This is a genomic window from Streptomyces sp. NBC_00490 (assembly GCF_036013645.1).
Classification (GTDB): Bacteria; Actinomycetota; Actinomycetes; order Streptomycetales; family Streptomycetaceae; genus Streptomyces; species Streptomyces canus_F.
On sequence record NZ_CP107869.1, the window covers coordinates 403701 to 517481 of the forward strand.

General features: G+C 71.3%; 105 protein-coding genes and 13 pseudogenes (2 of these 118 running past the window's edge). 64 read left to right on the forward strand and 54 right to left on the reverse strand.

The genetic code is table 11. From position 1 onward, the window contains the following. The 8 genes from OG381_RS01595 to OG381_RS01630 all read right to left on the reverse strand — a co-directional run. Window positions 1-29, reverse strand: partial view of an ArsR/SmtB family transcription factor gene (locus OG381_RS01595; RefSeq protein ID WP_327714248.1) — the beginning only. The gene continues 322 nt to the left of window position 1, outside the view; 29 of the gene's 351 nt are visible here — the first part of the coding sequence; it begins with the start codon at window positions 27-29; the stop codon falls past the left edge of the window. A 581-nt stretch (window positions 30-610) separates the two neighbouring features. Continuing rightward, window positions 611-1024, reverse strand: coding sequence for an anti-sigma factor antagonist (locus tag OG381_RS01600; RefSeq protein ID WP_327714249.1), 414 nt, complete (start codon window positions 1022-1024; stop codon window positions 611-613). A gap of 46 nt (window positions 1025-1070) precedes the next feature. After that, window positions 1071-1496, reverse strand: a complete 426-nt coding sequence (locus tag OG381_RS01605) for an ATP-binding protein (protein ID WP_327714250.1) — start codon at window positions 1494-1496, stop codon at window positions 1071-1073. Further along, complete coding sequence (locus OG381_RS01610) at window positions 1496-1903, reverse strand: pyridoxamine 5'-phosphate oxidase family protein (protein ID WP_327714251.1); 408 nt, start codon at window positions 1901-1903, stop codon at window positions 1496-1498. Before OG381_RS01610 ends, OG381_RS01605 begins: the two co-directional genes overlap by 1 nt. Then, window positions 1900-3633 (reverse strand): SulP family inorganic anion transporter, encoded by a 1734-nt coding sequence (locus tag OG381_RS01615; RefSeq protein WP_327714252.1) that lies wholly within the window; start codon window positions 3631-3633, stop codon window positions 1900-1902. Before OG381_RS01615 ends, OG381_RS01610 begins: the two co-directional genes overlap by 4 nt. Next, window positions 3630-3971 (reverse strand): ArsR/SmtB family transcription factor, encoded by a 342-nt coding sequence (locus OG381_RS01620; RefSeq protein WP_327714253.1) that lies wholly within the window; start codon window positions 3969-3971, stop codon window positions 3630-3632. The genes OG381_RS01615 and OG381_RS01620 overlap by 4 nt, the downstream gene beginning before the upstream one ends. A gap of 299 nt (window positions 3972-4270) precedes the next feature. Then, complete coding sequence (locus tag OG381_RS01625; RefSeq protein ID WP_327714254.1) at window positions 4271-5122, reverse strand: hypothetical protein; 852 nt, start codon at window positions 5120-5122, stop codon at window positions 4271-4273. Then, on the reverse strand, window positions 5119-5526 hold the full coding sequence (locus OG381_RS01630) for a hypothetical protein (RefSeq protein ID WP_327714255.1): 408 nt from the start codon (window positions 5524-5526) through the stop codon (window positions 5119-5121). Before OG381_RS01630 ends, OG381_RS01625 begins: the two co-directional genes overlap by 4 nt. A 512-nt stretch (window positions 5527-6038) precedes the next feature. On the opposite strand from OG381_RS01630, the gene OG381_RS01635 reads away from it, so the two are divergent. Continuing rightward, window positions 6039-8282 (forward strand): SpoIIE family protein phosphatase, encoded by a 2244-nt coding sequence (locus tag OG381_RS01635; protein ID WP_327714256.1) that lies wholly within the window; start codon window positions 6039-6041, stop codon window positions 8280-8282. Between the two features lie 71 nt (window positions 8283-8353). Here the strand turns inward: OG381_RS01635 and gap are convergent, their stop codons facing one another. Further along, the gene (gap, locus tag OG381_RS01640) at window positions 8354-9376 is read right to left on the reverse strand and encodes a type I glyceraldehyde-3-phosphate dehydrogenase (RefSeq protein WP_327714257.1); all 1023 of its coding nucleotides are present in this window, start codon (window positions 9374-9376) and stop codon (window positions 8354-8356) included. 352 nt (window positions 9377-9728) lie between these two features. Here gap and OG381_RS01645 point away from each other — a divergent pair, with 352 nt between their 5' ends. Together OG381_RS01645 and OG381_RS01650 are read left to right on the forward strand one after the other, a co-directional pair. Beyond that, entirely contained in the window at window positions 9729-10625 is an 897-nt protein-coding gene (locus tag OG381_RS01645; protein WP_327714258.1) for a universal stress protein, read from the forward strand. 151 nt (window positions 10626-10776) lie between these two features. Then, window positions 10777-11787, forward strand: coding sequence for a zinc-dependent alcohol dehydrogenase (locus OG381_RS01650; RefSeq protein WP_327714259.1), 1011 nt, complete (start codon window positions 10777-10779; stop codon window positions 11785-11787). A 202-nt stretch (window positions 11788-11989) separates the two neighbouring features. On the opposite strand, the gene OG381_RS01655 is transcribed toward OG381_RS01650, so the two are convergent. After that, the gene (locus OG381_RS01655) at window positions 11990-12898 is read right to left on the reverse strand and encodes a universal stress protein (protein ID WP_327714260.1); all 909 of its coding nucleotides are present in this window, start codon (window positions 12896-12898) and stop codon (window positions 11990-11992) included. A 360-nt stretch (window positions 12899-13258) separates the two neighbouring features. Between OG381_RS01655 and adhE the strand changes: the two genes are divergently transcribed. From adhE to OG381_RS01675, 5 genes and pseudogenes are all read left to right on the forward strand, one after another. Next, window positions 13259-15916 (forward strand): bifunctional acetaldehyde-CoA/alcohol dehydrogenase, encoded by a 2658-nt coding sequence (adhE, locus tag OG381_RS01660; protein WP_327714261.1) that lies wholly within the window; start codon window positions 13259-13261, stop codon window positions 15914-15916. Between the two features lie 606 nt (window positions 15917-16522). Next, complete coding sequence (locus tag OG381_RS01665) at window positions 16523-16945, forward strand: pyridoxamine 5'-phosphate oxidase family protein (RefSeq protein ID WP_327714262.1); 423 nt, start codon at window positions 16523-16525, stop codon at window positions 16943-16945. A 36-nt stretch (window positions 16946-16981) separates the two neighbouring features. Further along, window positions 16982-17365, forward strand: a complete 384-nt coding sequence (locus OG381_RS01670) for a hypothetical protein (RefSeq protein WP_327714263.1) — start codon at window positions 16982-16984, stop codon at window positions 17363-17365. Between the two features lie 773 nt (window positions 17366-18138). Beyond that, window positions 18139-18261, forward strand: a pseudogene (locus tag OG381_RS49545) (DUF5994 family protein); the annotation flags it as partial. A 46-nt stretch (window positions 18262-18307) separates the two neighbouring features. After that, window positions 18308-18643: a DUF5994 family protein gene (locus OG381_RS01675; RefSeq protein ID WP_443061856.1), complete on the forward strand. Its 336-nt coding sequence runs from the start codon at window positions 18308-18310 to the stop codon at window positions 18641-18643. 44 nt (window positions 18644-18687) lie between these two features. Here the strand turns inward: OG381_RS01675 and OG381_RS01680 are convergent. Then, window positions 18688-18824 (reverse strand): annotated as a pseudogene (locus OG381_RS01680) (IS21-like element helper ATPase IstB); the annotation flags it as partial. 68 nt (window positions 18825-18892) lie between these two features. On the opposite strand from OG381_RS01680, the pseudogene OG381_RS01685 reads away from it, so the two are divergent. The 4 genes and pseudogenes from OG381_RS01685 to OG381_RS01700 all read left to right on the forward strand — a co-directional run. After that, a pseudogene (locus OG381_RS01685) lies at window positions 18893-18991 on the forward strand (IS5/IS1182 family transposase); the annotation flags it as partial. A gap of 407 nt (window positions 18992-19398) precedes the next feature. Continuing rightward, the gene (locus tag OG381_RS01690) at window positions 19399-20121 is read left to right on the forward strand and encodes a CBS domain-containing protein (RefSeq protein WP_327714264.1); all 723 of its coding nucleotides are present in this window, start codon (window positions 19399-19401) and stop codon (window positions 20119-20121) included. Between the two features lie 148 nt (window positions 20122-20269). After that, window positions 20270-20935, forward strand: coding sequence for a DUF4389 domain-containing protein (locus OG381_RS01695; RefSeq protein WP_327714265.1), 666 nt, complete (start codon window positions 20270-20272; stop codon window positions 20933-20935). Further along, window positions 20932-21312 carry a hypothetical protein gene (locus tag OG381_RS01700; protein WP_327714266.1) on the forward strand — a complete coding sequence of 127 codons (381 nt, stop codon included), beginning with the start codon at window positions 20932-20934 and terminating at the stop codon, window positions 21310-21312. The genes OG381_RS01695 and OG381_RS01700 overlap by 4 nt, the downstream gene beginning before the upstream one ends. A gap of 101 nt (window positions 21313-21413) precedes the next feature. On the opposite strand, the gene pflA is transcribed toward OG381_RS01700, so the two are convergent. The 7 genes and pseudogenes from pflA to OG381_RS01735 all read right to left on the reverse strand — a co-directional run bounded on the left by pflA (window position 21414) and on the right by OG381_RS01735 (window position 28888). After that, on the reverse strand, window positions 21414-22160 hold the full coding sequence (pflA, locus tag OG381_RS01705) for a pyruvate formate-lyase-activating protein (protein ID WP_327714267.1): 747 nt from the start codon (window positions 22158-22160) through the stop codon (window positions 21414-21416). Beyond that, window positions 22157-24418, reverse strand: a complete 2262-nt coding sequence (gene pflB / locus OG381_RS01710) for a formate C-acetyltransferase (protein ID WP_327714268.1) — start codon at window positions 24416-24418, stop codon at window positions 22157-22159. Before pflB ends, pflA begins: the two co-directional genes overlap by 4 nt. A 221-nt stretch (window positions 24419-24639) precedes the next feature. Then, window positions 24640-25263: a DoxX family membrane protein gene (locus OG381_RS01715; protein WP_327714269.1), complete on the reverse strand. Its 624-nt coding sequence runs from the start codon at window positions 25261-25263 to the stop codon at window positions 24640-24642. A gap of 207 nt (window positions 25264-25470) precedes the next feature. After that, window positions 25471-25662 (reverse strand): annotated as a pseudogene (locus tag OG381_RS01720) (hypothetical protein); the annotation flags it as partial. Between the two features lie 38 nt (window positions 25663-25700). Continuing rightward, window positions 25701-26531: a universal stress protein gene (locus tag OG381_RS01725; RefSeq protein ID WP_327714271.1), complete on the reverse strand. Its 831-nt coding sequence runs from the start codon at window positions 26529-26531 to the stop codon at window positions 25701-25703. A 268-nt stretch (window positions 26532-26799) separates the two neighbouring features. Beyond that, window positions 26800-27801 (reverse strand): Acg family FMN-binding oxidoreductase, encoded by a 1002-nt coding sequence (locus OG381_RS01730; protein WP_327714272.1) that lies wholly within the window; start codon window positions 27799-27801, stop codon window positions 26800-26802. Between the two features lie 163 nt (window positions 27802-27964). Further along, entirely contained in the window at window positions 27965-28888 is a 924-nt protein-coding gene (locus tag OG381_RS01735) for a carbamate kinase (protein ID WP_327714273.1), read from the reverse strand. A 258-nt stretch (window positions 28889-29146) separates the two neighbouring features. Here OG381_RS01735 and OG381_RS01740 point away from each other — a divergent pair, with 258 nt between their 5' ends. Both OG381_RS01740 and OG381_RS01745 read left to right on the forward strand, forming a co-directional pair. After that, on the forward strand, window positions 29147-29611 hold the full coding sequence (locus OG381_RS01740; protein ID WP_327714274.1) for a cyclic nucleotide-binding domain-containing protein: 465 nt from the start codon (window positions 29147-29149) through the stop codon (window positions 29609-29611). A 41-nt stretch (window positions 29612-29652) separates the two neighbouring features. Beyond that, the gene (locus OG381_RS01745) at window positions 29653-30357 is read left to right on the forward strand and encodes a CBS domain-containing protein (protein WP_327714275.1); all 705 of its coding nucleotides are present in this window, start codon (window positions 29653-29655) and stop codon (window positions 30355-30357) included. A 546-nt stretch (window positions 30358-30903) separates the two neighbouring features. Here OG381_RS01745 and OG381_RS01750 read toward each other — a convergent pair. Further along, window positions 30904-31408: pseudogene (locus OG381_RS01750) on the reverse strand (universal stress protein); the annotation flags it as partial. On the opposite strand from OG381_RS01750, the pseudogene OG381_RS01755 reads away from it, so the two are divergent. Next, window positions 31400-32041, forward strand: a pseudogene (locus OG381_RS01755) (RNA-guided endonuclease InsQ/TnpB family protein); the annotation flags it as partial. The pseudogenes OG381_RS01750 and OG381_RS01755 sit on opposite strands and share 9 nt — an antisense overlap. Before the next feature lie 53 nt (window positions 32042-32094). Here the strand turns inward: OG381_RS01755 and OG381_RS01760 are convergent. After that, entirely contained in the window at window positions 32095-33000 is a 906-nt protein-coding gene (locus tag OG381_RS01760) for a universal stress protein (RefSeq protein WP_327714276.1), read from the reverse strand. A gap of 212 nt (window positions 33001-33212) precedes the next feature. Here OG381_RS01760 and OG381_RS49550 point away from each other — a divergent pair. Beyond that, window positions 33213-33372: pseudogene (locus OG381_RS49550) on the forward strand (SulP family inorganic anion transporter); the annotation flags it as partial. Window positions 33373-33478: 106 nt separating this feature from the next. Here the strand turns inward: OG381_RS49550 and OG381_RS01765 are convergent. Continuing rightward, entirely contained in the window at window positions 33479-34078 is a 600-nt protein-coding gene (locus OG381_RS01765) for an Rv1733c family protein (protein ID WP_327714277.1), read from the reverse strand. Between the two features lie 824 nt (window positions 34079-34902). On the opposite strand from OG381_RS01765, the pseudogene OG381_RS49555 reads away from it, so the two are divergent. Beyond that, window positions 34903-35151 (forward strand): annotated as a pseudogene (locus tag OG381_RS49555) (universal stress protein); the annotation flags it as partial. 65 nt (window positions 35152-35216) lie between these two features. Here the strand turns inward: OG381_RS49555 and OG381_RS01770 are convergent. Together OG381_RS01770 and OG381_RS01775 are read right to left on the reverse strand one after the other, a co-directional pair. Continuing rightward, complete coding sequence (locus tag OG381_RS01770; RefSeq protein ID WP_327714278.1) at window positions 35217-36941, reverse strand: sensor histidine kinase; 1725 nt, start codon at window positions 36939-36941, stop codon at window positions 35217-35219. Window positions 36942-37246: 305 nt separating this feature from the next. Next, window positions 37247-37945, reverse strand: a complete 699-nt coding sequence (locus OG381_RS01775; RefSeq protein ID WP_327714279.1) for a response regulator transcription factor — start codon at window positions 37943-37945, stop codon at window positions 37247-37249. A gap of 339 nt (window positions 37946-38284) precedes the next feature. Between OG381_RS01775 and ppdK the strand changes: the two genes are divergently transcribed. Together ppdK and OG381_RS01785 are read left to right on the forward strand one after the other, a co-directional pair. After that, on the forward strand, window positions 38285-40981 hold the full coding sequence (gene ppdK, locus OG381_RS01780) for a pyruvate, phosphate dikinase (RefSeq protein ID WP_327714280.1): 2697 nt from the start codon (window positions 38285-38287) through the stop codon (window positions 40979-40981). Window positions 40982-41342: 361 nt separating this feature from the next. Next, window positions 41343-41471 carry a hypothetical protein gene (locus OG381_RS01785; protein WP_327714281.1) on the forward strand — a complete coding sequence of 43 codons (129 nt, stop codon included), beginning with the start codon at window positions 41343-41345 and terminating at the stop codon, window positions 41469-41471. Window positions 41472-42007: 536 nt separating this feature from the next. On the opposite strand, the gene OG381_RS01790 is transcribed toward OG381_RS01785, so the two are convergent. The 3 genes from OG381_RS01790 to OG381_RS01800 all read right to left on the reverse strand — a co-directional run bounded on the left by OG381_RS01790 (window position 42008) and on the right by OG381_RS01800 (window position 43397). After that, window positions 42008-42448: a pyridoxamine 5'-phosphate oxidase family protein gene (locus tag OG381_RS01790; protein WP_327714282.1), complete on the reverse strand. Its 441-nt coding sequence runs from the start codon at window positions 42446-42448 to the stop codon at window positions 42008-42010. Window positions 42449-42566: 118 nt separating this feature from the next. Further along, window positions 42567-43250, reverse strand: a complete 684-nt coding sequence (locus tag OG381_RS01795) for a helix-turn-helix domain-containing protein (RefSeq protein ID WP_327714283.1) — start codon at window positions 43248-43250, stop codon at window positions 42567-42569. Window positions 43251-43268: 18 nt separating this feature from the next. Then, window positions 43269-43397 carry a hypothetical protein gene (locus OG381_RS01800; RefSeq protein WP_327714284.1) on the reverse strand — a complete coding sequence of 43 codons (129 nt, stop codon included), beginning with the start codon at window positions 43395-43397 and terminating at the stop codon, window positions 43269-43271. 337 nt (window positions 43398-43734) lie between these two features. Here OG381_RS01800 and OG381_RS01805 point away from each other — a divergent pair. Beyond that, a pseudogene (locus OG381_RS01805) lies at window positions 43735-44091 on the forward strand (zinc ribbon domain-containing protein); the annotation flags it as partial. On the opposite strand, the gene OG381_RS01810 reads toward OG381_RS01805, so the two are convergent. Beyond that, window positions 44033-44932 carry a universal stress protein gene (locus OG381_RS01810; RefSeq protein ID WP_327714285.1) on the reverse strand — a complete coding sequence of 300 codons (900 nt, stop codon included), beginning with the start codon at window positions 44930-44932 and terminating at the stop codon, window positions 44033-44035. The pseudogene OG381_RS01805 and the gene OG381_RS01810 overlap by 59 nt on opposite strands. 172 nt (window positions 44933-45104) lie before the next feature. Here OG381_RS01810 and OG381_RS01815 point away from each other — a divergent pair, with 172 nt between their 5' ends. From OG381_RS01815 to hypE, 12 genes and pseudogenes are all read left to right on the forward strand, one after another. Then, entirely contained in the window at window positions 45105-45914 is an 810-nt protein-coding gene (locus OG381_RS01815) for a universal stress protein (RefSeq protein ID WP_327714286.1), read from the forward strand. Between the two features lie 72 nt (window positions 45915-45986). Further along, window positions 45987-46460, forward strand: a complete 474-nt coding sequence (locus OG381_RS01820) for a hydrogenase maturation protease (protein WP_327714287.1) — start codon at window positions 45987-45989, stop codon at window positions 46458-46460. Next, window positions 46457-48748: a carbamoyltransferase HypF gene (hypF, locus tag OG381_RS01825; protein ID WP_327714288.1), complete on the forward strand. Its 2292-nt coding sequence runs from the start codon at window positions 46457-46459 to the stop codon at window positions 48746-48748. Before OG381_RS01820 ends, hypF begins: the two co-directional genes overlap by 4 nt. Before the next feature lie 6 nt (window positions 48749-48754). Beyond that, a complete protein-coding gene (locus OG381_RS01830; RefSeq protein WP_327714289.1) occupies window positions 48755-49009 on the forward strand; it encodes a HypC/HybG/HupF family hydrogenase formation chaperone in 255 nt (84 codons plus the stop codon). A gap of 144 nt (window positions 49010-49153) precedes the next feature. Beyond that, the gene (locus tag OG381_RS01835) at window positions 49154-50287 is read left to right on the forward strand and encodes a 4Fe-4S dicluster domain-containing protein (protein ID WP_327714290.1); all 1134 of its coding nucleotides are present in this window, start codon (window positions 49154-49156) and stop codon (window positions 50285-50287) included. Then, the gene (locus OG381_RS01840) at window positions 50287-50754 is read left to right on the forward strand and encodes a cyclic nucleotide-binding domain-containing protein (protein WP_327714291.1); all 468 of its coding nucleotides are present in this window, start codon (window positions 50287-50289) and stop codon (window positions 50752-50754) included. The genes OG381_RS01835 and OG381_RS01840 overlap by 1 nt, the downstream gene beginning before the upstream one ends. Then, window positions 50751-51557 carry an FAD/NAD(P)-binding protein gene (locus OG381_RS01845; RefSeq protein ID WP_327714292.1) on the forward strand — a complete coding sequence of 269 codons (807 nt, stop codon included), beginning with the start codon at window positions 50751-50753 and terminating at the stop codon, window positions 51555-51557. Before OG381_RS01840 ends, OG381_RS01845 begins: the two co-directional genes overlap by 4 nt. After that, window positions 51557-52309, forward strand: coding sequence for an oxidoreductase (locus tag OG381_RS01850; protein ID WP_327714293.1), 753 nt, complete (start codon window positions 51557-51559; stop codon window positions 52307-52309). Before OG381_RS01845 ends, OG381_RS01850 begins: the two co-directional genes overlap by 1 nt. After that, complete coding sequence (locus OG381_RS01855) at window positions 52306-53667, forward strand: Ni/Fe hydrogenase subunit alpha (RefSeq protein ID WP_327714294.1); 1362 nt, start codon at window positions 52306-52308, stop codon at window positions 53665-53667. The genes OG381_RS01850 and OG381_RS01855 overlap by 4 nt, the downstream gene beginning before the upstream one ends. Then, the gene (locus OG381_RS01860) at window positions 53660-54280 is read left to right on the forward strand and encodes a CBS domain-containing protein (RefSeq protein ID WP_327714295.1); all 621 of its coding nucleotides are present in this window, start codon (window positions 53660-53662) and stop codon (window positions 54278-54280) included. The genes OG381_RS01855 and OG381_RS01860 overlap by 8 nt, the downstream gene beginning before the upstream one ends. Beyond that, window positions 54277-55384, forward strand: a pseudogene (gene hypD, locus OG381_RS01865) (hydrogenase formation protein HypD). Before OG381_RS01860 ends, hypD begins: the two are co-directional and overlap by 4 nt. Further along, window positions 55381-56415 carry a hydrogenase expression/formation protein HypE gene (hypE, locus tag OG381_RS01870; protein WP_327714296.1) on the forward strand — a complete coding sequence of 345 codons (1035 nt, stop codon included), beginning with the start codon at window positions 55381-55383 and terminating at the stop codon, window positions 56413-56415. Before hypD ends, hypE begins: the two are co-directional and overlap by 4 nt. 72 nt (window positions 56416-56487) lie before the next feature. Here hypE and OG381_RS01875 read toward each other — a convergent pair whose 3' ends face one another. The 9 genes from OG381_RS01875 to OG381_RS01915 all read right to left on the reverse strand — a co-directional run bounded on the left by OG381_RS01875 (window position 56488) and on the right by OG381_RS01915 (window position 65174). After that, complete coding sequence (locus OG381_RS01875; protein WP_327714297.1) at window positions 56488-56910, reverse strand: Hsp20/alpha crystallin family protein; 423 nt, start codon at window positions 56908-56910, stop codon at window positions 56488-56490. Between the two features lie 136 nt (window positions 56911-57046). Then, window positions 57047-57616 (reverse strand): Rv1733c family protein, encoded by a 570-nt coding sequence (locus tag OG381_RS01880; protein WP_327714298.1) that lies wholly within the window; start codon window positions 57614-57616, stop codon window positions 57047-57049. 2 nt (window positions 57617-57618) lie between these two features. After that, entirely contained in the window at window positions 57619-58590 is a 972-nt protein-coding gene (locus OG381_RS01885; RefSeq protein WP_327714299.1) for an Acg family FMN-binding oxidoreductase, read from the reverse strand. Window positions 58591-58642: 52 nt separating this feature from the next. Continuing rightward, window positions 58643-59149, reverse strand: coding sequence for a flavodoxin domain-containing protein (locus OG381_RS01890; protein ID WP_327714300.1), 507 nt, complete (start codon window positions 59147-59149; stop codon window positions 58643-58645). Window positions 59150-59170: 21 nt separating this feature from the next. Further along, entirely contained in the window at window positions 59171-59902 is a 732-nt protein-coding gene (locus tag OG381_RS01895) for a CBS domain-containing protein (protein ID WP_327714301.1), read from the reverse strand. Window positions 59903-59914: 12 nt separating this feature from the next. Further along, on the reverse strand, window positions 59915-62608 hold the full coding sequence (locus OG381_RS01900; RefSeq protein WP_327714302.1) for a bifunctional acetate--CoA ligase family protein/GNAT family N-acetyltransferase: 2694 nt from the start codon (window positions 62606-62608) through the stop codon (window positions 59915-59917). A 118-nt stretch (window positions 62609-62726) separates the two neighbouring features. Next, window positions 62727-63611, reverse strand: a complete 885-nt coding sequence (locus tag OG381_RS01905) for a universal stress protein (RefSeq protein ID WP_443061857.1) — start codon at window positions 63609-63611, stop codon at window positions 62727-62729. A 40-nt stretch (window positions 63612-63651) separates the two neighbouring features. Next, window positions 63652-64557 (reverse strand): universal stress protein, encoded by a 906-nt coding sequence (locus OG381_RS01910; RefSeq protein ID WP_327714304.1) that lies wholly within the window; start codon window positions 64555-64557, stop codon window positions 63652-63654. A gap of 197 nt (window positions 64558-64754) precedes the next feature. After that, complete coding sequence (locus OG381_RS01915; protein WP_327714305.1) at window positions 64755-65174, reverse strand: hypothetical protein; 420 nt, start codon at window positions 65172-65174, stop codon at window positions 64755-64757. Between the two features lie 66 nt (window positions 65175-65240). Between OG381_RS01915 and OG381_RS01920 the strand changes: the two genes are divergently transcribed. The 7 genes from OG381_RS01920 (at window position 65241) to OG381_RS01950 (ending at window position 73193) form a co-directional block, all read left to right on the forward strand. Further along, on the forward strand, window positions 65241-65705 hold the full coding sequence (locus OG381_RS01920) for a cyclic nucleotide-binding domain-containing protein (protein ID WP_327714306.1): 465 nt from the start codon (window positions 65241-65243) through the stop codon (window positions 65703-65705). A gap of 42 nt (window positions 65706-65747) precedes the next feature. Further along, window positions 65748-66407, forward strand: a complete 660-nt coding sequence (locus OG381_RS01925; protein ID WP_327714307.1) for a CBS domain-containing protein — start codon at window positions 65748-65750, stop codon at window positions 66405-66407. A gap of 192 nt (window positions 66408-66599) precedes the next feature. Further along, window positions 66600-67466, forward strand: coding sequence for a universal stress protein (locus tag OG381_RS01930; protein ID WP_327714308.1), 867 nt, complete (start codon window positions 66600-66602; stop codon window positions 67464-67466). Between the two features lie 31 nt (window positions 67467-67497). After that, the gene (locus OG381_RS01935; RefSeq protein ID WP_327714309.1) at window positions 67498-69831 is read left to right on the forward strand and encodes a heavy metal translocating P-type ATPase; all 2334 of its coding nucleotides are present in this window, start codon (window positions 67498-67500) and stop codon (window positions 69829-69831) included. A gap of 39 nt (window positions 69832-69870) precedes the next feature. Continuing rightward, a complete protein-coding gene (locus OG381_RS01940; protein WP_327714310.1) occupies window positions 69871-70848 on the forward strand; it encodes an ABC transporter ATP-binding protein in 978 nt (325 codons plus the stop codon). Between the two features lie 6 nt (window positions 70849-70854). Then, entirely contained in the window at window positions 70855-72021 is a 1167-nt protein-coding gene (locus tag OG381_RS01945) for an ABC transporter permease (RefSeq protein ID WP_327714311.1), read from the forward strand. Continuing rightward, window positions 72018-73193, forward strand: coding sequence for an ABC transporter permease (locus tag OG381_RS01950; protein WP_327714312.1), 1176 nt, complete (start codon window positions 72018-72020; stop codon window positions 73191-73193). Before OG381_RS01945 ends, OG381_RS01950 begins: the two co-directional genes overlap by 4 nt. A gap of 12 nt (window positions 73194-73205) precedes the next feature. Here OG381_RS01950 and OG381_RS01955 read toward each other — a convergent pair whose 3' ends face one another. From OG381_RS01955 to OG381_RS01975, 5 genes are all read right to left on the reverse strand, one after another. Beyond that, window positions 73206-74186 carry an Acg family FMN-binding oxidoreductase gene (locus OG381_RS01955; RefSeq protein WP_327714313.1) on the reverse strand — a complete coding sequence of 327 codons (981 nt, stop codon included), beginning with the start codon at window positions 74184-74186 and terminating at the stop codon, window positions 73206-73208. 45 nt (window positions 74187-74231) lie between these two features. Further along, a complete protein-coding gene (locus OG381_RS01960) occupies window positions 74232-74504 on the reverse strand; it encodes an SHOCT domain-containing protein (protein ID WP_327714314.1) in 273 nt (90 codons plus the stop codon). A 127-nt stretch (window positions 74505-74631) separates the two neighbouring features. Then, on the reverse strand, window positions 74632-77001 hold the full coding sequence (locus OG381_RS01965) for a glycoside hydrolase family 65 protein (RefSeq protein ID WP_327714315.1): 2370 nt from the start codon (window positions 76999-77001) through the stop codon (window positions 74632-74634). Further along, window positions 76998-77759, reverse strand: a complete 762-nt coding sequence (locus tag OG381_RS01970; protein ID WP_327714316.1) for an HAD family hydrolase — start codon at window positions 77757-77759, stop codon at window positions 76998-77000. Before OG381_RS01970 ends, OG381_RS01965 begins: the two co-directional genes overlap by 4 nt. Before the next feature lie 2 nt (window positions 77760-77761). Beyond that, window positions 77762-78628 (reverse strand): universal stress protein, encoded by an 867-nt coding sequence (locus tag OG381_RS01975; protein WP_327714317.1) that lies wholly within the window; start codon window positions 78626-78628, stop codon window positions 77762-77764. A 263-nt stretch (window positions 78629-78891) separates the two neighbouring features. Here OG381_RS01975 and OG381_RS01980 point away from each other — a divergent pair, with 263 nt between their 5' ends. After that, a complete protein-coding gene (locus OG381_RS01980; protein WP_327714318.1) occupies window positions 78892-79119 on the forward strand; it encodes a hypothetical protein in 228 nt (75 codons plus the stop codon). Between the two features lie 167 nt (window positions 79120-79286). Next, window positions 79287-79454, forward strand: a complete 168-nt coding sequence (locus tag OG381_RS01985; RefSeq protein WP_327714319.1) for a hypothetical protein — start codon at window positions 79287-79289, stop codon at window positions 79452-79454. Window positions 79455-79812: 358 nt separating this feature from the next. On the opposite strand, the gene OG381_RS01990 is transcribed toward OG381_RS01985, so the two are convergent. Next, window positions 79813-80010, reverse strand: coding sequence for a hypothetical protein (locus OG381_RS01990; RefSeq protein WP_327714320.1), 198 nt, complete (start codon window positions 80008-80010; stop codon window positions 79813-79815). Between the two features lie 511 nt (window positions 80011-80521). Between OG381_RS01990 and OG381_RS01995 the strand changes: the two genes are divergently transcribed. Then, window positions 80522-81295 carry a GerMN domain-containing protein gene (locus OG381_RS01995; RefSeq protein WP_327714321.1) on the forward strand — a complete coding sequence of 258 codons (774 nt, stop codon included), beginning with the start codon at window positions 80522-80524 and terminating at the stop codon, window positions 81293-81295. Window positions 81296-81459: 164 nt separating this feature from the next. On the opposite strand, the gene OG381_RS02000 is transcribed toward OG381_RS01995, so the two are convergent. The 3 genes and pseudogenes from OG381_RS02000 to OG381_RS02010 all read right to left on the reverse strand — a co-directional run. Continuing rightward, on the reverse strand, window positions 81460-82146 hold the full coding sequence (locus OG381_RS02000; protein ID WP_327714322.1) for a universal stress protein: 687 nt from the start codon (window positions 82144-82146) through the stop codon (window positions 81460-81462). Window positions 82147-82194: 48 nt separating this feature from the next. Beyond that, the gene (locus tag OG381_RS02005) at window positions 82195-82653 is read right to left on the reverse strand and encodes a DUF4279 domain-containing protein (RefSeq protein ID WP_327714323.1); all 459 of its coding nucleotides are present in this window, start codon (window positions 82651-82653) and stop codon (window positions 82195-82197) included. 59 nt (window positions 82654-82712) lie between these two features. Next, a pseudogene (locus tag OG381_RS02010) lies at window positions 82713-82853 on the reverse strand (IS110 family transposase); the annotation flags it as partial. A gap of 1 nt (window position 82854) precedes the next feature. Between OG381_RS02010 and OG381_RS02015 the strand changes: the two are divergent. Continuing rightward, window positions 82855-83128, forward strand: a pseudogene (locus tag OG381_RS02015) (response regulator transcription factor); the annotation flags it as partial. Between the two features lie 35 nt (window positions 83129-83163). On the opposite strand, the gene OG381_RS02020 reads toward OG381_RS02015, so the two are convergent. Both OG381_RS02020 and OG381_RS02025 read right to left on the reverse strand, forming a co-directional pair. Beyond that, window positions 83164-85848, reverse strand: a complete 2685-nt coding sequence (locus tag OG381_RS02020; RefSeq protein WP_327714324.1) for a cation-translocating P-type ATPase — start codon at window positions 85846-85848, stop codon at window positions 83164-83166. Between the two features lie 2 nt (window positions 85849-85850). Next, the gene (locus tag OG381_RS02025) at window positions 85851-86651 is read right to left on the reverse strand and encodes a universal stress protein (RefSeq protein ID WP_327714326.1); all 801 of its coding nucleotides are present in this window, start codon (window positions 86649-86651) and stop codon (window positions 85851-85853) included. Between the two features lie 277 nt (window positions 86652-86928). Between OG381_RS02025 and OG381_RS02030 the strand changes: the two genes are divergently transcribed. After that, complete coding sequence (locus OG381_RS02030) at window positions 86929-87819, forward strand: universal stress protein (protein ID WP_327714327.1); 891 nt, start codon at window positions 86929-86931, stop codon at window positions 87817-87819. Window positions 87820-87986: 167 nt separating this feature from the next. Further along, entirely contained in the window at window positions 87987-88493 is a 507-nt protein-coding gene (locus OG381_RS02035) for a hypothetical protein (protein ID WP_327714328.1), read from the forward strand. Window positions 88494-88525: 32 nt separating this feature from the next. On the opposite strand, the gene OG381_RS02040 is transcribed toward OG381_RS02035, so the two are convergent. Beyond that, a complete protein-coding gene (locus OG381_RS02040) occupies window positions 88526-89185 on the reverse strand; it encodes an acyltransferase family protein (protein ID WP_327714329.1) in 660 nt (219 codons plus the stop codon). Here OG381_RS02040 and OG381_RS02045 point away from each other — a divergent pair. The 18 genes and pseudogenes from OG381_RS02045 to OG381_RS02130 all read left to right on the forward strand — a co-directional run bounded on the left by OG381_RS02045 (window position 89166) and on the right by OG381_RS02130 (window position 106802). Further along, on the forward strand, window positions 89166-89480 hold the full coding sequence (locus OG381_RS02045) for a hypothetical protein (protein ID WP_327714330.1): 315 nt from the start codon (window positions 89166-89168) through the stop codon (window positions 89478-89480). The two genes, OG381_RS02040 and OG381_RS02045, sit on opposite strands and share 20 nt — an antisense overlap. A gap of 142 nt (window positions 89481-89622) precedes the next feature. Then, a complete protein-coding gene (locus OG381_RS02050) occupies window positions 89623-90291 on the forward strand; it encodes a DUF4389 domain-containing protein (protein WP_327714331.1) in 669 nt (222 codons plus the stop codon). Window positions 90292-90310: 19 nt separating this feature from the next. Continuing rightward, window positions 90311-90733: a CoA-binding protein gene (locus OG381_RS02055; RefSeq protein WP_327714332.1), complete on the forward strand. Its 423-nt coding sequence runs from the start codon at window positions 90311-90313 to the stop codon at window positions 90731-90733. Continuing rightward, window positions 90733-91224 carry a nitroreductase/quinone reductase family protein gene (locus OG381_RS02060; RefSeq protein WP_327714334.1) on the forward strand — a complete coding sequence of 164 codons (492 nt, stop codon included), beginning with the start codon at window positions 90733-90735 and terminating at the stop codon, window positions 91222-91224. Before OG381_RS02055 ends, OG381_RS02060 begins: the two co-directional genes overlap by 1 nt. 156 nt (window positions 91225-91380) lie before the next feature. Continuing rightward, a complete protein-coding gene (locus tag OG381_RS02065) occupies window positions 91381-92343 on the forward strand; it encodes an ABC transporter ATP-binding protein (RefSeq protein WP_327714335.1) in 963 nt (320 codons plus the stop codon). Continuing rightward, window positions 92340-93932 (forward strand): ABC transporter permease, encoded by a 1593-nt coding sequence (locus OG381_RS02070; RefSeq protein ID WP_327714336.1) that lies wholly within the window; start codon window positions 92340-92342, stop codon window positions 93930-93932. The genes OG381_RS02065 and OG381_RS02070 overlap by 4 nt, the downstream gene beginning before the upstream one ends. Before the next feature lie 88 nt (window positions 93933-94020). Continuing rightward, the gene (locus OG381_RS02075; protein WP_327714337.1) at window positions 94021-96708 is read left to right on the forward strand and encodes a bifunctional acetate--CoA ligase family protein/GNAT family N-acetyltransferase; all 2688 of its coding nucleotides are present in this window, start codon (window positions 94021-94023) and stop codon (window positions 96706-96708) included. A 129-nt stretch (window positions 96709-96837) separates the two neighbouring features. Then, a complete protein-coding gene (locus OG381_RS02080) occupies window positions 96838-97350 on the forward strand; it encodes a universal stress protein (RefSeq protein WP_327714338.1) in 513 nt (170 codons plus the stop codon). Between the two features lie 33 nt (window positions 97351-97383). Next, a complete protein-coding gene (locus tag OG381_RS02085; RefSeq protein WP_327714339.1) occupies window positions 97384-97893 on the forward strand; it encodes a flavodoxin domain-containing protein in 510 nt (169 codons plus the stop codon). Window positions 97894-98225: 332 nt separating this feature from the next. After that, window positions 98226-98678 (forward strand): OsmC family protein, encoded by a 453-nt coding sequence (locus OG381_RS02090; RefSeq protein ID WP_327714340.1) that lies wholly within the window; start codon window positions 98226-98228, stop codon window positions 98676-98678. Window positions 98679-98799: 121 nt separating this feature from the next. After that, window positions 98800-99396, forward strand: a complete 597-nt coding sequence (locus OG381_RS02095) for a site-2 protease family protein (RefSeq protein WP_327714341.1) — start codon at window positions 98800-98802, stop codon at window positions 99394-99396. Further along, window positions 99384-99761, forward strand: a complete 378-nt coding sequence (locus OG381_RS02100) for a hypothetical protein (protein ID WP_327714342.1) — start codon at window positions 99384-99386, stop codon at window positions 99759-99761. Before OG381_RS02095 ends, OG381_RS02100 begins: the two co-directional genes overlap by 13 nt. Window positions 99762-99835: 74 nt before the next feature. Further along, complete coding sequence (locus tag OG381_RS02105) at window positions 99836-101407, forward strand: multicopper oxidase family protein (RefSeq protein ID WP_327714343.1); 1572 nt, start codon at window positions 99836-99838, stop codon at window positions 101405-101407. Between the two features lie 428 nt (window positions 101408-101835). Continuing rightward, window positions 101836-102024, forward strand: a pseudogene (locus tag OG381_RS02110) (DUF1918 domain-containing protein); the annotation flags it as partial. Window positions 102025-102083: 59 nt separating this feature from the next. Next, window positions 102084-102341 (forward strand): DUF1876 domain-containing protein, encoded by a 258-nt coding sequence (locus tag OG381_RS02115; RefSeq protein WP_327714345.1) that lies wholly within the window; start codon window positions 102084-102086, stop codon window positions 102339-102341. A 419-nt stretch (window positions 102342-102760) separates the two neighbouring features. After that, window positions 102761-105493 (forward strand): cation-translocating P-type ATPase, encoded by a 2733-nt coding sequence (locus tag OG381_RS02120; RefSeq protein ID WP_327714346.1) that lies wholly within the window; start codon window positions 102761-102763, stop codon window positions 105491-105493. Further along, on the forward strand, window positions 105490-106149 hold the full coding sequence (locus OG381_RS02125) for a potassium channel family protein (protein WP_327714347.1): 660 nt from the start codon (window positions 105490-105492) through the stop codon (window positions 106147-106149). The genes OG381_RS02120 and OG381_RS02125 overlap by 4 nt, the downstream gene beginning before the upstream one ends. Next, window positions 106146-106802: a potassium channel family protein gene (locus tag OG381_RS02130; RefSeq protein ID WP_327714348.1), complete on the forward strand. Its 657-nt coding sequence runs from the start codon at window positions 106146-106148 to the stop codon at window positions 106800-106802. Before OG381_RS02125 ends, OG381_RS02130 begins: the two co-directional genes overlap by 4 nt. Window positions 106803-106858: 56 nt before the next feature. On the opposite strand, the gene OG381_RS02135 is transcribed toward OG381_RS02130, so the two are convergent. From OG381_RS02135 to OG381_RS02160, 6 genes are all read right to left on the reverse strand, one after another. After that, a complete protein-coding gene (locus OG381_RS02135; protein WP_327714349.1) occupies window positions 106859-108595 on the reverse strand; it encodes a sensor histidine kinase in 1737 nt (578 codons plus the stop codon). Window positions 108596-108710: 115 nt separating this feature from the next. After that, a complete protein-coding gene (locus OG381_RS02140) occupies window positions 108711-109598 on the reverse strand; it encodes a universal stress protein (RefSeq protein WP_327714350.1) in 888 nt (295 codons plus the stop codon). Between the two features lie 126 nt (window positions 109599-109724). Beyond that, a complete protein-coding gene (locus tag OG381_RS02145) occupies window positions 109725-110600 on the reverse strand; it encodes a universal stress protein (RefSeq protein ID WP_327714351.1) in 876 nt (291 codons plus the stop codon). A gap of 123 nt (window positions 110601-110723) precedes the next feature. Then, the gene (locus OG381_RS02150) at window positions 110724-110921 is read right to left on the reverse strand and encodes a hypothetical protein (protein WP_327714352.1); all 198 of its coding nucleotides are present in this window, start codon (window positions 110919-110921) and stop codon (window positions 110724-110726) included. Between the two features lie 122 nt (window positions 110922-111043). After that, the gene (locus OG381_RS02155) at window positions 111044-112465 is read right to left on the reverse strand and encodes an MBL fold metallo-hydrolase (protein WP_327714353.1); all 1422 of its coding nucleotides are present in this window, start codon (window positions 112463-112465) and stop codon (window positions 111044-111046) included. Window positions 112466-112606: 141 nt separating this feature from the next. Further along, complete coding sequence (locus OG381_RS02160) at window positions 112607-113380, reverse strand: CBS domain-containing protein (protein ID WP_327714354.1); 774 nt, start codon at window positions 113378-113380, stop codon at window positions 112607-112609. Between the two features lie 175 nt (window positions 113381-113555). Between OG381_RS02160 and OG381_RS02165 the strand changes: the two genes are divergently transcribed. After that, a protein-coding gene (locus OG381_RS02165; protein ID WP_327714355.1) for a hypothetical protein crosses the window boundary here: on the forward strand, window positions 113556-113781 show its start. The gene runs 446 nt beyond the window's last position; the window shows 226 of its 672 coding nt (coding positions 1-226); the start codon lies at window positions 113556-113558; its stop codon lies off the right edge, out of view.

Genomic DNA, 113781 nt, shown 5'->3' on the forward strand with positions numbered 1-113781 from the left:
GCCTTCAGTTGGTACAGCGGCGTACTCACCGTGCCGTCCCCTCTCCGGCTGATCCATAGGGCCCTGCCGGCCCGTGCTCGGCACATCGCGTCCACCCACTCGTCAAACCCATGCGGACCATCCTCGCCTGCGGCGGCGGCCACGCCGAATTTGCGCGGGAGAACCGATCCGCCTGAAACCAGCGGTACCGATCTCAACAATTGCTAATATTAGCAACTCCATACGTGCGGTGAGCAGACTTGCATGAGAGCCGTTCCACTGCGTGGCGGGTCCGTTGCCTGGTTGAAGTGCCCGGCCTGCCGCCTCAAATGCCGCCCCAGGGCCGTCGGCCCGGACGGACAGTGCCCGCAGTGCGGCGAGGCCCGGATGCTGAAGCTGTCTTTCGGTAGCCAGACGGTCAGGTCCGCGTCGGACAAGCGACCGGCATTGACCTCGACGCACAATTCCATGAAGGCGTAAGGCACCCACTGCCGGTCCGTCCGATCCGGCAGCGGGATGCGCTTCCAGTGGGGGCCTGCCGGAGCGAACCGCCTTGCCTCGGAGGCCGCCTGTCCAATCGACCCGGTGCGGGACAGCGACGGCGCCTTCGCCCCGGCTGGACCCAGCGGACTCACTCGCCGGCGTCGACCACGGATGGCCATCCAGGCGTGCGCCACTCGTTGCGGTCATCCGGTCGCTCGCCGTGGCGTGTGCTGTGGGCTGCGAGTGCGTGCGGCAGGTCGGCGTGGACGGGAATGGGCGGACTGCCCCGGTCGGAGACGGCGGTGCCGTCCGCGGGGATCGCGGCCAGTTCCAGGCTCCGTCCCGCTGCGGCGAGGTGTTGGGCAGCCTCGGTGATCGCCAGCCGCCCCTCGGTCGACCAGCCGCGCAGTCCGGTTAGATCGACGATGACCGGACCGCTCCCGCGTCCCACCACCCAGCCGACGGCACCACTGAAGCGGCGTACGGCATCCGGGCCCAGGAATCCGGCGACGGACAGGATGCCGAGGTCCTGCTCGACGGTGTAGCGCCACTCGATGGTCATGGTCGTCAATGTCCTTCCACATGGGCCTGTCGGTTGGAGGGAGGGGTCACAGGGGGAGGGTGATCCAGATGCTCTTGCCCTTGCCGTCGGCATCACCCCTGACGACCGCGGTGCCGCCCAGGCCAAGGGTGAGTTCCATGACGGTGGCCAGACCGCCCCTTCCGGTGCCGGTGGCCGCGCCGTACAGCGGCGGCTGGTAGGGGTGGCGGTCATGCACGGCGAATGCGAGGCAGTCCTCGCTCGCCGCGAAGATGACCGTCATCTGCGGGGAGAGCGCCACAGCGTGCCGGATGCTGTTGGTGACCAACTCGCTCAGGATCAGCAGGGCCGGGCCGATGGCGGGATGGCGGGGGCTGATACCCCATTCCTTCAGGGCCAGCTCGGCGGTCTCCCGGGCGGTCCGGACCGCGGACGGCATCGCGGGCAGCGTCAGCACATGCCGGTAGGGCAGGGCCGCGAGGTGGGCGCTCATCAGGCCTCCACGCGAACGAGACGAAATCCGCTCATCGTCGTGGGGTGCAGCCGCAGCAAGGTGTCGTGCGGGCCGTGACTCCAGCCGGCGAGCGTGCGCCGGTAGTATGCCGCCTCCTCCGGGTCGGTGATCACATCGACCGGCCCGGTGACGGTGACGCTCCAGCCGGTGCCGGCCACCGCGCGGATCTCGTCCACGTGGTAGGTCGCCGCAAGGGGGACCGCGGCTGCCGGGGCGGGCGTGCGCACGACCAGGCGGCCGTACTCCCATGTGTGCCGGCCGGGCCGGATGGTGGTCAGGTCCCGCCGGGCGTACACCAGACGTCCCAACGAGCTGCCCTCCAGCAACCAGAGGGCCTCGGCCCCGGAGACGTCGGCCATGCGCAGCGATGCAGGCGGGATACTCATCCGACGGTTTCCTCTGTCTCCGCGCTGACGGGCCGGGATGTTTGGGCAGGCACGGGCCGCATCACACCGGCGCTCTCCAGGTGGGCGCGGGCGCCCTGGATGGCTTCGGGCGTGGTGGCGAACTCGCGTCCCTGCAGGCGCAACAGCTCCAGCGCGCCGACCGACTCCAGAACCTGGCGCTGGCCGGGTCGTATGCCGGAGGTCATGACCACGATGCCGCGCCGGGCCAGTTTCTCCACCGCGTCTTTGAGGACCAGGGCACCGGTGGCGTCGATGGTGGTGACCCGGGACATGCGCAGAATGACGACGCGGACGTCGGCGACCTCGGCCAGTTCGAGCAGGAAGCGGTGGGCGGCGGCGAAGAACAGCGGGCCGTCGATGCGATAGGCGACGATGTGCTCGGCGAGCAGGGCATGCTCCTCAACGCTGTGGTCGCCGCGGTCAAGGGGGATCTCCTCGAGGCGTGCCTCCTTGGCCACGGCGCGCAGGGCGAGCGCGCCCGCCACTATCAGGCCGATGATCACCGCGTAGACGAGATCGAGCGCGAGGGTTGCGACGGCGGTCAGCACAAGGATCAGGGCGTCCGAGCGGGTGGCCTTCACCATCGCCCGCAGCGAGCCGACCTCGACCATGCGGATCGCCGTGGCCAGCAGCACGCCAGCGAGTGCCGCAAGCGGGATCTTGGAAACGAGGGGCGCAGCGGCGAAGACGATCACGGCGAGGATCGCGGCGTGGGTGAGCGCGGCAAGCCGGGAGCCCGCGCCGGTGCGGACGTTGACCGCGGTACGGGCGATCGCGCCGGTCGCCGGGACCCCGCCGAACAGTGGGGCCGCGATGTTGGCCAGGCCCTGGCCGAACAGCTCCCGGTCTGGATCGTGCTGTTGGCCGACCGTCATCCCGTCGGCGACCGCGGCCGACAGCAGGGATTCCAGCGCGGCCAGGGCGGCGACCGCCACGGCCGGGGCGATCAAGGTGCCGAGTGAGCCGAGGTCGAGGAAGGCGAGCGAGGGTGCAGGCAGCCCGGAGGGCAGGTCGCCGATCGGTTTCGCTGAGGTCAGGCCAGCGACCTGCGTCACAACGGTGGCCGCGATCACCGCGAGGATGGAGAACGGGATGGTGGGCCGCCAGCGGGCGCCGATGAGCATGACGGCGGCCACGGCCACGGCCAGGGCAAGGGCGGTCCAGTTCGGGCGGTGGGCGAATTCGTCCAGGGCACGCCAGGTCACCACGAGGACGCGGTCGCCCTCCGGTCTGGACACCCCCAGGGCGTTCGGGATCTGCTGCAGGCCGATCACGCAGGCGATGCCGAGGGTGAAGCCCTCGACGACCGGCGCGGGCACGTACTGCATGTACTTCCCGGCCTTCAGGACGGCGAGCGCGACGAGGATCCCGCCCGCCATCAGCCCGACCGTGAGAACACCGGACGGGCCGTGCTGGGCGACGATCGGCACCAGTACCACCGTCATCGCACCGGTCGGTCCGGACACCTGCAGATTCGACCCGCCAAAGATCGCGGCCAGCGCGCCCGCGACTACGGCGGTCGCCAGCCCCGCCTGCGCGCCGAGCCCGGAGGAGACCCCGAAGCCGAGTGCGAGCGGCAGCGCGACGATGGCCACCGTAAGGCCGGCCAGCAGGTCACGGCGCGGGCCACGGCGCATGTCCACCACGTCCCTACGGCCGGGCAGCAGCGCGGTGAGCCGGGCCCTGGCCCGGCCGAACAAGATCCTCATGGCGCTGCCACCTCGCCATCTCGCAGCTCGGCCAGCAGATCGTTCCGCCCGGCCAGCATCTCGGTCAGGATCCGGCGCGCGGCCTGCATCAGGTCGGCAACATCCCCGCCGGCAAGCGCGTACACCACCGTCGCCCCGTCGCGGCGGGAGGTGACGATGCCCGAGCGACGCAACACCGCCAGCTGCTGCGACAGCCCGGAGGGCTCCACCTCGATCTCGGTCAGCAGGGCCCGCACCGGCATAGGCCCGTCCTGCAGCAGCTCCAGCACCCGTATCCGCACGGGATGCCCCAGCATCCGGAAGAACTCGGCCTTGGCCTGGTACAGCGGAACGGACACGACTCCTCGATTCCCCGGCAGCGCCCCACCCGGGGCGCAAAGGCTGCGCCCGCGACTACCTGCACACACAGCAAACACAGCATCTAACCAATTGCGAAATTTAGCAATTCAGCATCCGATCGCTGCCAGTTTGCTCAGCGAACGGGGCCAGCGGGTCAGCTCTCCTTGACCACGCTCGACTTCAACTGCCTCGCACCGCAGCCGACGATCTTGCAGTCGCCGGGACATGCAGAGGGAAACCGTCTTCGCCCGGCTGACCTGCTACAACACACGCCGAGACCAAGACCCAACCTCGCTCCTCAACAGGGCGCCCGAGCCGCGCAGAAAGAACTCACTGCCGTCACAAGAGGCTCACGGAGGAGGGCGAGAGGCCGCGTCTCGGGGCCACTGGCCCGCATCGCGTACAGCTCGCCATCGTCTGCTTGAAAACGGTGGTCGATCACCGTGCGACGACCCTTGTCCTCGTCGTCGTAACGGTAGGCAACTTCGGCCCAGGTGGTTCCGGCATCACGCTCGAGGGACATGTATCCCGGCTGTCGTGCGAACCCAAAGCCAGGGTCGTTCTCGGCCGCATCAAGGGAGTCGGCCGGGGTCTCCTCCTCAAGTCGGAAGATCTGGAGCTCGCGGCCGTCGGCGGGATCGTTGTAGAAGACCACGGGGGCCGCTTGGCCCTGCTTCTGGGTACGAGTCCAGCTCTCGGAGACGAGGAACGTGTAGCCGACGGGGTCATACACCCTGTGATAGGCGTCCTGGGCGGGTGCAGCCGTGGGAGGTGCGGCCGGAGGCATCGGGGTGACCGACGTCGGGCCGGGGGACAGCAGGCGTGAGGCGGCGAATGCCGCGACGATGACGAGCAGGACAGCCAGCGCGAAGCCCGTGGCGCGCCACCAATGCCGGGGGGTGGGTGGAGCCGTTCCGACATCGACTGTCCCCTCGAGGGTGTAGAAGATCGTCGAGGTGGGCGGATCCCTCTCCACCTGTTCCTCCGCCCTCACGACTCCACCCAACACCACCGGCGCATCGAGCAGTGACACCAGATACCTGCGCCACAAGGGCCCGTCCCGGCGCCGGCCTTGCTCCACCAGTTGATTCAGAGAATCGACATCCGTATCCGTCAGGGACGCCCAGAATCGCTGCGCAAGGCCCCTCACGACTCGATCACCTCGGCTTCGCCCGGCAGTACGCCGGGGTTCTCGGCCTTGGCCTCTGCCAACCCTGCACCGGACAATGTGCCACCGGCAAGCGCCTGCAAGGTGCGCGCGCTGCCCAGTTGGCGCAGTAGCGCCGGTGCGGACGCGCCCACGGCGACCGCGGCCAGCGCTCCCGTGAGTTGCGGGGCGAAGATCCATCCAGCCCCGGCACCGAGCGAAAGACGGGTGAGTGCGGCGAGCACATCGGACGGGGGATCTACATACTTGTCGAACCGCGGCAGCTGCTCGCCCCGCTTGCCCTTCGCCAAGGCGCGATGCCGGGCCGTCTGCCACGCCGCAATCCGCCCGTAGAAGACCACAATCTCCACCACGAGGCCACCCGTCGCACCGTATGCGATGGACATCGTCCACTCCATGGCCGTCCCCCTCGGCGATGGCGCCCTTCATCGCTCAACTCAGCATCGCAGACGGGTGATTGATCCGGGAGGAAGTTAGCGTATAACCCGTTGGCCCATATTTCGGCCTTCGTTGCCGACAGGAAACCATGCAATCGCGCCCACATCAGCCCTGTTCAGGCGGCAATTGACTCTTATGAAACCGCGCAAGAACCGATGCCAATGGTTCGCCCGACGAGACGTGCGGACACTCCTTGCTGGTACGCGCGTTTCTGGCAGCGTTGCCAGAACGCTTTCTCCTCTTTCGTCAGACAGAGGGGGCACGTGATCGCAAGAGGTCAAGTACGGCCGATGCTGCGCCAGTACGCGGCAGACGGCAGTGAATGCGATCAGGATGCGCTGAGATGGATCGATTCGCCGCACACCACCAGCCAGTTGGGGCCCACATGAGCGAAACGATTGCGTCAGCGGTAACTGGCAGCGCCGCCAACACCCGGGGCCAAGACCCGCGACGCAGCGCCGTGGGCCGCACGAAGCGGTCCGGGACGGCCGAAGACCGGTTCCGGAGCCTGCTGGAAGCGGCTCCCGACGCGATGGTGATCGTCGACGACACCGGGACCATCAAACTCGTCAACGCCCAGACCGAGGCACTCTTCGGCTACCAACGTGACGAACTCCTCGGCCGCCCGGTGGAGATGCTGATTCCCGGAAGGTTCCGCGCGCAGCACGCCGGCCACCGCGACGGATACACCGCTACTCGCCAGGTACGCCCCATGGGAGCCGGACTCGAACTGCACGGACTCCGCAAAGACGGCAGCGAGTTCCCCGTCGAGATCAGCCTCAGCCCCCTGGAAACCGACGACGGACTCCTCGTCTCCGCCGCCGTCCGCGACGTCAGCGACCGCAAAGCAGCCGAGGCACGATTCCGCGGCCTCCTGGAATCGGCCCCCGACGCGATGGTGATCGTCGACGACACCGGGACCATCAAACTCGTCAACGCCCAGACCGAGGCACTCTTCGGCTACCGCCGCGACGAACTCCTCGGCCACCCAGTCGAGTTGCTCATCCCCCACCGCTTCCACGCTCCCCACGCAAAGCACCGCCAAGGCTATGGCAGCGCTCACCAGGTACGCCCCATGGGAGCCGGACTCGAACTGCACGGACTCCGCAAGGACGGCAGCGAGTTCCCCGTCGAGATCAGCCTCAGCCCCCTGGAAACCGCCGACGGACTCCTCGTCTCCGCCGCCGTCCGCGACGTCAGCGACCGCAAAGCAGCCGAGGCGCGCATCAACGAGCTGGCTGCGCTGGTCGAGTCTTCCCAGGACGCCATCCTCGCCAAGACGCTCGACGGCCGCATCACCTACTGGAACGCCGCCGCTCAGCGCCTGTACGGCTACACGGCCGAGGAAGCCATCGGCCGGCACGTGTCCATGCTCGCGCCGCCGGAGCGCAAGGACGAGATCAGCCTGCTGCTGGACCGCCTGAGGAAGGGCGAGAAGATCGAGCACTTCGAAACGCTGCGCCTCACCAGCACCGGCGCCATGCTCGACGTCGACGTCACTCTGTGGCCCACACGCAGCCCGGACCACACCGTCATCGGCGCCTGCGCCATCATCCGTGACATCAGCGACCGCAAACGCGCCGAGGCCGAACTCACCGCACTGTACAAGCAGCAAAAACACATCGCCCTCACCCTGCAGCGCAGCCTCATGGGCACCCCGCCCGCGATCCCCGGCCTGGAGGCAGCCAGCCGCTACCGGCCGGCCACCCAGGGAGCCGGCGTGGGCGGCGACTGGTTCGACCTGATCCCACTCGGCGCCGGCCGAGTCGGCGTCCTCATCGGCGACGTCATGGGCCGCGGTCTGGAAGCGGCCTCCGTAATGGGCCAACTGCGCTCCGCCGCCCACGCACTGGCCAAGACCGGCATGCAACCCCGCCAGCTCATGCAAGCCCTGGACGCGGTCGTCGCCGACCTCGACGTACCCGACCAACTGGTCACCTGCTGCTATCTGGTCATCGCACCGGACTCCGGATCCGTGACCATCTGCTCAGCCGGCCACCTGCCCACCCTCATCTCCGCACCCGGCGAAGGCGTCCGCCGCCTCACCTCCCCCGTGAACACCCCACTTGGCGTCGGCGACACGCTCTACCAGCAGTCCAGCCCGGCCATCTCACCCGGAGCCACCCTCGTGCTGTACACCGACGGCCTTGTGGAGACGCCGTGCGGCGACATCGAGGACGAGATCGACAAGCTCGCCATGGCCCTCGACGACGCCTTCGCTCGCACGAGCCGCCTCGATGACGCAGCCGACCACGTCCTCGCATCCCTACTGCCGGACGCCGAGGGCCACGACGACGACGTCACCCTGCTCCTGGCCCAACTCCCCGCAGCGCCGCTGGCCATCGCCACCCAGGAACTGCCGGCCACGGCCTCCGCGGTGTCCATCGGCCGCTCGTTCGTGGTCAAAACCCTTTCCGACTGGGGCTGTGTCCCCGCGGCCGACGACGCAAGGCTCCTGGTCTCCGAGATCCTCACCAACGCCGTCCAGCACGCGGAAGGCCCGCTCGTCCTCCACCTGCGCCGGACCGAAACCGACCTCGCCGTCGAAATCAGCGACCTCAGTCCCCACCTGCCCCAGCCTCGACTGGCCGCCGAGGACGAGGAGTCCGGACGCGGCCTCATCCTCGTCGACGCCATCGCCGACACCTGGGGAGTCCGCCCGGACGAGCGGGGAAAGACCACCTGGTTCACCCTCCGGCTGTGACCTGCACACGACTCCCGGCCAAACATCACCGACCGGCGCCGGCCTCGTGACCCGTTCACGCTCGGTCAGCTTCAGCGGAGCCGGGCGGCGACGTACTCGGTGAGGTCGAGCAGGCGGTTGGTGTAGCCCCACTCGTTGTCGTACCAGCCGAAGACCTTGACCAGGTTGCCGTGCACCTGGGTCAGCGGGGCGTCCAGGACGCAGGAGGCGGGGTCACCGACGATGTCACGGGAGACGATCGGGGCGTCGGAGACGCGCAGGATCCCCTTCAGCGGCCCGTCGGCGGCCTCCCGGAACACGGAGTTCACCTCGTCCGCGGTCACGGCCCGATTCAGTACCAGGGTGAGATCGGTCAGCGAGCCGTCCTCGACGGGCACACGGACCGCGATGCCGTCCAGCGTGCCGGCCAGCTCCGGCAGGACCAGACCGACGGCACGGGCCGCCCCGGTGCTGGTCGGAATGATGTTGACGGCAGCGGTGCGGCCGCGGCGCGGGTCCTTGTGCGGCCCGTCCAGGACCACCTGGTCGTTGGTGTAGCCGTGGATGGTGGTCATCAGACCCTTGTCGATACCGAAGGCCTCGTCGAGAACCTTCACCATCGGCGCCACACAGTTGGTCGTGCACGAGGCGTTCGACACGACGTGGTCGCTGTCCGGGTCGTACGTGCTCTCGTTGACGCCCATGACGATGGTGGCGTCGACGTTCTTCCCGGGCACGGACAGCAGCACCTTGCGGGCTCCGCCCTTGAGATGCAGTCCGGCGTCCTCCCGGCTGCGGAAGCGGCCCGTCGACTCGATGACGACGTCCACACCCAGGTCGCCCCAGCGAAGGGCTGCCGGGTCACGTTCGGCGGTCACGGCGATGCGGTAACCGTCGACGGTGACCGAGTCATCGTCGTGCTCGACGGTGCGACGCAGCCTGCCGTACGTCGAGTCGTACTCCAGCAGATGGGCGAGCGCTGTCGGGGAGGTGAGGTCGTTAATTGCCACGACCTCGACCGGCGTGCCGGCCCCCGCGTCCGCGCGCTCCAGCACACAGCGCAGGTAGTTCCGTCCGATGCGCCCGAAGCCATTGATTCCCACACGCACGGTCATGTCGGCTGTCCTCCTGGGCGTCTCTGATGGGTGAGCCCAGCCTGCGGGTGCCGCAGCGGGTGGGACGTGGGCCGTACGGGGGCGGGTCGAGGGCCGTTCGGCCCTCCGTCGGGTACCTAAGAAACGGCTCCGCAGGTGGTTGGTGTGAAGGGTTGCCTTCGGCCACAGCCCCGGAATGGACCCCTGTCGTCAGGACTCCCAGGACTCCCAGGACTCCCAGGACTCCCAGGACTCTCGGGACCGAACCAAGGACCACTGGCCCCTGGGCCCGGCCGCACTCCCCCACCACGCTCGAGGCAAGGGCCGCCCGGAACGTCCGCGGCCCACCGCATCGGACATGGAGGTGCTCCCCATGCTTCGCCCCATCGTCGTCGGTCTGGACGGTTCCCCCGAAAGCCTGGCGGCAGCGGACTGGGCCGCCCGCGAAGCACAGCGCCGGGCGGTGTCCCTGCGTTTGGTGACTGCCTGGATCCGGCGGCCGGTCGACGTGCCCGCGGCCCAGGAGTCGCAAGCCCAGAAGCGTTGGGCGCAGCAGACGTTGGACGAGGCCCAGGACGATCTGACGGCGCGGTATCCGGAGCTGCCGATCGATGTCGAGCAGGCGTCCGATCTGGCCCCCCGCGTGCTTCTGGGGCAGGCGGAGAACGCCGAGATGCTGGTGCTGGGCTCACGTGGGCACGGCGTCATCGCGGGCTTCCTTCTCGGATCCGTGGGTCAGCGTGTGCTCGCCCGGGCGAAACGCCCCGTGGTGCTCGTGCGCGCGATCAAGCACGGCATGGTCGAGGGCGCCGAGACCGTCGATGTGGATCAGGACGGCGGCGCAGTGGTCGTGGGCATCCAGGACCGGGACGAACCGGCTGAAGAACTGCTGGAGTTCGCCTTCGCCACGGCGGCGGCCCGAGGTGTCACCCTGCGTGCGGTGCACGCGTGGAGCCGTCCACCGGTGTTCGCGTACAACCCAGGGGCCGTGCCCACGGGTGATGAGGACACCGGTGATGAAGCCCGCGTCGAGGAGGAGCTCCTGGATGCCCTGACTCCGTGGCGACAGCGATATCCACAGGTCAAGGTGGTCCGCAGCATCGGTCTCGCATCCGCCGCGGAGGTCATCCTCCAGGCCTCTCGGGACGCCGGTCTGGTGGTCGTCGGCCGCAGAACGGGCCGTCCGACCCTCGGCATGCGCATCGGCCCCGTCACCCACGGGGTGATCCACCACGCCATCGCGCCCGTCGCCGTTGTACCCCACGGCTGAGGGCCGACCGGACCCCGGGCCGGGGGCATTCGGACCTGCCGCCGACGGCTTCACCCGGACGAGTCTGTTATCGGCAGACCGGGTCACCAGGCTTTGAAACACCAAGACGTGCGCCCGGCAACGCGTACACCCCGCAGAGGAGATGCCCGTCGTGAGAGCAGCAGTCGTCCAGGCCTTCGGCCGGCCCCTGGTCATCGAGGAGCGCCCCGATCCCGAGCCGGGCCCCGGCCAGGTCCGTATCCGGGTAGAGGCCTCTGGTCTGTGCCATACCGACATCCACGCCGCGCACGGCGACTGGCCGATCAAGCCGACCCCGCCGTTCGTCCCAGGTCATGAGGGCGTCGGCATCGTCGAGGAACTCGGCGCGGGCGTCACCCACCTGGCGATCGGGCAGCGGGTGGCCGTGCCCTGGCTCGGCTGGGCCTGCGGGCGGTGTGAGCACTGTCTGTCCGGTTGGGAGACGCTGTGCGAGCAGCAGCGCAACACCGGCTACGGCGTGGACGGTGGCTACGCCGAGAAGATGCTGGCCTCGGCCGACTTCGCCACCCCGGTGCCCGACGGCATCGACCCGCGCGACGCCGCCCCGCTGACCTGCGCCGGCGTCACGACGTACAAGGCGCTCAAGGTCGCGGGCGTGGCTCCGGCCCAGCTGGTGGCGATCTCCGGCGTCGGCGGCCTCGGTCACCTCGCCGTTCAGTACGCGAAGATCGCCGGTGCCACCGTCGCCGCCATCGACGTCACCGACGAGAAGCTGGAGCTTGCCCGGAAGCTGGGCGCGGACATCCTCATCGACGCCCGCAAGGAGGACCCGGCCGAGGTGCTCAAGCGGCACGGCGGCGCGCACTCCGCCATCGCGCTCGCGGTCAACGAGCAAGCCTTCACCGCCGTCTACGGCGGTCTGCGGCGCGGCGGCAAGCTGATCATGGTGGCGCTGCCGGCCGGTGGCACCATCCAGGTCCCGATCTTCGACACCGTCCTGAACGGCACCTCCGTCATCGGCTCCATCGTCGGCACCCGCCAGGACCTCGACGAGGTGTTCCGGCTGCACGCGGCGGGCCGCACGAAGGTCATCTACCGGACCCGCTCCCTGGACACCGTCAACGAGTCCATCGCGGATGTGCTGCGCGGGGAGGTCGAGGCGCGCATCGTCTTCGAGATGTGAGACGACACCGCGTCACCACCGGCTTGGAGCCGCCCTCCGGACACGACGGCGTGTGCGGAGGGCGGCTGGCTTTCGTGGCCGACCGTCTCGTCGTCCTGCGATGGGGGAACCTCCGGTCGGAGCGGCAGGGGCGGGTCTGTGGAGCCCGCCCAGGGCGCAGCTGTCCTCTACGTGGCCTCGGAGTTCCGTTTCGGGCGGTGGTTCAGGCGTGCGGGACGACGGCCACGGGGCAGCCTGCGTGATGCAGGACCGCGTGGGTGACCGGACCGGTGTGGAAACCGAGGCGGCTGTCCCGGATCCGGCGTCCCACGACGACGAGCGCCGCGCCGGAAGCGGCGCGGGGCAGTTCGGCGGCCGCCCTGCCTTCGATGACGGTCTGGGTGACGGCGACCTCGGGGAACTTCTCACACCATGGGCGCAGCGTCGCGAGCACGGCGTGTTCGCGCTCCGCGAGCAGCTCCGGGCCGGGCGGCGGGGCGACCCGGTCGGCGACGGCGTATCCCGGCGGGACGGTGAAGGTGTGGATCACGCGCAGGGCGGCACCGCAGCGCCGGGCGGTCTCGAAGGCGAACTCGATCAGCTCGTCGCAGGGGTGGCCGGTGTCGAGGCCGAGGACGACATCGCGGTAGGGGGTCTCGGGAATCTCGTCGGGTGAAACGCCGGCGAGGGGCGAGAAGTGCTCGCCGGCGGCGCTCTCGCCCTCGCGGACCAGCACCACAGGGCGCGGCGACCTGGCGACGACCTTCGCGGACACCGAGCCGAGCAGGAACCCCGTGGCACCGCTGAGCCCGCGGGAGCCGAGTACCACCAGCTCGGCGTCCTCAGCCGCTGCCAGCAGGGCAGCGGCTGGCGAGTCCTTCACCTGTTGGTCCACGATCTGCAGCCCGGGGTGGGCGGCGCGGACGCTGTCCGACGCCTCCGACAGGATCTGCCGAGCCCAGCTTCGCTCGGTCATGTCCATGGGTACGTTGGCGGCGGGACGCGGGTGCAGCTGCCAGGCGTGCACGAGCCGCAGCGCGGCGCCACGGCGCAGGGCTTCCCGGGACGCCCAGTGCGCGGCGGCGCGGCTCTCGGGAGAAGGGTCGATTCCCGCGACTACGTGTCGGTCCATGGTCTGTGCCTCCTAGGTGTATGCGCTGTCCTCCGGCCCAGCCTGGTACGAACTCCAGACGGTGCACACGGGCCGGATGGGCCCTCTTCTTGGGCTCCACGGCCCCCCTTCCGACCTTGCGTCGTCGGAGTGCCGGGGGTGGCCGTCTCCTCCCTGCCTCCAAAGCTCACGGAAGCCTCACCGGTTCGCCGGATTGGGGCCGGTAGGGACACCGTCGGGGACCTTCGGCGCCTGAGCGCGGGGCTGGTCAAGAGCGAGAGTGGAGAGGGAAGCGGTACTGATCCCCCACGATGCCGTACTGATCCCCCACGATGCCGTTCCTCACCCACGCTGCGAACTCGACGACGGAGGCGTATCTCCATGGCCGGTAAGAACGACGGCAAGCCCACCACTCCCGACAGCGGGCCCTCCGAAACAGCGATCGCGGTGGACCGGCTGGTCACGAACGGGCTGAAGGCGCTCGCCGACTACGAGTCGCTGACTCAGGAGCAGGTCGACCACATCGTCAAGAAGGCGTCGGTCGCCGCGCTGGACCAGCACACCGGGCTGGCGGCGCTCGCCGTCGAGGAGACCGGCCGCGGTGTCTTCGAGGACAAGGCCGCGAAGAACATGTTCGCCTGCGAGCACGTCACCCACAGCATGGGCAGGATGAAGACCGTCGGAGTCATAGCCCGCGACGACATCGAGGACATCGTCGAGATCGCGGAGCCGGTCGGCGTGGTCTGCGCGATCACGCCCGTCACCAACCCCACCTCCACCACGATCTTCAAGGCGCTGATGGCACTGAAGACCCGCAACCCGGTCGTCTTCGCCTTCCACCCCTCCGCCCAGCGCTGCAGCGCGGAGGCGGCTCGCGTCGTCCGCGACGCGGCCATCGCCGCAGGGGCACCGGAGCACTGCGTGCAGTGGATCGAGACCCCCTCCCTCGAGGCGACCGACACTCTGATGCACCACCCGGGCGTCGCGCTCATCCTCGCCACCGGTGGCAACGCCATGGTCAAGGCCGCCTACTCCGCGGGAAAGCCCGCCCTCGGCGTCGGCGCCGGCAACGTGCCCGCCTACGTCCACAAGAGCGCCAAGCTGCGCCGGGCCGTCAACGATCTGGTGCTGTCCAAGTCCTTCGACAACGGCATGATCTGCGCCTCCGAGCAGGCGGTCATCCTCGACTCCGAGATCTACGACGCGGCGCTCGCCGAGTTCCGCACCCTGCACGCTCATCTGGCGACCGCCGAGGAGAAGGCGAAGCTGGAGGCGTTCCTGTTTCCCGTCGGCCCGGCGGGCGGCGGCTGCGAGCCCAAGGTCAACGCCGCGGCCGTCGGGCAGAGCCCGGCGTGGATCGCCGAGCAGGCCGGGTTCACCGTGCCTGCCGACACGTCCGTCATTCTGGTGGAGGCCGAACGGGTCGGCCCGGACGAGCCGTTGACCCGGGAGAAGCTGTGCCCGGTGCTCACCGTGCTCCGCGCGGATTCCGAGGCCCAGGGCTTCGATCTGGCCGCCGACATGGTCGCCTTCCACGGTCAGGGCCACAGCTCGGTCATCCACACCGAGGACCGCGAGCTCGCGGAAGCGTACGGCCGTCGCATGAAGACCGTACGGATCATCGTCAACTCGCCTTCCTCGCAGGGCGCGATCGGCGGTGTCTACAACAGCCTGTTGCCTTCGCTGACGCTGGGCTGTGGATCCTGGGGTAGCACGTCGGTGTCCAACAACGTCACCGCCGCCCAGTTGCTGAACGTCAAGCGGGTCGGCACCCGCCACAACAACCTCCAGTGGTTCAAGGTGCCGCCGAAGATCTACTTCGAGCCGCAGGCCATCCGCTACCTGACCTCCATGCCGGACATCCACCGCGTCACGATCGTCACCGACGCGACGATGACCCGCCTCGGCTTCGTCGACCGGGTGAGCCGCGTCCTGCAATGCCGGCCCGAGCCGGTGACTCTGCAGATCATCGACAACGTCGAACCCGAGCCCAGCATCTCTTCCGTCCAGCGCGGCGCCCGCCTCATGCGGGACTTCCGCCCGGACACGATCATCGCGCTCGGCGGTGGCTCCCCGATGGACGCCGCGAAGGTGATGTGGCTGCTGTACGAGCACCCGGACGTCGACTTCGCCGACATGCGGCAGAAGTTCTCCGACATCCGCAAGCGCGCCTTCCGCTTCCCTGTCCTGGGCGAGCGCGCCCGTCTGGTGTGCATTCCCACGACATCGGGAACCGGCGCAGAGGTCACCCCGTTCGCCGTCATCTCCGACCCCGCCACCGGTAAGAAGTACCCCCTGGCCGACTACGCCCTCACCCCCAGCGTGGCCATCGTCGATCCCCTGCTCACCGCCCAACTGCCCCCGGCCCTGGCTGCCGACAGCGGCTTCGACGCCCTCACCCACGCCATCGAGGCATACGTCTCCGTCTACGCCAACGACTTCACCGACGGCCCCGCCCTGCACGCCGTCCGCCTCATCTTCGACAACCTCGACGCAGCCGTGAACAACCGTGCGGGCAGCCCCGAGTCCCGGGAGAAGATGCACAACGCCGGCACCATCGCGGGCATGGCCTTCGGCAACGCCTTCCTCGGCATCGTCCATGCCATGTCGCACACCCTTGGTGCCACCTTCCACATCGCCCACGGCCGCACCAACGCGGTCCTGCTCCCGCACGTCATCCGCTACAACGGCACCGTGCCCACCAAGCTGACCGGCTGGCCCAAGTACGAGAGCTACCGCGCCCCGGAACGCTTCCAGGACATCGCCCGCACACTCGGCCTGCCCGCCGCCACCCCGGCACAGGGCGTGGAGTCCCTGGCCTGCGCTGTGGAACGGCTCCGTGACGCCGTGGGCATCGAGCCCTCGTTCCAGGCCCTGGGCGTGGACGAGCAGCACTACCTCACAGCCCTGCCCCAACAGGCCCTCAACGCCTACGAGGATCAGTGCGCGCCCGCCAACCCGCGCATGCCGATGCTCGACGACATGCAGGAACTGATGCGCACCGCCTACTACGGTCAGGCAGCGACACCGGCCCGGTAGACCGCTGCTCCGCGAATGCGGCACCGGGTCGCCTCATGAGGAGGCGACCCGGTGCCGCATGTCGTGACGCGCTCAGAAGGCCGGAAGCGGTGCAGAGAAGTCCAGGGCAGTGCTCTGGGACCGTTCCGGGCGAGGGTGACCGTGCTGCCGAGTTCCTGAGGCCGGGAGTGAAGGTTGACCGGGCTGCTGCAACGGCTGGTGGCCGGGCGATGCCACATCCGTTGTCGCTCCTGTGGAGACGCCCGTCGTGCCGGTGGCTTCGGCGCTGATGCCGACCGCCGTGGCGCGGGCGTGCCTGGCGGTGTCGGAAAGAGCCTCGCGACCAGGTGCTCGGCGTACTCATGCGGAACCGCGGTGTCGAGCAGGCCGGTCATGCCCGTCCGCGTCTGTTCCCGGCTGCTCTCCGCGCTCCGAGGCATGGGGCCATGAGTCCCTACCGACAGACGGACGGTCCCTGGGGTTGGACCCGGCGGTCCGTCCCTCCGCGCGGCCCCGTGTACCGCGTTGCCCGCGCGGCTCCCGCGCGACGAGGGCCGCTTTCGCATGGTGCGGGGGTAGGGCCACTCGGCCCTACCCCCGCACGACGACCGCGGGGACGATGGACCGATGTTCCAGAACGACGCCGTTCGCGGACTCGACCGACAGGAGTGCCTGCGCCTGCTCGCCAAGGTGCCGGTCGGCCGCGTGGTCTACACCCGGCAGGCCCTGCCCGCGGTCCTCCCCATCAACTTCTCCCTGGACACGGACTCCTCCGTCCTGCTGTCGACCTCGCAGGACTCGGACCTCGTACGCGCCGTCGACGGCGTCGTGGTCGCCTTCGAGGCGGATGAGTTCGACGCGGCGTCCCGGTCCGGCTGGAGTGTGGTCGTCACCGGCCGGGCCACCGTGGTGACCGATCCCGCCGAGCACGAGCGGCTGTCGCAATCCGACCCCACGTCCTGGATGCCTGTGCAGGACGCGGTGTTCGTACGGATCGAGTCGGAGATGGTCACCGGACGCGCCCTGAAGGGCACGTCCGGTATGGAGTGAGGCACGCCGGCCGGGCTCCGGATGGGTCTGTGCCACGTGGCCCGCGTCGTGATCGCCTGCTGCGTGTGCATGTGGGCGGAGGCCGTGATCAGACAGACCGAGCCCACGCGAGCCATCCGCGCGAAGGTCGAGATCGATTCCCGCAACGAGGACAGGAGTCCCGACGAAGGGGAGATGGCGGCCACCTTGCGTGCCCGATGGGCCGAGGAACACACCCGGGTGGCGGAGGAGCGGGGAGAGCCAACGCCGCCGCAGAACCAGATGCTCAAGCTCGCGCGCGATGCCTTGGAGCATCCCGATAAGGCCCGCCTGGAAGAGGGCGGGGCCTTCTCTGCGTCTGCCCCGGGGTTCAAGGGCAAGGCACTGTGCGCTCCCAGGTGTTGTCCTTCGACCGCGTACAAGGAGCTGCTGAGGGAATGACATCTGTCCGGTGACGGTCCCAGAAGGGTGTGACCGCCTGCCCGTCGCGGCGGCGTGGGTCCGCGCGGAGCGCTCCTGAACCTGCGCAAGGAGGCCCCGCTACACCTCTGCGTGCTGGCCGTTTGGCTGTGTCAGGTTCTGCGGAGTCGTTTCACGATGACTTTGCGAGTTGTTGTGGCGAGGTCGCTGTGCTCAATGTCTGCGAGTTCTGATGTCACTCGCGGGAGCGGGACTGTGGGGCAGAGATGGCGGTCCGGGCCTCTGCCGGCCCCGGGGGCGGTATCCAAAGACCGTGCTGCTCTTCTCCACTGCGCTTCCTGCCGAGTTGCCAGTGCTGGGAGAGGGGCGGCGCAACAGGCCGGTCAGGGCCAGGGTGTGCCCTGTCGGCCCTCACGATGAGAGGGCGGAAGACGTATCCATGAAGAGAACCCCAGCGGTGCTCCGCGGGAGCCCGGGACGCGCTCTGAAGCACCCGACCCGTTGGACGCCCTGGACACGGCCCAGGGCGGCAGAGCCTGCTTTGGGGAGGCAGGTATCTGCGTGTCCCTGGTCTGGTGCTCGCAGCCCCTGACCAGGGACATTCCGGCGCCCGACATCCCCCGACCGATGCAGGGTGCACGCGGGTGTTCGTGGCGTGCGGGCCAGACCGGGGCGGAGCCTGTGGGGAGTAGGCTGAAATCGTCGAGAGTATTGCGCCGGTGCCGTGCCGGTGTTGTTCTCGGTGAACATCGATGCCGGGCCGGTCAGACCGCGCCCGGAGGCGGGTTCACGTCATGGAACCGACTGCCGATCATGTTGCACTCACCGCGGTAGGCCCCTCTCCACCGCTGCCGGCCCGGCTTTCGCTGGCGCCGTACGCAGCCGTCCCGGACGGATTCGACGGAGCCTGGTGGCCGTACTCCCGCAATCTCGCCGCCGAACTTCCCGCCCTGGTGGAAATCGATGGACGGCGTGGGCATCATCACGAGAGTCATTCTGGGGATCGGGCTGTGGCCCGACATCCCGCACCGGATCCCCGTAGGCGGGCACTTGGTGACCGCTGGCTGGTTCGTGTCCGGTCACGAACAGCACGAGATCACGCTCTGTTCCTATCGTGACGGGTCTCGCACGCTGCTCATTATTCCTCCCACGACGGAGCCCGACACCGCGGCCTGGCTGATGAACACGCCCCTACCGGTCGACGGCAGCAGCACCGCCACCGAACTCCTGGCCATGGCAACGGCCCGCTTCGACGCACCCCCCGTTGACGTTCCGCAGTGGATCGGACGGCCGATGTGAGGCGTCCTGTCTGAGCACGACCTGGACGTGCCAATCCGCCTTGTTCAGCCTGCTTCGGCCCGTTCGGCCTGGGCCTTGGTGTGGGCGGGGCGGCAGGACTCGGTGCCGGACTGGATGGTGGCGCCATTGAAGGTGAGCCGGTCGACGATGCCGCGCAGAGCCTGGGGCCGGTGAACGTCTTTGCACTCCTGACGAAATGATCTTCGGGGTGGTTGGATCACTCCGGGACCGTTGATCCGGGGTCGCGGGGTGGCTCGGCCGAAGCCGTGGAAAGTCGACGACGAGTTATGGGCGGTGGTCGAGCCACTGCTGCCGAAGGCGGAGCGGCGAGCTCGCCAACCCGGGCGGAACTGGAGCAGCCTGCTGTGACCGGCCGGCACGCGGCACAGGAATGACGCATGGCGCTCCTCGCATGTGGGTGCTGAGCCTCTGCTCCTCCTCGACGGTCCCGGCGAGAGCGGACAGGCTTCGCCCGGGGCAGGGCGTGCCCGCCTGCCGCACGGGCCAACGAGCCGGGGCTTCGGTCCCCCGCCTTCGGGACGGTCGGCCCATGTGTGGCGACTCGCCGTACGGGACGCTGGAGAAGCATGACGGCCTGGTTCCCCGAGCGGCCGGAAGGGACGGCAGAGCGCGTGTGCTCCGGCCCGATGGCATCACAGACGCCTCGTCCCACAGGACTCACGCAGGAGGGCGTCCCGGCACAGCATCCGTCGCGCACCTCTGGCGGACGGTGGAGGCGGAAGGGAGTTGGCGTGATGACCCGCACAGTCGGCGAGGTGATGACCAGCGAGGTCGTCGAAGCGCACCGGGACACGTCGTTCAAGGACGTGGCACGGCTACTGGACCAACACCGCATCAGCGGTCTGCCCGTGGTGGACCACGACGACAAGGTCCTGGGAGTGATCTCCGAGACCGACCTGATGCGCCGGCACGCGGCCCGGTCCTCCCGTGGCCGCGTGCGGTGGTTCCGGAAGTCCGCGCTGCGCCGCTCCGCCCCTCACCTGACCACGATGGCCCCGGCCACGACCGCCGGAGAGCTGATGTCGACGCCCGCCGTCACCGTGCACCCCGAACAGGGCGTCGCGGACGCCGCGCGTGTCATGGAACGCCACCATGTCGACCGGCTCCCTGTCGTGGACGAGGAGGACCGCCTGATCGGCATCGCCACCCGACGGGACCTGCTGCGGATCTTCCTGCGGACGGACGAGGAGATCCGCCGGGACGTGACCGACGACGTCCTGACGCGCGCCATGTCTCTGCCACCTCACGCCGTGACGGTCTCGGTTCGGGACGGCATGGTCACGCTGGAGGGGCAACTGGAACGGCAGAGCGACATCTTCCTCACCACCCAGCTGACGTGGCGGGTGGACGGGGTGGTCGGGGTCGTGAACAGCCTGACGTTCCACGTCGACGAGACTCCTCCGCCCGAGCCGCACCCCTCGGGCGGAATCGCGCGCCCCTGGCTGCTCAACGACTGACCGCAGAGCGAAGCCAGTCGTTCCGCCCGGGACCGATGGCCCTCCCCTCGACCCCGGGCGGCCCTCCTCACTCCTCCCGTCGCAGGCCACGCTTGTCATGGGCCCAGGCTCCGCGACTGTCGCTCTGGACCCGGAGGAGTTGATCGCCATGACAACCCTTGCCGGACTACCGGACCGCCCGGTCCGCGTCAACGCGGTCCTCGACGCACCGCTGTCCCGCTGGCTCTGGCTGGTGAAATGGATCCTCGTCATCCCCCACTACGTCGTGCTGTTCTTCCTCTGGATCGCCTTCACGGTCGTGAGCATGATCGCGTTCTTCGCCATCCTGTTCACCGAGCACTACCCACGCCCCCTGTTCGACTTCAACCTCGGAGTACTGCGCTGGAGCTGGCGGGTCGCCTACTACTCCTACGGCGCCCTGGGCACCGACCGCTACCCGCCCTTCAGCCTCGGCGAAGAACCCCACTACCCGGCCCGGCTGGACATCGCCTACCCCGAGCATCTCTCCCGCGGCCTGGTCCTGGTGAAATGGTGGCTGCTGGCCATACCCCACTACGTCATCGTCGCCTTCTTCCTCGGCGGCTGGCACCTCGGATGGTGGGACGGCGGACTCGTCGCCGTACTCGCCCTGATCGCCGCCATCACCCTGGCCTTCACCGAGAAATACCCCAAGGGCCTGTTCGACCTGATCCTCGGCCTCAACCGCTGGGTACTGCGGGTCGCCACCTACGCCGCCCTCATGACGGACACCTATCCCCCCTTCCGCCTCGACATGGGCGGCACCGAACCGAGCGAACCGGAGGTGCTGCCGTGATCGCCTTTCTGGTGGCGGCGTTCCTGATCGTGCACGGGCTACTGCACCTGGGTGTCTGGACAGCGCCACAGCCGCCGGACAAGCCGTCCCCGTTCGACCCCGGACACTCGTGGGCTCTGGCAGCCGCTCATGTCTCCCCCGCGCCGGCCAGGGCCACGGCCCTGGCGCTTGCCTGGTACACGGCCGTCGTCTACACCGTCGCCGGTGCGGGGACGCTGGCGGGCAGCGTGTGGTGGCCTACGGCAGCCGTTGTCGGGGCAGCGACGGGTCTCGTCCTCAAGGCGATCTGGTTCGATCCGTGGCTCAGTGTCGGCGCGCTGCTGGACGTGGGCGTCATCGTGGCGGTGGCCTCCACCTGGCCCGCCTCCGCCTACTGAGCGCGAGCGCCCGACCCGGAAATCCCAAGCCCCGACCGGATCACCGCCGGTCGGGGTCTCTGGTTCGCTGTGCCCTGATCACGTTGCGCCGGGCCGCCTTGTCACAGGGCCCGCAGCCCGTGTTCCCGGAACTGCTCGCGTACCCGCTCCGTCAGGTGCGGGTCCGGCGTGGGAGTGTCACGCAGGGGGAAGGTGATCCCCAGGGCGTCGTACTTGGGGGCGCCGAGTTTGTGGAACGGCAGGACGTCCACCCGGTCGACGTTGCCCAGCCCGGCGAGGAACGCGCCGAGGCCGTCGACCGCTGCCATATCGTCGGTCCAGCCGGGCACGAGGACGTAGCGGATCCACACCGGGACGCCGAGCCGGTCCAGGCGGGTAGCGAAGTTGAGGGTCGGGGAGAGGTCCCCTCCGGTCAGCCTGCGGTAGGTCCGGACGTCGAACGACTTGATGTCGAGCAGGACCAGGTCGGTGTCGGCGAGCAGTTCGTCGCCGGCGCGGGCGCCGAGGAAACCGGACGTGTCGAGGGCCGTGTGCAGGCCGAGCTCCTTGCAGCGGCGGAAGATCCCCGCCGTGAACGCGGGCTGCAGCAGGGCCTCCCCGCCGGTGAGCGTCACTCCCCCGCCGGCGGTCGTGATGAAGGGCCGGTACTTCTCGATCTCGGCCATCACTTCGTCGACGGTGGTCCGCTTGCCGTCGCGCATGTGCCAGGTGTCAGGGTTGGCGCAGTACAGGCACCGCAGCGGACAGCCGCTGAGGAACAGCACGAACCGGGTCCCGGGACCGTCCACCCCCGTGGACAGGTCCCAGGAGTGGATCCGGCCCGTCACCGGTTCGACCGTGGTCTTCATAGCGATCCGTGGAAGGTACGGCTGATCACGTCGAGCTGCTGCTCGCGGGTCAGGCGGACAAAGTTGACGGCGTATCCGGAGACCCGGATCGTCAGCTCCGGGTACTTCTGGGGGTGTTGCATGGCGTCCTCGAGCGTCGCCCGGTCCAGGACGTTGACGTTCATGTGGAAGCCGCCGGAGGCCGTGTACGCGTCCAGGATGCCGACCAGGTGGCCCGCTCGCTCGGCCGGATCGTGTCCCAGTCCCTCGGGCGTGATGGTCGTGGTGAGCGAGATGCCGTCCCGGGCCTGCTCGTAGGGGAGCTTGGCCACCGAGAGGGCCGAGGCGGCTACGCCGTGCAGGTCGCGGCCGTTCATCGGGTTGGCCCCGGGGGCGAAAGGCTGACCGGCACGGCGTCCGTCGGGGGTGTTGCCGGTGTGCTTGCCGTAGACCACATTGGAGGTGATGGTCAGCACCGACTGCGTGTGCTCGGCGTCGCGGTACGTGGGGTGCTTGCGCACCTTGGCCATGAACGACCGGACCAGGTCGGCGGCGATCGAGTCCGCGCGGTCGTCGTTGTTCCCGTACGCCGGGTAGTCGCCCTCGATCTCGTAGTCGACGGCCAGGCCGGTCGCGTCGCGGATCACCTTCACCCGCGCATACTTGACCGCGGACAGGCTGTCGGCGGCGACCGACAGACCCGCGATGCCGCAGGCCATGAAGCGGTGCACGGGGTGGTCGTGCAGCGCCATCTCGATGCGCTCGTAGGCGTACTTGTCGTGCATGTAGTGGATGACGTTGAGCGTGTTGACGTACGTGGCCGCTAGCCAGTCGAGCATGTGGTCGTACGCCTTCGACAGCTGCTCGTAGTCCAGGTGGTCGCGGGTCAGCGCGGGGGCCTCGGGTGCGATCTGCTCGCCGGTCATCTCGTCCCGGCCGCCGTTGATCGCGTACAGCAGAGCCTTGGCAAGGTTCACGCGTGCGCCGAAGAACTGCATCTGCCGGCCCACCGCCATCGCCGAGACACAGCAGGCGATCGCCGTGTCGTCACCGGTGCGCGGGCGCATCAGGTCGTCGGACTCGTACTGGATCGCGCTCGTGTCGATCGAGACCTGCGCGCAGAACTCCTTGAATCCGGACGGCAGGCGGGACGACCACAGGACCGTCAGGTTGGGCTCGGGCGCCGGGCCGAGGTTGTACAGGGTCTGCAGGAAGCGGAAGGAGGTGCGGGTGACCAGTGTGCGGCCGTCCGCGCCCATACCGCCGATGGACTCCGTCACCCAGGTCGGGTCGCCGGAGAACAGTGCGTCGTACTCGGGTGTGCGCAGGAAACGGACGATCCGCAGCTTGATCACGAAGTCGTCGATCAGCTCCTGGGCACGTGTCTCGTCGAGGATCCCCTCGTCCAGGTCGCGCTGGAGATAGACGTCCAGGAAGGTGGAGGTACGGCCGAGCGACATCGCGGCGCCGTTTTGCTCCTTCACCGCCGCCAGGAAGCCCAGATAGAGCCACTGCACGGCTTCGTGCGCGGTGACGGCGGGGCGGGTGACGTCGCAGCCGTAGGAGGCCGCCATCTGGGCCAGCTCGCCCAACGCCCTTTCCTGCTCGGCCAGTTCCTCGCGGTCCCGGATGACGTCCGGGCTGGAGGGCCGCGCGTCCAGCAGAGCGCGTTCGGCACGCTTGGCCTCGATGAGCCGGTCCGTGCCGTACAGCGCGACGCGCCGGTAGTCGCCGATGATCCGGCCACGGCCGTACGCGTCCGGCAGTCCGGTGATGATGCCGGCCTTGCGGGCGGCGCGCATCTCGGGGGTGTAGGCGTCGAATACGCCGTCGTTGTGGGTCTTGCGGTATGTGCTGAAGACGCGCGTGACGAAGGGGTCGGCCTCGTAGCCGTAGGCCTTCAGTCCGTTCTCGACCATCCGCAGTCCGCCGTTGGGCATGATCGCCCGCCTCAGCGGGGCGTCGGTCTGCAGGCCGACGATCAGTTCGCGGTCACGGTCGATGAAGCCCGGCCGGTGCGAGGTGATGGTGGACGGGTTGCCCGGGTCGACGTCGAGGATGCCCAGGCGCCGTTCCTCGGGGAACAGCCGCGCGATCTTGTCCCAGACGGTGAGCGTGCGCTCGGTCGGCCCGGACAGGAAAGCGGAATCGCCTTCGTAGGGCGTGTAGTTGGACTGGATGAAGTCGCGTACGTCGATGTGGCCCCGCCAACGCGTGCCGGCGAAGCCTCGCCACGCCTCGGTCGTCGGCTGGGGTCCAGCTGTCACCGTTGCCGTCATCGCCGCTCTCTCCCTCGTTGCGCACGTTAACTGTCTGCACTGTCGATACTCGTGGCTCGCGCCGCCTGCGGGCAGGGCCTGTCGGCGCACCCCGGGCGCGCCAACGGTCCCTTCCTCGGAGGGGCCGTTGGGCCTGGTCAGGCCGGGTCTCGCCGGGGAACACAGACCGGGGCGCCCCCGCAGGCAAGCGGGGACGCCCCGGTCCGACGGGCATACAGCCCTCAGAGCAGCCAGCGGTTGCGGCTCACGAAGGGCAGCCGTGCCCAGGCCTTGCCCAGGCCCCAGGCGGCGCCGGCGCCCGCTGCCGCGAGGGCGATCAGGACGACGGCGTAGACGAGGTGGTAGTCGGCGAAGGGGTTGGTCGACATGCTCGCCGACCCGTCGGACAGGTGCTTGGCCGGCGGCCACTCGGCGATCCACATCAGCGCCATCATGAGCGTGCCCGCGACCGCGGCGAGCCGCAGGCCGATGCCGGCGATCAGGGCGAGGCCGATGGCGAGCAGACCGAGCATGAACAGCCAGTTGGCCCAGGTGGCGCCGGCCCAGTCATGGAAGGTGGACTCCATCGGTCCGGCGGACACGCCGCTGAGGAAGCCCATGGTGGGCGAGCCGCCGTCGATCCAGCCCTTGCCGGAAGGGGTCGCGTAGCCGAAGCCGAATGTCTTGTCCAGGAAGGCCCACAGGAAGACGAACCCCGTCAGGACCCGCAGTCCGGCGAACGCGTACGCACGGGTCGCCGTCGCGGCGGCGGTCGTCTCGGCGTCGGAGGCGGGAGCCGTCCCGGTCCTGCGCAGGGACGGGAAACGGAATCCCAGGTGCCGGGTGGGGTGGTCGTGCACTGCCATGATGCTCATCCCTTTCGAGGGGGTGCGACGCGCAGAATGCGATGGACGACTCTTGTTGCACCTTCAATGTCCCGTCCCGGCGACGCCCTTCGGAGGGGCTGCATGGCCCGGGACTGCGGGCCGAACGGCCCTCCGTCCCGGGCCCGTTGGCTTCCGTCATCCGTCCCAGGCCCAGTCGGCGACCTCGGGCAGGTCGGTACGATGACGGGGGTGGCCATGGCACGCGGAGCACCGGTTTGTCGGGGTGAGCAGACCGTCGTACCCAAAGTCGCTCATGCCGTGCAACAACGCTGCGGCCGGCAACTCCAGCGTGGGCACATCACCGGTGGCCGCGAGCACCACGTCCGGCTCCCTCTCACCGCTCTCGGTCCCGACCCACTCCCAGATCAGGGCCGACCGGCCCATCCGCCTCGCCCCCGACGCTCGTCTTGAGGACTTCAGGCCTTCGGCACCAGCACCACTGGGCAGTGGGAGTGGTGCAACAGGACGTGCGCGACCGGGCCGAGCTGAGGACCGAGCCGGCCTGCTCGCCGACGCGCGCCGATGACAACGACGCCGGCCTGGCGCGTACGCGTCAGCAGGGCGTGGGACGGGCTGGCGCTTACCGTCCGGCTGTCGACGCCGACCTCGGGATACTCTTCGCGCAGGCGGGCGATGCCGAACCGCGGAACGGCTTCTTCCGCCAGGTCGTCCCGGGCCTGGCGCTCCTGGCCCGAACTCGTCGCGCTCACCGGTGAAGGCAGTTCGGGCGTGGTGCGCCGGTGCGTCGGGGAATGCAGGACGTGCAGCTGGACCCCGCGCCGTGCCGCCTCCTGGAAGGCATAGACGGCTGCGGCCTCGTCGGCGTCGCTCTCCAGACCGAGCAGCACCTCGCGCCCGTCGTCGCAGGGGTGATCCCCGCGGACGACCAGCAGTGGCCCGTGCGCCTCCGCGGCCAGGCGCCAGCTCACCGAACCGGCCAGCAGGCCGCTCACCCCGCCGAACCCCCGGGTGCCCACGACCGTGAGGACCGCGTGCCCGCTCTCTCCCGACAGCGCCCGCACGGCCCCGCCCTCCACTGCCCTCGTCTCCACCGGCAGACCGGGGTGGCGCTCGTGGACCCGCGAGGCGGCCGACGCCAGAACGGGCCCCGCCTCGTCGCGGTCGGCCACGGCGTACACGATGCGCAACGCGGCGCCGCGACGCACCGCTTCCTCCACGGCCCAGTCCAGCGCCCGTACGGCGATCAGTGAACCGTCCACTCCAACGACCACATGACGGTCAGGCATGGCTCTGACTCCCTACTGTTCCGTGCGCCGGTCACTCCCGTGAAGTGCCGTCGGCAGCGAATGCGCAGCTGACGGCACGTGGGTACCAGGGGCGCCTCCACAAGCGATGCTCACCGCCCGCGGACGCCGCAAGGAGAGGCCGACAGAACCTGCCGACACGCCGTACGTCCCGAACCAGCGGGCCGTACGGCCCTGGGCCCGGCCAAGAAGCCGGGCGGCCACTCATCCGGTGAGATCCACCCGGTCCAACAGAACGCGCCCGGTCTGCTCAGCGCTCAGCCGGCACGCCATCGAGCACCATGCTCGGGACGCGTCGCGGACTCTCGACGCCTTCGGGCCCGTATCCGAGACGGATGAGCATCTGAACATGTCCGGTCCGACCGGGCGTCGGGCTCAGTGAACTCCGCAGGTCCGGCCACTCCAGCCCCTGGTGCAGCAGCGAGGCGCACACACAATGCGCTGTGGCGAGGAGCCACACGTGCTGGAGAGCCTGCCCAGCCCGCAGCCAGTCGGCGCGGCGGTCGTGCTCGGTGATGAGCACAGCGATGACGGGTGCCGCCTCAAACGGTCGGGCGAGCAGCCGCTCGGAGTGCCGTTGCGCGGTGAAGTCCCGCAAGGGAAGGTGTTCGCGAGCGTCCTGGAGGCCGAGTACCGCCCGCGGCAGGCCCACGTCGGGCCTTGGTTGCAGGTCTTGGTGCACCCAGCGGTTGCTCTCGTCGGCGCGGTCGGCATCGACGCGGTTGCGGCGCTCGGCCTCAGCGGTCAGGCGGAGCAGCCGCCCCGTCTCGACGGGGCCGGGGAACCAGAGCCGAGCGCCCTCCGCGCGGGCCGCTTCACCGAGTTCGTTCCGTAGACACGGTGACAACGGCCGCCCTGAGAACGGGAGGCGGCTGCTGCGCCTGCGCCAGATCGCTTCATACAGATCGGCCCGGTGCTCCGTGGGGCGCCGGGCAACGGCCCCTGCCAAGCGGACGATTGCGAGCAGACCTGGATCCTCCGGGGAGGGCAACAGACGCCTCACCGGCGACCATCCGGCGTGCGCGATCGCGACCCGGAGATTCAGGAGGGCCGCTCCCACCGAGAGGTGCAGAGCGCGACCTGCCGGGTCCGCGTGGCGCAGGCCGCGTTCCGGGGCGGCGCGCACCTGGAACGTGGCCGACAGGGGATCCAGGCGGAAGGACCATGGCTGGGTGTTGTGGATCGAGGGCGCGGCGACAGCGGCCCACACGCAGGTCTCCGGATTCACGGCATCCAGGGTTGTGTTGTGCACGATGCCCTCCTCACACGTCGGCGTGGGACAGGTAGTGCAGTGCATTCCTACGAGCGTGGGTGCTTGGCCTTCACCCCGGTGAGAGGCCGATGGTCCCGTCGGCGGGCCGGACGGGCACACCTCACGGGTGTGAGCGGCTCCCGCGGCGGTGCGCCGGCATCGCTCAGCCGACGGCCAGGTCAGGGCGTACAAGAGTGCCCGATCTCCCGTGAACGATCTCGTACGCCGCGTCCAGGGCGCCGATGGCCGCGAGCGCTCCGGTGCGCTCGACGAACCTGGCGGCTGCCTCCGCCTTGGGACCCATGGACCCGACTGCGTAGTCTCCGCGGCGCAGCTCGTCGGGGGTCGCGTCGAGGACGGGCTGCGGGTCGTGGGTGCCGTAGCCGGCGTAGACGCACGGGACATCGGTGAGGATGAGCAGAAAGTCGGCCTTGAGGTCCTCGGCGAGCAGAGCCGCCGTGAGGTCCTTGTCGACGACCGCCTCGACGCCGGTCAGTGCACCGGTGTCCTGGTCGGCGGTGACCGGTACACCTCCACCGCCGGCGCAGATGACCAGGACACCGCTGCCCAGTAGTCCGTGGATGGTCTCGGTCTCCAGGATCCGTTCGGGCGATGGTGAGGGGACCACGCGGCGCCATCCCGTGCCGTCCTCGGCGATGTGCCAACCATGTGTGCGAGCGAGGGACTCGGCGATCTTGCGGGGGTACACCTGGCCGACGAACTTCGTGGGTGTGCCGAAGGCCGGATCGTCGGCCCGTACACGAGTGTGCGTGACCAGCGCGGCGATCGGACGCCCCGGCAAGGCGTCGTATATCGCGCGGACCAGCAGCGAGCCGATCATCCCCTGTGTCTGGGCGCCGAGAAGGTCCAGCGGGTACGGAGCACTGAGCGCCGGATCTGCGGCACTCTCCATAGCGAGCAGGCCGATCTGGGGTCCGTTGCCGTGGGTGATGACAATCTCGTGTTCGAGGGCGAGACCGGCGATCGCGGTGGTCACCCTGTCGATGTTCGTCTCCTGCACGTCCGCGTCAGGGCGTTCGCCCCGGTGCAGCAGGGCATTGCCCCCGAGGGCGATGACGATACGCATGGCTTTGGTCCTCCAGGATCCTCGGACGTCGAGAGATCCGCACTCCGAGGGTGAGTGACGCGGCCACGGTGCGCCCCGCCCACGGAGGAGTCTCCCGACGTCATCGAACATCGAGGATCGCTCCGGCACAGGGTGCCGAAGGCCCCCGGACGCGCTGCCGGCCGGCCCGGACATGGGACCGGGTGGCCCATCGCCCGGCGCGGGTCACGCCAGCACGCTGGACGTAGCAGGTTCGTACGCCCTGACTGGAGGCACGCCGTGAACGCTCCCGCCGCGGCCGACATGCTGCAGCCGCTGCCGGCCGAGCACCGCCGACGTCTGATGCGCTTCGCCCGTGAGGTGTCGTTCCCGCAGGGCACCCGCCTCTTCGAGGAGGGAGGCCCCGCCGACCGGTTCTGGGTCATCCGTACCGGCAGCGTCGACCTCGACTTGCGCGTCCCCGGCCGCCCTGCGGCCGTCATCGAGACGCTCGGGCACGACGAACTCATCGGCTGGTCCTGGCTGTTCGCCCCGCACGCCTGGCACCTGGGTACCGCGGCCACGATCCCGGTCCGCGCCTACGAATTCGACGCCGCCACGATCCGCTCGATATGCCGGGACGACCCCGCACTCGGCGCGAGCGTCACGCATTGGGTGGGCGGCGTCCTCGCCCACCGCTTGCAGACGACCCGCACTCGACTGCTGGACCTGTACGCCCCGTACGGCAGCGGCAGCCTCCTGTGACCACGCCGACGAGTCGAAGTGACAGCGCCGAAGGAGACACCATGCACGCCACCCCGCACATCGTCAGCGACGTGATGACCCACACCGTCGCCGCCATCGGACCCGACGCCTCCTTCAAGGAGATCGTGCGCGTAATGCAGGACTGGAAGGTCAGCGCTCTTCCCGTCCTGGCGGGCGAGGGCCGGGTCGTCGGGATCGTGTCCGAAGCCGACTTGCTGCCCAAGGAGGAGCTCCGCGACAGCGATTCCGACCGGTACACACAACTGCGGCGCCTGCCCGACCTGGCGAAGGCCGGCGCGATGACCGCCGGTGAGCTCATGACCTCCCCCGCCCTCACCGCCCGCGCGAACGCGACGCTCGCCCAGGCTGCTCGGACCATGGCCCAGGCGAAAGTCAAGCGGCTGCCCGTCGTCGACGACGTGGGCATCCTGCAGGGCATCGTCAGCCGCGCCGATCTGCTGAAGGTGTTCCTCCGCGAGGACGAGGACATCGAGGAGGAAGTCCGCCGGGAGGTGGTGTCGTACCTGCTCCCCACGCCGACGTCATCCGCACGTGTGGCGGTGCGGGACGGGGTGGTGACACTCAGCGGCCGTGTCCGGGACACGTCCCTGATCCCCGTGGCCGCGCGTCTGATCCGCGCCGTGGAGGGGGTCGTTGACGTGCAGTTCGACGTCCCTGGGCCCAGCCGGCCCCCGGAGCCGCCCCCTGTCCCGGCGAGTCACAGCGAGGATGCCTCGTCGTCGTGACCCTCCCGAGTGGCGCCCGAAGACGCGCGTCGGGCTGATGGTGTCCCGCCACAGGGAAAAGGTGAGCTGCCGGGGAAACCAGCAGACCCTCGGCGCCGCGACCCAGGGCCTGTTCACAACCGGCCCGTCCGCCACACCCCCCAACACCCTTCGCGAGGCCGCCGTTCGATACTTCACCACGGCGTCCCACCACACCAACGACTCCGAAGCCGCTGGCGAACGCGCCGACATGCTGGCCCCTCGGAGCGCCGCCGCCCCCGCCGAGCTACCGCTGTGCACTACCACATCAGTGACGACGGGCCGCGCCTCTCCGTCTGCAGCGCACCCGAGGCCGAACCCCCCGAAACGACGGTGCACTTGCGTCTGCCGATCGCCACGGACATTGTGCCGTTCGACCAGTCCTGGGCCGCACCCCGACAGCCGCTTGCGAGGTTCCTCCGACGGTGCTCAATCTGGCACCCAGCCGTCATCGCCCGGCTACAAGCGCCCGCCGCGCGATCTCCAGGCCTACGTCCCCGACCACACGGCGAGCCACGGAACCTCCGGTCAGGCCTCGTGCTCCCGGTGCGGTACGACGGCGACCGCACAGGCGGAGTGGTGCAGTGCCGCGTGGGCAACCCTCCCGAGCTGGAGCCCGAAGTGCCCCTCCCGACGCCGGGCACCGACGATCAGCAGGTCGGCCTCGTGCGAGGCGTCGACCGGCAGCCGGCGGGCGTGGCCCTCGACGGTGCGCCGGTGGACATCGAGGTCCGCCGGAACATCCTGCAATGCAGCCTCCAACTCCTCAACCGCCTTCTCCTCGTGCAGGCGAGCGGGCTCTCCGGCCAGCAGTAGGTGGTCGGTGGTCTCGTGCGCGGGGCACCTCCAGGCCCGTACGGCCTCCTGCGGCACACCGCGGCGCCGCGCCTCCTCGGCGGCGAACCGCACGACCGCCGACTCCTTCGTCTCCTCACCGACACCCACGACAACACGACCGTGGACCGGACGCGTCGCTCGCCGCGACCGCAAAGCTGACGGAGCCGAGCAGCATCTCTGCGATGCCGCCGCGACCACCTCCCTGGTGACCCTGTCCACCGGCGAGAAGATCGCCAACCCCCGACACGTGCGCCGTGACCGCGCCCATCTCGCCAAGGCGCAGCGTGAGCTGTCGCGGAAGACGAGGGGCTCGGCGAACCGGGAGAAGGCCCGCCGTAACGTCGCCCGCGTGCATGCCCGGGTCGCCGACCGGCGCCGCGACGTGCTGCACAAGCTGTCGACTCGACTCGTCCGCGAGATCCAAACGGTCGTGATCGAGGACCTGAGCGTCCGCAACCTGCTGAAGAACGGCACGCTCGCACGCGCCATCAGCGATGCGTCGTGGACACAACTGCGCTCCATGCTGGAGTACAAGTGCGCCTGATACGGGCGTGAACTCGTCGTGATCGACCGATGGTTCCCCAGCAGCAAGCTGTGCGGGAACTGCGGGACGCTCCGCGGGAAACTGCCGCTGAACGTCCGCGAATGGACGTGCACTTGCGGTGCGGTGCATGACCGCGATGTGAACGCGGCCCGCAACATCCTGGCCGCCGGGCTGGTGGCATCTGCCTGTGGAGACGGTGTAGGACCTCAACGGGAGTCCTCCCGGACGGGGCAGTCGTCGCTGAAGCAGGAACCCCAGCGGGCGACCACTGGGATCCCCCGCCTTCAGGCGGGAGAGGAAGTCAAGATCTCCACTCCTTCAGCAGGCAGCAGGTGCCTTCAGCCGTGCGCGACGACGGCGACAGGAGCGGTGGCGTGGTGCAGCACCGCGTGTGTGACGGAACCGATATGGGCCCCGAGGGGGCTGCGACGGATACGGCGACCGACGACGACCAGCGATGCCTCGCGGGAGGCGTCGATGACCTGGTTGGCGGGACTGCCGGAGTGCGACGCCTCGACGACCTCGACGTCCGGGTACTTCTGCCGCCACGGGCGAAGTACCGCGGCCAGCGCGGCGGCCTCCTGCCGGCCCCGTTCGGCGTTGAGCTCGGGGTCGGCGGGCAGTCCGTAGGCGAAGTAGGGAGGAAGGTTCCAGCCGTGCACGACCTTCAGCGCGGTGCCGCGGCGGGAGGCCTCCTCGAAGGCGAAGGTGATCACGGTGTCGTCGGAGTGGGCGGCGTCGAGGCCGAGCACCACCGGCCGGTAGGGGGTGGCGGCGGACGGGGTGCCCGCCGGGCCCGGCTCGTGCTCGTCGGAAGCCTGTTCCCCGGCCCGCACCAGGACAACGGGGGTCTCCGTGTGGGCGATCACCGCCATGCCCACGGACCCCACAAGGAATCCCCCGAGGCCGCTCAGCCCGCGCGAGCCGAGGACCAGCAGCTCGGCGTCCTTCGACACCTCCGGCAGCGCGTCCATCGGCCTGCCGGAAATCTGCTCCACCTCGATGTGCGCGCCGGAATGGCGCAGGCGAAGCCCATCGGCCGTCTCACGCGGAATCCGTTCGCTCCAGTGCTGTTGCGTCTCCGCGCCCAGGAGCGGGGCCTGGGCCATGGGCTCGGGGACGGGTGCCCAGACGTGCACCAGTCGCAGCGGCAGGCCGCGCAGCTTCGCCTCGCGGGCCGCCCACTCGGCGGCTGCGCGGCTCTCGGACGAGCCGTCGAGGCCCACGGTGACGTTGCGGGACATGTTGTCCACCTCCTGGTCGGGGTTCTGATTCCAGAGTGGTGATGACCAGACGCACGGTGCAGAGACCACAGGTCCCCGGTCCGGGGCCGATGGGCCCCATCGGCCGAGACATCTCGCTGTGTCGGCTGTCGCTGCCGGGCGCGTCGGCCGGCAGGGTAGTGCCCACAGGCGTTGTTCCACATGCCGGCCGGGGGGTGAGGGCGGCCGCGTAACTGGTGCCGCAGGCGATGGCATACGCAGGGGTGGCCGGCCTCCCACCGGTCGCCGGGCTGTGGGCGATCCTGCCCGCGCTCGCCTGGTACGCCCCTGCTCGGCTCCTGCGTGCTCTCGGTCGGCCAGGAGTCGGCCAAGGCGCTGATGACGGGAGCGCTGGGTCACCGAGCGGGCCCGCGTCCTGCACACGGAGTCGTCGCCTTCCACGCATGGGAACCGGCGCGTGTGTCGCAACCGGTCGGCGATCGGGACCCGGTCGTCCCGCTCAGCCGAGCATCCTCTTCCGCCACTGGGGACCGACCTGCTTCCACTCCGCGTCCCACTCCGCGATGCGCCGCCGCTCCAGACGCCCCCGGACCAGCCATCCGCACAGCAGTGCTCCGGCACCGGTGCTCGCCCCGAACAACACACCCACGAACGTCGATTCCAGCATCGCCTCGGCCGCTGTGGAGGGCTCGGTGACCTGCTTGCCGGTGCTGTCGGTCCAAACGGTGGCCGGTGTGCCCGCCTTGCTGCCGGGCTCGGCCCGCGCCGTGCCCGTGTGCGTAGACCCGTCGGCGGACGTCCATCGCACCTTCGCCCACACCGCGTCACCGCTGGTTCCGAACTCCGTCGCGGTCGCGGTCTTCGCCGCGTTCTCGGTCAGGGCGGCCGACACTGCGTGCGCCTGGGCGCGCCGTGAGGCGATGCTGTCCTGCACGGCCTGCATCGCCATCTGGCCGACGGTCAGGCTGCCCAGCAGGGCCAGAGTCCAGGTGGCGAGTACGATCCACGCCTCCGCGGAGTCGCTGCGGCGCCGAAGTGGATTGCTCCGCCACCGCCAAAACCACACTCGCTTCGCCTTCTTACGCCGCGTCTGTGCCATCGATGGACACCCCCATGCGAGTACCGCAGTCGATATCTGACACCTGCCGAAAGCAACTTCCCACCTTCCCTCGACCCGGCACAGCGGCCGATCAGGCAACCTCGACGGCACGGATCAGGCGCACGGCGGCGGGCACGGAAGCGGTGTTCCGAATACGGCTGGGCCGTCGTGGACGCGCCGATGTTGTGCATCGCCCACTCCTCGGGATGTCACGGGACATTTCCAGCCTCGGCCGCGAACGCGCCGGCCGCATGGGCCGAGTGGCCCTGTCCTGGGCTCCGACCGGCTCTCGTCGCATGCGTCCCGCGCCTGTCCTACCCGGTCGGCACAGGCAAGCCGGGGGGGGTGGCGAGGGCTGCCGCTGCGCCTCGTACACGCGTGGCAGGGGTTGTCGCCGAAGCATCGCGCTTCTGGGCTCGGCGGATTCTGCGGGGCGCAATGGGCCAGCCCAACGGGCGCTCCCCGCGCCCGACGCCCTGGTCTCGACCGGCACGGTGGCCGAGCTCCTGCTTCTGGGCAGCCGTGCGTTCAGTGGCTTCGGCCGCTTCATGGCCTTGGCGACGGTGGCCCACGTGCCAAGATCCGTCGTGCTGGTGCGGGCCGGCCAGGCCACCGAGGGGGAGGGCGTGCCGGACGCCGACGGCCGGCCCTCGGTTCGCGCACCATACCGAGCTGCGGTGGTGGACGCGGATACGAGCCGTCCGTGCGAGGGCGTACTGGCGTTCGCCCCTCGAGCGCGGTGCTGCGTTCCGCGTCGTTGCTAGCTGCGCACGCATCTCAGCTGCCGCCTGCCTACCGGCGCGTCCCCAGGCGTCGCGGATGCCATCGCGGAGGCCGCGGCGCAGGCGGAGGCCAAGAAGACGCTGGCCTCCGTGCTGCTGCCCTCTCGGGAGAAGTATCCGGTGACACAGGTCCAGGAGCTCGTGGGAAGCGGTCATCCCGCGCAGTTCCTGTTCGACGCGGCGGTCGGGGCCGGCCTGCTGGTTCTCGGCCGGAGGAACCGCCCAACCAAGCTCAGCCCCCACACCGCGCCGGTCGGGCACGCGGTCGTGCACCACGTTCGTTGCACGGTCGACATCGTTCCGCACGAGCAACCGGACGCAGGAGCGCTCCTACGACCACCAGGACCACGGACCCTTTACCCCTCCAGCACGGGTACCCGCCACACCAGCATGGTGCCCCCACCGGCCGGCGCGCCCAGCTTCATTTCCCCGCCCAGCTGTTGTGCCCGCTCAGCCATGTTGCTCAGTCCACTGCGGCGACCGTCCGGCGGTATGCCCACGCCGTTGTCGGTCACCGTCAGCCGTACCTCGCGGCCGTCGGTCTCCAGGACCACTTCGGCACGGTCGGCGCGAGCGTGTCGCGCGATGTTGGTCAGCGCCTCGGAAAGGACCGCCACCACATGCTCGGCGATCTCCTTGGGCACGTGGGTGTCCAGCAGGCCTTCCATCCGGAGGCTGGGCGGGAAGCCCAGCACCGGCGCGGTCTCGCCTGCCAGACGCACGACCCGTGCCCGCAGGCCGGGCTCGGTGCCGTCGTCCCGTTCGCGGAGACCGAAGATCGTCGACCTGATGATCTTGATTGTCTCGTCCAGGTCGTCCACGGCCCGCAGGACCCGCTCCGCGGCCTGCGGGTGCTCGATGAAGCGGCCCGCACTCTGCAGGGTCATGCCGGTGGCGAACAACCGCTGGATCGCGAGGTCGTGCAGGTCCCGGGCGATACGGTCGCGGTCCTGCAGCACCGCGATCCGCTCGGCGTCGCTGCGGCGTTCCGCCAGCTCCATCGCCACCGCGGCCTGGGCGGCGAAGCCCTGCAGCGGCTCGGTCTCCTCCTCGGAGAACACCGTCTGCCCCGCCTCACGAACCAGCAGGACCACGCCCCGCACCCCGTCGCCGGTCCCGATGGGGACGGCCACGGCCGGCCCGAGCCCGGTGAACCGCGGCGGCCCGGCCGAGTCCTTTTCATCCCGCGAGACATCCGCGCTGGTGACGGAGGAGACCGCGGAGAAGGCCCGGCCGATCAGGCTGTCGCCGACGGGCAGCACCAGTCCGCGATGGATCTCCGCCTCCTGCCCGATGGCCAGCTCCACGGTCAGCGAGTCGGTGCCCTCCATGGGCACCGCGACCACGGCGAGTGCCGCCCCGGTGTTCTCTCTGGCCCGCTCGGCGATCAACGCGAGGACCTCTCCGCGCTCGCTGCCGGACATCAGGCTGTGGGTGATCTCGGCGTTCGCCTGCAGCCAGCGCTCACGCAGCCGGGACTCCTCGTACAGCCGGGCATTGTCGATCGCCACACCGGCCGCTACGGCGAGAGTCGCCAGTACCGACTCGTCGTCCTCGTCGAACTGGGCCCCACCGCGCTTCTCGGTCAGGTACAGGTTGCCGAAGACCTGATCGCGCACCCGGATCGGGACGCCAAGGAAGGAGTTCATCGGCGGATGGTGGGCCGGGAAGCCGTACGAAGCGGGGTGATCGGAGATTTTCGCGAGCCGCAGGGGCTCGGGGCGGCGGATCAGCTCCCCGAGGATGCCGTGCCCCTCGGGGTAGCGGCCGATCCGGGCGATCTGGTCCTCATCGATCCCGACCGTGAGGAACTCCGACAGCAAGTCGCCGCCCGGCCCGATCACTCCCAGAGCGGCGTACTCGGCCTCGACCAGTACCGCCGCGGCCTCCACGATGCTGCGCAGCGCCTGTTCCAGGTCCAGCTCCCGCCCGACCGAGAGCACCGCCTCCAACAGGCTGTGCACCCGGTCCCGCGTACCACGCGCCGCGTCCAAACGGGCCTGCAGCTCCTCCAGCAGCTCATCCAGCCTCAGCTGCGGCAGCCGTACGCGGGCCTCTCGGGACTCGTTGGAGCTTCCCACCTGCGATCCTCCAGCCCCCGTGCATGCCCGCGGTCGACCATGCTGGTCAGTCGCCACAATATCGGGTCATCGGCTGGTCAGGGCAGGGTGGGATAGGGACCGGACGACTCGGGAAACAGCCGTGGTCATGCCCCGCCGGGGGCGAGCCGAGGGGGCTGTGGCCCAGCGGGGTCCCGGCGACGCCGGGTACGGTTCGGCGGCACCCCGAAGAGACGCGAGGCTGCGCCTGGCATGCGGCTGCGGCGCGTGAGCGCGACCCGCAACAACGGGCCCACAGTGGGCACGCCGGGCTTCCATCGGAGCACTCAGCGGCCGTGGCCCTCCTGATTTAGCCTGTCCTGGGCCTGCGTGGCGATGACGGCGGCCTGGATGCGTCGCTCCACACCGAGTTTCGCCAGCAGGCGGGAGATGTGGTTCTTCACCGTCTTCTCCGCGAGGTAGAGGCGCTGGCCGATCTGGCGGTTGGTGAGTCCCTCACCGATCAGGGCCAGGATCTCCCGCTCCCGGTCGGTCAGACCTGGCAGGGCGTCCGGTTCCTCCTTCACCTGCTCGCCCTGGCGGAGCCGGGCCATCAGCTTGGTGGTGGCGCTGGGGTCGAGAAGTGACTGCCCTCGGGCAACCGTGCGCACGGCCGACACCAGGTCCGAGCCCCGAATCTGCTTCAGCACATAGCCGGATGCCCCCGCCATGATCGAGTCGAGGAGTGCCTCCTCGTCGTCGAACGAGGTCAGCATCAGGCAGGCCAGCTCCGGCATCCGCGAGCGCAGCTCACGGCATACGGTCACACCGTCACCGTCGGGCAGCCGGACGTCCAGCACGGCCACCTGCGGGCGCAGGGCGGGAACACGCACCAGGGCTTGCTCGACGTTGCCGGCCTCGCCGACCACGGTGATGTCCGGCTCGTCGTTCAGGAGGTCGCGAACGCCGCGGCGTACCACCTCGTGGTCATCCAGCAGGAAGACCTGGATCGGGCCGTCCGGGGCGGTCTGCTCGCTGACCGTCATCAATAGCTCCTCGAGTCATACGTTCTGCGCCGCTGCCCGTCGAGGGGCAACATCGCCTCCGAATCGAGATCTTTGTCGCATCCGGACCGAAAGACCAGGGCCGATCGGCCCTGATTCCCACACCCTTCTCGACCTGCACCTACCCCTTGCGGTGCGGCTGCCACACCCACGGCCGCCCCTGACCCTTAAATCCGAGGGCTTTCCGCGCCGAGCCACAGCTGGGGCCGATCGGCCCATCCGACGGGACGTCCAGGACCTGCCATCCGGCCGGCATTCCTTCGAGGCTGGAACCGAACCAAGTCCACGGAGCCGCGGAACGAAGCTGAGGAGCACAGCGTCATGGTCCGTTACGTGTACGACTTCCACGAGGGCGGCCGTGCCATGGCCGACCTGCTCGGCGGTAAGGGCGCGAACCTGGCCGAGATGACCCGGCTGGGCCTGCCGGTGCCGCCCGGTTTCATCGTCACCACGGAGGCCTGCCGGGCTTTCCTGGTCACCGGCGCCGAACCGGACGGCATGTCGGAGGCCGTCTCCCGGCACCTGTCGGCCCTGGAGGCCGGCGCCGGACGGTTGCTGGGGCAGCCGGACGACCCGCTGCTGGTGTCCGTCCGCTCCGGAGCACGCTTTTCCATGCCGGGAATGATGGAAACGGTCCTGGACATCGGCCTGACCGACGAATCCGTCCTCGGTCTGGCCAAGGCCTCCGGAAGCGAACGATTCGCCTGGGACTCCTACCGCCGCCTCGTGCAGATGTTCGGCAGCACGGTCATGGGTGTCGACGCCGGGCTCTTCGAGAGGGCCATGGAGATGCTGAAGGAGATCCGAGGCGTCTCCGACGACATACACCTGGAGACGAGCGATCTCGCCGAACTCGTGGACGTGTACAAGAACCTGATCCACGACGAGACCGGCCAGGACTTCCCCCAGTCCCCCGCCGAGCAGCTGCGCCGGGCCATCCTCGCCGTCTTCCAGTCCTGGAACGGTGAACGGGCCCGCCTCTACCGGCGGCGCGAGCACATAGCCGATGATCTGGGCACCGCGGTCACCGTGCAGCGCATGGTGTTCGGCAACCTCGGCGCCGACTCGGGCAGCGGCGTCGCCTTCACCCGCGACCCCGCAACGGGCCGCACCGGCTTGTACGGCGACTACCTGGCGAACGCGCAGGGCGAGGACGTCGTCGCCGGCATCCGCAACACCGTGCCTCTGACCGAGTTGGAGGGGCTGGACCCGAAGTCGTACGGGCAACTGCGCGAGCACATGCTGACGCTGGAGCGGCACTACCGGGACCTGTGCGACATCGAGTTCACCATCGAGCGCGGCACGCTGTGGATGCTGCAGACCAGGGTCGGCAAGCGCACCGCCGAGGCCGCGTTCGCCATCGCGGCCGAGCTGATCGACGAGGGGCTCATCAGCGCGGACGAAGCCCTCAGGCGGGTGAGCGGGGAGGAACTGGCCCGGCTGATGTTCCCGCGCTTCGACACCTCCGCGACCGGCGACGCGCTCGCCCACGGCCTGCCGGCCTCACCAGGTGCCGCGGTCGGTGCCGCGGTCTTCGACTCCGCGGAAGCCGTACGGCGTGCCGCGGCCGGTGAGAAGGTCGTCCTCGTACGCCAGGAGACCACCCCCGACGATCTGCCCGGTATGGTCGCCGCCCAGGCGGTGCTGACCAGCCGGGGTGGCAAGACCAGTCATGCCGCCGTCGTGGCCCGTGGCATGGGCAAGGTCTGCGTCTGCGGCGCCGAGGAACTCACCGTCGACACCCATGCCCGCCGCTTCACCACCCGCGGGGGCACCGTGGTGGAGGAAGGCGCGGTCATCTCGGTGGACGGCTCGGCCGGTGCCGTGTACCCGGGCGCGGCCCCGCTCGTCGACTCCGTCGTCATGCGGTACCTGGAGACCGGTCTGCGCGACGAACGGTCGGAACAGGCCGTCGCTCCTGTGGCCCGCGCCCTGGAACAGGCCGACGGCGCACGGCGGCTGGAAGTACGGGCCAACGCCGACACTCCCGAGGACGCCGCAAGGGCCCGCCGGTTCGGCGCCCAGGGCATCGGACTGTGCCGCACCGAGCACATGTTCCTCGGCGCGCGCCGCAAGCTGGTCGAGGAGATGATCCTGGCCGACACCGACGTCGCCCGTGACCGTGCGCTGGACGCGCTGCTGCCTCTGCAACGGCAGGACTTCGTCGGCATCCTGGAGGCGATGGACGGCCTTCCGGTCACCATCCGCCTTCTGGACCCGCCCTTGCACGAGTTCCTGCCCGACCACACCGACCTCGCCGTCCGCATCGCCACCACCGAGGCCCACGGCGACCTGCCCGACCCGCACGACACAGCCTTGCTGGACGCGGTGAACCGCATGCACGAAGAAAACCCGATGCTGGGCCTGCGCGGTGTCCGGCTCGGCCTGGTGATACCTGGCCTGGTCGCCATGCAGGTGCGCGCGATCGCCGAGGCGGTCGTGGAACGCAAGCGGGCCGGGGGCTCCCCCGAGGCGGAGATCATGGTTCCGCTGGTCGGTGCCGTCGAGGAGCTGCGGATCGAGCGTGAAGTGGTGGAACGGGTGCTGGCCGAGGTCTCCCGGGAGTCCGGCATCTCCGTACAGTGCCCCGTCGGCACCATGATCGAGCTGCCACGGGCCGCGCTCACCGCGGGCCGGATCGCCAAAGAAGCCGAGTTCTTCTCCTTCGGCACCAACGACCTCACCCAGACCACGTGGGGCTTCTCCCGAGACGACGTCGAGGCGGCGTTCTTCTCCGCCTACCTCGACAAGGGCATCTTCGCCACCTCGCCGTTCGAGACCATCGACCGCGACGGCGTGGGCCGACTGGTCGAGATCGCCGTCAGCGAAGGCCGTGCCGCACGGCCCGGCCTGAAGATCGGCGTCTGCGGCGAACATGGCGGCGACCCCGAGTCCGTCCACTTCTTCCACTCCGCCGGACTGGACTACGTCTCCTGCTCACCGTTCCGCATTCCGATCGCCCGCCTGGAGGCCGGCCGGGCAGCGCTGACGGGGACGGAGGCCAGCGACAGCAGGTGAGGAGGTGACCCACCCGGCCCTGTTCCAGGGCCGGGTGGCCTCTGGGCCGGGGCGGACGCACCTGTGCCGTTTCGCGCTAGGGCGCCAGCGACCGAAGACGACCAGCGAGGCATTACGGGAGGCGTCCAGCGGGTGCGGGCATTCTCGCACCAAGGGCGCAGCGTGTCCGGCAACCTCTGCCGTGTCTACCCGGCTGGGGCCATCGCGGGACTGGTGCGCAGCAAAAGGTACTTCGCGAACGTCCGGCGGGTGCTCTTCCGCGGCATCGGCATCCGCGCACAAGGACGATCGGCCTCTCGGCCCGGGCCCGTACCGCCGCACCACTGAGCCGAGCAGGAGCGATGATCTGCAGGCCGGCACGGTGCGCGAGAGATGTTCGCACCTCTCGCAGCAGACGCGCGGTCCGGTCGGCATCCCGGGCGGCGACGGCCTCCCCTCCGAACGGCCCGTACGCGTGCAGCGGCTGTTCGCCGACGTGGACGACACGTAGACCGGCCGCGCGTGGAGCAGGGCCTCGCGGGCAGCTCTGTCGGCCGCGGCAAGGCTCTCGGGCGAGCCGGCCACGCTGACGGTGACGGTCCGAGACGTGAGTGATCCTCCTTCGGAATGCACTCCCACTCCTGCGTCTCAAGGCGCGCCGCCGGAGCGCCGATGATCCGCCTCCAGGCCGACGTCCTGCCCGCTGGCGATGACCCGCAGCTGTGGTCCTCGGGCCGATCCGGCCGAAGGTCCTCGTACCCTCAAGCCTCGAACGGCCGGACCCAACTGGTCGCCACCGCGTACACCCGACTCCGCCTCGACCGCCCGCTCGCTCGCCGAGGACCTCCGCCACGCCATCCCTGCGAACGGCCCACCAAGCCCGGCCGCCGCTCCTGAAGGCGGCATGCCACCACCGCAGCGCCAGCCCACTTACGACACGGAACCCCAGGAGGAGTGAGACGCATGACCAGGGATGATGGGGCTGGCCCGCGGCCAAGTCCGGCCCCAATCCGCGCGAAGAGTGACACCTGCGCCGGCGCCTGACGCTCAGGTGGGCAGATCCACACCGCGCACGGTGTGGCCCGCAACGAGCTCACGCCCGGTGACCAGCTCGGGTTCGACACGGACGAAGACCACATCCGGCCAAGGCGCCCACGAGCGCGGGCCGGTCCGGGTCAGCCGCGCGTGTTCGGCGGGGTCGGTCACCACCGTCGCCTCCCCCGTGACGACTACGCTCCAGCCGGAGTGCGTCGACGCATCTACCTCGTCGACCTCGAAGGCAACCACCGTGCCGTCGATCGCGTGCACGAGTTCTGAAGCCGCCGAGGTGCACAGCAGCACTGCTCCATCGCTGTCCAGACCGAAGTTGACCGGCAGCACCGCGGGCAGCGCATGACGTGTGTGGACGATACGACCGACGGGCGCCTTCGCCATCCGGCGCAGGCACTCCTGCCGCTCGAGTTCACGGAAACCGTCGTTCGGGTACATCAGCCAGTCCGTCTTTCGCCTGAGGCAGCGGTATCGCGGGTGTGCCTCCCATCCTCCGCCGGGCGAGGGATGAGGGTGAGTGGCCATCAGTTCCGGCCATACCGGAGAACGGCCCCCGTCACGCCGTGATCCGGCGCCCGGTGATCTCGACAGGGGCGATGCGCACCCACAGATCGCGCCGGCCTCCCGTCCAGGGCGTGCTGTACGCCCGCTTCTCCAGGCTGCGTACTGCCTCGGGGTCGATCACGACTTGGGCGTGGCCACGAACCAGGACGCTCCAGCCCTGGCTGAAGGCGTCGTCGATGCGGTCGACTTCGAAGGCGGCCATGGACTCGGAGGCCTGGGCCGGTGTCGCGCCGGCAGTGGTTCTGAAGACGATCGCGGCGTCGATGACGCTGTAGTTGACGGGGACGATAACCGGTCCCGAGCGAGCCGGCACCCCGAGTCGTCCTACCCCGTGCGTCGAGAGCAGCTCCCAGCACTCTGCTGTGCTCAGTTCGGCGAACCTGGGCTGGCGAGCGGCCTGCCCACCACCGGGCGGCAGATCGACGTTCCCGCCGGTGAGCTCCAACACCGTGGTCTCCAGGGCGCCGGCCAACCTGCGGAGTGCGCCTGCGTCCGGCGCGGCGTCCGGGTGCTCCTCCAGGTGCCGAAGGTAGTCGGGCGCCATACCCGCCCGAGCCGCCGTGTCCCCACGAGTGAGCCCGAGTTGCACGCGCCGCCCAGCGACGCGGCGCCCCAGGTCACCGCGCGGGATGCCCTCCGCCGCTTTCACCACGTTCGAGGGTGTCTGTTCGACCATGACCCTCACCTCCTCTCGTCAGGCCGCCTGAACAGGGACGACCTCGTACTGCTGCCCACCCCGTACGGCCTCGGGCGCGCCGGTCACGGCGACCTGGATGAAGGCGTCGTATACCTCCCCCAGACAGGGGAGGAGCACCTCGGCCACGTCGCCCTTGCGGACGTCCAGATCGATCCCTCACATGGCGACGGAGTCGCCTCAGACGGCGGCGCCCTTGGCGCCAGCTCCGGGACCTCCTCCGGGGGGCAGACCGTCCGGAGAAGGGGAGGGGAGCAATTCATGACCATCCTCATCTGCCCAGCTCTCCTCCGTTGGAGCCAGGCCTCGGCGCCCGCCGGTATTGCCCGGCAGGTCCATCTTGTCCGGACACAATGGACACCGCTTGGGCCAGTTGGCCCTCATCTCGCCGCCAGACGGGGTCGTTCGGACCGGGCGGCCATGAATCAGTCCCAAAGGTCCCGGGATACACGCCGGTCGTGATCGAGGACCTGAACTGGTCGTGATCGACCGCTTCTTCCCCAGCAGCAAGCTGTGCGGGGCCTGCGGGACGGTCGCGGCGAAGACGCCGCTGAAAGTCCGCGAATGGACATGCGCCTGCGGCGCGGTACATGACCGCGACGTGAACGCGGCACGCAACATCCTGGCCGCCGGGCTGGCGGCATCTGCCTGTGGAGACGGTGTAAGACCTCAACGGGAATCCTCCCGGACAGGGCAGTCGTCGGTGAAGCAGGAACCCCAGCGGGCGGCCACTGAAATCCCCCGCCTTCAGGCGGGAGAGGAAGTCAAGCGTGGGCAACAACCGCCACGGGGCATCCGGCATGATGGATGGCTGCGTGGGTGACGGGCCCGGTGCGCCGTCCGGCGGGCCGGTCGGTCATACGGCGGCCCACGACGAGGAGGCTCGCCCCGGAGGCCGCGCGGACCAGCACGGACTGCGGGCGGCCCTCGGTGACGGTCTCGGCGACCTCGACGCCGGGGTACTTGTCACGCCAGACCTGCAGCACTGCGGTCATGAAGCCCAGCCACTCCTCAGCGCGGTGAGGTTCCTCAACGAGTGCGATCTCGCCGGGCCCCAGCGTGAGGGGGGACGGTGACTGCCACGCGTGGACGGCCCTGAGGCGGGCGCCACGGGTCCGCGCCGCCTCGAAGGCGAACTCGATGACCTCGTCGCAGGGGTCACCCAGGTCAAGGGCGAGCACCACGTCCCGGTAGCCGGTGCGGGTGGAGTCGCTGCCGTCCCCGGACGGCAGGTGTTCGTCGGCGGCCTCCTCCCCCGCCCGAACCAGGACGACGGGACGCTCGGAGCGCGCCACCACGCCCTGAGCGACCGATCCGACCAGGAATCCGGTGAAGCCACTGAGGCCGCGCGAGCCCAGGACCAGCACGTCGGCCTGCTCGGACATGCGCAACAGGGCCGCGGTCGCGGGGCCCTCGACCTGTTCGTCGTCCAGGACGACGTTTGGGCAGGTGCGGCGGATACGGTCCTCGGCCCGGCGCAGAGCGTGCCGTGCCAGATGCCGCTGGGCCGCGGTGGCGGGCTCGCCGTCCTGGCGCGGATGCCAGCTCCAGGCGTGCACCAGACGCAGGGGCCGCTCACGGCGGACCGCCTCGCGGGCGGCCCACTCAGCGGCGGCGAGGCTCTCGTCCGAGCCGTCGACTCCGGCGATGACGGGGCGAAGCATGATGCGCACCTCCCGTGTTGGGTCTGCTCTTGATGCCAGCGTCCCGCCGGGCACCGTCCGCGGGTATGGGCCGCCAGGTCTCCCGCCGGGGCCGTTCGGCCTCCTGCACACCGCACGGGATCGCGGCCAGTGTGGGTGTTCCGCGTAGGGAAGGCGGCGCACCATGGAACGAATGATCATTGCCGGAGTCGACCGCTCGGCCCGCAGCCGTGCCGCGGCTGACTGGGCCGCACGCGAGGCACTGCTGCGCGGGTTGCCCCTGCGGGTGGTCCATGTGTCGCCGTCGCGCGGTCCGGACCCGGCACAGCAGTGGCCGTACCGGCCGGAGACCGTCGCGGACCGCGCGGTCGCCGAACTCGCCGAACGTCACCGGGTGTTGTCAGCTCGGGGCATGACCCTTGACGGCGCTCTCGTCTCCGGCCTGCGGGCGCAGGCCGGAGACGCCGAACTGCTCGTGCTCGGCCTGCGCGGCGAGGGAGGCCATGCCGGTGTCGCGGTGGGTTCCACCGCCTCGGCCCTGGCCTCGGAGTGTGCCCGGCCGGTTGTGCTGGTCCCCGGTTCCTCCGCCGGCCGGTGGCGGCCGAGCCGCGCCGACGGCGTGGTTCTGGGGATCGACGCCCGTGACCCGGCGGACGGCCCGCTCGGCTTCGCGTTCGAGGCGGCCCGGACACGCGGCGCACGGCTGCACGCGGTGTACTGCTGGACATTGCCCGCGCAGGCGGCGCGGTCGCCTTTCCCGGTCCTGGAGGAGGACCGCGCCACCTGGGAGGACGAGGAGGTGCAGGCGCTGTCCGACGTGCTGCGGCCGTGGCGCGGCAAGTACCCGGACATCGACATCCTGGAGGACGTACGGCTGCTGCCCCCGGCCGAGGCCCTGGCACACACCTCCGGAAACGCGGAGCTGGTGGTGGCCGGGCGGGGCACTACGGCTCTCGAACTGCTGCGGCATGCCCAGTGCCCGGTCGCCGTCGTGCCGGTGTAGCCCCGGTCGGCCCTGCGGATGGGGTCCTTCGGCCCCTGTGGGGGCGGGCGAGCACGACCCACCGTGGGTGTCATGAAGGGTCGCGGTCATGTCGCCGTCATCGGCGTCGGGAACGAGTTCCGGCGCGACGACGGTGTGGGCTGGGCGGTGCTGGCCCGGCTGCGCGAGCGGCCGCCGGCCGCCGGCACCCGCCTCGCCACCTGCGACGGCGACCCCGGACGGCTGATCGGCCTGTGGGAGGGCGCCCGGCTCGCTGTGGTGGTGGACGCCGCCCACGCGCACCCGGGCACTCCCGGTCGCGTGCACCGCCTCGAACTCGACGCCGGGCTCCTCCCACAACCGCAGACCACCAGTTCGCACGGGTTGGGTCTCGGCGAGGCCGTCGAACTCGCCCGAGTGCTGGGCCGGTTGCCGGACCGTCTGGTGATCTACGCCGTGGAGGGCGCCGAGAGCACGCTCGGCACCGGCCTCTCCCCCGCCGTCGCGGACGCCGTGGAACCCCTGGTGGCAGCCGTCGAGGCCGAGATCTCCGGGAGGCCGGCATGACCGCGCGCCGCTTCCACGTGGAGGGCATCGTCCAGGGCGTCGGCTTCCGGCCGTTCGTCCACCGCACGGCATCGGCGCTCGGCCTGCACGGCTGGGTCGCCAACATCAACGGCCATGTCGAGGGCGAGGTCGCCGGACCGCCCCGTGCGATCGAGGAGTTCGCCACCCGCCTGCGCACCGACTCACCGCCCCTCGCCCGGGTGCGCCGCGTCCGACTGACCGGCACCGAACAGCGCTCTGCGTACGACCGGGGCTTCGAGGTACGCCGCAGCTCCCCCGGACGCACAGGCACGGCACCGCGCGAAATCCCGCCCGACGCCGCGATCTGTGCCACCTGTCTGGACGAACTGCGCGACCCGCGCGACCGCCGCCACCGCTACCCGTTCATCAACTGCACCGACTGCGGCCCGCGTGCCACGATCATCGAGGACCTGCCGTACGACCGGATCCGCACCACCATGCGCCGCTTCCCGCTGTGTGCCCGGTGCGCCGCCGAGTACGCCGACCCCGCAGACCGGCGCTTCCACGCCGAACCCGTCGCCTGCCCCGCCTGTGGACCGCGGCTGGCCTGGGAGAAGCTGCGCGGCGAGGAGGCACTGCGGGCCGCGGTGAAGACCGTCGACGGGGGCGGGATCGTCGCGGTGAAGGGACTGGGCGGCTATCAACTGGTGTGCGACGCGGGCGATTCCGCGGCTGTGGCACAGTTACGGCAGCGCAAGCACCGTCCGACGAAACCGTTCGCCGTCATGGTCCCAGACCTCGACGCGGCGGCCCGCCTGGCGCGGATCGGCGCCACGGAACGCCAGGCCCTGACCTCACCAGAGCGGCCCGTGGTGCTGCTCGCCCGGCACCGCCGCCAAGGCACCGTGGCTCCGCTCGCACCCGAGGTACATCCCGGCCTGGCCCGGATAGGTCTGTTCCTGCCGACCACCGGCCTGCACCACCTCCTGCTCGACGAACTGGCCCGGCCCCTGGTGATCACCAGCGGCAACCTGAGCGACGAGCCCATCGCCGTGGACGACGCCGAGGCGGCTCGCACCCTCGCCCCGGTCGTCGACGGGTTCCTCACCCACGACCGGCCGATCCGCTCCCGGTACGACGACTCCGTCGTCCAGATCACCGGACGCACCCGGATCACCGTCCGCCGGGCCCGCGGGCTGGCCCCGGCCCCGCTGCCACTGACCGTGCGGAAACCGGTCGCGGGGGCCGGCGCCCAGCTCAAACACACGGTCACGCTGGCCGCCGACGGCCGGGCCCACATCGGACCGCACACGGGAGATCTGTCCGACCTTGCGACGTACGACGCCTTCCTGGCCTCGTACGACCACCTCAGGCACCTCACCGGCATCGAACCGGTGGCGCTCGCCCACGACCTGCATCCCGGCTACCTCTCCACCCAGTGGGCCAAGGCGCAGACGCTGCGCCGGATCCCGGTACAGCACCACCACGCGCACGTGGCCGCCTGCGCGGCCGAGCACGGTGTGCGCGGCCCGTTCCTCGGCGTCGCCTACGACGGGCTGGGGCTGGGCGACGATGGAACACTGTGGGGCGGCGAGATCCTTGTCGCCGATCTGAGCGGCTACCGTCGCGTGGGCAGGTTCGCGACCGTGCCCCTGCCCGGCGGCGACGCGGCGGTACGCCATCCGTCCCGCACCGCCCTCGGCCACCTCCTCGGCGGCGAGACACTGGGCTCCCCGCGCCCCTACCCCTGGCTCACCCGGTCCTTCACCGACCGGCTCGACCCCACCGAACTCAACGCGGTGCGCGCCATGATCGCCCGGGACGTCAACTGCCCGCGCACCTCCAGCGCCGGACGGCTCTTCGACACGGTGGCAGCGCTCCTCGGCCTGTGCGACCGGGTGGGCTACGAGGGTGAGGCGGCCGTCCTTCTCGAAGCGGCGGCCGGCGACGAGCACGCTGTGCCCCTCGCCCACCGAGTCGTCCGGGCCCAGGGCCTGTGGGCGTACGACTCCACGCCGACCCTGACCGACCTGCTGGAACGGCAACACGACGGAGAACCGGTGGCCCGGTTGGCGGCGGCCTTCCATCTCACGCTCGCCAACGTCACCGCGGACCTCGTCGCACGCGCCGTGGCCGAGGGCGCGCCACGCACGGTGTGCCTGGGCGGCGGCTGCTTCGTCAACCGGAGACTGCTGACCGAGGTGAAGCGGCGGCTGCACGCACAAGGGCTGCGGGTGCTGGTCGGCGGTCAGGTCCCGGTCGGGGACGGTGGCATCAGCTACGGACAGGCGGCCGTCGCGGCGGCGCGGCTGGACAGAGAGAGGTGAGGGCGGATGTGTCTGGGAATTCCGGGGCGGATCGTGGAGATCCATGACGATGCCGGGCTGCGGATGGCCACAGCCGACTTCGGGGGCGTGCGGCGCGAGGTGTGCCTGAGCTGTACGCCTGCGGCGAAGGCCGGGTCGTACGTCATCGTGCACGTCGGGTTCGCCATCAGCCAGGTCGACGAGGCAGAGGCTCAGCGGACTCTCGAGGTGCTGCGGTCCATGGCGGATCTGGTCGAGGGAGAGCTGGGAGCGCCGTTGTAGCGCTGGGCGTCCTCAGCCGGCGGCCGCCTCCCAAGGACCCCTCGGCGCTCCATCAGGGCCGGTCGGCCCCTGCCCGTCGTGTCGGGCCCTGGATGAACCTGGCTGTGGAGAAGCACGGAGCCGCCCTGGACAAGGAGGACCGTCATGACCGCCACCACAGCCTCGGCCGTGCTCGACCGGGACGGACTGGACGCGCTGGTCGCGGCCCTGGTGGCGCGGGGCCGGACGGTGATCGGGCCCACCGTCCGGGACGGGGCGATCGTGCTCGCCGAGCTGGCCTCGGCGGACGACCTTCCCTTCGGCTGGGGCGTTGAACTCGATGCCGGGCGATATCGGCTGGTCCGCCGTGACGACGGGGCCGCCTTCGCCCACAGTGCCGGTCCGCAGTCCTGGAAGTCCTTCCTGCACCCGTCGCGGGAGCGCCTGTGGAGCGCCGACCGGACGCCGGAGGGCGACGTGTCGTTCACCGCCGACGAGTCCCAGCCGCCCGCGTACGCCTTCCTCGGCGTGCGGCCCTGCGATCTGCGGGCCATCGCGATCCAGGACCGGGTCCTGACCGGCGGGCGGTACGCGGACACCGGGTACGGCAGCCGCCGCGGCAAGGCGCTTCTGATCGCCGCCGAGTGCACCGAGCCCGGCGCCACCTGCTTCTGCGTCTCCACCGGCGGAGGTCCCGCCGCCGACGCCGGGTACGACCTGGCGCTCACCGAGGTGGACGGGCACTTCCTCGTGCGGGTCGGCAGCGAGGAGGGCGCCGAGCTGCTGGACCAGGTGCCTCACCACACCGCCGGCCCCGACAGCGAGTCGGCCGCCCGTGCCGCCGTCGACGCGGCCCGGGACCGTATGGGGCGCTCACTGCCCCCGGTCGACCTGCGGGACCTGATGGGCGCGAGCCTCGACGCCGAACGCTGGGACGATGTCGCCTCCCGCTGTCTGACCTGCGGCAACTGCACGATGGTCTGCCCGACCTGCTTCTGCACCACCACGGAGGAGGTCACCGATCTCACCGGTGACCACACCGAGCGGTGGCAGCACTGGGACTCCTGCTTCGACCTGGACTTCTCGTATCTGCACGGCGGACCGGTCCGCTCCTCCGCCCGCGGCCGCTACCGGCAGTGGCTCACCCACAAACTCTCCACCTGGCACGACCAGTTCGACACGTCCGGATGCGTCGGCTGCGGGCGCTGCATCGCCTGGTGCCCGGCCGGCATCGACATCACCGAGGAAGTCGCCGCGCTGGACGCCGAACACACCGCACGCGGAACGGAGACGGACTGATGGCTCCCTCGATGGCCCTGCGCATGAACCACGCCCTGCCCTCCGACCACCGCGAGCGGCTGCTGCACATGGCCCGCGAGGTCCGGTTCCCGCAGGGCAGCCGGCTGTTCGAGGAGGGCGGCCACGCGAACCGCTTCTGGATCGTGCGGGACGGCACCGCAGCCCTCGACCTGCATGTGCCCGGCCGACGCGCCCCGGTCGTGGAGACGCTCGGCACCGGTGACCTCGTCGGCTGGTCCTGGCTGTACGAGCCGTACGTCTGGCAGCTGGGCGCCGAGACCGTGACCCCGCTGCGCGCCTACGAGTTCGACGCGGTGGCCGTGCGGCTGGCCTGTCTCGACGACGCCGAGTTCGGCCGCGCGGTCGAGCACTGGGTCGGCCGGGTGCTCTCCCACCGGCTGCAGGCGGCGCGGACCCGGCTGCTGGACCTGTATGGCCCCTACGGCAGCGAGGGCGGTGCGCGATGACGGACGTACCGGTGCCCTACCGCGTGGTCGCCCGCCGGCCGGAGACCGCGGACACGGTGACACTGCGCCTCGAAGCGGCCGGTGCGCCGCTCGAGGACTTCGCACCCGGGCAGTTCGCAATGGTGCACTGCTTCGGGCGCGGCGAGATCCCCGTCTCGGTCAGCTCCGTGCAGGCCACCGGCGGGCTCGCGCACACGATCCGCGCGGTCGGCGCCGTCTCGGCGGGGCTGTGCGAACTGCAGGCCGGCCAGACGGTCGGCGTGCGCGGGCCGTTCGGCACCGGCTGGGAGCTGGAGCGGGCGCGCGGGCGGGACGTGGTGGTGGTCGCGGGCGGCATCGGACTCGCCCCGCTGCGGCCGCTGATCCTGGGCGCACTGGCCGAACCCGCGGCCTACGGCCGCGTCAATGTGCTCGTCGGTGCCCGCACCCCGGCCGACCTCATCGCCCGCAAAGACATCGACAGCTGGACCACCGCCTTCACCGGTGTGACCGTCGACCGGCCCGACGACGGGTGGCGCGGGGACGTCGGGCTGGTCACCTCCCTGCTGGACCGGGCCGCGTTCACCCCGGCCGACACCTGGGCGTTCGTCTGCGGACCCGAGCCGATGATCCGCGCCACGGCACGCGACCTGGCCTTCCGCGGCGTGCCCCGCGAGCGGATCCGCGTCTCGCTGGAGCGCAACATGCGCTGTGCGACCGGGCACTGCGGGCACTGCCAGCTCGGGCCGGTGCTCCTGTGCCAGGCCGGTCCGGTCGTGCACTGGGACCGGGCCGAACCCCTGCTGTCCGTGAGGGAGTTGTGATGGGACCCACGCTCGCCGTGTTCAAGCTGGCCTCCTGTGACGGCTGCCAGCTCACCCTGCTGGACTGTGAGGACGAACTCCTGGCCCTGGCGGCCGAGGTGGACATCTCGCACTTCCTGGAGGCATCCAGCGCGGTGGCGTCCGGCCCGTACGACCTGTCCCTGGTCGAGGGCTCGGTCACCACGGCCGAGGACGCCGAACGGGTCCGCGCGATCCGTGCCGCCTCCCGCCACTTGGTGACGATCGGGGCGTGCGCGACCGCGGGCGGTATACAGGCCCTGAGGAACTTCGCGGACGTCGACGAGTACCGGCGCGTGGTCTACGCACACCCCGAGTACATCTCGACGCTCGCCACCTCCACTCCCGTATCGGCTCATGTGGACGTCGACTTCGAACTGCGCGGCTGCCCGATCGACCGCCGGCAGCTCATCGAGGTGATCACCGCGTTCCTGGCCGGCCGCAAACCGGACGTGCCGAACCACAGCGTGTGCTTCGAGTGCAAGCGGCGCGGCACGGTCTGCGTCACCGTCGCCCACGGCACGCCCTGCCTGGGCCCGGTCACGCACGCCGGATGCGGAGCGCTGTGCCCGGCCTACCAGCGTGGATGCTTCGGCTGCTTCGGCCCGTCCGGTTCGGTGAACCTGCCCGCGCTGATCCCGCTGCTGCGCCGCGACGGACTCGACGAGGACGCCACGGTGCGGTTCCTGCACACCTTCAACGCACAGGCCTTCGAAGAGGAGTGGGAGAAGTGACGCACCGCGGATCCCGTGTGCTGCACGTCGGCTCGCTGTCCCGGGTCGAGGGTGAGGGCGCGCTGCGCCTGCGCGTCCACGACGGCACGGTCACCGAGGCGCGGCTGGAGATCTACGAGCCGCCGCGTTTCTTCGAGGCCTTCCTGCGTGGGCGTTCGTACACCGAGCCGCCCGACATCACGGCCCGGGTGTGCGGGATCTGCCCGGTGGCCTACCAGATGAGCGCCTGCGCGGCGATCGAGGACGCGTGCGGAGTGAGCGTCGATCCGGTGATCCGTGAGCTGCGCCGGCTGCTGTACTGCGGCGAGTGGATCGAGAGCCAGGCCCTGCACATCTATCTGCTGCACGCGCCGGACTTCCTGGGCCGGGCGAGCGCGATCGAATTGGCCCGCACGCACCGGGCGGAGGTGGAACGGGGACTGAGGCTGAAGAAGGCGGGCAACTCGCTGATGGAGCTGCTCGGCGGGCGCGCCGTGCACCCCGTGAACGTCCGTCTGGGAGGCTTCCACCGGGCACCCACCCGCGACGAACTCCGGCCTCTGCATGAGGAGTTGAAGCAGGCGCTCGACGACGCGTGGGACACGGTGCGCTGGGTCGCGGACTTCGAGTTCCCGGACGCGTGCGTCGAGGCCGATCTGCTGGCGCTGGCCGAGCCGGACACGTACGCCATCGAACGCGGGACGCCGACCGTGCTGCGCACCGACGGGACCGTGACCTCTTTCCCGGTGCGGGACTTCACCGCGCATGTGGCCGAGACTCATGTGCCGCACTCCACCGCGCTGCACTCCCGGCTGGACGGTCGGCTGCATCTCACCGGCTCGCTCGCGCGGTTCGCGATCAGCGGGGCGCGGCTGTCGCCCGTGGCGCTGCAGGCGGCCGTGGCGGCGGGCCTGGGCGATCCGCGGGCGGGGGCTGTGTGCCGCAATCCGTTCCGGTCGATCCTGGTGCGGGCGGTGGAGACCGTGTACGCCGTCGGCGAGGCGCTGCGGATCATCGAGGCGTACGCACCTCCGGCCCGCCCCTATACAGAGGTGCCGCCGGTCGCGGGTGTCGGGCACGGCGCCACCGAGGCGCCCCGCGGAGTGCTGTACCACCGCTACGAGCTCGACGCCGGCGGCCTCGTCACCGACGCGCTGCTGGTGCCGCCCACCGCGCAGAACCAGGGCGCGATCGAGGACGACCTGCGACGCCTGGCCCAGCGGGCCATCCGGGAGAACGACCCGGACGACGACGAGTTGACGGCGCTGTGCGAACGGGCGATCCGCAACCACGACCCGTGCATCTCCTGCTCCACCCATTTCCTCGACCTGACCGTCGTCCGTACGTCAGGAGCCGCATCAGGAGGCTGTGATGTCTGAATCCCCGTACACCGTGAGCGATGTGATGACGCACACCGTCGTCGCCGTCGGCAGCGAGGCACCGTTCAAGGAGATCGTCGAGCTGCTCGACCAGTGGAAGGTCAGCGCCGTGCCGGTGCTGGCCGGTGAGGGCCGGGTCGTCGGGGTGGTCTCCGAGGCCGACCTGCTGCCCAAGGAGGAGGTGCGCGACAGCGACGCCGTCGAGTTCGCCGAGCGCGCCAAGGCGGGTGCGGTGACCGCGGGCGAGCTGATGAGCGCCCCGGCCGTGACCGTGCATGCCGACGCCACGGTCGCCGAGGCCGCCCGGATCATGGCCCACCGCCACGTCAAGCGGCTGCCCGTCGTCGACCGGATCGGGATCCTGCAGGGCGTGGTCAGCCGCAGCGATCTGCTGAAGGTGTTCCTGCGATCCGACGCGGAGATCGCCGGGGAGATCCGGCACAGCGTCCTGAACCGGCTGCCGGTCACCACCCCGCTGACGGTCGAGGTGAGCGAGGGCGTGGTCACGCTGGGCGGTTCGCTGCCCGAACGCGGCCTCGAGCCCGTGCTCGCCCGCGCCATGCGGGCCGTGGAAGGGGTGGTCGACGTGCGGGTGGAGCTGACGCACCGGTGAAGTACCTCGACGAGTACCGCGACCCCACGCTCGCCCGGCGTCTGCTGGAGGAGCTGCGGGAGGCCGCCACTCAGCCCTGGCGGATCATGGAGGTGTGCGGAGGCCAGACCCACACCCTGGTCCGCCAGGGCATCGACGAGCTGCTGCCCGCCGGGATGCGGATGATCCACGGACCGGGCTGCCCGGTCTGTGTGACCCCGCTGGAGACCCTGGACCGGGCCATGGCCGTCGCCGCCCGGCCGGGTGTGATCCTGACAAGCTTCGGCGACATGCTGCGCGTGCCCGGCACCGACACCGATGCTCTCGCTGCGTGCACGGGGCGCGGACGTACGGGTGGTCTACGCCCCGATGGACGCCGTACGGCTGGCCGCCCGGCACCCCGACCGGGAGGTCGTCTTCCTCGCGGTCGGCTTCGAGACCACCGCACCCGCCAACGCCACCGCGGTCCTGTACGCCGCCCGCCTCGGGCTGACGAACTTCTCCATGCTGGTCAGCCATGTTCTGGTGCCGCCCGCGATGACCGCGCTCCTCGAAGACCCGGACTGCGCGGTGCAGGCGTTCCTGGCGGCCGGGCACGTGTGCGCGGTGATGGGCTGGCGGGAGTACGAACCGATCGCCGCCCGGTACCGGGTGCCGATCGTGGTGACCGGGTTCGAGCCGCTGGATCTGCTGGAGGGCATCCTGATGGCCGTACGGCAGCTGGAATCGGGCCGGTTCGAGGTGGAGAACCAGTATGTGCGGGCCGTACGCCGGTCCGGGAACACCGCCGCGCAGAACACGGTCCGCGAGGTGTTCCGGGTCACCGACCGTGCCTGGCGCGGGATCGGGGCGCTGCCCGACAGTGGGCTCGAACTGGCTGAGAAGTACCGGGAGTTCGACGCGACCCGGCGCTTCGACGTCGGCGGACTGTGTCCGGTCGAGGACGCCGAGTGCATCGCCGGCGCCATCCTGACCGGGGCGAAGCTGCCTACCGACTGCGCCGCGTACGGCACGCGTTGCACACCCCGCCATCCCCTCGGAGCGCCCATGGTGTCATCGGAAGGCACCTGTGCCGCCTTCCACCAGGCCGGGCGCACCCCCGCTTCCACAAGGAGCCCGACATGACCGTCGAGTGCCCCACCCCGAACCACGAGGACGAGGTCGTGCTCCTTGGCCATGGCGCCGGCGGCCGGCTCACCGCCGAGCTGCTCGACGACCTGGTCCTGCCCGCCCTCGGCGGCGCCCCGGGCCCGATGGAGGACGCGGCGCTCCTGCCGGGCCACCGGGAACTGGTGATGAGCACCGACAGCTTCGTCGTCAGCCCGCTGTTCTTCCCCGGCGGGGACATCGGGTCCCTCGCCGTTCACGGCACGGTCAACGACCTCGCCATGCGCGGTGCGTGGCCGCTGGCCCTGTCCGTCTCCCTCATCGTGGAGGAAGGGCTGCCGCTGGCCGAACTCCGCACGATCCTTGGCTCGTTGGGGAAGGCCGCGCAGTCCGCGGGGGTGCCCGTGGTCACCGGGGACACCAAGGTCGTGGGCCGGGGCGCGGCCGACAGGCTCTTCGTCAACACCACCGGCATCGGACGGCGGCACGGCTCGCTGCAGCCGTCCGCCGCCCTGGCCCGCTCCGGTGACGCGGTGCTGCTGTCCGGGCCGGTCGGGCTGCACGGCACGAGCGTGCTCAGCACGCGTGAAGGCCTCGGCTTCGAGAGCGACATCGCCTCCGACACCCGCCCCCTGCACCGGCTGGTGCGTGCCCTGGCGCCCATCGGCGCCGACGTCCACGTTCTGCGCGACCCGACCCGGGGCGGTCTCGCGGCCGCCCTCAACGAGATCGCGCGGGACTCGTCGGTCGCCGTCGAGATCGAGGAGAGCGCGGTGCCCGTGCCCGAGGCGGTCGCCTCGGCCTGTGATCTGCTCGGCCTGGATCCGCTGGTCGTCGCCAACGAGGGCTGTCTGGTCGCGTTCGTCGCCGGCGATGCGGCCGAGGAGGCACTGGCCGCGATGCGTTCGGCCGAGGAAGGGGCGCAAGCGGTGCGGATCGGTGAGGTACTGCCCAACGGGCCTCGGGGTCGGGTCACGCTGCGCACGCTGGTGGGGGCTCGGCGCATCGTGGACATGCCGCTCGGGGAGCAACTGCCCCGGATCTGCTGACGTCCACCACGCATGCGTCCGCCGCCCGGAGTGCCCTCTCCGGACGGCGGACTGGTCACGGCACACTCCTGCTCAGCCGTGACGCACCTTGATGGTCGTGGTTCCTGTCTTCGTCTCGGGCAGCGGGACGGTGATGGTCAGGACGCCGTCCTTGTAGTCGGCGCTCGCCTCGTCCCCCTTTGCGCCGGCCGGCAGCCGGACGGAGCGGGCGAAGGTGCCGTAGCGGAACTCCGTGCGGTACTTCTCCTTGGTCTCCTCACCACGCTCGGCGCGCAGGGTCAGCACGCCCTCGTCGACCGTGATCTCGACATCCTTCGCGGGGTCGATGCCCGGGAGTTCGGCCCGCAGCACGTACGTTCCGTCCGTCAGGTGCTCCTCGACCCGTATGCCGTGCAGCCCGGGGATGCCGTGCGTCCCGGGGAAGCCCGCCTCGACCCAGCCGAACAGGTCGGGCAGCGTCGGCCAGCCCGGCAGCCGCTCGATCATGCCCGCCATGTCTGCCTCCTTCGACGGCGTGTCCTTGTCTTCATTTCCAGCCTCCTCCTGCCGGCCGGGGGTGCCGAGTGCCGTTCGGCCCGACCCCTGAGCCGGTCGGGCCCTGGCGTGCCGGGCCGGCGTCGTCTCACCCTGGTCAGCCGGTCTTGCGTCCCGGCTGTGGGCCGAATCCGGCCCATTCCTTGTCCCACTCCGCGAGTCGGCGCCGCTCCAGCCATGCGCGGCCACCCCAGCCGACGAGCACCACCGCAGCGCCCGCGAGCACGGCGGCCACCGTGCCCAGCACAGCACCATGCAGCTCGGCCTGCTCCGCGGTCGAGGGCTCCGGCACCAGATGGTCCTCGGTGTCCAGCCACACCTCGGCCGGGCTCCCGGCCCTGCTTCCGGGATCTACCCGGGCCACGTCTGTGTGGGCCTTGCCGTCCCGGCCGGTCCAACGCACGGTGGCCCAGGCCCGGTCCCCGTCGCCGCCCTCGGTCACGGACTGCTCCGCGTTCTCGGTGAGTACGGCCGGCACGGAGTGGCGCTGGGCCCGCAGGCCGTTGATGTCCCGCTCGGCCGCTGGAGCGGTCACCACGCCCACGACCGCGGCCGCCGCCACGGCGAGCGTCCAGGTCGCGAGCAGCAGCCAGGCCTCGACGAGGTAGCTGCGGCGGCGGAGCGGACTGGGCCTGAGGCGCCACCCCAGGCGTCGGGTTCCGGTCATGGTCACCACCGGTCCAGCAGTTCGATGGGCGCGCGCCGGGGTGTGCTCGCCATCCGGGCGGCGCGACCCAGGCGCAGAACCACCTGCGGGTACAGGCCACCCATGAGGTCCGTCCGCATCTTTGCCCTTAGCGCGGGCAGTTCGAGGGGTTGCGTGTGGAAGGCCGCCATGACGTCACGGCTCGCCGCACGCAGCAGGACGCGCTGGAGCGCCTGCCCCGAGCGCAGCCAGTCCTGACGGCTGTCGTACCGGCTGGACAGCACGGCCATCGTGCCCGTCCGCGGGGACCAGCGCTGCGGTCGGCGGACGTAATACCAGGAAAGGCCGAGGTAGTCGCGGCCGGCCAGCAACGTGCCGTCGGGGTGATGACGGCAGAGTTCGCGGGGTACTCCGTGCGGTCCGACACAACGCGCCAGCTCGGCGACGTGGCCGGAATCCGCACGATGGGCGTCCTCCGCCGTGCGCACCAGGTGCGCCAACCTCCGGAGTCCCTCCGGCTCGTCGACGACCCGGAGGATGGCACCCTCGGCCTGGGCGTCGTCGCGCAGATCGTCGAGGAGCGTGCCGGGCACCGGGACCGGCCCGAAGGGACCGCGGTGAGTGTGCCGGCGGGGCAACGCCCGGGCCAGCAGCGCCTCGTCGGGCTCGGCCTGGGCGTGCGACGCATAGCCCACATGGGCCAGGTAGGCGGTGTTCCCGGGCTCGGGCAGCAGGTCGACGACCGGCCGGAAGCCCAGCAGCCGCACGGCGAGCCGCGCGTTGAACAGCGCCGCCCCGCAGGCGATGACCGCCTCCCGGCCACCCGGATCGGTCAGCATCATCCGCCGCGCGTCGTCCAGGTGCACCTCGAAGCCATGGTCGTGGCCCTCCTCGACGAAGGACCACGGCTGGCTGTTGTGCGGCGAGGGCGCCAAGGAGGCGGCGCGGGCCAGGTGGAGAGCCGCGCGGCCGGCGCTGTCGTAGGTCAGGGACATGCATCCGCCCTTCGTGAGTTCCCGGCCCGCAGGACTCCCCCGGCCTGCGGGGTCAGTGCTTCTCGTCGGCCACGAGTTCGTCGGCGATCTGTCGCGCCCACTGCTCGATCCGGTCGAAGTCCCGGAAGTCACCCCCCTTTCCGTTGCGCACGATCATCCGGGCGACCCAGCCCTTCGCGCCCTCCTCCAGGCAGCCACCGAAGGTGATGTGTCCCCGCGCGTCGAGCCGGGTGATGGCCTTCTGCACACCGGGCACCGGCGGGATGTCCCGTTCCGAGGCCGAGGCGTCGAGCGGGCCGCTGCTGAACAGCCACAGCGGGAGCCCGGCGAGTTCGCCGCCGTGCCGCCGGACGAAACGGCGGGCGTCCTTGTGCCAGCGTCCGGCGTACAGTCCGCCGCCGAGCACTACAGCGTCGTACGGCGTCACGCGGGCGACGGCCCCGGCGGGCAGTGCCTCGGCGGTGAAACCCTCCTTGCGCAGCACCGCGGCCACGGCCTCGGCGATCCGCGCGGTCGATCCGTTCGTCGTCCCATAGGCGACCAAGACCTTGCCGGTCATGGCGATCCGCCTCCTCTTCTGTCAGATCCTGCGCAGCCAGTCGTCGGCGACACCGTGCAGGGCGTTGTCGTCGGGCCTGAGGTTCGAGTCGTCGAGTCGGTGGGTGAGCTTGTCGACGACGGCGACGACACCGTCCATCTGCCGGGTCATGGAGACCGCGATCTCCGTCTCGCTCTTGCGTTCCATCTGACCGGAGAGGACCACCACGCCCTCCGTCACGGCGACGTCGATGCCGCGCGGCGGCAGCCACAGGGCGCGGACCAATACCTCGTCGATCACCTCGGCGCGGATCTCCGCGTCGGGCCGCAGGAACACCTGGAGCAGGTCTCGACGGGTCACGATGCCGACCAGCCGCTGCTCCTCGTCCAGGACGGGCAGCCGTTCGATGTGGTGCCGGGCCATGGTGCGGGCGGCCTCGACGATGGTGGCGTCGGCGGGCACCGTGATCGGCGGCTGGGACATCAGCTGTCCTGCCGTGCGGGCCCTGGCCTTGGCGGCACGCCGCCGGCCCGCACGGGTCAGCGTGGCGAGACGGAAGCGCTTCTTCGGCTCGTACGGGTCCGGCGTCTGGGCCTGCCGGAGCAGCAGGTCGGTCTCGGAGAGGACGCCGATGACCTTCTCGTCCTCGTCGACCACGGGCAGCCCGCTGATGCGGTGATCGCCCAGCAGCCGGGCCACCTCCTTGAACGTGGTGCCGTAGGTGGCACGGACGACCTCCGTGGTCATCACGGAGCCGACCTTGTTGTGCTTCATGGTTGTCCCTCCTCAGCGGAGTCGGCGCAGATACGGATCCTGGGGCCTGCGGGGCAGCAGGCGTACGCGCGCATCGAGCACGGTGACTCCGCCCGGTGTCGCGAGAACGGGGTTGAAGTCGGCCTCCGCCAGCTGTGGCAGGTCGCTCGCCATGCGGGAGAGCCGCAGCAGGAGCTGTTCGAGCCCTTCCAGGTCGACGGGCGCGGTGCCGTGTGCCCCGAACAGGAGCGGGGCACAGCGCGGAGCCGTGATCAGGTCGTGTACGTCGTGGTCGGTGAGCGGCGCGAGGCGGGCGGCGTGGTCGGCGAGGACCTCGGTGGCGGTGCCACCGAGTCCGAACAGGACGAGCGGGCCGAAGACCTGGTCCTGGACGACGCCGGCGAACAGCTCGGTGCCGCGGGCGGCGAGCGGCTGGATCACCACGCCCTCCAGCAGTCCGGCGAACCGGGTCTCCAGGTCCCGGAAGGCGGCCCGCACTTGGGCCTCGCCCCGCAGGTCGAGGTGGACGGCGTGCTCGGCGCTCTTGTGCAGCAGCCCTGTCCAGTGGCCCTTCATGACCACCCGTCCGTCGGCTCCGCGCAGCCGCTCGGCGGCCAGCACGGCACCGTCCTCGGTGTCGGCCCAGGCCCACGCCACCTGGGGGATGCCGTAGCAGCCGAGGAGCTCGGCGCACTCGCGCGGGGTGAGCCAGCCGCCGTCCGGGTGCGTGTCGAGGTACGCCTCGACGACGGCGTGGGCGCGGTCCGCCTCGACGCCGTCGAGGTCGGGCACCGTCCCGGCGGGCCGGGCGAGCCAGGCCGCCCGGCGGGCCGCGTGGGCCAACGCCCGTGCGGCTGCCTGAGGTTCGGCGTACGACGGGACGGTGGCGCCCTTCGCTGCGGGCAACAGCTCGACGGGCAGACCCTGTTCGAGCCGTACCGCAGCGACCGGCTTGACGCGCCGGCCGGGAGCGCGGGTAAGGGCGCGGACGAGGTCGTCGCCGGTGGCCGCGGTGACCGCGGTCGGGACGAGCGCCACGAGGACGGCATCGACACCGCCGTACCGCATGATCCGGTCCAGGCAGTCGGTGAGTTGCTCCTCGGTGACGGCGGCGGTGGCGTCGACGGGGTTGCCGACGGCGGCTCCGTCCGGAAGCACGGCGAGCAGGTCGTCGATCAGTTCCGGCGTGGGTGCCGGGAGCTGGAGTCCGGCCTCGGCGCAGGCGTCGGCGGCGAGGACTCCGGCTCCGCCCGCGTTGGTGACGATCGCGACGCGGGGGCCGGCGGGCAGGGGCTGGGAGTGCATCAGGGCGGCCGTCTCCAAAAGCTCGCCGATCGAGCGGGCGGCGGTGATGCCCGCCTGGGTGAACAGCGCGCCGCGGGTCATGGTGCGGGTTGCGGCGGCCGCGGTGTGCGAGGCGGCGGCACGCCGGCCGGCTTCGGTGCGCCCGGCGTCGACGGTGAGCACCGGCATCCGGCGGGTCACCCGGCGGGCGGTGCGGGAGAAGGCCCGCGGGCTGCCGAAGGACTCCAGGTGCAGCAGGGCGAGGTCGGTGCGGCCGTCGCTCTCCCACCACTGGAGCATGTCGTTGCCGCTCACGTCGTACTTGTCGCCGAGGGAGACAAAGGAGGAGATGCCGATGCCCAGGCGGGACATCCCGTCCAGCAGGGCGATGCCGACCCCACCGGACTGCACGGCGACACCTGCGGTGCCGGGGCGGGGGTGGGCGGCGGCGAAGGTGGCGTCGAGGCCGTACTGCGGGTCGGTGTTGGAGATTCCGAGGCAGTTGGGTCCGACCAGGCGCATGCCGTGGGCGCGGCAGGCGGCGAGCAGGTCCCGTGCCTGGTCGGCGTCGAGTCCCGCGGTGACGACGAGAAGGGCACGGACGCCCGCCTTGCCGCATTCCTCGGCGGTCCCGGGGACCGCGGCGGCCGGGACGGCGAGGACGGCGAGGTCGGGGGTGACCGGCAGGGCACTGACCGAGGGGTGGGACGGCACGCCGAGGATCGCGTGCGCGGCGGGGTTCACTGCGAACAGGCGTCCGGTGTAACCGCCCGCGTGCAGCTGGTGCAGGATCGCCCTGCCCACCGAGCCGGGCTTGCGTCCCGCGCCGACGACGGCGACCGACTTCGGCCGCAGCAGCGGCTCCATGCTGGCGACATCGGCGCCGCGGCCGCGTTCCTCGACGGCCGTCAGGTAGGTGTCGCTCGTGTCAAGGTCGATGGTGCAGCGCACCTCCGGCCCTTCGAACTCACGGGCCGTACGCAGGCCGAGGTCGGAAAAGAGTCGCAGCACCTCGTGGTTCTCGCTCAGGGCATCGGCGACGAACGCGGTGACACCCTCAGCGCGGGCGGCGGATACGAGGTGCTCGACGAGAAGGGTGCCGACGCCTCGGTGGTGCAGTCCGTCAGCGACGGCGATGGAGATCTCGGCGGTGTCCCCGACGCCCTCGGTGTCGTATTCGGCGAGGCCGACCAGCCGGCCCTCCGTCTCGGCCAGTAGGGCCAGGTATCCAGGGTGTCGCGGGGCACAGGCCCGGTCGGCGGCCGAGGCGGCCGACCTGGGGCTCGCGGAGAAGAACCGCAGCCGCAGGTGCTCCGGGGACATCTCCTCGTACAGCCCCTGCACCTGGTCGTGGTCCGCCCGCCGCACCGGACGGATGCACACGGTGGTGCCGTCCGCGAGCAGGGCGTGGACCGTGGGCCGGCTGAGTGTGTCGTCCGTCATCGCGGTTCTCCTCCAGGTTGTCTCTGCACTTAGAGCGTCCAGCGGAGCGGGCCGTGGCCCCATGGGCTGTCCGGGCGGGACGGGTGGGCCGGTCGGCCCTGCCGGGCGAGCCCGCGTCTCACGCCCGCTGCGGAACGACGGCCACCGGACAGCTGGCGTGGTGCAGTGCCGCGTGTGTGACGCGACCCAGCTGGAGCCCCAGGTGCCCGTTGCGGCGCTTGGCACCCACGACCAGGAGGTCGGCACCCTGTGCGGCCTCGACCAGCACCCGGCGGGGGTGGCCCTCGACGGTGCGGCGCTCGACCTTCACGTCCGGCGGGGCATTGTGCAGGGCCTGCGTGAGCGCCTCCTCGGCCTGCTCCCGGTGCAGCCGTGCGGGGGCGTCGGCCAGCAGCGGATGGTCGGTGGTCTCGTGCGCGGGGCACCGCCAGGCCCGTACGGCTTCCAGTACGGCACCCCGTCGTCGGGCCTCCTCGAAGGCGAAGCGCACCGCCGCCGAGTCCTTGGCGTCCTCGCCGACGCCCACGACGACCCGTCCGCCGCCGGGGGGCGTCGCCCGCTTGTCGTGGTTGCCGCGGAGCACGATCACCGGGCAGTCTGCGTGAGCAGCCACGGAAAGGCTGACCGAGCCCAGCAGCATTTCGGCGAGACCGCTGCGGCCCCGGGAGCCCACCACCAGCGCGGACGCCTGTCGGGCCTCGCGCACCAGGGTGTACTCGGGCTCCTCGAACACCACGTCGGCGGTCACCTTCAGGCCGGGGTGCCGGGCTCGTGCCCGGTCCGCGGCGGCGCCGACCAGATCCTGGGGCAGTGCGCGCACCTCGGGCGTGCCGAGTTCGTGGGCGAGGGCGGCGCCCTCGTAGCGCTCCCACAGACAGGCGTACACCAGCCGCAGCGGCACCCCGCGCACCACGGCCTCGTCGGCCGCCCAGTCCACGGCGCGCAGGCTCGGCTCGGAGCCGTCGACGCCGACGACCAGTGGCCGTTGTTCCATCGTCCTCATGGTCCTTCTCCCCTCCGGATGACAGGTCTTGGGTGGTGCGTCAGTCGTGCGCGACGACGACGACCGGCGCCGCGGCATGGTGCAGGACGCCGTGCGCCACCGGCCCGATGTGGGCGCCGAACGGGTTGCGGCGGACCTTACGACCCACGACGACCAGCGAGGCCCCGTCCGCGACCTCGACCAGGTAGCGGGCGGCGCTGTCGCACCGGGACTCCTCGGTGACCTGGACGTCCGAGTACTTCTGGCGCCAGGGCCACAGGATCTCGGCGAGGGCCGCGCACTGCGCCCGGGAGATCTCGTCGTGCAGGTGCGGGTCGGCCGGGAGGGCGTAGGCGTAGTAGGCCGGCAGGTTCCAGCCGTGGACGACCCGCAGGACGGCGGACCGCCGGGCGGCCGCCTCGAAGGCGAACTCGATCACCGAGTCGTCGGGGGCGGCGGGGTCCAGGCCCAGCACGACGGGGCGGTAGGGTGCGGCGGCCGACGGGATGCCCACCGGGTCCAACTCGTGCTCGTCCGCGGCCTGCTCTCCGGCGCGGACCAGGACCACGGGAGTCTCGGTGTGCGCGACGACGGCCAGCCCGACGGAGCCGACGAAGAATCCGCCGATCCCGCTCAGCCCGCGGGAGCCGAGGACCAGCAAGTCGGCGTCCTTCGCCGCCTCCACCAGAACGTCGGCGGGCCGGCCGCTCAACTCCACCCTGTCCACCTCGACTCCGGGGTGGCGCAGGGCGATGCCCTCGGCCGCCTCCCGGGGAATCCGCTCGCTCCAGTGCTGCTGTGTCTCGGCACCGAGGAGCGGGGCCTGGGCCATGGGCTCCGGCACGGGCTCCCACACGTGGACGACCTTCAGCGGCAGGCCGCGCAGGTGCGCCTCCCGGGCCGCCCACTCCGCGGCGGCACGGCTCTCGGGAGAGCCGTCGAGGCCCACGATGACGTTGCGGGGCATGCTGTCCACCTCCTGAATCGGTATCCGGTTCCCACAGTGCGGGCGACGAGCGCCGGTTCCACAGGGGCCGCAGGTCCCCGGGCGGGGCCGACCGGCCCCACCGCCGCACGACGCGAGAGAGCCGGATGGTCCGGAAGCTGATCGCGCCGACGCCGCCGATGGCCGTGGCCCCGTCGCACAGGTGGTGCCGCGAGCGGTCATGCGCCTCGGACGACGGGGAGCTCGGCCCGTACGAGGGTCCCGGAGCGGCCGTGGACGATCTCGTACACGGCGTCGAGCGCCCCGATCACGGCGAGTCCGCCGGTGTTCTCGACGAACCGGGCGGCGGTCTCGGCCCTGGGGACCCATCGAGTTGTCGGGCAGCCGGGCGGCTCGGTGGGCGTGAGGTCGAGGACCGCCTCCCGATCGGGGATGCCGTAGCCGGCGTAGAGGTCCGGGACCTCGGTGAGGAGGAGCAGGAGGTCCGCTACGAGGACCTCGGCCGGCCGGGCGGCGGCGAGGTCCCCTTCCGCCGAGCGGGCCTCCTGCCATCGAATGGCCCGCCGACAGGGAACGCAGGCCGCCGAGGGGCTGGGCCGGGCCGCCGATCGGCCCGGCCTCGGGGCCGGGTGGCCCATGGTCCCTGCGGTGCCGCGCCGCCACGATGGAGGTGGTAGCTCCGTACGCCGCACTGGAGGCACGCCATGAACGCTCCCGCAACGACGAGCATGCAGCGGGCACTCCCCGCCGGACACCGGGAACGGCTCATGGGGATCGCCCGCGAGGTGTCCTTCCCGCAGGGTGCCCGGCTCTTCGAGGAGGGCGCACGCGCCGACCGGTTCTGGATCATCCGTACCGGGACGGTCGATCTGGACATACGCGTGCCCGGCCGCCGGGCCGCCGTCATCGAGACCCTCCGGCACAACGAACTCCTCGGCTGGTCCTGGCTGTTCACCCCGCACCTCTGGCACCTGGGCGCCGAAGCGTCCTCGCCGGTGCGGGCCTACGAGTTCGACGCCACGGTCGTCCGCGCGATGTGCCAGGACGACCCCGAGTTCGGCCGGAACGTCGCCGTGTGGGTGGGCAGGATCGTCGCCCACCGGCTGCAGACGGCCCGTGTCCGCCTGCTGGATCTGTACGCCCCCTACGGCAGCGGAGTCCGGGGCTGACCGCCCCGCATCGTGCCGCCCCCATCGCCCCAGGAGTTCCAAGTGCCCGGTTCCCCGCACATCGTGAGTGACGTGATGACCCGCGACGTGGCCACCGTCGGCCGTGACGCGGCCTTCAAGGACATCGTGCGCATCATGCAGGACCGTAAGGTCAGCGCCCTGCCCGTGGTGGACGGGGGCCACCGGGTCCTCGGCATCGTCTCCGAGGCCGATCTGCTGCCCAAGGAGGAGTTCCGCGACAGTGACCCGGACCGGTACACGCAACTGCGCCGCCTGCCCGACCTGGCGAAGGCCGGTTCGCTGACCGCGGGCGAGCTGATGACCTCCCCGGCACTCACCGTCCGGCCCGGCGAGACCCTCGCCCAGGCCGCCCGGACCATGGCGCGGGCCAGGGTCAAGCGCCTGCCCGTCGTCGGCGAGTCGGGCCGACTGGAGGGTGTCGTCAGTCGCGCGGACCTGCTCAAGGTGTTCCTGCGGGACGACGAGGACATCGCCGGGGAGGTCCGGCGCGAAGTCGTCGCCCCTCTCTTCCCGGCCCCGGAGTCGGCGGTCCGGGTAGAGGTGCGGGAGGGAGTCGTCAAGCTGGGCGGCCGGGTCCGCGACACGTCCCTGGTACCGGTGGCGGCGCGGCTGACCCGGGCGGTCGAGGGGGTCGTGGACATCGAGTTCGAGCTGGACGGCCCAGGGCATCCCACGGCTTGAGCCAAGGACATGTGCCGCCCCGCGATCCGGCAACCCTCACCGAAGCTCTCCCCGCACAGGGCCGTACGGCCCTGTGCGCGCCCCATCAGGCCCTCGTGCCGACCGTGCTGCGGGTGAATTCTGGAAGCAGAAGGGGGAGCAGGTGCGCGGCAGTGCCCTCGCGGTTTGCCGCCCCGACTCCGGAGGTGTGTCATGACCGGACGTGTAGTCGTCGGGCTCGACGGTTCGCCCGCGAGCATGGCGGCCGCGTGGTGGGCAGCCCGAGAGGCCACGGACCGGCGCCTGCCCGTGCTGCTGGTCCACTCCTGGACCACCCAGCCGCTGGACCTGCCCATACCGCAGGAGGCACACGCCAAACGGCGCTACGGCCGAGACCTCCTCCGGGGAACCGCGACCGAACTGCGCCGCCGCCACCCCGGACTGCAGCTCACCACGGAACTGGTCTCGGAACCGGCCGCGCAGACCCTTCTGGAGCGCGCCGGGGACGCGTCCATGCTGGCCCTCGGTTCGCGTGGCCAGGGCTCCGTGGCGAGCTTCCTGCTCGGCACGATCAGTCTTCACGTCCTGGGCCTGGCCCCGTGTCCGGCCGTCGCCGTCCGCGCGGGTGATCCCGCCGTCGCAGCGGGCGAGGAGCACCCTGCCGCAGCAGACCGCCACGAGGTCGTGGTCGGTCTGGAGACAACGGGACCGACCGCCGAACCGCTGCTGGAGTTCGCCTTCGGCGCGGCCGGGCCGCGTGGTGCCCGGGTGCGCGTGGTCCGGGCACTGCCCCTGTCCGCGCTGTTCACCGAGGTCGACGAGGACTTCGCGACCGCGGAGCGGACACGGCTGACCGACGCGCTGCTGCCGTGGCGCGAGAAGTTCCCCGACATCCCCGTGGTCGAGTACGTCACCACGGGCCCCGCCGCACAGGTGCTGCTGTCCGCGTCCGCGCACAGCGGCCTCACCGTCGTGGGCCGTCGGCGCCACCCGTCCCACCTCACGTGGAAGCTCGGTCCCGTCGCCCACGCGGTGCTGCACCACCTGCCATGCCCCGTCGCCGTCGTTCCGCACGACTGAGCAGCCAGCAGTGGCCGGGGGGAGGACCGTCATGCACCGCAGTCTTCCGTCCGGTCCACCTCAGCGGGTCAGCACGGCACGTTCAGCCGTGCCGTGGCCCGAGTCGGCACTCCTGACCGTCACGGCCGTCGCCCTGGTGGCAGGAGGCGTCTCCTGGCTGGCGGGCGCCCCCGGTCTCTCGGACCTGTGCTGGGCGCTGGGCACCGTCGCGGCCGTCGTGCCCGCTGTGGGCTGGGTGCTGGCCGCCCTGCGGCGCGGGCAGGCGGGCGTCGACCTGATCGCTGTCCTGGCGCTCGGCGGCACCCTGGCCGTGCGCGAGTATCTGGCCGGGGCCCTGATCGCCCTGATGCTCGCCACCGGCCGCGCCCTCGAGGCGGCCGCGCGGCGGCGGGCCTCCCGCGACCTGCGCGCACTGCTCGAACACGCGCCCCGCACCGCCCGGCGCCGCACCGGCACCGACGTGACCACAGTGCCGCTCGCCGAGGTCCGGGTCGGCGACCTGCTCGTCGTCGGGCCCGGTGAGGTCGTCCCGGTCGACGGCACGGTGTCCGGTGCCCCGGCCGTGCTCGACGAGTCGGTCCTCACCGGGGAGCCCCTCAGCGTGCGGCGCGCGCCGGGCAAGAGCGTGCGCAGCGGAGCGGTCAACGCGGGCAACGCCTTCGAGCTCCATGCCTCGGCCACCGAGCAGGACAGCACGTATGCCGGAATCGTACGGCTGGCCCAGCAGGCCGGCGCGGAGTCGGCGCCGCTGGTGCGGTTGGCCGACCGGTACGCGGCCTGGTTCCTGCCGCTCGCCGTGGCCGTCGCCGGGCTGGCCTGGCTGGTGACCGGCTCCGCCGTGCGCGCGGTGGCGGTCCTGGTGGTCGCCACTCCGTGTCCGCTGCTGCTGGCGGCTCCGGTGGCCGTGGTCTCAGGGCTGTCGCGGGCCTCCCGGCTGGGCGTGGTGATCCGCGACGGCGCCGCCCTGGAGAACCTCGGGCGGGCCCGCACCCTGCTGCTCGACAAGACGGGCACCCTCACCCGAGGTCACCCGCGCGTCGTCGACGTCATCGCCGCGCCGGACGGGACCCCGGCGGAGGTGCTGCGGCTCGCCGCCTCGCTGGACCAGTACTCGCCGCACGTGCTCGCGCAGGCCGTCGTCGACGCGGCCCGGGAGCGCCGGGCCCGCCTGTCCGTGGCCGCGGAGGTGTCCGAGGAACCCGGCCGGGGCGTCACCGGGACCATCGACGGACGCCGGATCACCATCGGACGGCTCGACGACGGCGCGCAGCGGCCGCCCTGGGCGCGCTCGGTGGACAACCAGGCTCTGCTGGACGGGGCGGCGGTCGCCTGGGTCACTGTCGACGAGGTACTGGCCGGCGCCGTGCTGCTGCGGGATCCGCTGCGTCCGGACGCGCCGCGTGCCCTGCGCCGCCTGCGCGCGGCGGGCATCCGCCGGCTGGTGATGCTCACCGGCGACCGCGCCGAACCGGCCCGCGAGGTCGGCGCCGTCCTCGGTCTGGACGAGGTGCGCGCTGGGCTCTCCCCCTGCGACAAGGTGGCCGCGGTGCGCGCCGAACGCGAGCACGCGGTCACCGTCATGGTGGGCGACGGGGTGAACGACGCCCCCGCTCTGGCCGCCGCGGACATCGGCGTGGCGATGGGCGCGCGCGGCTCGACCGCGTCCTCCGAGGCGGCCGACATCGTACTGACCACCGACCGGGTGGACCGCCTGGCTGACGCGGTCGCCATCGCCGTACGGTCGCGGCGTATCGCCGTGCAGAGCGCGCTCGGCGGCATGCTGATGTCGCTCGCCGCGATGGCGGCGGCCGCCGCGGGTCTGCTCCCGCCGGCCGCCGGCGCCCTGCTCCAGGAAGGCATCGACGTCGCGGTCATCCTCAACGCGCTGCGCGCCTTGCGCGACGACCGGGCGGCCCGTCCGGTACTGCGGCCAGACACTCAGGCCCTCATCCACCGCTTCGCGGCCGAGCACGACGATCTGCAGGACGTCCTGCGGTCCGTGCGCGCCGCTGCCGACCGCCTGTGCGACAGCACCGGCCCCGAGGCCCTGGCGGCCGTGCGCGGGGTGCACCTGCTGCTCACGGAACGGCTGCTGCCGCATGAGCACGCCGAGGAACACCAGCTGTATCCCGCCCTCGCCACCGCGCTCGGCGGCCCCGAGGCGACCGCCACCATGAGCCGCGCCCATGCCGAGATCGACCGGCTCGCCCGCCGGATCGCCGTCCATCTCGCGCTCGCCGAGGCCGACGGCGGCCCGGCACCGGAACAGCTCGACGATCTGCGTGCCTGCCTCTACGGGCTGCACACCGTGCTGCGACTGCACTTCGTCCAGGAGGAGGAGAACTACTTCTCCCTCGCCCCCTGAGCGCGCCCCTGCCGGGCCATACCCATCGAGGAGACGACGATGAACGATCCCCCGGGACACGCGAACACCGCACCGCCCGTGCTCGCCTGCGCGCGCCTGGTCCGGCGGTTCGGCGAGCGCACCGCCGTCGACGACGTGAGCCTGGCCATCGCTCCCGGTGAGACGTACGGCCTGCTCGGACCGAACGGCGCGGGGAAGACCACGACGATCCGGCTGGTGTGCGGACTTCTGCGGCCCGACGCCGGGACCGTGTTCGTGGCGGGCCGCCGAGTGTCGACGGCCGCCGGGGCTGCCAAGCGGCTCATCGGCTTCGTCCCGCAGGACGTGGCCCTCTATCCGGATCTCAGTGTCCGCGAGAACCTGCGCTTCTTCGGACGCCTGTACCGGCTGCCGCGCCGCCGTCTGGAGCACCGGGTCGACGAGGTCCTTGAGCTCATCGACCTCACCGGCCGGGCCGGCGATCGAGTCGACTCCCTCTCGGGCGGGATGCGCCGCCGCCTCAACATCGGGGCCGGGCTGGTGCACGCGCCGACGCTGCTGGTGCTGGACGAGCCGACGGTGGGCGTCGATCCGCAGAGCCGGCACGCGATTCTGGAGAGCGTCACCCGGTTCGGCGAGGAGGGCATGGCCGTCCTTTACACCACGCACTACATGGAGGAGGCCGAGCGGCTCTGCGACCGGGTCGGCATCATCGACCACGGCCGCCTCGTCGCCGAGGGCAGCCCGCGTGAGCTGGTGGCCCTGGTGGCGGAGCGGGACCGGGTCCGGCTGACCGCCGTCGGCGATCTGGCGGCGTACGCGCAGGCGTGCCGCGGTCTCAGCCGGGTCGAGGGCGCCGCGCGCACCGGGGACCACGGAGACATGGTCGAAGTGGTGGTCAAGGACGCGCGCAGCCTGTTGCCGCAGCTGCTCGACCTCGCCCACGAACTGGATGTCGACATCCGCAGTGTGGAGATCGACGAACCGAACCTGGAGGCGGTCTTCCTCCATCTCACCGGCACTGCGCTGAGGGAGTGAGCGGTCGTGCGTGTCCTTCTCGCCATCGCCGCGAAGGATCTGCGGCAGCGTCTGCGCGACCGCTCGGCCTGGGTGATCGTGTTCTTGGCGCCTGTGCTGATCTCCGGGCTGATGGCCATGGCGTTCAGCGACAACACCGAGTTCCGCGCCGAGATCGGCGTCGTCGACCTGGACCGCGGCGCGGCGGCCACCGGGCTGACCGAGGTGCTGAAGAGCCCCGAACTCTCCGCCACCGTACGGGTTCACTCCTACGGCGACGAGGCCGCGGCGCGCCGGGCGGTGGACGCCGGCCGGGCGCACGCGGCGATCGTCGTCCCCAAGGGGTTCACCGAGGCGCTGAGCGGCGGGACCGCACAGCCGGTCACCGTCCTGGACAGCGTGGACTTCGGCCTGCAGGCGCAGCTGGCGCGGGCGGTCACCGAGTCGTACGTCGCGCAGGTCAACGCCGACCGGCTGTCCGTGGCCACGGCCGTCGCGGCGGGCGTTCCGCACCAGGACGTCCCCGAACTCGCTGCGAGGGCGGCCCTGTTGAGGCTGCCGGAGCAAGTGCGGGCGCAGGGGCTCGCGGACGACCCGCTGAAGGTCATCAGCTACTTCGGGCCGAGCATGGGGATGTTCTTCGTGCTCTTCTGCGTCGGCTTCGGCGCGCGCGGCTACTTCATCGAACAGCAGCAAGGCACCCTCGACCGGATCGCCGCGGCCCCGGTCGGGCGGGGCGCGCTGCTGCTGGGGAAGTCGCTGTCCACCTTCGTCTACAGCCTGGCCGGCCTGGTGACGGTCGCGCTCGTGTCGTGGCTGGCGTTCGGCGCGCGCTGGGCGGATCCGGTGGGGGTCGCCGCCCTCAGCGTGGGCATGGCGGTCTCCGTGGTGTGCCTGACGGCGTTCGTCATCGCGATCGCCCGTACCGAACGGCAGGCCGAGGGCCTGGCGTCGATCGTGGTGTTCGCGCTCGTCCTGCTGGGCGGCAACTTCGTGTTCGCCTCCGGCACGTCCCTGATGCGCCGGCTCACGCTCTTCACCCCCAACGGGTGGGCTCTGCGTGGATTCACCGACCTGGGCACCGGGGTGCGCGGCTGGGCCGCGGTCGGTGCCCCGCTGCTGGGCATCGCCGCGTTCTCGGCGACCGTGGCGGCGGTGACGGCTCTGCTCCTTCGGCTGAGGAGGCCGACATGACCGCACTCGCAGTGACCCGGGCGACCGTCGCGCGGGCGTTCCGGGACCGTACGGCACTGTTCTTCATGGTGCTGCTGCCGGTCGCCATCATCGTCGTCATCGGGGTCACGGTCAGCGGCTTCGACCAGTTCCGCGTCGGCCTCGTCCCGGCCGCCGTGTCGGGCCCCGTGGCCGAGGAGCTGGTCACCGGCATCGAGGAGGCGCCGGGCCTGCGGACGCGCACCTACGAGACCGCGGCGGACGCCCGTTCGGCGTTGCGCCGGGCCGAGCTGGACGCCGTGGTCGTGGTGCCCGACGGGCTCGACACGGCCGTGCGGGAGGGGCGTGCGGTCATGGTGCCGGTGCTGGTGGAGCCGTCGGGCAGCGCGGGGCACGCCGCCGTGTCGTCGGTGTCGGCCGTCGTCGCCGAGCACGCGGCGCGGTTGCAGGCGGCACGCTTCGCCGCCGAGGAGACCGCCGGTGACTTCGACGACACCCTGGCGCTGGCCCGCGGCGCCGAACGGGCGGCTTCACCGATCGCGGTGCGCACCGAGACCGTGAACGGGCAGAGTGACTATCTGCCGCTGGGCTACGGCTACAGCACGCCGACCATGCTGGTGCTGTTCGTGTTCATCAACGCCCTCGCGGGTGGCGCGGCCATCGTGCAGACCCGCCGGACCGGGGTGTACGCCCGCGCCCTCGCGGCGCCGGTCTCCGCCCGCACCCTGGTGCTCGGCGAGACGGTCGCATATCTCCTGCTGGCCCTGCTGCAGTCCCTGCTGATCGTCGCCATCGGGGCGCTGGCCTTCGACGTCGCCTGGGGCGACCCGCTCGCCGCCGGAGTCTTGGTCGCCGTGTGGGCGCTGGTCGGTACCGGGGCGGGTGTCCTGGCCGGTGCCGTGTTCCGTACGCCGGAGCAGGTGCACGCCGTCGGCCCGGCGCTCGGGATCGGCCTCGGCATGCTGGGCGGCTGCATGTGGCCGCTGGCGCTGGTGCCCGACTGGCTGCGCAGTGCGGGCCACGCGGTACCGCAGGCGTGGGCCGTCGACGCGTGGACGACCCTGCTGTCCAGGAACGGGGATCTGACGTCGATCCTGCGCGAGCTGGCCGTGCTGGCGGGCTTCGCCACGGTGCTGCTCGCCCTGGCGACCGTGCTCCTGCGGCGGCGGCTGACGGCCGCTTCCGCGGCGTGATCGTGGGCGCGCTCAGACGATCTCGAGGACCTGAGACACCGCGCGACGCGGGGTCTCGGACCCCGAAGGACCGTATCCGAGGCGCAGCACCATCTGCACGAACCCCATGGCCGACCCGGGGTCCCGGGCAAGCTCGCGCAGGTCGTGCCGTTCCAGGGAGTGCGAGGTGAGGGACGTGGCCAGGCCGTGATGGGTGGCCAGCAGGAGGACGCGTTCCAGGGCCTGTCCGGCGCGCATCCAGTCCTCGGGGCGGTCGTGGGTCGTGCCCAGCAGAGCCAGTTGCGGTGCGCTCTCGAAGTCGGCCGCCGGGCGGCCCGGCACGGTCCGCCGGCCGGCGAAGTCCCGGACCGGGGCCCGGCCCGCGCGCCTGCGCGGTCCGAAGGCGCCCTGCGGGATCCCGTCGACCGCGGCCTCCGCGCCCGTGCGCGTCCACTGTCGTATGTCCTCGAACCGCTCGGGGTCGAGGGTGTCGCGGCCTTCGACGTCACGGACGTGGTCCAGCAGGGACTCCACATGCCAGGGCTCGGGGAACAGCAGCCGCGCACCCTCCCCTTCGGCCGCGTCGCACAGCGCGTCCCTGATGTCGGCCGGAATCGTCTCGTCCTGGAAGGGGTGCCGGCTGGTGTGCCGGCGTGCGACGGCCGGGAAGAGCAGCGCCAGGTCGCGGTCGGGCCGGTCGGTGCCGGCGAGTCGCACGGTGGCGAGCAGCAGCGGGTCCGCCGGGTCGGGGAGCAGGCTCGTCTCGGCCCGCTCTCCGGCGTGGGCCGCGGCGACGCGGAGGTTGAACAGGGCCGCACCACAGCCCAGGTGCAGGGCGCGATGGTCGGGGTCGGTGCGCGGCATCGCCCGGCCGAGGTCGGCCCGTAGCTCGAGGGCGTGGTCGGCTCGGAGGTAGCGGAACCGCCACGGTTGGGCGTTGTGCAGTGAGGGCGCGGCCGTGGCGGCGGTCACCAGGGCCGTGGCGTACGTCCTGTCGTCGGGTCGCGTCGGCATGGCGCGCACCTCCCCTTGCGGGATGAGCCGGCCGTCCGGTCACGGTCAGGCTTTGGTCAGGCCGACTCCGTTTGCGCGCAGCACGGACATGCGGTGCCCGTACTCCTCCTCGTCGATCTCTCCACGGGCGAACCGCTCGGAGAGCAACCGCTCGGCGGACTCGCGGTGCGAGGGCTCGCGGTGCGGGGGCTCAGGGGTGCGGTTCAGGGTGCGGAAGAGCAGCACGGCGACGGTGATCAGGAGTGCCCAGAGCAGGGTCGTGCCTGCTGACATCGCGAACCAGTCCCAGCCATTCATGTCATGACGGTTCCAGTACATCTCGGGCTCCTTCGCGCGGCGAGGGCGGCCTTCGGACTTCTTTCAGGACCAGCTTCCGGCCTCGCACGACCGGCGAGAAGAGGCCGCCAGGTCCCCCCTCCGGGGCCGTTCGGCCCCGGTTGTGCGGTCAGTCCGGGAGCCACAGCCGTACCGTCTCCCCCGGCTGCAGACTCAGCGTCCGGTCGGGCAGCCGGATGTCGATCGGTGAGGCGTCGGAGGACGGTACGGCGATCTCCAGCCGCTCGCGCTCCAGGTGCAGCCGTACACCCCAGTGGCCCTGGTACCGCAGGGCGAACCCGTACGACGAGAGCTCCGGCAATGGCACCGGGTCGAGCCACAGGGCGCCGCCGCGGGTCTCCAGCCCGGTCAGTCCGCGCTGGACCAGGTCCAGGGTGCCGGCCATGGCGCCGAGGTGGATGCCCTCGCCGGTGGTGCCGCCCTGCACGTCTGCGATGTCGCCCTGCAGGGCCTCCTGGCAGAACTTCCAGGCCTCCGCCCGCCGGTCCCGGGCCAGCACCCAGCCGTGGACGAGGCCGCTGAGGGTGGAGCCGTGGCTGGTGCGGCGCAGGTAGTAGTCGACGGTGCGCCGCCAGGTGTCCTCGTCGAGCTGGTACCCCAACCGGCCGAACACCGTGCGGAGTTCGGCCGGCGAGAACAGGTAGCCGAGCATCAGGACATCGGCCTGCTTGGACGCCTGGTAGCGGTTGACGCTGTCGTCCTCCGCCTCCAGGATCCGGTCGAGCCGCCGGATGTCGCCGTACCGGGCGCGGTAGGCCTCCCAGTCGAGCTCGGCGAGTTCGCCGTAGCCCTCGAACTGGCTGATGACGTCGTCATGGAACGGCACGTGGAGGGTGCGGGAGACGTCCTCCCACAGTTCGAGTTCGCCGCCGTCCAGGCCGGTGCGCTCGACCAGCTCGCGGTAGCGGGGCTCCGGCAGCGTACGCAGCAGCTCCAGGGTGCGGGCCAGCACCCAGGCAGCGGTGACATTGGTGTACGCGTTGTCGTCCAGGCCCGGCTGTTGCGCGTCGGGGTAGGCCTCGTGGTACTCGTCGGGGCCGACCACTCCCTTGATGCGGTGGCGGCCCAGGCTGTCGTCGTAGACGGCCGAGTCCGCCCAGAAACGGGCGATCTGCAACAGCATCTCGGCGCCCTTGGTGTGCAGGAACTCCGTGTCCCCGCTGGCCTCGCAGTACTGCCACACGTTGTAGGCGATCGCCGAGCCGACGTGGTGCTGGAGGTGGGAGTGGTCGGGCAGCCAGCGTCCCGAGCGCGGGTTGAGGTGCAGCTGCTGGGTCTCCTCACGGCCGTCGCTGCCGCTCTGCCAGGGGTACATCGCGCCCTTGCGGCCCACCGAGCGGGCGGCTGTGCAGGCCTGTTCGAGGCGCCGGTGGCGGTAGCGCAGCAGGGCGCGGGACACCTCGGGGAAATGCAGGTCGAGGTAGGGCAGGACGAACAGTTCGTCCCAGAAGACGTGACCGCGGTAGGCCTCGCCGTGCAGGCCCCGGGCGGGTACGCCCACGTCAAGGTCCGCGGTGTGCGGGGAGAGGGTCTGCAGGACGTGGAAGAGGTGCAGGCGCAGGATGCGGCCCGCCTCCCCGGGGACGTCGAGGTCGGCACGGCGCCAGAGCTGGTCCCAGGCGGTGAGGTGCCGCTCGAGCAGGTCGTCGAAGCCCGGGGCCTGGCCGACCCTGTCGACGGCGGCGTACAGCGGGTCGCTGATCGCCGGGTCGTGGGAGGTGTGCAGGGCGACGGTCTTGTCGACGGTGACGGTGCGGCCTGGAGCGAGGTCCAGGAGCGCCTGCTGGACGGCTCGCGGGACTTCGTGGCGCACGGCGAGGGGGGCGTCGACGGTGAGCCGGGCCGCCATGCCGATGCGGACGTCGGAGGTGCGGGTACGGCAGCGCAGCCACACCGTGTCCGGGGTGGCGGTGCCGGTGTGGACGTGGGTCAGGTGGTGGCCGTCCAGGTCCCGGTAGCGCGGGACGCCGGCGTTGGTGACGCCGCCGTCGAGGGCGGCCTCGACCTCCAGCGGGCCGGAGAATCCCTCGGCCGTGAACTCGGTGCGCAGGGCGGCGAGATGGGGATCCGCCATGTGCACGAACCGCTGCTGACGTACCGTCAATTCACGACCCTCGCCGAGGTCGTAGCGTGTGCGGCGCTCCAGCAGCCCCGCGGACAGGTGCAGCATCTGCCGGTGGTCGAGCACGGTCGCGGTGTCGGGAGTGAGCCATGGCCCGCCCGGCAGGCGGTAGCGCAGGGGCAGCCAGTTGGGGACGTTGACCATGTCCTCGTTCTCCACCTGCCGTCCGGCCACCTCGGAGGTGAGCCGGTTGTAGCAGCCGGCCACGTAGGTGCCGGGATAGTGCACTTCGTCGGCAGCGCACTCCGGCAGCGCGCCACGTGTAGCGAAGTAGCCGTTTCCGAGGGTGCACAGCGACTCGCGCAGGCGTTCGTCGGCGGGCGTGTAGCCCTCGTACTCCCAACTCCATCCCGTCACGTCGGCTCTCCTTCCGTGACCAGCTCTCCGAGATCCCTCACGACGACGTGGGCGCCGTGCCGCAGCAGTCTCGCGCCGGTGTCCTCGGCGGCGGCTCGGTCCACGCCGATCACCAGGGCGAAGCCGCCGCGCCTGCCGGCCTCGACGCCCGCGAGCGCGTCCTCGACGACAGCGGCCCGGCGGGCGGGAACACCGAGCCGCCGAACCGCCTCCAGGAACAGATCGGGTTCCGGCTTGCCGGCCAGGCCGAGCCGTGCCGCCTCACCACCGTCCACGAGGAGGTCGAACAGGTCGAGTACTCCGGCCCGGCCCAGCAGTTCACCGGCGTGCCGGGAGGCGGAGGCCGCCGCGCAGGGCACGCCCGCCCGACGCAGGGCCCGCACCAGCCGTACCGTCCCCGGATAGGCATCGACGCCGTGCTCGCGGAGTTGCTCGGTGAAGAGGCGTTCCTTCTCCGCGGCGACGGCCCGCACCGTATCGGGCGACGGGTCGATGCCACGGGCGGCGAGGAAGGCGGCGGCGCCGTCGAGACGGGACTTGCCGTCCACATGGCGCAGATAGTCGTCCCGTACGTCGAACGGGCGGCGCTGGTCCGGGTGCTCGGGCGGGTGGGCGCGCAGATGGGCGTCGAACGCCGTCCTCCATGCGGCGGCGTGCACCCGCGCCGAGTCGGTGATCACTCCGTCGGTGTCGAAGACGACGGCACGCACGTCCCGCAGGCCCGCAGCGAGCGTCCCGGGGGCGAGGGACCGGCCCATGGTCACCCCTCCTCCGGTACGACGGCGACCGGGCAGTCGGCATGGTGCAGCAGTGCGTGCGTCACCGGGCCGAACTGGAGGCCATGGTGGCCGTGTCGGCGCCGGGCTCCGACGACCACCAGGTCAGCGGCGCCCGACCTGGTCAGCAGTGCCTCGCGGGCCCGCCCTTCTACGGTGGTGCGGCGCACCCGGACCGAGGGGTGCTCCGCAACCGCTTCACGCAGTGCGGCGTCGAGCAGTTCCGACGCCTGCCGCTCGTGCTGATGCGCCGGTTCACCGGCGATCAGAAGATGGTCCGCGGCCATGTGCGCGGGACGCCGCCAGGCTCGCACGGCGTCCAGCATGCACCCGCGCGCCTCGGCCTCGCGGAACGCGAACCGCACCGCCTCGCCGCCGGCGGCGTGGTCGCCCACACCGAGCAGGATCCGTTCGCGGTCGCCCGCAGCGCCGCCCCGGACCACGATCACCGGGCAGTGCGCGCGTCCGGCCACGGCCAGCGAGACCGAGCCGAGGAGCAGACCCGTCAGCCCTCCGCGCCCGTGGGATCCCGTCACCAGGGCGAAGGCGCGGTGACTCTCGTGCAGGAGTGCGTCGACCGCTTCCTCCGGCACCACCTGTGTGGAGACCTTGGCCTCGGGGTCGCGCCGCTGGGCACGTTCTGCGGCGGTGGCGAGGATGGTCTCCGCCATGACCTGCTCGGACGGACGTTCACCGGTGTCGGGCCGTACGGCGCCCTCGTAGCGCTCCCACAAGGAGGCGTACACCAGCAGCAGAGGCAGTCCGCAGCGGGCCGCCTCGTCCGCCGCCCAGTCGACCGCCAGGAGACTCGCGTCCGAACCGTCGACTCCCACGACCAGGGGAAGGTCCATCGTCCCCACCGCCTTTCGTCGGACCGCATACCGTGCGGCACCCGGCTCTGTCTCCACGGTCCCATCACCTGGCCCCGGACCGCAGAGGCCGTCGGGCACCGGCTCGGGACGTTCGGCCCCTGGGCCGCCGGCCCGATCCGCCGGACGCTGAAGTTGAGGCCCCGAGGGGACGGTTCCCATCCGGCCGCTCGGCCCTCCGTGTACGGCCGGGCCGTCTCTCGACTGGTTCCGGAATGGTGAGCAGACTCCCGGGGAGGGCAGTCATGGTTCCTCTCATCCTGATCGGCGCCGCCGTCGTGGGCGCATGCCTGGTGTTCGGCTACAGCTCGTTCGTCGTCGGCTTCGTGCTCATGCTCGTCGGCGTGCTCGGTCTCATCACGTTCATGTCCACGGTCGGCATGGTCCGGCGTCCCGGCGAACGCGGGACGGTCATCGAGGAACGGCACTACATGGGCGACACCCCGCGCGAGGACCACCGGCACCGGATGTGACCCCACCCGGCCCGGTAAGCATCGGCTCCCAAGGGCACGGCAGCACTCCATCCGTCCGTTCGGATCCGCCCCGCCGTCCGACCGCGTGCCACGATCCGCAGCCGCCTCACCGACCACGGCCGGTGCGGCGGTGCCCCGCGCGCCGACCGCGGCCTCCGCCCCCCGCCATGACCACCGCACTCGTCTCGGTCCTCCTCTTCCTGCACGGACTCGCTCATCTGCGGGTCCGGCTGCCCCGCAGGAACGCCGACGAGCGATTCGACCCGAGGTACTCCTGGATGCTGACCGCAGCCGGCGTGCAGGGCCCTCGGATCCATTTCACGGCCGCGACCTGACTCGCCTCGCTCACCACGCTGTACGCCATCGCGGGCGCGACAGCCGCGACACAGGCCGAGGGCTGGGCCACCGCGGCGATCCTCGCGGCCTCGGTCGGGCTGGTCCTCAAGGCCCTGTGGTTCACCCCTGGCTCTCGCTCGGCGTCATCGCGGCCGTACTGACGAATTGGCCCGCCTCGCTGTACTGAGCCGACCCGGGGCGCAGTCCGTCCAGGGAAGCCGTCGTGTCCGCCCCGGCAACGGCAGCCGGCCGAGCGGCAGCGAGTGCGGGCCGCCGAGGTGCTCGCCTCAACGGCCCGCGAGGACTTCGAGCCACAGACCGACGATGTCGTGCGGGTGGCTCCCTGGGCGCTGCCGATCAGAGGCGGACGGCAGTGCGTGGAACCGGGGTTGCCGTGCTGGGTGGTGCCTGCTCGACGTCCCTGCGGGCGCAACGGCGTGCCACCCGCAGGGCGAGTGCGTCCATCGCGGCCGTGAGGGCGAACGTCACGCCCATGGCCGCCACCAGCAACGCAGCGAACCGCTCCCAGAACACCAGTGTCAGACTCGTGCCCACGGTCCTCACTCCCCTCCGACGTGCTTCGTTGTCGTCACTGACATGGAACTCCGATCCGGGGCGCGCGGCGTGAGCCGACCGGCCCGGACAGGGCGCCGTGACGGTCCCGGGACGAGGGACGTCCACAGGGCCGCTCGGCCCATGCGCCGGGGCCGGTCGCCCCATGGTGCGGCGTGGCCGCACGGACAAGGCTGCGAACAGATGCGGTGCCGATACCGACGGCACCCCGCCAGGGAGGGCTCCGGAGGTGACGATCATGAAGCGGACATACCAGACCAGGCACCCCGACTCTCCACGACGGCCGGAGCCTCCCGACCTGCGCACGCCGTCCGGGCGGCCCCTGCCGTACTGAACCGCCGCGTCACCATACCGGGGGGCGTCGGCCAAGTGCGGGCCGCCGGGCCCGAACAACCCTTGCCGCAAGGGCCGTTCGGCCCTCAGGCCGGTGCCGTCCAGGCACTGGGGGACAGCCTCGGCGAGCGGTTCACTGGCAGTGTCGGAGGAGGATGCCATGTCCAGCGTCACACCGCCCACCGCCGGAACGTCCGGCAGCACATCGGAAGCTCCCGCGAAGACGGTCCGTACGGCTGTGTACTTCCTGCACCGCGAGAAGGTCTCGGCCGCCCCGCGTACCGTGTCGGCGCCCTCGACCGCCGCCTCGGCGATGCGCGCCCTGTTGGCCGGTCCCGAACCCGCCGAGATCCACCACGGCCGTACCACCACCATCCCGTCCGGTACCGAGCTGCGCTCCGTCGTCATCCGGAACCGGATCGCGACGGTCGACCTGTCCGGACGCTACGACGACGGAGGGGGCACCCTGTCGATGCGGGCCCGCCTGGCGCAGGTCGTGTTCACCCTGACCCGCTTCCCGACGGTGGACAAGGTCTCCTTCGAGATCGAGGGCGAGCCGGTGAAGCAACTGGGCGGCGAGGGGGTCGTGCTGGACGGGCCCGTCGGCCGGGCCGACTTCGAGGACCTGTGCCCCGCCGTCCTCGTCGAGTCCCCGATGATCGACGACACCGTCCGCACTCCGCTGAGGGTGTGGGGAAGTGCCGACACCTTCGAGGCGGAGTTCCAGCTGAAGGTCACCGACACCGCCGGGCGCACCGCCGCGGACGTCCAGGTGCGGGCGACGTCGGGCACCGGCACGCGCGGAACCTTCGACGTCACCTTCCCCTACAAGGCCACCCGCAGCGGGCCGGGCCTCCTCACGGCGTACTTCGTCTCGCCCGAGGACGGCCGACCCGTGACCGTCGACACCGTGCCGCTGACCGTGAACCGCTGACACCGGCCCGCGACACGCGAGAACCCCGGCGCGGCATCCGCGCCGGGGGCTTCCATGCCGGGCATGCCGGACCCGTGGATGTCTCCCGTCGATGGTCAGCTGATGCGGTGATCGCCCGGTGAGAAGGACGGCCAAGAAGTATGGCGAGGTCGGCGCCGTCGATGTCAGCCATGGGCGACGACGGCGACCGGCGCGCTCGCGTGGTGCAGCACGGCATGCGTGACCGGGCCGATGTGCGTGCCGAGCGGACTGCGGCGGATCCGGCGGCCGAGGACCACCAGCGAGGCCTCACGGGAGGCATCGACAAGATGGTCGGCGGCATTGCCGCAGCGGGGCTCCCCCATCACCTCGACGGCCGCGTACTTCTCCAGCCAGGGAGCCAGCGCCGCAGCCAGGGCGGTCGCCTGCCCGCGGGTGATCTCGTCACGCAGGTCCAGGTCGGCGGACAGGCCGTAGGTGTAGTACGGCGGCAGGTTCCAGCCGTACACCACCCGCAGGGCGGTGGACCTGCGCACGGCCGCGTCGAAGGCGAACTCGATGAGCGAGTCGTCGGGGCCGGCGACGTCGAGCCCGAGGACGACGGGCCGGTGCCGAGCGGCGTCCCATGGCATGCCGGCGTCCTCTGTCCGGTGCTCGTCGGCGCGGACCAGGACCACAGGCCGTTCGGCGTGGGCGACGACGGCCAGGCCGACGGAACCGACCAGGAACCCGCCGACCCCGCTCAGGCCGCGGGAGCCGAGGGCGAGCAGTTCGGCGTCCGCCGCCTCCTCCAGCAGGATCTCGGCGGGGCCACCGCGTCGCTGCTCCTCGACGATCTCCAGTCCGGGATGGCTTCCTAATGCTGTTGTCAAGCCGTCGGACTGCGACTCATCGGTCCAGGTGAGTGCGAGGGCACGTACTCACCTGGCGTCGTCGTCTTCGGCCATGTCGTACTCGTCGACGTCGAGCTCCGCGCCAGTGGCACTGAGGAAGTCCAGGACCTTGCGGTCCAGGTGCCAACCGAGGAGGTTGGGGGCGTCAGCAGCGCCCGACTGGGTTTGGTCGGTGTCGTTGAAGTAGCGCACGACGTGAAGCACTGCTCCGCCGCCAGTGCCAGCCAGGCGCCTGGTGAGGTCAGAGATGCGGTCCGTGTAGGGCTGCAGCCTGTCGAGAACGCGGGTGATCTGCTCGTCAACGCGCAGGCCCGGATCTCGGCATTCGACCATCCACGAGTGGTCGACCGGGACGACTGCCGGTTCGGTGAACCGGCAGCCCCGAACGGTTACCTCGTCGGGAGTGATCCCTAGTTGCGAGGTCATGTCGTCAGCCGAGATGTGCTGGCTGAACAGCGCGAAGTAGGCGTACTGGTGAAGTGGCATCCCCGCGGAGGATAGCGGCGCGGGAGGCGGGCCGACCATGAATATGCGTGTCCCGACAATCAGGCAGCCGCGATGTCCGGAGGCGTGACCTGGTAGCACCGGCGGTCACGGATAAGTGCCCAGATGACGTTGGTGCGTCGGCGGGCCAGGGCGAGCACGGCCTGGATGTGCTTCTTCCCCTCAGCCCGCTTGCGGTCGTAGCGGCTGACGCGCTCCCTGCGCACTGAGCCGGCCGGGGCCACAGAGGGCGCCCGAGCCGGCGGGGGCTGCTCCACGCGAGCGGGAGTTCCTCGCGCTGATCGGTGACGGCCGAACCCACCGCCAGATCGGCGGTCGGCTGTGCCTGTCGGAGAAGACCATCGAGAACCATCTCTCGCGCAGGCCGGCCGAGTTGGGCGTGCAGCGCCGAATGCAGGCCGCGGTGCTCGTCTCGCACCTGCAACAGCACGGAGCCGAGGACCATGCCGCACGGTGAGGCACCGTGAGGGGCCGGTCGGCGCCTTGTCGCTGTCACGCTGCTCGTCGAGCGGTGTGTCCTCGCGCGGCACGCACCAGCAGTTCGACGAGCAGCACGGTGGATGCCGTACCCAGGCACAGCGTCCACTGGGCGGCGTCGAGGGGTTCCGTGCCGAAGACCGTGCGAGCCCAGGGCAGATGGATCGCGATGACCTGGATCGCGAGGACTCCGGCCAGGCACAGCCACAGGGTGCGGTTGCGGAGCTGGTAGCGGCCCAGCAACGGGGCGTCCTCGGCACGGGCGTTGAGCGAGTTGAACAGCTGGAACAGCACGAACGTGGTGAATGCCATGGTCGCGGCGGTGTCGGCGCCGAAGCGCGGGCGGGCCAGCTGCAGCAGGACCACGGTGCCGACGGCCATGACCGCTCCGGCCCGGCCGATGGCCAGCAGGCGGCGGGCGTCCAGGATGCGCTCTCCCGGGTCACGTGGTGGGTGTCGCATCACGTCGTCGCGGGCGGGGTCGACGGCCAGGGCCATGGCGGGCGGGCCGTCCATGATGATGTTGATCCACAGGAGTTGGGCCGCCGTCAGCGGGGCCGGCAGGCCGGCCAGGGAGGCACCCAGCAGGGTGAGGATCGCGCCGACGTTGGTGGCCAGCTGGAAACGGACGAACTTGACGATGTTGTCATAGATCGCCCGGCCTTCGCGCACGGCCCGAACGATCGTCGAGAAGTCGTCGTCGGTGAGGACCAGGTCGGCGGCCTCCTTGGCGACGTCCGTGCCCGTGCGGCCCATCGCCACCCCGATGTGCGCGGCCCGCAGCGCCGGCGCGTCGTTGACCCCGTCGCCGGTCATGGCGACGATGTGGCCCCTGTCGGACAGCGCCCGCACGATCGTGACCTTGTGTTCGGGGGCGACCCGGGCGAACACCCCGATGCCGTCGATGCGTTCGGCGAGCTCTGCCTGGGACATCCGGTCCAGTTCGGCGCCGGTGACCACCTCGCCGGTGATGTCCAGTTCCCGGGCGATGGCGGCCGCGGTGGCGGCGTGGTCTCCGGTGATCATCTTGACGGCGACCCCGGCGGAGCGGCACAGCGCCATCGCGTCGCGGGCCTGCGGGCGCGGCGGGTCGGCTATCCCGGCGACGGATACGAGGGTCAGTCCGGGGAGTGCGGTCGGCTCGGGCGGGCCGTCCACCAGGGCGGTGGCCGCGCCCAGGACCCGGAGCCCCGAGCCGCCGAGGCTCGAGGTGACGTCGAGGATCTCTTTGCGGTGCCGGTCGTCGAGGTCGCGCACGCCGTCCTCGGTCACCACTTCGGTGCACAGGCCCAGCAGCACGTCCACCGCGCCCTTGACGTGGACGCGGGTGCGGCCGCCGGGTTCGGTGTGGAAGGTGGCCATGTACTTGGTGGCGGCGTCGAAGGGCAGTTCGCCGGTGCGCGGCAGTTCCGCGCGCAGTCCGTCGGCGTCCATGCCGGACTTCGCGGCGAGCACGACCAGTGCGGCCTCCATCGGATCGCCCACGAAGCCGTCGTCGGTCACATGCGCGTCGTTGCACACGGCGAACGGCATCACCGCGTCGAGGAGACGATCGGGGTGTCCCTCGGCGCCGCGTACGACGCCCTTCGTGTCGTAGCCCTGACCTGTGACGTCGTAGAGCCTGCCGCCGGTCCACAGAGCCCGGACGGTCATCTCGTTGAGGGTCAGGGTGCCGGTCTTGTCGCTGCACACGACGGTGGCGGAGCCGAGTGACTCCACGGAGGCCAGGCGCTTGACGATCGCACCGTGGCGGGCCATCCGGTGCACGCCGAGCGCGAGGGTCAGCGCCAGGACAGCGGGCAGTCCTTCGGGGATCGCCGCGACGGCGAGCGCCACCGCTCGCAGGGCGATGTCCGCGAGGGCCTCGCCGCGTACGAGGGCGACGAGCGCGTACGCGACGACCGCGACACCGCTCAGCAGGGCGAGCCTGCGGCCGAGGCTGTCCAACTGCACCTGGAGGGGGCTGGGCGGGTCGGTGCCGGTGCGCAGTTCCTCGGCGATCGCGCCCAGTTCGGTCCGCATGCCGGTGGCCGTGACGATGATCTCGGCGCGGCCCCGGGTCACGGCGGTGTTCATGAACAGCATGCCGGTGCGCTCGGCGAGCGGCAGGGACGCCGTACCGGCCGGCGCCGCGGTGGTTTTGGCGACAGGCTGTGACTCGCCGGTCAGGGCCGCTTCGGCGACCTCCACCGACTCCGCGACGACCAGCCGTCCGTCGGCCGGTACCCGGTCACCGGCTTCCAGCAGGACCACGTCTCCGGGGACGAGCGTGTGGGCCTCCACCACCCGTTCCGCACCGTCGCGGCGGACCCGGGTGGTGGGCACCAGCATCCGGCGCAGCGCTTCGAGGCTGCGTTCGGCGCGTCGCTCCTGGAGATAGCCGAGGACGGCGTTGATCTGCAGGACGACGGTGATCACCACGGCGTCCTTGATGTCGCCGATGGCTCCGGCGACGACGGCCGCGATCAGCAGAATCCCGATCAGCCAGTTGCGGAACTGGTCCAGGAACTTCAGCCACTCCGGCCGCCGGGCGGGTTCGGCCAGCCGGTTGGGTCCGTGGGCCGCCACCCGCTCGGCCGCCACCCGTTCGCTCAGGCCGATCTCCGGATCCACGCCGAGGCGGGCCGCCACCTCGGTGGAGGTCAGACAGTATGCGTCGGGTGCTCCGGCCGGAGCACCCGGCGGGGCAGTCACGTCCATGATCACGCCTTCTCTCCGGGCACCACGACAACGGGACAGTGCGCGTACCGCAGGACCTTCCGGCCGGCGCAGCGGCGCGGTACTCGGACCGCGCCGTGTCCGCGCCGCCGGACTCCGACCACGATCAGCTGCGCGCCGACGCTCACCTCGGCGAGGCGGCGGCCGGCCCGTCCCCGCACCGGGTGGGGGCGTACGACGACGTCGGGGTACTTCTCGCGCAGGTCGGACAATGCCCGCGCGGCCCGAGTGCCGCGCCGGCTCAGGACCACCAGGTCCGTGCCGCGCTCGGCGGCAGCAGCGAAGGCGAACTCGGCCGCTTTCCGAAACGCCGGTGAGGCGTCGTAGGCCAACACGACCGGGCCGGTCCGGGACGGCCTGCCGCACACCACCAGCACCGGACAACCGCCGTCGGCGCTGAGCCGCCCGGCGACCGAGCGGTGCAGCAGACCATTCAGCCCGCTGCGGTGACGACTGCCCAGCACGGCGAGGGACGCGGAGCGCACTTCGAGTCCCAGTACCGTCTCGGGTGCGCCGACGAGGACGCCACGGGTGATCGCCACCCGCGGGGCGACGCGACGAGCACGCCATTCCGCGTCGCCGAGTGCCCCGTTCACCCGGTCGCGCTGCTCGACACCACCGGGGTCCCAGGGCGGCACACCCGGCGCCACCTCTCCGGGCTCGGGACCCAAGGCGTGCGCCAACCGCAGTTCCACACCACGCCGGTCCGCCTCGCGGGCCGCGATCTCCACGGCGGCCAGACTCGACGCCGATCCGTCCACTCCCACAACGACCGGGCCGGTCATGTGGTGCTCCCCTCTCCGGGCGGCCCCGTCCGCAAGGGGACGGGCCGATGACGGCACGCGTGGCAGGGCCGGGCCCGGCCTCATCGGCCGGCCGGCCCCGCCTCGCGTCCACGTCTCCACCCTCCGGCCTGCGCGCCGTCGTCCGCACTGGGCCGTACGGCCCCCAGGGGCGCACCGTCCGGCCCTCCCCCACGGTCCGTGCCGCGCTCACTCTGAAGGTGGGGATCGATGCGCGCGGCACGGGGATCGGTCCCCGTGCCGGAACCGGAGGTGCGCGATGACCGGACCTGTCGTCGTCGGAATCGACGGCTCACCGGCGAGCATGGCGGCCGCGTGGTGGGCGGCCCACGAGGCGGCACGGCGGCACCTGCCCGTCCTGCTGCTCCACTCCTGGACGTCCCAGCCGCTCGATGTGACCGTCCCCCAGGAGGCGTTGAGCAAGCAGCAGTACGGGGGACGCGTGCTGCAGCGGGCCGAGGCCGAGTTGCGCCACCGCCACGGCGATCTGACCGTGAACACGGAACTGGTCTCGACACCCGCCGCCCAGGCGCTGCTGGACCTCGGCGCGGGTGCGGACCTGCTGGTACTGGGCTCCAGCGGCCACGGCGCGGTCGCCGGATTCCTGCTGGGCTCGATCAGCCTGCACGTCCTGGGCCTCGCGCGGTGTCCCACCGTGACGGTCCGAGCGGACGATCCTGCCGTCGAGGCGGGCTGGGACCGTCCCGCCGCACCGGACCGGGACGAGGTCGTGGTGGGCGTCCGCGCGGCAGGGCCGGCCGCCGACCCACTGCTGGAGTTCGCCTTCACCACTGCCCGGGCGGAGCACTCGCGCCTACGGGCCGTGCGAGCCCTGCCGCTGTCGTCCCTGCTGACGCATCCGCGCGCGCTGTCCGGCGAGGAGGCCGACGGCGGCTACGAGACGGACGAGCGTGCGCGGCTCGCAGCCGCGCTGGCGCCGTGGCGCGAGAAGTTCCCCGACGTCCCCGTGGTGGGCCACGTCGCCAGGGGCTCCGCCGCGCAGGTCTTGTTGTCCGCCTCCGCGCACAGCCGGCTCACCGTCGTAGGACGCAGGCACCACCCCTCCCGCCTCGCATGGAAGCTGGGTCCCGTCGCCCACGGGGTTCTGCATCACGTACCGTGCCCCGTCGCCGTGGTCCCGCACGACTGAGTCGTGCGGCCGGCCGTCGGCGTGACTCCCGCGGACATACGGCCTGTCCGGTGTGCCGACCGGCCGACAGGACGGGCCGGTTGGCCCAGGACGTCGGCAACTCAGCCGAGATGTAATGGAGTTGCGGGGCACCGTTCGGTGCCCCCACCCATCAGAGGAGTGTCGACATGGCAACGTCACGCACGCTTCGCCGTATCGCACTGAGCGGCGCGCTGCTGGTCATCGGAGCGGCACTGCCGACAACCACGACCGGTGCCCGTACGGACACCGAGTCCACCGTCGCGACCGTGGCAACGGGCGCCGCACCCGCCCGCGCGGGCCGCCCGACGTCCGCCGTCGACCGGGTCGCCGACTTCTACGGCGCCTACATCGACATCCTGTACGACTCCGGCCGCTCCCGGCTCTCCGACTCCCTGCGCACCCACTACCTCACCCCCGGACTACGGCGCGACCTGGCCCGCTGGGAGGCCGAACACTCCATGGACGGCGTTCTGCGCGACAAGGGCGTGCCCATCGCCTGGGAGGTCGTCTACAACGACAGCGGCATGGGGCACTGCTGGACCCGTGCCACGCTCACCTGGCAGGACACGGCGAGCCGGACCCACCGCACCCGTCTGATGATCCAGTCCGATCTGGCGACCCTGCTCATCTCCGGTATCCGGAGCGGCACCTGACCGTACGAAGATCCGGTCGGCTCATGCCGAGGTCAAGGCCTCGGCCACAGGCGCGCGGGGCGCTTCGCCGCCCGGTCCTCCGACCATCCAGCCACCAGGGCCACCTCGTGCCAGAGATACACCGTCACGGCGCGGGCGTTGAGCAACACCACGGCAGCGTGTACCGGCCGCAGGCGCCTCACCCAGGTGTCGCCGCGTGGTCCGAAGCGCAGCAGCAGGACGAAGCCGAAGGACCACAGTGCCTGGGCCAGCGGGATGGAGCCGAGGTCGTACCCCTCCTCGGTCGGGTGGGACACGGCGAACCAGCCGCCCGCGCCCATGACCGTGGCCGCCACCGCCATCACCCGGCCGGTCGGCAACCGACGGACCACCCCGTCGTGGTGGGCGAATCCGAGCAGCCAGCAGGCCCCGAACGTGACCAGGTCGGTGAACGGTTCGTCGATACGCGCAGGCAGCGGCAGCAGCGCGCTCTGCACCACGACCGCCAGTGCCAGGAACCCCGCCACCGACGTCCAGGGCGCCTTGCGGAACGCGCGCAGCAGCAACGGCGAGACGATCACGAACAGCAGGTAGGCGCGGATGTACCACAGAGGCGCGGCGATCTGCCGGGCCCATTCGGTGTCGACAAAGGGCGGTTCACTGACCGGCACGACCCAGAAGACCATCCTCGTGGTGGACGCCGTCGAGGACACCGGCTCCGTCGCCTACCTCCACGCCACCGCGAAACTCGGCCAGGAGCTCGTCCCGGTCGTGGTCCGGCTTCCGGGCGGGCCCGCGCACGGCAAGGGCGCCGAACTGCGCGTGGCGGTGCGCGCTGACGCGGTGCACTGCTTCTCCGCGGCGACGGGCCTGCGCCTGTCCGACCCCACGGACGTGCCCCGCGCGGCCGGTCGGCTCCCTCAGGAGGACACGGCGGCGCCGCAGTCCCAGGACGCCGTCCCGGTTCCCCTGCACGCCCCGCTTCAGGACGCCGCACCGGCGGACTGAAGCCAAGGACCCTTGGCCTCCCGAACGTCCCCGGTCGGCCCTCGTGGTGCCGACGGGCCGGCGGTCACGCTGGTCCTGGGCCCCGCCCCCGCGTACGGCGTCCTGCCCCGCGGGGCGTCGCGGCCCGAAGGAGTTGATCGCCATGACAACCCTTGCCGGACTACCGGACCGTCCGGTCCGCGTCAACGCGGTCCTCGACGCACCGCTGTCCCGCTGGCTCTGGCTGGTGAAATGGATCCTCGTCATCCCCCACTACGTCGTGCTGTTCTTCCTCTGGATCGCCTTCACGGTCGTGAGCATGATCGCGTTCTTCGCCATCCTGTTCACCGAGCACTACCCACGCCCCCTGTTCGACTTCAACCTCGGAGTACTGCGCTGGAGCTGGCGGGTCGCCTACTACTCCTACGGCGCCCTGGGCACCGACCGCTACCCGCCCTTCAGCCTCGGCGAAGAACCCCACTACCCGGCCCGGCTGGACATCGCCTACCCCGAGCATCTCTCCCGCGGCCTGGTCCTGGTGAAATGGTGGCTCCTGGCCATACCCCACTACGTCATCGTCGCCTTCTTCCTCGGCGGCTGGCACCTCGGATGGTGGGACGGCGGACTCGTCGCCGTACTCGCCCTGATCGCCGCCATCACCCTGGCCTTCACCGAGAAATACCCCAAGGGCCTGTTCGACCTGATCCTCGGCCTCAACCGCTGGGTACTGCGGGTCGCCGCCTACGCCGCCCTCATGACGGACACCTATCCCCCCTTCCGCCTCGACATGGGCGGCACCGAACCGGAGGACGCTCCGCAGGGCCAGCCGTGAGCAAGTGAGGGAGGAAACCGTGATCACGATCAAACAGGCCGCGGCGGAGTTCCTGACCAAGAAGCGCATCGCCGTGACCGGAGTGTCCCGCGAACCGCAGACACATGCCGCCGACGAGGTCGAGGGCGACCGTTGCCACCCGGACCTGAAGTCCATTCCAGGCGGCGTCGAGGCCGTGGTGATCGGCACCCGTCCGGAGGCCGCCGAGGACACCGTGCGCGAGTGTGTCGCCCTCGGCATCCGGCAGGTGTGGATGCACCGCCTGTTCGGCAGCGGCAGTGTGTCCGAGAAGGCCGCGGCGTTCGGCCGCGAGCACGGGATCACCGTCATCGAGGGAGGCTGTCCTCTGCTGTTCGGCCTGACCGCCGACACCGGCCACAAGGTCATGCGCGTGGCGCTCACCCCGGCCGGCCGGCTGCTCAGGCGGGTGGAGGTGGCCTGATGTCCGGGGTGAGCGGACTGCGCCGGCTCGACCGGTGGATGTACGGGGGCGGCCGCCCCAACCGGGTGGCGCGCCTGCTGAACCGGATCGCTGCGGTCCAGTACGCCGCCGGGCTGGCTCCGGGGTACTGCATGACGCTGGACGTGCGCGGGCGGCGTACCGGCCGACGCGTCTCCTTCCCGGTCGTCGTCGCGGAGCACGCGGGCGAGCGCTATCTCGTGGCGATGCTCGGCGAGCGGGCGAACTGGGTGCGCAACGTCCGCGCGGCCGATGGCCGGGCGGTGCTGCGGCACCGGGGCCGTACGCAGGTCCGGCTCGTTGAGGTGGACCCCGCCGACCGCGCACCCGTGCTGCGGGCCTACCTTGGGCGGGCGCCGGGCGCCAGGGCGCATGTGCCGGTGGACCGGCACGCCCGGCTGGAGGAGTTCGCGGGAATCGCGCACCGGTTCCCGGTCTTCCGCATCACTCGTCCGCCCGCCGATCCCACCTGACATCCCACGTGTTACGGCCCGTGCGGTCCGGGCGCCTTGTCACGCACGGGCCCGACCGTACGGCCGCCCGGGACCTTCGGCCCCTGCCGATGACGTCCCGTGGTGCGCGAACGTCGGAAGAAGGACGACGAAAGACAACTGGACCGGGAGGCACTCATGTCCGCCGTCTCTGTTCCGCAGCACCGCTCGACGCCCGGCCGCGGGGACTCCGCGGCCGTCTCCGTCTCCGGGCTGGTGAAGACGTTCGGACAGATCCGCGCTCTGGAGGGGCTGGACCTGACGGTGACGACCGGGGAAGTGCACGGGTTCCTCGGGCCCAACGGCTCGGGCAAGACCACCACCCTCCGGATCCTGCTCGGCCTGCTGCGGGCGGACGCAGGCGAGGTCCGGCTGCTCGGCGGCGACCCGTGGCGCGACGCGGTCCGGCTGCACCGGCGGCTGGCGTATGTACCGGGCGATGTGAGCCTGTGGCCGAAGCTGACGGGCGGCGAGATCATCGACGTCTTCGGGCGGATGCGCGGCGACCTCGACCGCGGCCGGCGCGACGAGCTGCTGGAGCGGTTCGAGCTCGATCCGGCCAAGAAGGCCCGCACCTACTCCAAGGGCAACCGGCAGAAGGTCGGCCTGGTCGCCGCGCTGGCCTCCCGCGCCGAACTGCTGCTCCTGGACGAACCGACCTCCGGCCTCGACCCGCTCATGGAGAGCGTCTTCCAGGACTGCATCCGCGAGGTGACGGCCGAGGGCCGCACGGTCCTGCTGTCCAGTCACATCCTGGCCGAGGTGGAGGCCCTGTGCGACCGGGTGAGCCTCATCCGGTCGGGCCGCACCGTCGAGAGCGGCACGCTGGCCGACCTGCGGCACCTGACCCGCACGTCGATCGACGCCGCGACGGTGCGCACGCCCACCGGTCTCGGCGCGCTGCCCGGCGTGCACGGCCTGCGCGCCGAGGACCATCGGGTCCGCTTCGACGTGGACACCGACCGCCTGGACGATGCCGTACGCCACCTCACCGGCTTCGGCATCCGCACCCTCACCAGTCAGCCGCCCTCGCTGGAGGAGCTGTTCCTGCGCCACTACGGCGACGAAGCGGCCGCCCACGGCCACCGGGACCCGCGATGACCTCGTCGAACGAGCTCACCGGCACCGCCGTCCTCACCCGGCTTATCCTGCGCCGCGAACGCCTCCGCATCCTGATCTGGACCATCGCCGTGCCCCTGCTGGTGCTGCTGACGGCGACCAGCGTCAAAGGCCTCTACCCCACCCAGCACGACTTGGACGTGGCGGCCGAAGCAAGTGAGGACAATGCCGCGGCCATCGCCTTCAACGGACCCGCCCAGGGTCTCGACACGCTGGGCGGCGAAGTGGCCTTCCAGGTGGGCACTCTCGGACTGGTCATGGTCGCTCTGATGAGCACGTTCATGACGGGACGGCAGACCCGTGCCGAGGAGGAAGCAGGCCGCGGGGAACTGATCCGCTCCCTGCCCGTCGGCCGGCACGCGAACGCCACCGCCACCCTGCTGGTCGTGGCCGGCATGAACGCGGTGGTCGGGGCCCTGGTGACACTCGGCCTCATCGGCCTGGACCTGCCCGTCACGGGGTCTGTCGTCTTCGGCCTGTCCTTCTGTGCGCTCGGCCTCGTCTTCGCCGCGATCACCAGCCTGATCGCCCAGGTCTCGGAGAACACCCGGGTCGTGCACGGCAGCGCCGGCGCCGTCCTGGGAGCGGCCTTCGTGCTGCGAGCGGTCGGGGACATCGGTGACGGCACCGTGTCGTGGTTCTCCCCCATCGGCTGGGTCCAGAAGACCCGCCCCTTCGCGGGCGAACGCCTCTGGCCCCTCCTCCTCGTCGTCGCGGGTACCGTCGCGGCCGTCGCCGCGACCCACGCCCTGTCCGACCGGCGCGACCTCGGCGCGGGCCTAGTACCGCCCCGGCCCGGCCGACCGCGGGCGGCACCCGCGCTCGGCCGGCCGCTGGGCCTGGCGCTGCGGCTGCAGCGTGGCAGCCTCATCGCCTGGAGCTGCGGTGTGTTTCTCGCGGGCGTCGCCTATGGCTGGGTCGCCGTCGACGTGGAGGACTTCGTCGCCGACAACGAGGCCATGGAGGACCTGATCACCGGCTACGGCGGGGCCGACCTCACCGAGGCCTATCTGTCCCAGTCGCTGCTCGTCGTCGCACTGCTCGGCGCCGGGTACGCCGTCCAGTCGGCCCTCCGGCTGCACGGCGAGGAGAGCGGGCTGCGGGCCGAGCCGGTGCTCGCCACCCCCGTCTCCCGCGACCGCTGGGTGGCCAGTCACCTGACGGTGGCACTGGCCGGCAGCGTCGTCGTCCTCACGGCCGCGGGCCTGGGCACGGGACTCGCCTACGGCCTCACCAGCGGCGAGCTGGACCAGGTGCCCCGCCTGCTGGGCGCCGCACTCGCCTACACGCCCGCGCTCTGGCTGCTCGCGGGACTGGTCATCGCCCTGTTCGGCCTCGCACCGCGCGCCATCACGGCTGCCTGGGCCGCCCTCGCGGCCTGCTTCGTCATCGGCCTGTTGGCCCAGGCTCTCGACCTGCCCTGCTGGGTCAGGGACGTCTCCCCCTTCGAGCACGTCCCGCACCTGCCCGCGGCCGACCCGGCCCTCACCGCGCCGGTCCTCCTCCTGGCCATCACCGCCGTCCTCATCACGGCCGGTCTGGTGGGTTTCCGCCAACGGGACGTGCGATAGGGCCACTTGGCCCACCAACCGGCCCACTCAGCCCCTGGGCCGCCCGGTGCGGCGACCGGACGCTGGAAGTGAGGCCCGGAGGTGTGTCATGACCGAAGTACAGCAAACACCGGTGCACGCGCTGCTCACGGACGGCACCACCGTCCGTATCCGGCGGGCAGGTCCCGGCGACCACGACGAGGTGCAGCGGCTGTACGAGCAGATGTCGGCGGAGAACCTGCGGCAGCGGTTCTCCGCCATCAGCCGGACCTCCGCCCGGCAGGCCGCGGACCGTGTGGCGAAGTCCGGCCGGGCAGGCTACCTCGCCCTGGCCGCCGAACACGCGGGCCGCCTGGTGGGACTGACGGAGTACGAGGTCACACCGCCCGGTACCACGGCTGATCTCTCGCTCGCCGTCGCCGACGACTGGCACCACCACGGCATCGCCACACTGCTGCTCGAGCACCTCGCGGACGCCGCCCGGTCGGCGGGCATCACAGCGTTCACCGCGGAGGCGCTCTCCGACAACCACGAGGTCCTGAAGGTCTTCCGGGACCTCGGGCTGCGCGTCGAGCGCCGCCTCAAGGGCCCCCAAGTGCACTGCACCGTCGAACTCGCCGAGGACGAGGACTACTTGCGTGCCGTGGACACCCGCGGCAGCCTCGCCGACGTCGTCAGCCTGCGCCCTCTGCTGCGGCCCCGCAGCGTAGTGGTGATCGGCGCGGGCCGCAGGCCCGGCTCCATCGGCCGCGCGATCCTGCGGAACATCGCCACCGGCTCCTTCACGGGGCGCGTGTTCGCCGTGCATCCCGAGGTCACGTCACTGTCGTGGGCGCACGCGTACCCGTCCCTGGCCGAGCTGCCGGAGGTGCCCGATCTGGCGATCGTCGCCGTGCCCGCGCCGGCCGTCCCGGATGTGGCCGAGGAGTGCGGCGCGGCGGGCGTGCGCGCCCTGTTGGTCGTCTCCGCCGGTCTCGGCCCCCAGCAGGCGGGCGCGCTGCTCGCCGCCTGCCGCCGCCACGACATGCGGCTGGCCGGCCCCAACTGCCTGGGTCTGGCGAACACCGAGGACGGCATCCGGCTGGACGCCACCTTCGCCGCGCACCACCCGGGCCCCGGGGCGGCCGGGGTCGCCGTGCAGTCCGGCGGAGTCGGCATCGCCCTGCTTGACGGGCTGAGCCGGCTGGGCATCGGCGTCTCCAGCTTCGTATCTCTGGGCGACAAGTACGACGTGAGCGGCAACGACATGCTCCAGTGGTGGGAGAGCGACGGACGCACCGATCTGGCGCTGCTGCACCTGGAGTCCTTCGGCAATCCGCGTGCCTTCTCCCGCACCGCACGCCGCGTGGCCCGCACCATGCCCGTGCTCACCGTCGACGCCGGGCGGTCGGAACCGGGGCGGCGCGCCGCCGCCTCGCACACCGCGGCGGCCGCCACCCGGATCATGACCCGGCAGGCCCTGTTCACCCAGGCCGGGGTCACCGCCACCCGCACGATCGGCGAACTCCTCGACGCCGCGGCGCTGTTGCACTCCCAGCCGGTGCCGACGGGCACCAGGGTCGCCGTCGTCTCCAACGCGGGCGGCACGGGTGTCCTGACCGCGGACGCCTGCGTGGACGCCGGGCTGAACGTGCCACAGCTCGGTGCCGACCTGATCGCCGAACTCCTCGCGGTGCTGCCCGAGGGAGCGACCGCCACCAACCCCGTGGATGCCACAGCCACGGTCGACGAGGAACAACTGCGCGCCTGTGTGAACCTGCTGGCCGGGCACGGAGCCGTCGACGCCGTGCTGGTGACCCTCGTGCCCACGGCGGTCGCCGCGGCCACCGGCGACGATCTCGTCCGGGCCCTCACCCACGATCCGGGCCCGCTCCCCCGCCCGGTCGTCGCGGTCCTGCCCGCCCAGGCGACCGGGGTCGAGCTACTCGCTGCCCGCAACGACGGTACGGTGCCCGCCTACGCGGACGCCCAGGACGCCGCCCGAGCCCTCGTCCATGCCGCCGCCCGGGCCCACTGGCTCGCCCAGCCCCGAGGCACCGTGCCGGACTTGACACAGGTGGAGACCCCGCGTGCCAGTGAGCTCGTCGCGTCGTTCCTGGACGACAACCCGGAAGGCGGCTGGCTGGATCCGAGGACGGCCGCCGCGCTCCTCGGGTGCTACGGGATCCCACAGATCCCCTGGGCCTGGGCGCGGGACGAGGACGAGGCGGTCGCCACCGCCGAGCGGCTGGCGGGCGCCGACGGACGTGTCGTCATGAAGGCCCACTGGCCGGGGCTCGTGCACAAGAGCGAGCAGCACGCCGTCCACCTCGACCTGCAGAACCCCGCCCAGGTCAGGGCCGCCCATCGGGACCTGGTCACTCGCTTCGGGGACCGGCTGACCGGCGTACTCCTCCAGCCGTTGGCCGAGCGCGGCACCGAACTGCTCGCCGGCGTCGTCCAGGACGAGGTCTTCGGACCGCTCGTGGTCTTCGGACTCGGCGGCAGCGCGACCGAACTGCTCGCCGACCACGCGGGACGGCTCGCCCCGCTCACCGACCGCGACGTGCACGAACTGATCACGGCCCCGCGGTGCGCCCCGATGCTGTTCGGCTTCGCGGGCAGTCCGGCGGCCGACGTCGAGGCGCTGGAACAGGTGCTGCACCGGCTGTCCCGGATGGCGTGCGACCTGCCGCAGCTGGCGGAGGCCGACCTCAACCCGCTGCTGTCCGGACCGCACGGTGTTCGTGCGCTGGACGTCCGAGTACGGCTCGTGCCGCGAGATGCGCACGACCCGTATCTGCGCCGTCTGCGCTGACCGGAACCGGTCCCCTCCCGGCCCACCACCGGGGGCCGTTCGGCACCCGCTCGGTGCCGCTCGGCCCACGCCCGAGCCGGCCGGTACGGGCCACTGTGGGAGCAGGAGAGGTCCTGCGGGGAGGCAGCCATGACCGAACGTACCGACGGCAACGCAATCGTGGTGGGCGTCGACGGATCCGAAGCATCCCTGGCGGCGCTGCGCTGGGCGGAGAAGCAGGCGCGTGCCCTGAACACACCGGTCGTCGCCGTGCACGCCTGGGAACCGGCCGCGGCCGGATTCGCACCCTACGCTCCGGCAGCGGCCCGGCCGACCGCCGAGGAGCAGCGCGAGCGTGCCGCCGCACTCCTGGCCTCCGCGGTGCGGCAGACCTTCGGACCTCGCAGCGGGTCTGCCGTACGCGCCGTCGTGGTGGAAGGGCCGCCCGCCAAGGTGTTCCTCCAGCACGCCCGCGGCGCCCTGCTGCTGGCCCTGGGGCGCAAGGCCCACGGGCAGTGGGATCCACCTGCCATCGGCACGGTGGGCCGCGACTGTCTGCGGCACGCGGCGGTGCCCGTGGTGACCGTGCCTGCGGCCGAGAAGGCCACGCCACCGCTCAGGGCCGTCGCCACGCCGGAACACGTCCGCAGCGGAGCCGCATAGCCGAGAGCGACCGAGGAACACCGAGGTGACGACATGGACATCCTGGTCGGATACGCCAGCGCGCACGGGTCGACCCGCGAGATCGCGGCCCACATGGCGGATCGGCTGAGCGCGGCGGGGCTCAAGGCCGAGGCGAGGGCGCTGGAGACGGTGGAGGACGCCGACGCGTACCGGGCGTTCGTCCTCGGCAGTGCCGTGCACGGGCAGACCTGGCTCGAACAGGCGAAGGCATTCCTCCGCGACAACCCCGACGTGCTGAGTACCCGGCCGGTGTGGATCTTCAGTGTCGGGATGCCGGGGGCGCTGCGCGGGCCGTGGAAACGCCTCGCGGCCAAGGAGGTCCCGGTGATCGTGAAGAGTCTGCCCGGTGAGGTGCCCCACCGCGACCACCGACTCTTCTCCGGTGTCGTCTCTCCCGCCCAGCTGCCCTTCACCGGACGTGTGCTGTTCCGTCTGATGGGTTGCCGGTTCGGCGACTACCGCGACTGGGGCGCCATCGACGGCTGGACCGACGGGATCGCCGCGGAGCTGGCCGACGGCTGAGGGGGTGCCCGATGCGTTTCGAACCGTGAGGAGGCGGGGCGGTCTGCCCGTGGCTGGGAGGTGGCCGATGCGCTCAGGGTGCCCCTCGGCGTTCTGGTGGTGTGCACGTCCACAACGGCACGGTCGCGCTCCGCGGCTCGCTGCCGGCGGACCAGGCCGGAAGGCTGACGGACTCTGTGGCACGGATCCTGGACGAGTTGCGGTCGCGGACCACCTCCCGTGCGGTGGGAGGGCCGAACGGCCCTCGTCGACTCCCCCTCGGCCCCTGCGTCCGCCGCGCCGTCCGCGCTCCACTGAGACGAGAACAGGAGACATCGCCGAGGGAGCCGACCATGACGGACACAGCAGCAGAGACGGTCACCGTGCAACAGCCGCCGGAGGCGGACCCGCACCGGCTGGAGGTCACCCACGTCAACGGTGATGCGTACGAGGTGGACATCCGGGGCCATCGGATCCTGGTCGACCAGCCCCTGGAGGCGGGCGGGACGGACACCGCACCCACACCCACCGAACTGTTCGCCGCCTCCCTGGCCACCTGCGTCGCCTTCTATGCCGGGCGATACCTCCTCCGCCACGGACTGCCGCGCCGCGGACTGCGCGTCCGGACGGAGTTCACCATGGCCTCGGACCGCCCTGCCCGGGTGGACACCGTGCGTCTGGTGATCGTGCCGCCGCCCGCACTGTCCGCACAGCGCCACGCGGCCCTGCTCGCCGTCGCCTCGCACTGCACGATCCACAACACATTGCACAGCGCACCCGAGATCGACATCGAGCTGGAGCCGTGAGCACACCCCGGTCTCTGGGAGCCACGCGCTCCGTGAGCCGGCAAGAGGACGCCGAGGGAACCGTACGACCGTGAGGCGGGACGGCCCATGAAGGAGACGCTGCGTCTGGGGCGCTTGGCCGGTGTCGGTCGCTTTCCCGACGCCCATCCCGGCCACTCCGTGGGCCTACGGGAGCGTCGGCCTGCTGACGGCCGTGGTGCTGCTGGCCTCACTGCCGGCGCACGAACTCGCCCATGCTGTCGTAGCGCGCCGCGACGGAGTCGACGTCGATGGCATCACACTGTGGATGCTGGGCGGTGTCGCGAGGCTGCGCAGCGAGGCAGCCACGCCCGGCGCGGAGTTGCGCATCACAACGGTGGGTCCACTGGCCTGCGCTGTCGCGGGCGGGGTGTGCACCGGCCTGGCCCTGTGGCTGGACTCGCTGCGTGTCTCCGGCCTCGTCGTGGAGGCCGTGGCCTGGCTGGCCGCCATCAACATCGTGCTGGCCGTCTTCCACTCCGTTCCCGCCGCCCCGCTGGACGGCGGGCGACTGCTGCGCGCGTTCCTGTGGCACCGCACCGGCCACCTGACGCCGCCGGGAGTCGGTGGCCGCGGGCCGTTCTCGGTACTCCCCGCTCCCGCACCGGACCGCCCCCGTCCCCGGCCCCGCGGGTACCCCCGGGGAGTACGACGCTCTTCCGGCAATGGCTGCAGCAGGTGCAGCAGGTGCAGCCATTGACACTTCGGTCGGCCCGTAACGGCGGCATGGCTGTCCGCCTGGAGTACGGGGTGCTTCGCACCCTGTGCGTCGCGCCGGCCGTTCTCGTCCACCACGAGACGACCGCGACGGACGCCTCCGCCATTCCGGACGCGGCCCACGCACCGTCCGCCTCGACCGCACCGACGCACGAGGTCGGACCAGACGCCTGTTCCATCCCGGGCATGCCGCACTGCATCGCAGCACTCGTCGGCGCCGTACCCCACCAGGTCGCGTCGCACCCGCTGCTCACCCCGCGACAGGGCGCGGCGCGGCATGCCTTCGACGCGTCGGCAGTCGGCCGCGCCCCGCCCGACCTCTCCGTCCTCTCCCGGCTGCGCCTTTAGGCCGCGCCGGGCGGCGCGCGACGTGCCGTCCCTCCGCGACCACACCGGCAGTCTCAGCCAGAGGACACCACACCATGAACAGCATCGACCGTCGCTCCGTCCTGCTGGCCGGGCTGGGAGCCGCCGGCGTCGGCGCGCTCGCGGCCTGCACCAGCGGATCTGACAGCGGCCACGCCCTGATCGACCCCTCCGGCTCGGCGGTCGCCGCCGCCGAGAAGAAGCGCGAGGGCACCGGACGCAGCCAGGAGATCGCGCTGACCGCGGCACCTGCCACCATCGACCTGGGCGGCGGCGTCAGGCCCAAGACGTGGGCCTTCGACGGACGCACCCCGGGCCGGGAGGTCCGGCTCTCCGTGGGCGACACCCTGGTCGCCGAGCTGTCCAACCAGCTCCCGGACAGGACCGCCACCTCAATCCACTGGCACGGCATCGCCCTGCGCAACGACATGGACGGCGCCCCGCCTGCCACCCAGAGCGCCGTCCGGGCCGGCTCGACGTTCACGTACCGCTTCGTCGCGGACGCCCCGGGCACGTACTTCTTCCACCCGCACGTCGGCGTCCAGCTCGATCGTGGTTTGTACGCGCCTCTGATCGTCGAGGACCCCAAGGAGACCCTCGGCCACGACGATGAGTGGACCGTACTCCTAGACGATTGGGTCGACGGCGTCACCGGCACCCCCGACGAGGTCTTCGCCGAACTCAGACACGGCATGGGCGGCATGGAGGGACACGACATGGGGGGCATGCACGGGACGGACAGGGACGGCGGCCCCGCGTCCCCCTCCGCCACGGCCGACGGTATGTCGTCGAAGTTCATGATCATGGGCGCCCAGAGCGCCCTGCTCGGCGGCGACGCCGGAGACGTGCGGTACCCGTACCACCTCGTCAACGGCCGGGTGGCGACCGACCCCGCCGTCTACTCCTCCAAGCCCGGGAAGAAGGTGCGGCTGCGGATCATCAACGCGGGCTCGGACACGGCCTACCGGCTCGCCCTCGGCGGGCACAAGCTGACGATCACCCACACCGACGGATTCCCGGTCCGGCATCAGGAGGTGGACGCCCTCCTGATCGGCATGGGCGAGCGTTACGACGTTCTCGTCACCCTTGGCGACGGTGTGTTCCCGCTGGTCGCCGTGGCCGAGGGCAAGAACGCGAACGGTCTGGCCCTGGTGCGTACGGGCTCGGGGAGCAAGCCGTCCGCGACCGTCCGCCCAAAGGAACTCGACGGCGTGATCATGACGGCGCCCCGGCTGCGCGCAGACGACGACGTACGCCTGGAGGCGGCCAGGACCGACGTCACGCACCGGATCGAGCTGACCGGCGGCATGATGCACTACAACTGGGCCATCAACGGCGAGCCGTTCGAGATGAGCGACCCCGCCGCGAACCCGATCCTCATCGAGCAAGGCCAGCGGGTACGGCTCGACTTCCTCAACCGCACCACCATGTGGCACCCGATGCACCTGCACGGCCACACGTACCAGCTCGGCGCCTCGGGCCCGCGCAAGGACACCGCGATCGTGCTGCCCCGACAGAACTTGTCCGTCTTCTTCGACGCGGACAACCCGGGCCAGTGGATGCTGCACTGCCACAACGCGTATCACGGTGAGGCCGGGATGATGGCGAACGTGGCCTATCGGGCCTGACCTTCGCCACCGCCCCCCACGGTGAATGCACGACCTCGCCCAGGAGCAGGTGGATACCTCACGCTGTTCCCGTCGGGGAACTCGGCAAGTCATCGGTCCGGTGCGCGATGTGTGGGGAGACCGAGGCCACACCGTCCACGCTTCGGCCCAGCCGCTCGGTGATCCGAAGGGTCCGACGACGCCCTACTCGGAACACTTGCGCAGCACGAACGCGTGTCGCGCCGCGCCCGGAGCACGTCTCGGGTCATCAGGTCCGCGACCGTACGGTGGCGCACCGCGAGCGAACCGCCCAGCACCCGTTCAGGGCCCCTCGGTCCGGCGAACCGGGCTGTTCGGCCCCGTAATCGGGCTTTACAAGCCCATGCTGCGGAGGTCTGTGCGTGTCACGCTGGTTACGTCAGCCCATCGAAGAAGGGAGGGTGGCGATCATGCGAGCGCGACTCGGCGACCAACTCATTGTCGAAAGCCCGACCACCGGCGCCACCAAGCGCGACGGCGAGATCGTCGGACTGCACCACGAAGACGGGACGCCGCCCTACGACGTGCGCTGGTCGGACACGGACGACGTGACACTCGTGTTCCCCGGCCCCGACGCACATGTCCGTCATGCCCAACACGGGACCTGAAGCCCCACGGGCGCCCCGCCCCTCGTACTCTCCGCTCGGGAGTGATCACGATGGAAGCCAAACAGGGGACCGTGCAGATCTACATCACAGAGGAAGGCGACGGCACTCGTGCACGTGCTGTCCTGAACACCCGGGACACGTCGACGGTCACCGGCCGTGGTGTGGCCCGCCGCAACCCGATCGACCGCTCCATTCCGGAGATCGGCGACGAACTCGCCGCCAGCCGTGCACTGGAGGACCTCGCCATCCGTCTTGACGATGTCGCCGCCGACGACATCGTCCAACCGGCGGGCCCCGGCGAACGGTGACCCGCCCGCGTCACACAATGGGGCCGAACGGCCCCGTCGTACCGCCCCGCTCGGCCCTGCCGCTCCCGGAGCACCGGCGTAGGCTGAAATGAGCCTGCGGGCGAGCAAGGGAGCCCGTCCGCAACAGCCGCCTGCGACAAGGGAGTTACCGCCCCTGCGAGAAGGCTCCGGCAGCGGCCGGGCTGAGAGACCGGAAGGTCGAAGGACCGCACGGCGACCTCCACCACCTGACCCGAAACATGCCGACGAAGGGAGCCCACCCCGCACGTTCCGTCGTGTCCCGCGACCCGTCCCCTCTTCTGCCCGCCCCCGGGCGGAGAGCCGACGGACAGTCTGGGGGTCCGGTGCCACATCACCTCACCGCGAGTGCTACGCCCGGCCACGCGCGACCGGCGGCATCGGCCGCACCGGTACAGCGTTTGCGCCCGGACGAGGCGCTCGGCGCGTTCGACACCTCCTCACGCGGGCTGTCCTCCCGGGAAGCGGACGTCCGGCGCGGGCGGGACGGCCCCAACGAACTGCCGCGCCCCCGCCGCAAGGGGCTGGGGCGGCGCTTCATGGCCCAGTTCACCGATCTGTTCGCGATCGTCCTGATCGCCGCGTCGGCGCTGACGTTCCTCGCCTACACCCTTCAGGATCCGCACGACGCGGGAAACCTGCAGCTGGCCTTCGCGATCCTGGGCGTCGTGATCCTGAACGCGGTGATCGGCTTCGTCCAGGAGTACTCCGCCGAGCGGACCGCGCAGACGCTGCAGGCCATGGTGCCGCACACCTGCCGGGTACTGCGGGACGGGGAGCGACTGGAGCTGCCGTCGGGCGCGCTGGTCCCCGGCGACATCGTCGTCCTGGAGGCCGGGGACGCGGTGCCCGCGGACTGCCGGGTCGTCGAGGCCCATGCTCTGGCGGTGAACAACGCGCCGCTGACCGGGGAGAGTTCGGCCGTCGGCCGCGTCTCGGAGCCGACCGGCGCGGCCACCGCGCTGGACTCCCGCAACTGCGTCTTCATGGGCACCACGGTGGTGTCCGGCTCCGGCAGGGCCGTCGTGTACGCCACCGGAGCGGCCACGGAGTTCGGCAGGATCTTCCGCCTTACCGACGCGGCCCCGCTGCAGAAGACGCCGCTGCAGCGCGAGGTGGCCGTCATGGCGCGGCGCGTCTCGGGGCTGGCCGTGGCGATCGGGGCGGGCATGTTCGTGCTGCGCCTGGAGACGGGGCAGCCGCTGGTGTCGGCGTTCGTCTTCGCGCTCGGCATCATGGTCGCGATGGTTCCCGAAGGGCTGCCGGCGACTCTGTCGGTGTCGCTGGCCATCGGCGTGCGGCGCATGGCCCGCCGCCGGGCACTCGTGAAACGACTGCTGGCCGTGGAGGCCCTCGGCTCCACCACCGTCATCTGCACGGACAAGACCGGCACCCTCACCCAGGCCGAGATGACCGTCACCCGGATCTGGGGCGACGGCACGTGGCACGAGGTCTCCGGCGTGGGATACGCCCCGGTCGGCGAGGTGGCCGGGCGCGATGCCGTCCGCGAGCTGCTGCGGGCGGCGTTGCTGTGCACGGACGCCCGGCTGGTGCCGCCTTCCGGGGCCGACGGCTGGCGGGTGCTGGGGGACACCACCGAGGGGGCGCTCCTGGTCGCGGCGGCCAAGGCAGGCCTGGACACGTCCGTCGAGAAGGAGGCCGCCCCGCGGATCGGGGAATTCCCCTTCGACCCCGTACGGAAGCTGATGAGCACCGTCCACCGGATGCCCGGGGGTGACGTCGTGTGCGTCAAGGGCGCGCCGCAGGAGCTGCTCGTCCGGTGCGCACACGTCCGCTCTGACGGGGCCGAGCTGCCACTCACCGATGAGCTGCGGCGGGCGGTGGCGGACGCCAATGACTCCATGGCCAGGCGAGGACTGCGCGTTCTCGGCATCGCCGTACGCCCCGTGACGACCGCGCCCGCGGACGCGGCGCAGGCCGAGTCCGGCCTGACGTTCCTGGGGCTGGTCGGCATGCTCGACCCGCCGAGGCCGGAGGTCTCCGAGGCCGTGAGCGCCTGCCGGCGGGCCGGCATCCGGATCGTGATGCTGACCGGGGACCACCCTTTGACGGCGGAGGCGATCGCCCGCCGAGTCGGTATTGTGACCGGCCCCTCCCCCACCGTGGTGACAGGAGCCGGGCTGGACGCGATGGACCCGCCCGCCCTCGACGCGCTGCTCGCGGCCCCGGGGCAGGTGCTGCTGTGCCGGGTCAGTCCCGAGCACAAGATGCGCGTCGTCGCCGCCCTGCAGGCTCGCGGCGAGGTCGTCGCGGTCACCGGGGACGGGGCCAACGACGCGCCCGCGCTCAAACACGCCGACATCGGTGTGTCCATGGGGGCCAGCGGTACGGACGTCGCCCGCGAGGCGTCCGGGATGGTGCTCCTCGACGACTCGTTCGCCTCCATCACCGCGGCGGTGGAGCTCGGCCGGTCCGTCTACCGCAACATTCGCAAGTTCCTCACCTACCTCTTCAGCCACAACATCGCCGAGCTCGCCCCGATCATCGCGGCGGCCTTCGTCGGCTTCCCCCTGGTGCCGCTGACCGCCGTGCAGATCCTCGCCATCGACCTCGGCTCCGACGTGCTGCCGGCGCTGGCGCTCGGGGCCGAACCGCCCGAGCCGGACACCATGGACCGCCCGCCGCGCTCACGCCGCGAGCGGCTGTTCTCCGCCGAGCTGGTCCGCCGGTTCCTCTTCCTGGGCACGGTGATGTCCGTCGGCGTGTGCACCGTGTTCTTCTGGCAGGTGCACTCCGCGGGGATCCCGTACGACGACTTCACCGCCGACGACCCCGCCTACCGCAAGGCGATCACCCTCACCCAGGCCGCAATCGTGGTGGGCCAGTTCTTCAACGCGCTCGCCGTGCGGACCGACCGGCAGAGCGTGTTCACCGTCGGACTGTTCTCCAACCCCCGGCTGCTCGCGGCCGGTTGCTTCGGTATCGGTCTGATGGCCGCCATCAGTTACACACCTTGGCTCCAGGAGGTGTTCCACACGGCTCCCCTCGCGCCCGCCGACTGGGCGGTCGTGGTCGGCTTCGGCGTGCTGCTGCTGGCCGCGGAGGAGGCCCGCAAGTGGTGGGTGCGCCGTGCGCCGGCCCCCGTCGACAAAGAGAAGGAGGTGGCAGGATGAGGGTCATCGTGGTGGGCTGCGGCCGAGTGGGTTCCGCGCTCGCCGTACAACTGGTCAGCGAAGGACACGACGTGCGTGTCATCGACCGCGACCCCAGGACCCGGCGGCTGCTGCCGGCCGGCTTCTCGGGGCAGGTCCTGCACGGCAACGGCTTCAGCCGCACGCTGCTCGAGGCCGCCGGAATCGAACTGGCCGACGCGTTCGTCGCCGTCACCTCGGGCGACAACACCAACATCGTCAGCGCCCGCACCGCGAAGGAGACCTATCGGGTGCCGATCGTGCTGGCCCGCATTTACGACCCGCGACGCGCCGACATCTACCGCGAGCTGGGCATCCAGACGATTGCCAGCGTGCGCTGGACCGTACACCAGTTGCACCAGATGCTGTTGCACCGTCACCTCACCCCGGACCTCGACTTCGGCAACGGCGAAACCCTGCTCCTGCGCTCCCGGCTGCCCCTGTATCTCGCCGGCAGACGCCTGGGCGACTTGGAGGTGGACGGCGAGATCCGGGTCGTCGAGGTGACGCGCGGCGGCCGGTCGTTCCTGCCCTCGCCCCACACCCCGGCCGAGTCGGACGACCTCGTCACCTTCGCCGTCGCGGCCGACGCACTGGGCCGCCTGCGCGGATTCCTGGACAAGGAGCTCGGGACATGAAGGTCATCGTCGCCGGAGCCGGCCGGCTCGGCACCCAGATCGCACAGGTCCTGAGCGCCGCCCGCAACCAGGTCACGCTCGTGGACCAGGACGACGCCCGCGTCGCCGGACTCCGGGGCGCTGTCGCCGCCGATCTTCGCATCGGTGATGCCTGCGAACCGAGTGTCCTGGAGAACGCGGGCGCCCACACCGCCGATCTCGTCGTCGCCACCACCGGCGAGGACGAGGACAACCTGGTCATCAGTCTGCTCGCCAAACGGCAGTTCAAGGTCGCCCGGGTCATCGCACGGGTCAACGACGAGGAGAACGCCTGGCTGTTCACGCACCACTGGGGTGTGGACACCGCCGTACCGGCCGCCGCGCCCCTCATCTCCCTGATCGAGGAGGCGACCAGCGCCACCGACACCGTGGCTCTGCTCCGCCTGAGCAAGGCGGGCGTCAACGTGATCGAGACGAGCATCACCGCGCAGTCCCGCGCGGCAGGCCGGACCCTCGCGGAACTCGGTGTCCCGCCGGGCATCGTGGTGGTCAGCGTCGTGCGCGGCGGCGAACCCCTGGCCCCGGTTCCGGACCGCCGGCTGCAAGAGGGCGACGAACTGCTCGTGGTCTCCCACGCGGCGACAGAGAGTGAGGTCCACGCGGCCTTCCAGTGAACACACCGGTGCGTGGACATGCGCCGACCGGCCACGCTCAGGGGGTGCAGGAACTGTCAGGGCAGGCGCTCGCCGCTCCCCGTCGGCGTCCGCCAGACCAGCGTGGTGCCGCCCTCCGCAGGACAGTTCAGATCCAGTTCCCCGCCTTTTTGCTCGGCCCGCTCTGCCATGTTCCGCAGGCCACTGCGGCGGCCGTCGGCCGGGACGCCCACGCCGTCGTCGGAGATCGTCAGCCGGACCTCATGCCCCTCCGCCTCCAGGACGACGTCCGCTCGAGAGGCCCGGGCGTGCCGGGCGACGTTGGTCAGCGCTTCGGAGAGGACGGCCACCACATGGTCGGCGATCTGCCGCGGGACGTCGGTGTCGACCAGCCCCGCCATACGGACGCTGGGAGCGAAGCCCAGCACCGAGGCCGCCTCTCCGGTCGCCCGCATGACGCGGGCCCGCAGCCCGGATGCGCCACCTCCCTGGCGCGAGCGCAGGCCGAAGATGGTCGACCTGATGATCTTGATCGTTTCGTCCAGGTCGTCCACCGCGCGCATCACCCGCTCGGCGGCCTCACGATGCTCGATGAGGCGTCCCACGCTCTGCAGCGTCATGCCGGTCGCGAACAACCGCTGGATGGCCAGATCATGCAGGTCACGGGCGATCCGGTCATGGTCCGTGAGAATGGCGAGCTGCTCGGCGTCCTGGCGCCGCTCCGCCAGCTCCATCGCGACGGCCGCCTGAGCTGCGAAGCCCCGCAAGGGTTCGATCTCCTTCGCCGTGAACACCGTGTGCCCCAGCTCCCGCACCAGCAGAACGACACCGCGGACGCCGTCGCCCGTCCCGATCGGCACGGCGGCACCGGGGCCCAGCCCGGCGAAGCGCTGAGAACTCGCGGAGACCCGCTCATCGTGGGAGGCGTCTGCGCTGGTGACCGGAGCGGCGGTGGCGAAGGCCTCGCCGATCAGACTGCCTTGCACCGGCAGCACCACACCGCGGTGCCGCTCCGCGTCCGCACCGACGGCGAGTTCCACGGACAGCGAGTCGGTGCCTTCCATCGGCATCGCCACCATGGCCAGGGCCGCGCCCGTGATCTCCCGGGCCCGGTCGGCGATCAGACGGAGGACTTCGGTCTGGCCGCCTCCTGACATCAGGCTGTAGGTGATCTCCGCGTTCGCCTGGAGCCAGCGCTCGCGCAGCCGGGACTCCTCGTACAGCCGCGCGTTGTCGATCGCCACGCCCGCCGCCACGGCCAGGGTCGACAGGACCGCCTCGTCCTCCTCGTCGAACTGGATCCCGCCCCCTTTCTCGGTGAGGTACAGATTGCCGAAGACCTGGTCGCGCACCCGGATCGGGACGCCGACGAAGCTGTTCATCGGTGGGTGGTTGGCAGGGAAACCGTACGAGGCACGGTGCTGGGAGATCTTCGCCAGGCGCAGCGGCTCGGGACGGCTGATCAACTCGCCCAGGATGCCGTGGCCCTCCGGATAGTGGCCGATCTTCGCGATTTGTTCCTCACTCATGCCGACGGTGAGGAACTCCGACAGCCGCTCGCCATCGGGGCCGATGACGCCCAGGGCCGCGTACTCGGCGTCGACGAGTACCGCGGCTGCCTCCACGATGCTGCGCAGCGCCTGTTCCAGGTCGAGCTCCCTGCCTACCGAGAGCACCGCCTCCAGAAGGCTGTGCACCCGGTCGCGGGTACCGCGGGCCGCGTCGAGGCGTGCCTGCAGCTCCTCCAGCAGCTCGTCGAGCCTCAGCTGCGGCAACTTCACCCGGATCTCGTGGGACTGCTCGGTGGTGCCCACCAGCGCTCCTCCACGTCCCCCAGACGCTCACCCGCCGGACCATCGCAGGCATCTGCCACGCTACCGCTCCGGCGCGCAAAAGGGCACGACGAGCGGTGGGCGCACGGCTGCGTCATCAGTCGAGGGGCACGACTGCGACCGGTGCGGCCGAGCCCTGGAGCACCTGGTGAGTCACCGGGCCGATGTGCGGCCCGACCAGGGCAGGACGGTTTTTGCGGCCCACGACGACCAGTGAGGCCTCGTGGGAGGAGTCGACGAGGTGCGGGCCGGCCGAGCCGATCACAGTCCCTTCCGTCACCTTGACACCGGGGAACTTCTCCTGCCACGGGCGCAGCGCCTCGGTCACCGTCTCCTCCGTCCGCGCCGCACGGTCTCTATGCGCCGCCGCGTGCGGCTCCGGCTTCCAGCCGTGCGCGATCCGCAGGGCGGCTGAACGGCGTGCGGCGGACTCGAAAGCGAACTCGAGAAGGGCGTCGGCGGGCAGGTCGTGCAGTTCGAGCCCGAGGACGACGTCCCGACCGGCACCGCCGCCGGACGCGGTACCTCGGGTATCGGGCCGGCGCTCGTCAGCCGCGCCGGTTCCCGCGCGTACGAGAACCACCGGCCGCGTGGCCCGCGCCAGCACCGCGGAGGCCACGGAACCGAGCAGGTATCCGGCGGTCCGGCCCAGCCCGCGTGAGCCGAGCACCAGCAGATCTGCCTCCCGCGCTGCCGTCACCAGGGCCACCGCCGGGCGTCCGGCGAGCCGTTCCGACGTGACGCGCAGACCAGGGTGACGTCGGGCGAGGGACACCTGGACCTCGCGGAGCAGGTGCGCGCCCCGGTCCGCACCGGGCGTCGGCACAGCCTCTTCGGCGAACGGCACGTAGGAGTGCGGTGGTTGGTCCCCGGCGTGCACGAGACGCAGGGGAACCGCCATGAGCGAGGCCTCGTGGGCGGCCCAGTCGGCGGCCGCGATGCTCTCGGGTGAACCGTCGAGGCCGACAGTGACGTTACGGGACATGGGAGCCTCCTTGGTGAAGTGCCCCCACTCTCGCGTCCCCGGTGGCCGCGGCAGGAGGCCCCATTGGTCCCCCCGATCCGCCGATGGGCCCGGCGTCGGGGACTGCTCCGGGCGCACCGCACCTCCTCAGCCGCGTGCGGGTGCGACCGCGACCGGGCACTCCGCGTGGTGCAGCAACGTATGTCCCACCGGACCCAGTTGGAGGCCGTAGTGGCCGTGCCGGCGCCTGGCCCCGATGATCACGAGGTCCGCCGCGGCGGAGCGCTGCAGGAGCACCTTGCGGGCCGGTCCTTCAGCGGTGGCACGGCGGACCAGGACGTCGGGGTGTTCGTCCACGGCATGAGCGAGCAGGGCATCGAGGACGGCGGAGGCCTCCTCCTCGTGCTGGTGCGCCGGCTCTCCGGCGAGCAGGGGATGATCGGCGGTCTCGTGGGCGGGGCAGCGCCATGCGCGTACGACGTCCAGGGCGCACGCGCGGGCCTCGGCCTCACGAAAGGCGAACCGCACCGCCTCGTCGCCCGTGGCGTGGTCGCCCACGCCCAACAGGATCCGTTCGTGCGAGCCGGTGAGGCCCGCCTTGTCGCCCCGGACCACGACCACGGGGCAGTGCGCCCGTGCCGCCACGGCCAGGCTCACCGAACCCAGCAACAGGCCCGTCACCTCGCCACGGCCGCGGGATCCCGTCACCAGGAGCGAGGCGTTGTGGCCTTCGCGCAGCAGCGCGTCCACCGCCTCGTCGCCGAGTACCTCGCCGGTCGCCTGCACTTCCGGGTTGCGGCGCCGGGCGCGTTCCATCGCGGCTCCGAGGATGTTCTCCATGAGTACCCGCCCGGAGGATCGCTCCAGGTCGCCCGGGAGTGCGGGGCCCTCGTACCGTTCCCACTTCGAGGCGCTGACCAGCCGCAGCGGCAGGCCGAGCCGCGCGGCTTCGTCCACCGCCCAGTCGACCGCCGCGAGGCTCGGTTCCGATCCGTCGACGCCCACGACCAGGGGCAGTTCCATTGTCCCCACCGCCTTTCGTCGGATTGCTGCGCATCGAGCAGCAGGGAGGGGTCACCCTCACCGTGGCACGCCATGCGGCACTCGTGCAGGGGCGGTTCGGCCCTTGTCCGGGACGTATGGCCCTCAGCTGTGGACGATCGTGCGGTGGTCCGTGGTCGTCGGACGAGGCCGCGTGGGTGACGGTGTCCGGCCCGCGCGCCGGCTCAGCAACCGCACGGCGAGCGCGTCGAGCGCCGCGGTGAGGACGATGGTCACGCCCATGGCCGCGACGAGAAGAATCGCGAATCGCTCCCAGAACTCCGGTGTCAGGCTCGTGCCCACCGTCCTCGCCCCCTCGGGTCGGGGTCCTTCCCCTCACCACCAGCCAACTCCGTTACGAGGAGGGGCGCTTGAGCCGACCGGCCCGAACACGGGCCGCATACGGCCCTTGCGCGGGACCGGGGTCACCGCACGAGAACGTGTTCCCCGGAACGTGGGACGACGGCGCTCCAGCCCAGCGTGTGGTCGATGCGGTCGCGCAGCGCGGCTGCCGCATCGGGCTCGCCGTGCACGAGGTAGGTGGTGTGGGGTGCCGGAGCGTGCCGCAGCCAGTCGATGATCTGGCCGGCGTCGGCATGGGCCGAGAAGTGCGGTACGTCGGCCACCTGGGCGCGCACCGGGACGTACTCGCCGAACATCTTCAGCGCCTTGGCGCCGTCGACGAGGTCGCGGGCCCTGGTGCCCTGTGCCGCGAAGCCCACCACGACCACGGCGTTGCGCGGGTCGGGCAGCAGTCGCCGCAGATGGTGCAGGACACGACCACCGGTGGCCATGCCGGACGCCGACACGATGACGGCCGGCCCGCCGGCCCGGCTGATGTCGACGGACTCCTGGATGGAGCGGGCCGCCAGGAATGGCTCGGGGCTCAGCGCGCCCAGGCCGGCGGCCGCGACCTCGGGACGCAGTTCGGGGGCCCGGGAAAGAACGGCGTCGCGGTAGACGTCGAGAGCAGCCAGCGCCATGGGACTGTCGACGTACACCGGTACGGCGGCCGACAGGCCGCCCTTGCGGCGCAGCTCGGCGAGTTCGTGCAGGACGACCTCGGTACGGTCGAGGGCGAACGCCGGGATGACGACGGTGCCGCCGCGGGCCAGGGTGCGGGTGAGCACGCTCGCGAAGTGGGCGCGTGCCGCGTCCTCCTCGTGGTGCCGGTTGCCGTAGGTCGACTCCATGAGCAGCACGTCCGCCCCGGAGAACGGCTCCGGTGGGCGCAGTAGCGGATGGCCGGGGCGCCCGAGGTCGCCGCTGACGGCGAGGGTGTGGCCGTCCTCCAGGGTGAGCCGGGCCCAGGCCGATCCGAGGATGTGTCCGGCGGAGTGCAGCGTGACCGTGGTGCCGGTGGCGATGTCGACCGTCGCGCCGGTCGGTACGGGGTCGAGGAGTTTCAGGGTGCGGTCAACGTCCGAGTCATCGTAGAGGGGCTGGGCCGGGCGGTGTTTGGACCAGCCGTGCTCATCGGCGTGCTGGGCGGCCTCCATCTGCAGCTTGGCGCTGTCCCTGAGCACGATCTCCATGAGCCGGGCGCTGAACTCGGTGGTCACTATCCGTCCCCGGAAGCCGTGCCGCACCAGCCGGGGCAGGTATCCGCAGTGGTCCAGGTGGGCGTGGGTGACGACGACCGCCTCGATGTCATCACCGTCGCAGGGCAGCTTCCGCCAGTTACGCCTGCGCAGGTCCGCCAGACCCTGGAAGAGCCCGCAGTCGACGAGGACTCGGGCGTGGTCGGTCTCGACGAGGAACTTGCTCCCGGTGACGCTGCCCGCCCCGCCCAGGAAGGTGAGCAGCGCGGGCCGGAGCGGCGCGAGGTCCGGTCGGTTGACGGTCATGACGTCTCCTCCTCGCCTTCCGCAGCAGGTTTCCGGGGCCGTTCGGCCCTGGCGGGCTCGCCGCCGGTGTGGTGTGCTGGAGGTGTCGGGAAGGGACCCGGAACGACGCGGAGAAGCGGCCGGCGGCCGTGCACCGCGCAATCAGGATCCGCGAGAAGCGGGTAGGGCCCTTCCCGCCTCTGCTGCCCGGGCTCCGTCGCTGTCAGCGGCTCCGGAAGGCCTCACGGCGGTCTCCTCGTCCGGCAGGTCCGGGTCGAGGTCAGGATGGCGGGGCCGGCCGGTCAGCGCGCAGTCCACGTCCACCACGCCCTCGATTGCGTGCGCCAGCCGGGCGGCTACGGGCACGAGCGCGGTGTCCCTGATCCGTCCGGTCAGCTTCACCACGCCGTCGTGCACCTCCACCCGGACCGGTTCGGGGGGTGCGGGGAACAGCAGGTCGACGACCTCGCGCCGGACTTCCTCGGCGATGTCCTTGTCGTTCCGCAGGAAGACCTTGAGCAGATCGGACCTGCTGACGATGCCCTTCAGCACTCCGTCCCCGTCCACCACGGGCAGTCGCTTCACCCTGTTCCGCGCCATGATCCGCGCGGCCCGCGCGAGCGACGCGTCCGGCGCCACGGTGATCGCCGGGCCGGTCATCAGCTCCTCGGCGGTCACCGCGCCGGCCTTGGCCAGTTCGGCCAGGCGCCACAACCGGGTGTACAGGTCCGGCACGTCGCCCCGGAACTCCTCCTTGGCCAGCAGGTCGGCCTCGGAGACGACTCCGACGACGCGGTTGCCGCTCTCCAACACGGGAAGGGCACTGACCTTCCACTGGTGCATGGTCCTGACGACGTCCTTGAACGTCGCTCCCCGGCCGAGGGCGACGACGGTGCGGGTCATCACATCGCTCACGAGATGCGCGGTGTCGTGCATGGCGTCCTCCCGGGGCTCGGATCCCGCGACACCTTCAGAGTCGGACACGGACAGGCCTGCGACATGGGCCGAGTGGCCCTGATCGGGGTTCCGATCGGTCCGCTTCTGCTGCTGCGCCGACGCTCGGTCCAGGGCCGTGCGGGTCGGGAGCAGCCGAGGAGCGGTACCGAGGCTGTTGGAAACGGCACCGGTCGCCGTGTTCGTCGTCGTCGACGACACCGAGGCCATCAAGCTCGTCAACGGCGACGCCGCCAACGGCAAGGTGCGGCGCATGGGAGCGGGACTCGAACTGGACGGGATGGACATCAGCGACCGCAAGCGCGCGGAGCGGGAGGCGACTGGTCCGCCCTCATCCCCCTGGCACCGGACCGATCGGGGTGCTGATCGGCGGCGTGATGAGC

Bases quoted from the DNA above. Each gene is read 5' to 3' on its own strand.
- OG381_RS01600 (WP_327714249.1), bottom strand. From the start codon at position 1,024: ATGACCATCGAGTGGCGCTACACCGTCGAGCAGGACCTCGGCATCCTG.
- OG381_RS01605 (WP_327714250.1), bottom strand. From the start codon at position 1,496: ATGAGCGCCCACCTCGCGGCCCTGCCCTACCGGCATGTGCTGACGCTG.
- OG381_RS01610 (WP_327714251.1), bottom strand. From the start codon at position 1,903: ATGAGTATCCCGCCTGCATCGCTGCGCATGGCCGACGTCTCCGGGGCC.
- OG381_RS01615 (WP_327714252.1), bottom strand. From the start codon at position 3,633: ATGAGGATCTTGTTCGGCCGGGCCAGGGCCCGGCTCACCGCGCTGCTG.
- OG381_RS01630 (WP_327714255.1), bottom strand. From the start codon at position 5,526: ATGTCCATCGCATACGGTGCGACGGGTGGCCTCGTGGTGGAGATTGTG.
- gap (WP_327714257.1), bottom strand. From the start codon at position 9,376: ATGACCGTGCGTGTGGGAATCAATGGCTTCGGGCGCATCGGACGGAAC.
- OG381_RS01645 (WP_327714258.1), top strand. From the start codon at position 9,729: ATGCTTCGCCCCATCGTCGTCGGTCTGGACGGTTCCCCCGAAAGCCTG.
- OG381_RS01655 (WP_327714260.1), bottom strand. From the start codon at position 12,898: ATGGACCGACACGTAGTCGCGGGAATCGACCCTTCTCCCGAGAGCCGC.
- adhE (WP_327714261.1), top strand. From the start codon at position 13,259: ATGGCCGGTAAGAACGACGGCAAGCCCACCACTCCCGACAGCGGGCCC.
- OG381_RS01665 (WP_327714262.1), top strand. From the start codon at position 16,523: ATGTTCCAGAACGACGCCGTTCGCGGACTCGACCGACAGGAGTGCCTG.
- OG381_RS01675 (WP_443061856.1), top strand. From the start codon at position 18,308: ATGGACGGCGTGGGCATCATCACGAGAGTCATTCTGGGGATCGGGCTG.
- OG381_RS01690 (WP_327714264.1), top strand. From the start codon at position 19,399: ATGACCCGCACAGTCGGCGAGGTGATGACCAGCGAGGTCGTCGAAGCG.
- OG381_RS01695 (WP_327714265.1), top strand. From the start codon at position 20,270: ATGACAACCCTTGCCGGACTACCGGACCGCCCGGTCCGCGTCAACGCG.
- pflA (WP_327714267.1), bottom strand. From the start codon at position 22,160: ATGAAGACCACGGTCGAACCGGTGACGGGCCGGATCCACTCCTGGGAC.
- pflB (WP_327714268.1), bottom strand. From the start codon at position 24,418: ATGACGGCAACGGTGACAGCTGGACCCCAGCCGACGACCGAGGCGTGG.
- OG381_RS01715 (WP_327714269.1), bottom strand. From the start codon at position 25,263: ATGGCAGTGCACGACCACCCCACCCGGCACCTGGGATTCCGTTTCCCG.
- OG381_RS01725 (WP_327714271.1), bottom strand. From the start codon at position 26,531: ATGCCTGACCGTCATGTGGTCGTTGGAGTGGACGGTTCACTGATCGCC.
- OG381_RS01735 (WP_327714273.1), bottom strand. From the start codon at position 28,888: ATGCGTATCGTCATCGCCCTCGGGGGCAATGCCCTGCTGCACCGGGGC.
- OG381_RS01745 (WP_327714275.1), top strand. From the start codon at position 29,653: ATGCACGCCACCCCGCACATCGTCAGCGACGTGATGACCCACACCGTC.
- OG381_RS01760 (WP_327714276.1), bottom strand. From the start codon at position 33,000: ATGTCCCGCAACGTCACCGTGGGCCTCGACGGCTCGTCCGAGAGCCGC.
- OG381_RS01765 (WP_327714277.1), bottom strand. From the start codon at position 34,078: ATGGCACAGACGCGGCGTAAGAAGGCGAAGCGAGTGTGGTTTTGGCGG.
- OG381_RS01775 (WP_327714279.1), bottom strand. From the start codon at position 37,945: ATGACGGTCAGCGAGCAGACCGCCCCGGACGGCCCGATCCAGGTCTTC.
- ppdK (WP_327714280.1), top strand. From the start codon at position 38,285: ATGGTCCGTTACGTGTACGACTTCCACGAGGGCGGCCGTGCCATGGCC.
- OG381_RS01790 (WP_327714282.1), bottom strand. From the start codon at position 42,448: ATGTACCCGAACGACGGTTTCCGTGAACTCGAGCGGCAGGAGTGCCTG.
- OG381_RS01795 (WP_327714283.1), bottom strand. From the start codon at position 43,250: ATGGTCGAACAGACACCCTCGAACGTGGTGAAAGCGGCGGAGGGCATC.
- OG381_RS01810 (WP_327714285.1), bottom strand. From the start codon at position 44,932: ATGCTTCGCCCCGTCATCGCCGGAGTCGACGGCTCGGACGAGAGCCTC.
- OG381_RS01815 (WP_327714286.1), top strand. From the start codon at position 45,105: ATGATCATTGCCGGAGTCGACCGCTCGGCCCGCAGCCGTGCCGCGGCT.
- OG381_RS01820 (WP_327714287.1), top strand. From the start codon at position 45,987: ATGAAGGGTCGCGGTCATGTCGCCGTCATCGGCGTCGGGAACGAGTTC.
- hypF (WP_327714288.1), top strand. From the start codon at position 46,457: ATGACCGCGCGCCGCTTCCACGTGGAGGGCATCGTCCAGGGCGTCGGC.
- OG381_RS01830 (WP_327714289.1), top strand. From the start codon at position 48,755: ATGTGTCTGGGAATTCCGGGGCGGATCGTGGAGATCCATGACGATGCC.
- OG381_RS01835 (WP_327714290.1), top strand. From the start codon at position 49,154: ATGACCGCCACCACAGCCTCGGCCGTGCTCGACCGGGACGGACTGGAC.
- OG381_RS01840 (WP_327714291.1), top strand. From the start codon at position 50,287: ATGGCTCCCTCGATGGCCCTGCGCATGAACCACGCCCTGCCCTCCGAC.
- OG381_RS01845 (WP_327714292.1), top strand. From the start codon at position 50,751: ATGACGGACGTACCGGTGCCCTACCGCGTGGTCGCCCGCCGGCCGGAG.
- OG381_RS01850 (WP_327714293.1), top strand. From the start codon at position 51,557: ATGGGACCCACGCTCGCCGTGTTCAAGCTGGCCTCCTGTGACGGCTGC.
- OG381_RS01860 (WP_327714295.1), top strand. From the start codon at position 53,660: ATGTCTGAATCCCCGTACACCGTGAGCGATGTGATGACGCACACCGTC.
- hypE (WP_327714296.1), top strand. From the start codon at position 55,381: ATGACCGTCGAGTGCCCCACCCCGAACCACGAGGACGAGGTCGTGCTC.
- OG381_RS01875 (WP_327714297.1), bottom strand. From the start codon at position 56,910: ATGGCGGGCATGATCGAGCGGCTGCCGGGCTGGCCGACGCTGCCCGAC.
- OG381_RS01880 (WP_327714298.1), bottom strand. From the start codon at position 57,616: ATGACCGGAACCCGACGCCTGGGGTGGCGCCTCAGGCCCAGTCCGCTC.
- OG381_RS01885 (WP_327714299.1), bottom strand. From the start codon at position 58,590: ATGTCCCTGACCTACGACAGCGCCGGCCGCGCGGCTCTCCACCTGGCC.
- OG381_RS01890 (WP_327714300.1), bottom strand. From the start codon at position 59,149: ATGACCGGCAAGGTCTTGGTCGCCTATGGGACGACGAACGGATCGACC.
- OG381_RS01895 (WP_327714301.1), bottom strand. From the start codon at position 59,902: ATGAAGCACAACAAGGTCGGCTCCGTGATGACCACGGAGGTCGTCCGT.
- OG381_RS01900 (WP_327714302.1), bottom strand. From the start codon at position 62,608: ATGACGGACGACACACTCAGCCGGCCCACGGTCCACGCCCTGCTCGCG.
- OG381_RS01905 (WP_443061857.1), bottom strand. From the start codon at position 63,611: ATGAGGACGATGGAACAACGGCCACTGGTCGTCGGCGTCGACGGCTCC.
- OG381_RS01910 (WP_327714304.1), bottom strand. From the start codon at position 64,557: ATGCCCCGCAACGTCATCGTGGGCCTCGACGGCTCTCCCGAGAGCCGT.
- OG381_RS01915 (WP_327714305.1), bottom strand. From the start codon at position 65,174: ATGGGCCACCCGGCCCCGAGGCCGGGCCGATCGGCGGCCCGGCCCAGC.
- OG381_RS01920 (WP_327714306.1), top strand. From the start codon at position 65,241: ATGAACGCTCCCGCAACGACGAGCATGCAGCGGGCACTCCCCGCCGGA.
- OG381_RS01930 (WP_327714308.1), top strand. From the start codon at position 66,600: ATGACCGGACGTGTAGTCGTCGGGCTCGACGGTTCGCCCGCGAGCATG.
- OG381_RS01935 (WP_327714309.1), top strand. From the start codon at position 67,498: ATGCACCGCAGTCTTCCGTCCGGTCCACCTCAGCGGGTCAGCACGGCA.
- OG381_RS01940 (WP_327714310.1), top strand. From the start codon at position 69,871: ATGAACGATCCCCCGGGACACGCGAACACCGCACCGCCCGTGCTCGCC.
- OG381_RS01950 (WP_327714312.1), top strand. From the start codon at position 72,018: ATGACCGCACTCGCAGTGACCCGGGCGACCGTCGCGCGGGCGTTCCGG.
- OG381_RS01955 (WP_327714313.1), bottom strand. From the start codon at position 74,186: ATGCCGACGCGACCCGACGACAGGACGTACGCCACGGCCCTGGTGACC.
- OG381_RS01960 (WP_327714314.1), bottom strand. From the start codon at position 74,504: ATGTACTGGAACCGTCATGACATGAATGGCTGGGACTGGTTCGCGATG.
- OG381_RS01970 (WP_327714316.1), bottom strand. From the start codon at position 77,759: ATGGGCCGGTCCCTCGCCCCCGGGACGCTCGCTGCGGGCCTGCGGGAC.
- OG381_RS01975 (WP_327714317.1), bottom strand. From the start codon at position 78,628: ATGGACCTTCCCCTGGTCGTGGGAGTCGACGGTTCGGACGCGAGTCTC.
- OG381_RS01980 (WP_327714318.1), top strand. From the start codon at position 78,892: ATGGTTCCTCTCATCCTGATCGGCGCCGCCGTCGTGGGCGCATGCCTG.
- OG381_RS01985 (WP_327714319.1), top strand. From the start codon at position 79,287: ATGACCACCGCACTCGTCTCGGTCCTCCTCTTCCTGCACGGACTCGCT.
- OG381_RS01995 (WP_327714321.1), top strand. From the start codon at position 80,522: ATGTCCAGCGTCACACCGCCCACCGCCGGAACGTCCGGCAGCACATCG.
- OG381_RS02005 (WP_327714323.1), bottom strand. From the start codon at position 82,653: ATGCCACTTCACCAGTACGCCTACTTCGCGCTGTTCAGCCAGCACATC.
- OG381_RS02020 (WP_327714324.1), bottom strand. From the start codon at position 85,848: ATGGACGTGACTGCCCCGCCGGGTGCTCCGGCCGGAGCACCCGACGCA.
- OG381_RS02025 (WP_327714326.1), bottom strand. From the start codon at position 86,651: ATGACCGGCCCGGTCGTTGTGGGAGTGGACGGATCGGCGTCGAGTCTG.
- OG381_RS02030 (WP_327714327.1), top strand. From the start codon at position 86,929: ATGACCGGACCTGTCGTCGTCGGAATCGACGGCTCACCGGCGAGCATG.
- OG381_RS02035 (WP_327714328.1), top strand. From the start codon at position 87,987: ATGGCAACGTCACGCACGCTTCGCCGTATCGCACTGAGCGGCGCGCTG.
- OG381_RS02050 (WP_327714331.1), top strand. From the start codon at position 89,623: ATGACAACCCTTGCCGGACTACCGGACCGTCCGGTCCGCGTCAACGCG.
- OG381_RS02060 (WP_327714334.1), top strand. From the start codon at position 90,733: ATGTCCGGGGTGAGCGGACTGCGCCGGCTCGACCGGTGGATGTACGGG.
- OG381_RS02065 (WP_327714335.1), top strand. From the start codon at position 91,381: ATGTCCGCCGTCTCTGTTCCGCAGCACCGCTCGACGCCCGGCCGCGGG.
- OG381_RS02070 (WP_327714336.1), top strand. From the start codon at position 92,340: ATGACCTCGTCGAACGAGCTCACCGGCACCGCCGTCCTCACCCGGCTT.
- OG381_RS02075 (WP_327714337.1), top strand. From the start codon at position 94,021: ATGACCGAAGTACAGCAAACACCGGTGCACGCGCTGCTCACGGACGGC.
- OG381_RS02080 (WP_327714338.1), top strand. From the start codon at position 96,838: ATGACCGAACGTACCGACGGCAACGCAATCGTGGTGGGCGTCGACGGA.
- OG381_RS02085 (WP_327714339.1), top strand. From the start codon at position 97,384: ATGGACATCCTGGTCGGATACGCCAGCGCGCACGGGTCGACCCGCGAG.
- OG381_RS02090 (WP_327714340.1), top strand. From the start codon at position 98,226: ATGACGGACACAGCAGCAGAGACGGTCACCGTGCAACAGCCGCCGGAG.
- OG381_RS02105 (WP_327714343.1), top strand. From the start codon at position 99,836: ATGAACAGCATCGACCGTCGCTCCGTCCTGCTGGCCGGGCTGGGAGCC.
- OG381_RS02115 (WP_327714345.1), top strand. From the start codon at position 102,084: ATGGAAGCCAAACAGGGGACCGTGCAGATCTACATCACAGAGGAAGGC.
- OG381_RS02125 (WP_327714347.1), top strand. From the start codon at position 105,490: ATGAGGGTCATCGTGGTGGGCTGCGGCCGAGTGGGTTCCGCGCTCGCC.
- OG381_RS02130 (WP_327714348.1), top strand. From the start codon at position 106,146: ATGAAGGTCATCGTCGCCGGAGCCGGCCGGCTCGGCACCCAGATCGCA.
- OG381_RS02140 (WP_327714350.1), bottom strand. From the start codon at position 109,598: ATGTCCCGTAACGTCACTGTCGGCCTCGACGGTTCACCCGAGAGCATC.
- OG381_RS02145 (WP_327714351.1), bottom strand. From the start codon at position 110,600: ATGGAACTGCCCCTGGTCGTGGGCGTCGACGGATCGGAACCGAGCCTC.
- OG381_RS02155 (WP_327714353.1), bottom strand. From the start codon at position 112,465: ATGACCGTCAACCGACCGGACCTCGCGCCGCTCCGGCCCGCGCTGCTC.
- OG381_RS02160 (WP_327714354.1), bottom strand. From the start codon at position 113,380: ATGCACGACACCGCGCATCTCGTGAGCGATGTGATGACCCGCACCGTC.